Origin of the sequence: Microbulbifer donghaiensis (assembly GCF_900129095.1) — a bacterium.
GTDB classification, from domain to species: domain Bacteria; phylum Pseudomonadota; class Gammaproteobacteria; order Pseudomonadales; family Cellvibrionaceae; genus Microbulbifer; species Microbulbifer donghaiensis.
In genome coordinates this window covers 1-115,343 of sequence record NZ_FQVA01000006.1, presented here as the reverse complement: position 1 = coordinate 115,343, position 115,343 = coordinate 1, and the positions used below count along the sequence as shown (strand labels likewise).

General features: G+C 59.2%; 101 protein-coding genes and 4 tRNA genes (1 of these 105 running past the window's edge). 36 read left to right on the top strand and 69 right to left on the bottom strand.

Annotated elements, in window-relative coordinates; genetic code table 11:
- A protein-coding gene (locus tag BUC36_RS16255; RefSeq protein WP_073277130.1) for a hypothetical protein crosses the window boundary here: on the bottom strand, window positions 1–3,661 show its 5' portion. Its footprint begins 890 nt before the window's first position; only the first 3,661 of its 4,551 coding nucleotides appear in the window; its start codon is at window positions 3,659–3,661; its stop codon lies off the left edge, out of view.
- Between the two features lie 484 nt (window positions 3,662–4,145).
- Here BUC36_RS16255 and BUC36_RS16250 point away from each other — a divergent pair, with 484 nt between their 5' ends.
- The 5 genes from BUC36_RS16250 (at window position 4,146) to BUC36_RS16230 (ending at window position 11,300) form a co-directional block, all read left to right on the top strand.
- Window positions 4,146–5,186, top strand: coding sequence for a DUF2235 domain-containing protein (locus BUC36_RS16250; RefSeq protein WP_073277128.1), 1,041 nt, complete (start codon window positions 4,146–4,148; stop codon window positions 5,184–5,186).
- A 367-nt stretch (window positions 5,187–5,553) separates the two neighbouring features.
- Window positions 5,554–6,198, top strand: coding sequence for an NAD-dependent epimerase/dehydratase family protein (locus BUC36_RS16245; RefSeq protein ID WP_073277126.1), 645 nt, complete (start codon window positions 5,554–5,556; stop codon window positions 6,196–6,198).
- Between the two features lie 189 nt (window positions 6,199–6,387).
- A complete protein-coding gene (locus tag BUC36_RS16240) occupies window positions 6,388–7,503 on the top strand; it encodes an efflux RND transporter periplasmic adaptor subunit (protein WP_159436031.1) in 1,116 nt (371 codons plus the stop codon).
- Window positions 7,504–7,531: 28 nt separating this feature from the next.
- Window positions 7,532–10,693 carry an efflux RND transporter permease subunit gene (locus tag BUC36_RS16235; RefSeq protein ID WP_073277124.1) on the top strand — a complete coding sequence of 1,054 codons (3,162 nt, stop codon included), beginning with the start codon at window positions 7,532–7,534 and terminating at the stop codon, window positions 10,691–10,693.
- A 22-nt stretch (window positions 10,694–10,715) separates the two neighbouring features.
- Window positions 10,716–11,300, top strand: coding sequence for an exopolysaccharide biosynthesis protein (locus BUC36_RS16230; RefSeq protein WP_073277122.1), 585 nt, complete (start codon window positions 10,716–10,718; stop codon window positions 11,298–11,300).
- Here BUC36_RS16230 and BUC36_RS16225 read toward each other — a convergent pair.
- From BUC36_RS16225 to BUC36_RS16215, 3 genes are read right to left on the bottom strand one after another with little or no spacing between them, the layout of a single operon-like run.
- Window positions 11,293–11,904 carry a CPBP family intramembrane glutamic endopeptidase gene (locus tag BUC36_RS16225; RefSeq protein WP_073277120.1) on the bottom strand — a complete coding sequence of 204 codons (612 nt, stop codon included), beginning with the start codon at window positions 11,902–11,904 and terminating at the stop codon, window positions 11,293–11,295. The genes BUC36_RS16230 and BUC36_RS16225 overlap by 8 nt on opposite strands.
- A 39-nt stretch (window positions 11,905–11,943) precedes the next feature.
- Window positions 11,944–12,474, bottom strand: coding sequence for a GDYXXLXY domain-containing protein (locus BUC36_RS16220; RefSeq protein ID WP_234995035.1), 531 nt, complete (start codon window positions 12,472–12,474; stop codon window positions 11,944–11,946).
- Window positions 12,471–13,784 (bottom strand): DUF2157 domain-containing protein, encoded by a 1,314-nt coding sequence (locus BUC36_RS16215; protein ID WP_073277118.1) that lies wholly within the window; start codon window positions 13,782–13,784, stop codon window positions 12,471–12,473. Before BUC36_RS16215 ends, BUC36_RS16220 begins: the two co-directional genes overlap by 4 nt.
- A gap of 261 nt (window positions 13,785–14,045) precedes the next feature.
- On the opposite strand from BUC36_RS16215, the gene ahpC reads away from it, so the two are divergent.
- From ahpC to BUC36_RS16180, 7 genes are all read left to right on the top strand, one after another.
- The gene (gene ahpC / locus BUC36_RS16210; protein WP_073277116.1) at window positions 14,046–14,612 is read left to right on the top strand and encodes an alkyl hydroperoxide reductase subunit C; all 567 of its coding nucleotides are present in this window, start codon (window positions 14,046–14,048) and stop codon (window positions 14,610–14,612) included.
- 137 nt (window positions 14,613–14,749) lie between these two features.
- Window positions 14,750–16,363: an alkyl hydroperoxide reductase subunit F gene (gene ahpF, locus BUC36_RS16205; protein ID WP_073277196.1), complete on the top strand. Its 1,614-nt coding sequence runs from the start codon at window positions 14,750–14,752 to the stop codon at window positions 16,361–16,363.
- A 164-nt stretch (window positions 16,364–16,527) separates the two neighbouring features.
- Complete coding sequence (locus BUC36_RS16200) at window positions 16,528–16,962, top strand: GFA family protein (protein WP_073277113.1); 435 nt, start codon at window positions 16,528–16,530, stop codon at window positions 16,960–16,962.
- Window positions 16,963–17,046: 84 nt separating this feature from the next.
- Entirely contained in the window at window positions 17,047–17,496 is a 450-nt protein-coding gene (locus tag BUC36_RS16195) for a DUF6010 family protein (RefSeq protein ID WP_073277111.1), read from the top strand.
- 139 nt (window positions 17,497–17,635) lie between these two features.
- The gene (locus tag BUC36_RS16190; protein ID WP_143187018.1) at window positions 17,636–17,917 is read left to right on the top strand and encodes a hypothetical protein; all 282 of its coding nucleotides are present in this window, start codon (window positions 17,636–17,638) and stop codon (window positions 17,915–17,917) included.
- A gap of 107 nt (window positions 17,918–18,024) precedes the next feature.
- Window positions 18,025–18,861 carry an alpha/beta fold hydrolase gene (locus tag BUC36_RS16185; RefSeq protein ID WP_073277107.1) on the top strand — a complete coding sequence of 279 codons (837 nt, stop codon included), beginning with the start codon at window positions 18,025–18,027 and terminating at the stop codon, window positions 18,859–18,861.
- Entirely contained in the window at window positions 18,839–19,324 is a 486-nt protein-coding gene (locus BUC36_RS16180; protein ID WP_073277105.1) for an arsinothricin resistance N-acetyltransferase ArsN1 family B, read from the top strand. The genes BUC36_RS16185 and BUC36_RS16180 overlap by 23 nt, the downstream gene beginning before the upstream one ends.
- Before the next feature lie 10 nt (window positions 19,325–19,334).
- On the opposite strand, the gene BUC36_RS16175 is transcribed toward BUC36_RS16180, so the two are convergent.
- The 9 genes from BUC36_RS16175 to BUC36_RS16135 form a co-directional block, all read right to left on the bottom strand.
- Complete coding sequence (locus BUC36_RS16175; RefSeq protein ID WP_073277103.1) at window positions 19,335–21,062, bottom strand: SulP family inorganic anion transporter; 1,728 nt, start codon at window positions 21,060–21,062, stop codon at window positions 19,335–19,337.
- 45 nt (window positions 21,063–21,107) lie between these two features.
- The gene (locus BUC36_RS16170) at window positions 21,108–21,524 is read right to left on the bottom strand and encodes a protein tyrosine phosphatase family protein (RefSeq protein WP_073277101.1); all 417 of its coding nucleotides are present in this window, start codon (window positions 21,522–21,524) and stop codon (window positions 21,108–21,110) included.
- Between the two features lie 31 nt (window positions 21,525–21,555).
- Window positions 21,556–22,434, bottom strand: coding sequence for an MBL fold metallo-hydrolase (locus BUC36_RS16165; RefSeq protein WP_073277099.1), 879 nt, complete (start codon window positions 22,432–22,434; stop codon window positions 21,556–21,558).
- A 437-nt stretch (window positions 22,435–22,871) separates the two neighbouring features.
- Window positions 22,872–23,225, bottom strand: coding sequence for a rhodanese-like domain-containing protein (locus BUC36_RS16160; RefSeq protein ID WP_073277194.1), 354 nt, complete (start codon window positions 23,223–23,225; stop codon window positions 22,872–22,874).
- A gap of 54 nt (window positions 23,226–23,279) precedes the next feature.
- Entirely contained in the window at window positions 23,280–23,513 is a 234-nt protein-coding gene (locus tag BUC36_RS16155; RefSeq protein WP_073277097.1) for a YgaP family membrane protein, read from the bottom strand.
- 27 nt (window positions 23,514–23,540) lie between these two features.
- Window positions 23,541–24,800 (bottom strand): hypothetical protein, encoded by a 1,260-nt coding sequence (locus BUC36_RS16150; RefSeq protein WP_073277095.1) that lies wholly within the window; start codon window positions 24,798–24,800, stop codon window positions 23,541–23,543.
- On the bottom strand, window positions 24,797–25,576 hold the full coding sequence (locus tag BUC36_RS16145; protein ID WP_200797302.1) for an outer membrane lipoprotein-sorting protein: 780 nt from the start codon (window positions 25,574–25,576) through the stop codon (window positions 24,797–24,799). The genes BUC36_RS16150 and BUC36_RS16145 overlap by 4 nt, the downstream gene beginning before the upstream one ends.
- 36 nt (window positions 25,577–25,612) lie before the next feature.
- Window positions 25,613–28,159, bottom strand: a complete 2,547-nt coding sequence (locus tag BUC36_RS16140; RefSeq protein WP_073277091.1) for an efflux RND transporter permease subunit — start codon at window positions 28,157–28,159, stop codon at window positions 25,613–25,615.
- 153 nt (window positions 28,160–28,312) lie between these two features.
- On the bottom strand, window positions 28,313–28,612 hold the full coding sequence (locus tag BUC36_RS16135; RefSeq protein WP_073277089.1) for an ArsR/SmtB family transcription factor: 300 nt from the start codon (window positions 28,610–28,612) through the stop codon (window positions 28,313–28,315).
- A 245-nt stretch (window positions 28,613–28,857) separates the two neighbouring features.
- On the opposite strand from BUC36_RS16135, the gene BUC36_RS16130 reads away from it, so the two are divergent.
- From BUC36_RS16130 to BUC36_RS16115, 4 genes are all read left to right on the top strand, one after another.
- Complete coding sequence (locus tag BUC36_RS16130) at window positions 28,858–29,292, top strand: YeeE/YedE family protein (protein ID WP_073277087.1); 435 nt, start codon at window positions 28,858–28,860, stop codon at window positions 29,290–29,292.
- A 4-nt stretch (window positions 29,293–29,296) separates the two neighbouring features.
- Window positions 29,297–29,740, top strand: coding sequence for a YeeE/YedE family protein (locus BUC36_RS16125; RefSeq protein ID WP_073277086.1), 444 nt, complete (start codon window positions 29,297–29,299; stop codon window positions 29,738–29,740).
- A gap of 101 nt (window positions 29,741–29,841) precedes the next feature.
- Complete coding sequence (locus BUC36_RS16120) at window positions 29,842–31,587, top strand: SulP family inorganic anion transporter (RefSeq protein WP_073277084.1); 1,746 nt, start codon at window positions 29,842–29,844, stop codon at window positions 31,585–31,587.
- Window positions 31,588–31,651: 64 nt separating this feature from the next.
- Window positions 31,652–33,865 (top strand): ATP-dependent helicase, encoded by a 2,214-nt coding sequence (locus BUC36_RS16115; protein WP_073277083.1) that lies wholly within the window; start codon window positions 31,652–31,654, stop codon window positions 33,863–33,865.
- A gap of 40 nt (window positions 33,866–33,905) precedes the next feature.
- On the opposite strand, the gene BUC36_RS16110 is transcribed toward BUC36_RS16115, so the two are convergent.
- The 7 genes from BUC36_RS16110 to BUC36_RS16080 all read right to left on the bottom strand — a co-directional run bounded on the left by BUC36_RS16110 (window position 33,906) and on the right by BUC36_RS16080 (window position 41,545).
- Window positions 33,906–34,598 (bottom strand): DUF4919 domain-containing protein, encoded by a 693-nt coding sequence (locus BUC36_RS16110; protein WP_084536171.1) that lies wholly within the window; start codon window positions 34,596–34,598, stop codon window positions 33,906–33,908.
- Entirely contained in the window at window positions 34,579–35,844 is a 1,266-nt protein-coding gene (locus BUC36_RS16105; protein WP_234995034.1) for a patatin-like phospholipase family protein, read from the bottom strand. Before BUC36_RS16105 ends, BUC36_RS16110 begins: the two co-directional genes overlap by 20 nt.
- 188 nt (window positions 35,845–36,032) lie before the next feature.
- Entirely contained in the window at window positions 36,033–37,034 is a 1,002-nt protein-coding gene (locus BUC36_RS16100; protein WP_073277080.1) for a YhdH/YhfP family quinone oxidoreductase, read from the bottom strand.
- Between the two features lie 57 nt (window positions 37,035–37,091).
- Complete coding sequence (gene sohB / locus BUC36_RS16095) at window positions 37,092–38,276, bottom strand: protease SohB (protein WP_073277079.1); 1,185 nt, start codon at window positions 38,274–38,276, stop codon at window positions 37,092–37,094.
- 44 nt (window positions 38,277–38,320) lie between these two features.
- Window positions 38,321–38,971 carry a cation/multidrug efflux pump gene (locus tag BUC36_RS16090; RefSeq protein WP_073277078.1) on the bottom strand — a complete coding sequence of 217 codons (651 nt, stop codon included), beginning with the start codon at window positions 38,969–38,971 and terminating at the stop codon, window positions 38,321–38,323.
- Window positions 38,972–39,018: 47 nt separating this feature from the next.
- The gene (nudC, locus tag BUC36_RS16085) at window positions 39,019–39,834 is read right to left on the bottom strand and encodes an NAD(+) diphosphatase (protein ID WP_073277077.1); all 816 of its coding nucleotides are present in this window, start codon (window positions 39,832–39,834) and stop codon (window positions 39,019–39,021) included.
- Window positions 39,835–39,847: 13 nt separating this feature from the next.
- The gene (locus BUC36_RS16080; RefSeq protein ID WP_073277075.1) at window positions 39,848–41,545 is read right to left on the bottom strand and encodes a FimL-related protein; all 1,698 of its coding nucleotides are present in this window, start codon (window positions 41,543–41,545) and stop codon (window positions 39,848–39,850) included.
- Between the two features lie 375 nt (window positions 41,546–41,920).
- Here BUC36_RS16080 and nhaB point away from each other — a divergent pair, with 375 nt between their 5' ends.
- On the top strand, window positions 41,921–43,453 hold the full coding sequence (gene nhaB / locus BUC36_RS16075; RefSeq protein WP_073277073.1) for a sodium/proton antiporter NhaB: 1,533 nt from the start codon (window positions 41,921–41,923) through the stop codon (window positions 43,451–43,453).
- 146 nt (window positions 43,454–43,599) lie between these two features.
- Here nhaB and dnaQ read toward each other — a convergent pair whose 3' ends face one another.
- From dnaQ to BUC36_RS16060, 3 genes are read right to left on the bottom strand one after another with little or no spacing between them, the layout of a single operon-like run.
- Window positions 43,600–44,331, bottom strand: a complete 732-nt coding sequence (gene dnaQ, locus BUC36_RS16070; RefSeq protein ID WP_073277071.1) for a DNA polymerase III subunit epsilon — start codon at window positions 44,329–44,331, stop codon at window positions 43,600–43,602.
- A 14-nt stretch (window positions 44,332–44,345) separates the two neighbouring features.
- Window positions 44,346–44,783, bottom strand: coding sequence for a ribonuclease HI (rnhA, locus tag BUC36_RS16065; RefSeq protein WP_073277069.1), 438 nt, complete (start codon window positions 44,781–44,783; stop codon window positions 44,346–44,348).
- A gap of 54 nt (window positions 44,784–44,837) precedes the next feature.
- A complete protein-coding gene (locus BUC36_RS16060; protein WP_073277067.1) occupies window positions 44,838–45,626 on the bottom strand; it encodes a class I SAM-dependent methyltransferase in 789 nt (262 codons plus the stop codon).
- A 138-nt stretch (window positions 45,627–45,764) separates the two neighbouring features.
- Between BUC36_RS16060 and gloB the strand changes: the two genes are divergently transcribed.
- Entirely contained in the window at window positions 45,765–46,661 is an 897-nt protein-coding gene (gloB, locus tag BUC36_RS16055) for a hydroxyacylglutathione hydrolase (protein WP_327049695.1), read from the top strand.
- 200 nt (window positions 46,662–46,861) lie between these two features.
- Window positions 46,862–48,418 carry a LysM peptidoglycan-binding domain-containing protein gene (locus BUC36_RS16050; protein WP_073277063.1) on the top strand — a complete coding sequence of 519 codons (1,557 nt, stop codon included), beginning with the start codon at window positions 46,862–46,864 and terminating at the stop codon, window positions 48,416–48,418.
- 77 nt (window positions 48,419–48,495) lie between these two features.
- Here BUC36_RS16050 and BUC36_RS16045 read toward each other — a convergent pair whose 3' ends face one another.
- The 11 genes from BUC36_RS16045 to BUC36_RS15990 form a co-directional block, all read right to left on the bottom strand.
- On the bottom strand, window positions 48,496–50,373 hold the full coding sequence (locus BUC36_RS16045) for a SurA N-terminal domain-containing protein (RefSeq protein ID WP_073277061.1): 1,878 nt from the start codon (window positions 50,371–50,373) through the stop codon (window positions 48,496–48,498).
- 265 nt (window positions 50,374–50,638) lie between these two features.
- The gene (locus tag BUC36_RS16035; RefSeq protein WP_073277058.1) at window positions 50,639–50,911 is read right to left on the bottom strand and encodes an HU family DNA-binding protein; all 273 of its coding nucleotides are present in this window, start codon (window positions 50,909–50,911) and stop codon (window positions 50,639–50,641) included.
- A 255-nt stretch (window positions 50,912–51,166) separates the two neighbouring features.
- Entirely contained in the window at window positions 51,167–53,572 is a 2,406-nt protein-coding gene (lon, locus tag BUC36_RS16030) for an endopeptidase La (RefSeq protein WP_073277057.1), read from the bottom strand.
- Between the two features lie 279 nt (window positions 53,573–53,851).
- Window positions 53,852–55,138: an ATP-dependent Clp protease ATP-binding subunit ClpX gene (clpX, locus tag BUC36_RS16025; protein WP_073277055.1), complete on the bottom strand. Its 1,287-nt coding sequence runs from the start codon at window positions 55,136–55,138 to the stop codon at window positions 53,852–53,854.
- A 168-nt stretch (window positions 55,139–55,306) separates the two neighbouring features.
- The gene (gene clpP / locus BUC36_RS16020) at window positions 55,307–55,948 is read right to left on the bottom strand and encodes an ATP-dependent Clp endopeptidase proteolytic subunit ClpP (protein ID WP_073277053.1); all 642 of its coding nucleotides are present in this window, start codon (window positions 55,946–55,948) and stop codon (window positions 55,307–55,309) included.
- 187 nt (window positions 55,949–56,135) lie between these two features.
- Window positions 56,136–57,449, bottom strand: coding sequence for a trigger factor (tig, locus tag BUC36_RS16015; RefSeq protein ID WP_073277051.1), 1,314 nt, complete (start codon window positions 57,447–57,449; stop codon window positions 56,136–56,138).
- Between the two features lie 195 nt (window positions 57,450–57,644).
- Window positions 57,645–57,729: transfer RNA gene (locus BUC36_RS16010), tRNA-Leu, on the bottom strand.
- 187 nt (window positions 57,730–57,916) lie between these two features.
- Window positions 57,917–59,092: an acetyl-CoA C-acyltransferase FadA gene (fadA, locus tag BUC36_RS16005; RefSeq protein ID WP_073277049.1), complete on the bottom strand. Its 1,176-nt coding sequence runs from the start codon at window positions 59,090–59,092 to the stop codon at window positions 57,917–57,919.
- An 11-nt stretch (window positions 59,093–59,103) separates the two neighbouring features.
- Window positions 59,104–61,260, bottom strand: coding sequence for a fatty acid oxidation complex subunit alpha FadB (gene fadB, locus BUC36_RS16000; RefSeq protein WP_073277047.1), 2,157 nt, complete (start codon window positions 61,258–61,260; stop codon window positions 59,104–59,106).
- 322 nt (window positions 61,261–61,582) lie between these two features.
- On the bottom strand, window positions 61,583–62,173 hold the full coding sequence (locus BUC36_RS15995) for a cupin domain-containing protein (protein WP_073277045.1): 591 nt from the start codon (window positions 62,171–62,173) through the stop codon (window positions 61,583–61,585).
- Window positions 62,174–62,310: 137 nt separating this feature from the next.
- Window positions 62,311–64,167: a beta-ketoacyl synthase gene (locus tag BUC36_RS15990; protein ID WP_073277043.1), complete on the bottom strand. Its 1,857-nt coding sequence runs from the start codon at window positions 64,165–64,167 to the stop codon at window positions 62,311–62,313.
- 141 nt (window positions 64,168–64,308) lie between these two features.
- On the opposite strand from BUC36_RS15990, the gene BUC36_RS15985 reads away from it, so the two are divergent.
- Window positions 64,309–65,295, top strand: coding sequence for a GlxA family transcriptional regulator (locus tag BUC36_RS15985; protein ID WP_073277188.1), 987 nt, complete (start codon window positions 64,309–64,311; stop codon window positions 65,293–65,295).
- On the opposite strand, the gene BUC36_RS15980 is transcribed toward BUC36_RS15985, so the two are convergent.
- Window positions 65,275–65,928, bottom strand: a complete 654-nt coding sequence (locus BUC36_RS15980) for a class I SAM-dependent methyltransferase (RefSeq protein ID WP_073277041.1) — start codon at window positions 65,926–65,928, stop codon at window positions 65,275–65,277. The genes BUC36_RS15985 and BUC36_RS15980 overlap by 21 nt on opposite strands.
- Before the next feature lies 1 nt (window position 65,929).
- Complete coding sequence (locus BUC36_RS15975; RefSeq protein ID WP_073277190.1) at window positions 65,930–66,406, bottom strand: Hsp20 family protein; 477 nt, start codon at window positions 66,404–66,406, stop codon at window positions 65,930–65,932.
- A 146-nt stretch (window positions 66,407–66,552) separates the two neighbouring features.
- Between BUC36_RS15975 and thpR the strand changes: the two genes are divergently transcribed.
- Window positions 66,553–67,143 (top strand): RNA 2',3'-cyclic phosphodiesterase, encoded by a 591-nt coding sequence (gene thpR / locus BUC36_RS15970; RefSeq protein WP_084536169.1) that lies wholly within the window; start codon window positions 66,553–66,555, stop codon window positions 67,141–67,143.
- A 48-nt stretch (window positions 67,144–67,191) separates the two neighbouring features.
- Here thpR and BUC36_RS15965 read toward each other — a convergent pair whose 3' ends face one another.
- Entirely contained in the window at window positions 67,192–68,073 is an 882-nt protein-coding gene (locus BUC36_RS15965) for a hypothetical protein (RefSeq protein ID WP_073277038.1), read from the bottom strand.
- A gap of 586 nt (window positions 68,074–68,659) precedes the next feature.
- Here BUC36_RS15965 and BUC36_RS15960 point away from each other — a divergent pair.
- Entirely contained in the window at window positions 68,660–69,004 is a 345-nt protein-coding gene (locus tag BUC36_RS15960; RefSeq protein ID WP_073277037.1) for an HPF/RaiA family ribosome-associated protein, read from the top strand.
- A gap of 266 nt (window positions 69,005–69,270) precedes the next feature.
- On the opposite strand, the gene gorA is transcribed toward BUC36_RS15960, so the two are convergent.
- Complete coding sequence (gene gorA / locus BUC36_RS15955; protein ID WP_073277036.1) at window positions 69,271–70,626, bottom strand: glutathione-disulfide reductase; 1,356 nt, start codon at window positions 70,624–70,626, stop codon at window positions 69,271–69,273.
- Between the two features lie 359 nt (window positions 70,627–70,985).
- Between gorA and BUC36_RS15950 the strand changes: the two genes are divergently transcribed.
- The gene (locus BUC36_RS15950; RefSeq protein WP_234995033.1) at window positions 70,986–71,420 is read left to right on the top strand and encodes a hypothetical protein; all 435 of its coding nucleotides are present in this window, start codon (window positions 70,986–70,988) and stop codon (window positions 71,418–71,420) included.
- Between the two features lie 69 nt (window positions 71,421–71,489).
- On the opposite strand, the gene BUC36_RS15945 is transcribed toward BUC36_RS15950, so the two are convergent.
- From BUC36_RS15945 to BUC36_RS15925, 5 genes are all read right to left on the bottom strand, one after another.
- A complete protein-coding gene (locus BUC36_RS15945) occupies window positions 71,490–72,020 on the bottom strand; it encodes a hypothetical protein (protein ID WP_073277034.1) in 531 nt (176 codons plus the stop codon).
- A gap of 19 nt (window positions 72,021–72,039) precedes the next feature.
- Window positions 72,040–73,179, bottom strand: a complete 1,140-nt coding sequence (locus BUC36_RS15940; protein ID WP_084536165.1) for a TIGR01620 family protein — start codon at window positions 73,177–73,179, stop codon at window positions 72,040–72,042.
- Window positions 73,179–74,639, bottom strand: coding sequence for a YcjX family protein (locus BUC36_RS15935; protein WP_234995032.1), 1,461 nt, complete (start codon window positions 74,637–74,639; stop codon window positions 73,179–73,181). Before BUC36_RS15935 ends, BUC36_RS15940 begins: the two co-directional genes overlap by 1 nt.
- A 123-nt stretch (window positions 74,640–74,762) precedes the next feature.
- On the bottom strand, window positions 74,763–75,560 hold the full coding sequence (locus BUC36_RS15930) for a GIN domain-containing protein (protein ID WP_073277032.1): 798 nt from the start codon (window positions 75,558–75,560) through the stop codon (window positions 74,763–74,765).
- A gap of 159 nt (window positions 75,561–75,719) precedes the next feature.
- Window positions 75,720–76,142 (bottom strand): HIT family protein, encoded by a 423-nt coding sequence (locus BUC36_RS15925; protein WP_073277029.1) that lies wholly within the window; start codon window positions 76,140–76,142, stop codon window positions 75,720–75,722.
- 341 nt (window positions 76,143–76,483) lie between these two features.
- Between BUC36_RS15925 and BUC36_RS15920 the strand changes: the two genes are divergently transcribed.
- From BUC36_RS15920 to tcdA, 4 genes are all read left to right on the top strand, one after another.
- Entirely contained in the window at window positions 76,484–76,843 is a 360-nt protein-coding gene (locus BUC36_RS15920) for a hypothetical protein (protein WP_073277027.1), read from the top strand.
- Between the two features lie 145 nt (window positions 76,844–76,988).
- The gene (locus BUC36_RS15915) at window positions 76,989–77,453 is read left to right on the top strand and encodes an FKBP-type peptidyl-prolyl cis-trans isomerase (protein ID WP_073277025.1); all 465 of its coding nucleotides are present in this window, start codon (window positions 76,989–76,991) and stop codon (window positions 77,451–77,453) included.
- A gap of 101 nt (window positions 77,454–77,554) precedes the next feature.
- Complete coding sequence (locus tag BUC36_RS15910) at window positions 77,555–78,010, top strand: thiol-disulfide oxidoreductase DCC family protein (RefSeq protein ID WP_073277023.1); 456 nt, start codon at window positions 77,555–77,557, stop codon at window positions 78,008–78,010.
- Window positions 77,997–78,815 carry a tRNA cyclic N6-threonylcarbamoyladenosine(37) synthase TcdA gene (gene tcdA / locus BUC36_RS15905; protein WP_073277021.1) on the top strand — a complete coding sequence of 273 codons (819 nt, stop codon included), beginning with the start codon at window positions 77,997–77,999 and terminating at the stop codon, window positions 78,813–78,815. The genes BUC36_RS15910 and tcdA overlap by 14 nt, the downstream gene beginning before the upstream one ends.
- On the opposite strand, the gene BUC36_RS15900 is transcribed toward tcdA, so the two are convergent.
- Window positions 78,812–80,458, bottom strand: a complete 1,647-nt coding sequence (locus BUC36_RS15900) for an aminotransferase class V-fold PLP-dependent enzyme (protein WP_073277019.1) — start codon at window positions 80,456–80,458, stop codon at window positions 78,812–78,814. The two genes, tcdA and BUC36_RS15900, sit on opposite strands and share 4 nt — an antisense overlap.
- Window positions 80,455–81,225, bottom strand: a complete 771-nt coding sequence (locus tag BUC36_RS15895) for a TatD family hydrolase (protein ID WP_143187016.1) — start codon at window positions 81,223–81,225, stop codon at window positions 80,455–80,457. The genes BUC36_RS15900 and BUC36_RS15895 overlap by 4 nt, the downstream gene beginning before the upstream one ends.
- 62 nt (window positions 81,226–81,287) lie before the next feature.
- Between BUC36_RS15895 and BUC36_RS15890 the strand changes: the two genes are divergently transcribed.
- Window positions 81,288–81,881 carry a LysE family translocator gene (locus tag BUC36_RS15890; protein ID WP_073277006.1) on the top strand — a complete coding sequence of 198 codons (594 nt, stop codon included), beginning with the start codon at window positions 81,288–81,290 and terminating at the stop codon, window positions 81,879–81,881.
- A gap of 13 nt (window positions 81,882–81,894) precedes the next feature.
- Window positions 81,895–82,656 (top strand): DUF4336 domain-containing protein, encoded by a 762-nt coding sequence (locus BUC36_RS15885; protein ID WP_073277004.1) that lies wholly within the window; start codon window positions 81,895–81,897, stop codon window positions 82,654–82,656.
- A gap of 3 nt (window positions 82,657–82,659) precedes the next feature.
- On the opposite strand, the gene BUC36_RS15880 is transcribed toward BUC36_RS15885, so the two are convergent.
- Genes BUC36_RS15880 through BUC36_RS15865 form a run of 4 tightly spaced genes read right to left on the bottom strand, consistent with a single transcriptional unit; the run spans window position 82,660 to window position 86,778 of the window.
- Entirely contained in the window at window positions 82,660–83,490 is an 831-nt protein-coding gene (locus BUC36_RS15880; protein ID WP_073277002.1) for an SDR family NAD(P)-dependent oxidoreductase, read from the bottom strand.
- Complete coding sequence (locus BUC36_RS15875; protein WP_073277000.1) at window positions 83,487–84,449, bottom strand: SDR family oxidoreductase; 963 nt, start codon at window positions 84,447–84,449, stop codon at window positions 83,487–83,489. The genes BUC36_RS15880 and BUC36_RS15875 overlap by 4 nt, the downstream gene beginning before the upstream one ends.
- A gap of 17 nt (window positions 84,450–84,466) precedes the next feature.
- Entirely contained in the window at window positions 84,467–85,423 is a 957-nt protein-coding gene (locus tag BUC36_RS15870) for a bile acid:sodium symporter family protein (RefSeq protein ID WP_234995030.1), read from the bottom strand.
- Window positions 85,423–86,778 (bottom strand): flavin-containing monooxygenase, encoded by a 1,356-nt coding sequence (locus BUC36_RS15865; RefSeq protein ID WP_073276998.1) that lies wholly within the window; start codon window positions 86,776–86,778, stop codon window positions 85,423–85,425. Before BUC36_RS15865 ends, BUC36_RS15870 begins: the two co-directional genes overlap by 1 nt.
- A 117-nt stretch (window positions 86,779–86,895) precedes the next feature.
- On the opposite strand from BUC36_RS15865, the gene BUC36_RS15860 reads away from it, so the two are divergent.
- Window positions 86,896–87,888 (top strand): helix-turn-helix domain-containing protein, encoded by a 993-nt coding sequence (locus BUC36_RS15860; RefSeq protein WP_073276996.1) that lies wholly within the window; start codon window positions 86,896–86,898, stop codon window positions 87,886–87,888.
- Window positions 87,889–88,009: 121 nt separating this feature from the next.
- Here BUC36_RS15860 and BUC36_RS15855 read toward each other — a convergent pair whose 3' ends face one another.
- Entirely contained in the window at window positions 88,010–88,492 is a 483-nt protein-coding gene (locus BUC36_RS15855; protein ID WP_073276994.1) for a hypothetical protein, read from the bottom strand.
- A gap of 208 nt (window positions 88,493–88,700) precedes the next feature.
- Between BUC36_RS15855 and BUC36_RS15850 the strand changes: the two genes are divergently transcribed.
- The 3 genes from BUC36_RS15850 (at window position 88,701) to BUC36_RS15840 (ending at window position 92,743) form a co-directional block, all read left to right on the top strand.
- Window positions 88,701–89,282, top strand: a complete 582-nt coding sequence (locus BUC36_RS15850) for a lipid-binding SYLF domain-containing protein (RefSeq protein WP_073276992.1) — start codon at window positions 88,701–88,703, stop codon at window positions 89,280–89,282.
- A 387-nt stretch (window positions 89,283–89,669) separates the two neighbouring features.
- The gene (locus BUC36_RS15845) at window positions 89,670–90,791 is read left to right on the top strand and encodes a M14 family metallopeptidase (protein ID WP_073276990.1); all 1,122 of its coding nucleotides are present in this window, start codon (window positions 89,670–89,672) and stop codon (window positions 90,789–90,791) included.
- Between the two features lie 158 nt (window positions 90,792–90,949).
- A complete protein-coding gene (locus tag BUC36_RS15840) occupies window positions 90,950–92,743 on the top strand; it encodes a M28 family metallopeptidase (RefSeq protein WP_073276988.1) in 1,794 nt (597 codons plus the stop codon).
- Between the two features lie 41 nt (window positions 92,744–92,784).
- Here the strand turns inward: BUC36_RS15840 and BUC36_RS15835 are convergent, their stop codons facing one another.
- From BUC36_RS15835 to BUC36_RS15750, 18 genes are all read right to left on the bottom strand, one after another.
- The gene (locus BUC36_RS15835) at window positions 92,785–93,255 is read right to left on the bottom strand and encodes a VOC family protein (protein WP_073276986.1); all 471 of its coding nucleotides are present in this window, start codon (window positions 93,253–93,255) and stop codon (window positions 92,785–92,787) included.
- 93 nt (window positions 93,256–93,348) lie between these two features.
- Window positions 93,349–93,816, bottom strand: a complete 468-nt coding sequence (locus BUC36_RS15830) for a phosphate-starvation-inducible PsiE family protein (protein WP_200797301.1) — start codon at window positions 93,814–93,816, stop codon at window positions 93,349–93,351.
- Between the two features lie 95 nt (window positions 93,817–93,911).
- On the bottom strand, window positions 93,912–94,271 hold the full coding sequence (locus tag BUC36_RS15825; RefSeq protein ID WP_073276984.1) for a DUF1428 domain-containing protein: 360 nt from the start codon (window positions 94,269–94,271) through the stop codon (window positions 93,912–93,914).
- Window positions 94,272–94,301: 30 nt separating this feature from the next.
- On the bottom strand, window positions 94,302–94,706 hold the full coding sequence (locus BUC36_RS15820) for a YciI family protein (RefSeq protein ID WP_073276981.1): 405 nt from the start codon (window positions 94,704–94,706) through the stop codon (window positions 94,302–94,304).
- A gap of 273 nt (window positions 94,707–94,979) precedes the next feature.
- Entirely contained in the window at window positions 94,980–96,617 is a 1,638-nt protein-coding gene (locus BUC36_RS15815; protein WP_073276979.1) for an AMP-binding protein, read from the bottom strand.
- A 169-nt stretch (window positions 96,618–96,786) separates the two neighbouring features.
- Window positions 96,787–97,107 carry an SCP2 sterol-binding domain-containing protein gene (locus BUC36_RS15810; RefSeq protein WP_159436030.1) on the bottom strand — a complete coding sequence of 107 codons (321 nt, stop codon included), beginning with the start codon at window positions 97,105–97,107 and terminating at the stop codon, window positions 96,787–96,789.
- Window positions 97,108–97,215: 108 nt separating this feature from the next.
- Window positions 97,216–99,009: an acyl-CoA dehydrogenase C-terminal domain-containing protein gene (locus BUC36_RS15805; RefSeq protein WP_073276975.1), complete on the bottom strand. Its 1,794-nt coding sequence runs from the start codon at window positions 99,007–99,009 to the stop codon at window positions 97,216–97,218.
- 425 nt (window positions 99,010–99,434) lie between these two features.
- Window positions 99,435–100,505 (bottom strand): AraC family transcriptional regulator, encoded by a 1,071-nt coding sequence (locus tag BUC36_RS15800; RefSeq protein ID WP_073276973.1) that lies wholly within the window; start codon window positions 100,503–100,505, stop codon window positions 99,435–99,437.
- Complete coding sequence (locus tag BUC36_RS15795) at window positions 100,506–100,709, bottom strand: hypothetical protein (protein WP_073276970.1); 204 nt, start codon at window positions 100,707–100,709, stop codon at window positions 100,506–100,508.
- A 288-nt stretch (window positions 100,710–100,997) separates the two neighbouring features.
- Window positions 100,998–102,386, bottom strand: coding sequence for a class II fumarate hydratase (locus BUC36_RS15790; RefSeq protein ID WP_073276968.1), 1,389 nt, complete (start codon window positions 102,384–102,386; stop codon window positions 100,998–101,000).
- Between the two features lie 71 nt (window positions 102,387–102,457).
- Complete coding sequence (locus tag BUC36_RS15785) at window positions 102,458–102,901, bottom strand: DUF4399 domain-containing protein (RefSeq protein ID WP_073276966.1); 444 nt, start codon at window positions 102,899–102,901, stop codon at window positions 102,458–102,460.
- Window positions 102,902–103,015: 114 nt separating this feature from the next.
- A complete protein-coding gene (locus tag BUC36_RS15780) occupies window positions 103,016–103,612 on the bottom strand; it encodes a hypothetical protein (protein WP_084536159.1) in 597 nt (198 codons plus the stop codon).
- A gap of 81 nt (window positions 103,613–103,693) precedes the next feature.
- Window positions 103,694–104,128, bottom strand: a complete 435-nt coding sequence (locus tag BUC36_RS15775; protein WP_073276962.1) for a hypothetical protein — start codon at window positions 104,126–104,128, stop codon at window positions 103,694–103,696.
- Between the two features lie 242 nt (window positions 104,129–104,370).
- Window positions 104,371–106,410 carry an NAD-dependent DNA ligase LigA gene (gene ligA / locus BUC36_RS15770; RefSeq protein ID WP_073276959.1) on the bottom strand — a complete coding sequence of 680 codons (2,040 nt, stop codon included), beginning with the start codon at window positions 106,408–106,410 and terminating at the stop codon, window positions 104,371–104,373.
- Window positions 106,411–106,549: 139 nt separating this feature from the next.
- Window positions 106,550–107,650, bottom strand: coding sequence for a cell division protein ZipA (gene zipA, locus BUC36_RS15765; RefSeq protein WP_073276957.1), 1,101 nt, complete (start codon window positions 107,648–107,650; stop codon window positions 106,550–106,552).
- Window positions 107,651–107,674: 24 nt separating this feature from the next.
- The gene (smc, locus tag BUC36_RS15760; protein ID WP_073276955.1) at window positions 107,675–111,178 is read right to left on the bottom strand and encodes a chromosome segregation protein SMC; all 3,504 of its coding nucleotides are present in this window, start codon (window positions 111,176–111,178) and stop codon (window positions 107,675–107,677) included.
- A 266-nt stretch (window positions 111,179–111,444) separates the two neighbouring features.
- Window positions 111,445–112,671: a c-type cytochrome biogenesis protein CcmI gene (gene ccmI / locus BUC36_RS15755; RefSeq protein ID WP_234995028.1), complete on the bottom strand. Its 1,227-nt coding sequence runs from the start codon at window positions 112,669–112,671 to the stop codon at window positions 111,445–111,447.
- Window positions 112,661–113,182: a cytochrome c-type biogenesis protein gene (locus BUC36_RS15750; protein WP_084536157.1), complete on the bottom strand. Its 522-nt coding sequence runs from the start codon at window positions 113,180–113,182 to the stop codon at window positions 112,661–112,663. Before BUC36_RS15750 ends, ccmI begins: the two co-directional genes overlap by 11 nt.
- A gap of 185 nt (window positions 113,183–113,367) precedes the next feature.
- Here BUC36_RS15750 and BUC36_RS15745 point away from each other — a divergent pair.
- Both BUC36_RS15745 and BUC36_RS15740 read left to right on the top strand, forming a co-directional pair.
- A tRNA-Val gene (locus BUC36_RS15745) sits at window positions 113,368–113,443 on the top strand.
- Between the two features lie 49 nt (window positions 113,444–113,492).
- Window positions 113,493–113,569, top strand: a tRNA-Asp gene (locus tag BUC36_RS15740).
- Window positions 113,570–114,315: 746 nt separating this feature from the next.
- Here the strand turns inward: BUC36_RS15740 and BUC36_RS15735 are convergent.
- Window positions 114,316–115,026: a DUF4197 domain-containing protein gene (locus tag BUC36_RS15735; RefSeq protein WP_073276952.1), complete on the bottom strand. Its 711-nt coding sequence runs from the start codon at window positions 115,024–115,026 to the stop codon at window positions 114,316–114,318.
- A gap of 230 nt (window positions 115,027–115,256) precedes the next feature.
- On the opposite strand from BUC36_RS15735, the gene BUC36_RS15730 reads away from it, so the two are divergent.
- A tRNA-Val gene (locus tag BUC36_RS15730) sits at window positions 115,257–115,332 on the top strand.
- Window positions 115,333–115,343: the final 11 nt, after the last annotated feature.

Genomic DNA, 115,343 nt, shown 5'->3' with positions numbered 1-115,343 from the left:
TGTCACCAGCCCGCTTGCCATAGCGCTGTTCGATCTCGGTCATAGTCGCGGAAAAGCTGATATTGACACCGGGAAACAGGTCAACTTCGTCCGCCTCACGCCGGAGCCCCGGGCAATCCTCCAGTAGCATAGCGATACCGCGGCGCGCTGTTTCGTCCATACTTATTGGCGTGATTTCTTCATCTTCGCAGTCTTTTCCACCTTGCTCTTTTCCAGACCGATACAACAGTGCGGTCAGGTTGCTGCCGGCATGCGCCCTGCAATGTAGATCCAGCACCAAGCCGCGCTCGGGAGAATAGGCCCGCTCGGGTACGTTGTGGCTGATGATATGCTGCAGGTGTGCGATCAACCCAGGCGAACCGACCAGACGCGCACCAATGACCTTGCGATAAAACAGGTACCAAACGCCACAAAGCAGCAGAAAGGCAATACTCATTGCGATTAGGAAGCGAAACAGGTTCGGCAGGCTATATGAGGCATCGCGGTCGCCCCCGTTACCATCAGGGTTATCCTTCTTGCCTCCGCCCCCGACGCCAAATAAATAGCGCGTCACCCATTTTAAGGGCCCTGTGGAGGCGGTGTACTGGCTAAAGGTGCCCACATCTTCCGGCATGATATGCGGCTCACGCGGCTTTTCATTCTCGCTATTTTTACAGTCTCCCTTCCTCAAAGTTGAACGCCACTCTTCTGAAATGGGCAGCAGACTGAGAGGATCCTTTCCGTGTTGCTTGATTGAGTTCGGATAGCGCGTCAAGGCGATATTGCGAAGTTCCAATTGCTCCTTATTAAGACGTGCTTCACACAACTTCTCACTGTGCCATCGCACTGCGCCGCTGGGTTTATCTCCGACATGTTGTAGGTAGGCAGCTGCCGCGCAACCGACTGTCAGGAAAAGTGTCAGCAGCCGCACTGTGCCAGCAGCAGTATGAGTTTGCCGCTCTTCCCACGTGCTATCCCGCTCTCTCATGCTCCGTAGCACGGCATACCCCCATGCCAATACGATTGCCATTACCGCCAGGCTCAGCCCAAGGGACGTGTTCCAGCGCGCCCCCGTGTACTGATTGATCACCGCCCCCAGGCTGTAACCAAGAAAGATGCTGGTTAGCAATATCGTGCTGAACAACATCACACTGTGTCGAGTGACCGATACCGGTAAGCCCCAATAAACTTTCAACGCATCGCTATTGCAATAGCGCTCTGTGAGATAAAGCAGGCAGACCAGCAGTAGCAGGATGCCACCAATCCCGGTCGTACTCGCCAGGAAAACATTGGTCATCAGGCTATCGGTGCCGTCATCTGGTATAAAAACGACCAATGCCCACTGGCTCATATCGCCGAGTTTTCGCGCCAGAAAATCACCGGACTGGCCATGGTAATAGCCGGATACCAAGCGATCTGGTCTCGATCGCTTATTATTGCGCGTGCCCTGTATGCGGCCTGCGCGAATCAGCTGGCTGATACCAGCGGTACCGAGCCCCGCATGATACAGGTTCTCCACCATAGAACGCTTGTCGTCCATGTGATAGAGCACCTGCCCTGTCACGCGGTCAACTACCATGAAGATCAAGTCCTGCATGCGCGCACGTCCGACCTCCGATTCTGGGGAGGAAAGGAACGGCGGTTCAAGAGACAAAGCGGGAATCTCTATATCTGCGCCGAGCACGTACCCGCCCCCAGCACACTGCTTGCCCCCACCGCAACGCAGCGGCAAACCCAAAGTCGTGCCTCGAGTCCCTGTACTAATATTGAGCAACCTCTGTATGTAAAAATTTTCCCTTGTATTTGAGCAATCGACATCTCCAGCGTCCGCGCACGGAATACCGGTTCGACCCCCATCTCTATCTTTATTTGTCTGCGAGGCGCCGTTCCAGCCGGCCTTGTCCCGGACCCGGCGAAAATATTCGCGGTGTGCCAGGCTAAAACTAACGGGCGGTTTATTACTTTCTACGAAGTAGAACATTGGCAGCACTTGGCGACCGTTATTATCCATAAGGAAAACAGTCAGCAGCTTACCGCCGGCCGGAAATGAATTATTATCCTTGATATCAAACCACGACCGTACTTCCCCGCCCTGACCATCCGATTTCTTAAACTTTACATTGGTGCCAGGACCAAAGATATTCACTTTACTGAAAAACGGCAGAATTACGCCGTGCTCTTCCGGCGGATCCGCAGCTTTGATTTTGGAGCAAATATGACAATCCAAATCAGTATCTGCTTGCTCGATACAACCATCTATAGGACGCTTTCCCTGCATTCCCAGCAGAACTGTTCGATGTGGCTCTTCCCCCCTGTCAGTACATTCACTGCAGTAGGGAATTCCTGTAACACCACAATTATTCCTTATCTTGCTGGAGTCCTCTTTCTGCTCCGGATTCAACTGACTAAGCAGATCTCTATAATACTTATGGTAGCCATCCAGGGCATCGAAAATGCTTTCCAGGTCCCGCGAAACCTGCGCTTCCACTTCCGAGAATATTGACTGTGCGAGTTGCTGCTTGCCGTAGACCGCGATGCTTCGCTGCCCCCAGGCCACCAACAAAGCCACCAGCATGACGAAGGATAGATAGGACGCAGCTACCATCGTAATGTAAAAGCTGTTCCCCAGGGCCTGATGGCGGGATACCATTAGGAGCCGGGTGACTGTCCACAGGAAAACCAGCGCAACGAGCGAAAACAACAGCAGGCTCAGGTTCCACCGTTTGTTTTCATACGATTTAATGACACTGCCCGGTTGTACACCAATGAGATACAAAGGTATCCCCTCCCCCTGCTGGCCCCTTGAGGATGACCTGTCATTATTATTAACAGGGGATATACCGACGTCATGATTCAACAAGAACGGCAAGATATACAAACGCGATCTGCCGATGGTGAGCTCCAGGTCAATATGCGAGCTGAATCCTGGTAGTGCTTTCGCATCTTTCGGCTCACTGACGCCTTTATCGTTCGCCAGGTTGATTAAATTCTGCTTCTGCCTTAACTCGATCTCTCGACTGACAGCCTCAGTGTCTACTATCGACAGGCCGGAGGCCGCCCCAATACTCCCCAGAACCCGGTTATTCGCATCAGCAATTATATAAAGTGCAAAGTCTCTGCGTGGTGCGGGCATGACGTCTGAGATATCTACGTAGAATACTGAGCTGTCCTCTCTTATTATTTTTATACGATTTGCGCCCAGCACATATTCCTTTGTTTCTTCCGATTCGACATCTGAATTTTCATCACTGCCTACCCCAGAATTACCCTTTAACTTTTCATCTACAGGTTTCTTTTCTTTTTCCAGGTCCTGTAAATCATCCTCCCTTACTACACACTCGACTTTCCCTACTCTAATCTCACAAAACTCGGATCGACCTACATTCCCGCCTCCGTCGTCTCGAGTATCTGACCGATAGGAACCGAATATCGAAAGAATAGTGGAGCTTCCCACTTCAAATTTGTGCAGACTGATTAATTGGTCGAGGCCATGATTGAATTCGGCAGCAACATCCTGCAGCGTTCGAAAGTAATAGGTATTTATAAAGGCTTCCTGCCTTTTCTGGTACGAATAATAGATATAACTCGCGCCAACCGTTAATAACAGCAGGATGACAAACCAGCTTTTGATGCGCGGTTTTCTCCGGGAGCTGCCATTTTTTTCGGAGTTATCGGAAGCCATTTCCCCACTGCCTCAATGGAGCACATGCCAACGAACACCTGTCGTTCTTGCACACCTGCCATGCGAGAAAGTAATTCCACAATAGGTCACACGACTAGCACATTAGTGACAGACATCTCCGTTAGGTTAGACGAGTAATATTCAGGCGGCCAATTCAGAGAAAAATGCGCCCAAATAAACTTGCTGGATAACTGAGGCCCCGCCATGACTCTACACTCAGCGATAAGCCCTGAATCGACTCAGATTTATAGCGGGACCATATTCGGATGCACGCATTTCACTGCCCGCACCTCCACGTATGTGTTTCCCCAAAAGGCCGAATCGACGGTTTCAGCCCATGGTCGAATTTATTGGAATTATCACTATCTATTTTCGTTAATTGCACGGGAAATGAGCGTAAGCAGATAGACCATCTTCCACACCCTCCTTACAGAAGGATCTGCCAAAGCTTGCAGACATCAATGCAAAACTCGGTGCGACCCCCATGAGAAAACAGCGACTTATATTGTTATTTGACGGCACCTGGAACGACCCTGAAGACCAGACAAATGTGTATCGCCTATCGAGACGCATCCACGACTACGATGGGTCCATGAGACAACGTTTCTTCTACGATCCCGGTGTCGGCACCAGCAAGTGGTCACGCTTCCGCGGCGGCGCGTTTGGTTGGGGTCTTAGCAAAAACCTGGGCGAGGGGTACGACTGGTTAGCCAGGAACTACACCGAGAATGACGAAATATGGATTTTTGGTTTTAGCCGGGGTGCTTACACCGCACGCAGCTTAGTGGGCATGCTCCGGAAATGCGGCCTCCTACATATATCCACACCGTGGCTGATTGATCAGGCGGAGAAGCTCTACAGAACCAAGAGAATTGCTCCGGATTGCGAGGAGTGTGCAAAGTTCCGCCAACTCTACAGCCGGGAAATCAATGTGCACTTCTTGGGGGTATGGGATACCGTTGGATCACTCGGGATACCCGGTACTTTTCTGTCTGAGAATGGCAAATACGCCTGGCACGATACGAAGTTGTCAAAAATCGTGAAACACGCCTACCAGGCGGTGGCGCTCGATGAGTTCAGAGCGGCTTACAACACTTCACTTTGGACAGGAACGAAAAAGCTAGAGCAGGTAGATGTTGAGCAGCGTTGGTTTATTGGTGCTCACGCCAACGTAGGTGGAGGCTATGGCACCGACTCACTTGCCGATATATCGTTGCAATGGATGCAAAAAAAGGCATCCGATGCCGGCTTAAAGATGGACATTTACGAGCCAGCCGACGATGCCTGGCAAGCGAAGCCCAATCCGTCTTATGATGATTTCCTAGGAGGATTCTACGCCCGCCTATGTCGACTGAGGAATAAAGGTGATGGCAAATTTTACCGACAATATTCCGGGGATGATAAGCAGCATCCCGCCGTGAATGTGACCGTAGACGACTCTGTCTGGCGCCGATGGTTAGATGGGGACGACAACTACCGCCCCATGACGCTAACCAACGCAGGCCTGAAGCCTCCCGAACCGTGACTACTGTGATGAACAGTTACCGGCCCCTGTTTGGACGCTTCTAAACAATTCAGTTTGAATTGCCTGACCAAGCTTCTGAATTATTATTTTCTTTCCCTACATTTCCCGGCCTACGGAAGCAGCGTAATTTTCCAATCTAACGGGGGTGCCGAGTGGTCCCTGATTGGTACGACATGCTGCCACGCAAGACTGAGCAGCGGGCTTGAACACGTTTATACGCTCGAATCCGTGTTATGCCTAACGCTCAGCCGCGGCAAAGGAGTACACTGCATCAAGTTTAAGCCAGCGCCATAGACCAAGCCTCTGCGCCGTCGATATATACCGCCTGTGCGGAAGAATCCATCGAAGAACTGATCAAAAATAGTTAATGACAAAGAAAGCACTGATTATCGGCGCCACGGGGCTCATAGGGCGCCAGCTAACCGACCAGCTAGCCGACGCCGATCACATTGGCGAGATCGTTACCCTGACCCGACGGCCTGCGCCCCATCCCTCAGCGAGGGTGCGTAACGAAGTGGAGAATTTCGAGCGGCTGCCCGACTTTGCCCAACTGTTTCAGGCGGATCTGATGTTCTCCTGCCTCGGCACCACGCGCAGCCAGGCCGGCTCGCTGCAGGCGCAGCGCAGGGTCGATGTGGACTACCAGTTGCAGGCCGCCCAACTGGCAGCAGAGGCCGGTGTCGCCCACTATCTGCTGGTCTCGTCGAGCGGCGCCAACCCGAACAGCAGCAGTGCCTACCTGCGCATGAAAGGCGAGCTGGAACAGGCAGTGATGCGCCTGCCCTTTGCGCGCATCAGCATTTTCCGCCCGTCCTTGCTGCTGGGTGACCGTGCGGAGACCCGTCCCGCGGAAAAACTCGGCAGCTGGCTGTTGCCGCTGATCTGCACCCTGCCCGGCCTGCGCCGCTACCGGCCGATCCGCGGCGAACAGGTCGCAGCCAAGATGGTGCAGGTCAGTAATACGCCGGGGCCGGCGGTGGAGACATTTACCCTGGACGAACTGTTCGACTAAATTCTCTAGCGCCAAACCCTAAAGACGCGACGGCCCCACATTGCTCCACAGGCAGATCCATTTTGCGCCCATGCTCGTAATATCATTGCCGTAGCCTCGGCTAGCAGCCGTCCGCCTGCGGTTTCTTTGCGACAAACGGCTGTGTATGCTCAATGCTGTATTTCGCGATACATGGAAGCGCTTTACGCTATGCAGTGCACTTTTGCGAAGCTGTTCTCCCCGCTGGCCCTTGCCGCGGGCCTGTCGACACTGGCCGCCATTCCTGTTGTCTCGGCGCAGGACGACGGGAATGACGCCATTACCGTCGAGGCGGTAACCGCCAGGCAGCAGGCCATCGTCGAGCCCGTTCCGGTTACCGGCACCCTGACGCCGTCGCGACAGGCGATGCTATCGGCGGAGGTGGACGGACTCGTCAGTGATATTCATGTCGACGTCGGCAACCGCGTAAAGAAGGGGCAGCCACTACTGGAGCTGGATCCGGAATTGAACGTCATCGCCCGCGATGCCGCCCTCGCCGAAGTGGAGCGCAGCCGCGAGGCGCTGGCGGAAAGCCGGCGCCGCCTGGGCGATGCACAGCGGCTGATCGGTGACAACCATATCGCCGAGACCGAAGTAGAAGCACTGGCCTCACAGGTGCGCATCCGCAATGCCGAACTGCGCGGCGCACAGATCGAAGCCAAGCGCCAGGAAGCCCTGCTGCGGCGCCACAAAATCAGCGCGCCGTTCGATGGCGCCATCAGCCAGCGCTTTGCCGAGCTGGGCGAGTGGGTGGAGCCGGGCGTGAACCTGTTCGAGCTGGTCACCGCCGACGGACTGCGCGCGGACTTCCAGGTGCCGCAGCGACTCTACGCCCGCATCGATCCCAAAACACCGCTGGAAGTACGCTTCGATATCGACACCGAACACACCTACAAGGCCAGCGTGCAGCACAAGGTACCGCTCAGCAGCAGCGGTGCGCGTACTTTCATGCTGCGCACGGAAATAGCGACTGACAGTACACCGGAACTGATTCCCGGCATGTCGGTATCGGCCACGCTGTTGCTGGGTACCGGACGTCGCAGTCTCGCCATTCCCCGCGATGCCGTACTGCGCTACCCCGACGGGCGCATCACGGTCTGGGTTGCGGAGACATTCACCGGCTGGGGGAAAGCGGCGCGGGTGCGCGAGCAGCAGGTAAGTATCGGCCTCGGCTTTGCCGGCCTGATCGAAATCCGTTCCGGACTGAAGGAGGGCCAGGTTGTGGTCACGCGCGGCAACGAAAGCCTGCAGGAGGGCCAGACAGTGATACTGCGACAGGCGCGCTAAATGCAAGTACAGAACGGTTGCTTCCCGCATGTTTGAGCACATAGTCCGCAACGGCATTCTGGTGACGGTCAGCGTGCTGATTGTCGCCGTGCTCGGCGTGGTGGCGGCACTGCGAATTCCGGTACAGATGATTCCGGACCTGGAAGTGCGCACTATTTCAATACAGACCCGCTGGTCCGGCGCCACGCCGCAGGATATCGAGAAGGAAATCCTGATCGAGCAGGAGGAATACCTGCGCAATATCCCCTACCTGCAGGAGCTGCAGTCCTCAGCCGATCTGGGCTCGGCGGAAATTGAACTGGAGTTTCCGTTCGGCGTCGACATTACCGAGGCTCTGATCCGCGTCAACAATGCCCTGACCCAGGTGCCCTCCTACCCGGTGAATGTGGACGAGCCGCGAGTCTACGCGACTTCCTTCTCCGCCAACGCGTTTATGTATTTCCGTATCTCCCCCCTGCCCGGCAATCCGCGCAATCTGGATATGGACATGATGCGGGATTATGTCGAGGACAATGTGCGCCCGCGCATGTCCGGCGTTCCCGGTGTCGCCCAGGTCGATGTGGGCGGCGGCGCCGAGCGGCAGATTCAGATCCGCCTGATTCCCTCGCGCCTGGCCGAACGCAACCTGACCCTGGACGACGTGCGCGCGGCCATCGCACTACGCAACCGCGACATTTCCGGTGGCGAAGTGGAGAGCGGCAAGCGCCGCTACCTGTTGCGGACACTGGGCCGCTTTCGCGATCTCGACGAGCTGCGCAACCTGATTCTGCAACGCAGTGGCGACGGTATCACGCGCCTCGGCGATGTGGCCGAGGTAAAGCTTGACCACTTCAAGATTCGCAGCCACTCCTATGTCAACGGGCGGCCGGTGATCAGCTTGTCGGTCCGGCGCGAGAGCGGTTCCAATGTGATCGCGATCAAGCGGGCCATGCTGAATGCGGTGGCGCAGATCAACCGCGAGCTGCTCGAGCCCCAGGGCATGATTATGGAGTTGACTGCAGACGACGTCGGCTACGTACAGGCCTCGGTGTTCAACGTCTGGAAGAACCTGTTGCTCGGTGCGCTGCTCGCCACCGCGATCATGTACCTGTTCCTGCGCTCCGTCCGCGCGACTGCGCTCGGCGTCGCCGGCATTCCCATCTGCACCATTGCCGCGTTTATCGGCCTGCTGGTCGCCGGGCGCACGATCAATGTGATTTCCCTGGCCGGGGTGGCCTTTGCCATCGGCATGACACTGGACAACAGTATTGTGGTATTGGAGAGTATTGAGCTGGAAAGACGGCGCGGCCTGAACAAACTGCAGTCCGCCATCAGCGGCGTACAGAAAGTGTGGCCGGCCGTACTCGCCTCGACGCTGACCACGGTAATGGTGTTCCTGCCGGTGGTGTTTATCGCCGAGGAAGCCGGACAGCTCTATTCCGATATCGCCATCGCCATCTCCGCGTCGATCCTGGTGTCGATGCTGGTGGCAATTACCGTCATCCCCACCGCCAGCGCGCGGCTGGATTTCGACGGCGCGCAAACGGCAGCCATTTCCCACAGCAGACTGCGCAATGGTGTCCTGAACCGCATCGGCTGGCTGATCGCCACACCGGTACGGCGGCTCTATACCATCGGCGTCACCGTCGCGCTCAGCCTCGCCATCATCGTGTTCCTGACCCCGCCGGCGGAATACCTGCCGGAGGGCGAGGAGGCAAAGACTTTCGCCACCATGAACGCGCCGCCGGGCTACAACCTGGCGACCATGGAGGAGATTGCCAGCGAGCTGCAGGAATATTTCCTGCCGTTTGTCGACGACGAACCCGGGGCCTTTGCCCGCGGCGAGACAGAAGTGCCGGCAATGAAGTACGTCAATATGCGCGTATCGCCGCAGAGCCTGCGCATCATCGCCGAGTCCAAGAATCCCGCCCATATCGACGAGCTGATGGCAGCGATAGTGCGCAAGTACGAGAGCTACCCGGGCATGCGCGCCTTCGCCGCACGCGGCTCCATCATCAGCAGCAATGACGGCGGCACCCGCAGCGTCAACCTGGATATCTCCGGCGCAAATCTCGCCGATTTGTACCAGGTGGCCCGCGCAGCCTATACGCGCGCAGGGCAGATATTTGACGACCCCAGTATCCAGACGCGCCCGTCCAGCCTGTCGCTGGCGCAGCCGCTGCTGCAGGTGACCCCCAACTGGGACCGGGCTGCCGAAGTGGGCATGAGCGCCGAGGACATCGGCTTTACCGTGGCCGCGCTGACCGACGGTGCCTTCGTCAACGAATTCTTTCTCGACGACGACAAGATCGACATGTATCTCTACAACCGCGAGGGCCCCGCGGCGACGGTCGAGACACTGCAGAATATCTTCGTCTATACACCCGCCGGCCGGGTATTGCCCCTGTCGGAACTGGCGCAGACGGTGGAGACCGTCGACACCAGTACCGTGCGGCGCGTTGACGGCCGGCGCACGGTGACGCTGAACATCATCCCGCCGCGCTCGGTCGCACTGGAAACCGGCGTGGAGCGGGTGAAAACCGACCTGGTGCAATATCTGAAGGACCGCGGCCAGATACCCGCCGGCGTCAGCCTGAATATATCCGGCGCCGCCGACCAGCTGGACGCCACCCGCGAATCGCTGAGCGGCAACTATATCGTCGCGCTGCTGATCGTGTATCTGCTGATGGTGGCCATCTTTGCCCACTGGGGCTACCCGCTGCTGATCATGACGACCATTCCGCTGGGTATTGCCGGCGGCATCGCCGGCCTGGCGCTGCTGAACACAATCGGCGCCATACTGCGCGGCATGGGGCTGGAGGGCTTCCATCAGCCGTTCGACATGATCTCAATGCTCGGCTTCCTGATCCTGATGGGCACAGTAGTCAACAACCCGATACTGATCGTGCATCGCGCAATCAGTAACGTGAACGAGGAAGGCATGTCGTCACTGGAGGCGGTACAGGAGGCCGTCAGCTCGCGCCTGCGTCCCATCGCTATTTCGTCGATTACCACCATCTGCGGTCTGGCACCGCTGGTATTTCTGCCCGGTGCCGGCACTGAGCTCTACCGCGGTGTCGGCGTGATCGTGATGAGCGGCATTATCGGCGCGACCATAGTCACCCTGACCATGCTGCCGGCACTGACGGTGATGGTACTCAACTGGCACTTGCGACTGGCGAACCGCTCCCACCCAGCACACAATATCTAGGGAGCCTCTGAATAAGTCCGCTATGCCACACCAATTTTCCGGCCTGCACCAGCTGCTGGAACACATCGAGGAATCCGCCCGCCACAGCAAGCGCGTATCACTGGAGATGGTACTGCAAGCGGTGGGGCTGCGTTCTTTCGCCCCCCTGCTTCTCCTGGTGGGCCTTATCCTTTTCTCGCCGCTCAGTGGTATCCCCGGCGTTCCCACGGCCATGGCCCTGCTGGTACTGCTGGTGACGGTACAGCTGTTGCTGGGCCGCAAACATTTCTGGCTGCCGCAGTGGATGCTGCGGCGCTCGATTTCCAAGCAGAAGCTGCACCGGGCACTGCAGTGGCTCGACAAGCCGGCACGTTTTGTCGATCGCTGGCTGCGACCGCGGCTGGCTTTCCTGGTGCGGCGCAGCGGCACGGTTGTCATTGCCACCCTTTGCACCGTCATCGCACTGGCGCTGCCGCTGATGGAACTGGTGCCCTTCTCCGCAACCATTGCCGGTATGGCCCTGACGGCATTCGGGCTGGCACTGGTTGCCCACGACGGGCTGCTGGCGGTGATCGCCTTTGCGGTGACCGCATTCGTGTTCGGGCTTATCGCGGGGGCCTTTATTTAGCGGACTGGCGGCTAAGCGCCGTGGGCACCCCCAGCAGCCGCGGGTAGCGCGCCAGCGCCGTAATTGCCAGCAGGTCGTACAGGGCGTGCCAGGTCATTACACACAGCAGGCTCTCGGTCACCCGGTAGGTGATTCCCAGTGCCAGTCCGACCACTACCGTCGCCGCGAAATAGGTGAAGGAGGCGTAGTGTAGCAATCCAAATACCAGCGAAGCGCCGAGTAAACCCAGCAGCGGTGTACTCAGTTGCGACAGCCAGGGTTGCAGCAGCCCGCGAAACAACAGCTCTTCGCAGACCCCCGCGGCAAATGCGGCCAGCACAATTTGCGCGGTAGAAAAGCGGTTGAATAAGGGATGCAGATCGGCGCAGTGCCTGCGCAGCGTCTCCCCGACGGGCGTCGCGGAGCGGGTGAGCCCCACCGCGACGGCGTAACTGAGCAGGGCACCGAAAATGCCGATCGCAAGGGCGAGCGGCGGCGAATGGCCAAGCAGCGAGACTTCTATCCGCAGGAAATACAGCCCGGCCAGTGCCACCGCCAGACTCACCAGCTGTATCACCATCACGAGGCCGAATACATTTTGTGGCTTGACATTAGTCTGGGTCATTCAAGTTCCCGCCGACGCTTGCATGGTTTTTGATTCGAACTAGTTCGCGGAATTGGCAGTGACATCTTTCAGGCGCGCCTGACCGCCGCCCGAGACCATTACCTCGGCCACGCCGCCATTGCGCAGGTCACTCTCCAGCCCCAGCGCTTTTTCCTTCGGGGCGAAAAAGGCCTCGATGCCATATTTGATCCGGTAACTCTCACCCGAGTCGCGCCACCAGCTACCGGTAACCCGGCCGCGCAGGAAAATACCTTCCGAGGGTTTCTTCAGGCTGACACCGGACAGTTCGTACAGGCCCGACTTGTTCGGCTGCAGCGAAACGTAGACCACCTCCCCTTCGCGCAGTTTCTTGTCGCCGGCGAACAGCGAAGCATTGAGCTGGGAGAAATCGTACTCCAGCCGCGCGTAGTTGCCGCGGAACAAACTGCGCGGATCCACCGGAATGGTCTTCACGCGAACCTGCTCGCCGGTCCACAGCGGCACCTGTGCACTCACATACATTCCGATCAGGATCACGAACTGCAACGCGATGGCCCCGCACAGCCGCGCGGTAATGTTTGCCTGCATCATGCACCCTCCGTGGACTGGTGGCGTTTCCAGTAGCGCGCAGCGCCCAGCAGCAGCACAGCAAAGAGCGTAAAGATCACTGCGCCACCGACATAGTCACCGATCAGGTCGAAATAACGCAGCAGCGCAGTGACCAGTATCGAGGCCACACCGAGGAAGAAGTAGTGGGAAATACCACCCTGAATGCCCCGCACTATCAGCCACACACCGCTGCCGATCAGGGCGAAATTGGCGATCACCTGAAAATAGATCGCGTGTTCCCTGTTACCGGAGATGGTCACTGCCAGCAGTAAAATCGCGAACACCGCCAGCAGGATTGCGCAGGACAGCCGCCGCCCGGCCCGGATGGCCAGCCACATTGCTGCCGCAGATAACAGGACGACCACCAGCCACATCGACCAAAGGTGATTCCAGTCCGCCGCCAGCAGTTGCCGCCAGGGCGCGGCGAAGCTCAGCACCAGCATCAGTACCAGCGCAAAGCGCAGGCACCAGACCGAGATCACCGCCGCATAGTCTTTCGCCACCGGCGACATGCGCCCGCTCAGCCAGTGGCTGAATGCGAACAGCAGGATAAACAGCGCCGCGGCCACCGCGAGGTTTTCCGCGTGCAGATCGAACAGAAAGAACTGGTCCGCCTCGCGCCACAGTGCCGCCAGTGAATATTCGACCCAGAATCCGACACTGGCGAGCACCACCAGTAACAGGACAACACTCTGGTGCCCGCTCCAGAGCACGTAGGCCGAGGCGAGAATAAACAGCAGGAAGAGTGTCGGGTAAAAACCGTAGGAGATTTGCAGGAAGAACCAGATCGCTGCCAGGATATGCGCCTGCAGAGCCAGCCAGGGATTCCTCGTCAGCAGCGCAAACGGCAGACAGCCCAGTGCCCACCAGAAGACACCGTCCGGCATATGTTCGCCGAGGTGGTAGATCTGCGCGATCAGGATAATCGAGGCACCGAAAAAGAGGTTGCCGAGTAGAAAGAACCCGACCCCGGCACTGTGGTCGCCAGCGCTGTAGTACCGCAGGCCCAGCCCCTGGGTGGTCAGGGTGACCGCGATCAACGCCCACATGCGCAGCGCCCGCGGTATCTCTTCCCAGTTGGCGCCGATCAGGGTGATGACAGCCAGACCGATAAACAGGTAACCCAGCCCCACCAGCACGTTGTAGCCGAAGGAGCGGTTCTTCACCTGCTGGTAGTCGACCCCATAGCGGCCGCAGATCAGCTCGGCCTGGGGCTCGCTGATCAGCCCCTCCGCGACCCATTCCTCGGTCTCACGGGCCAGGTCGTTCTTCAGTAACCGAATCAATCGCATAGCGTTGTCCTGCTCAATCCCTGTCGCTACCGGTGCCGACTGACTCACGACGCACTGGTCACTGGCTCCGAGTATCCCCAATGGGGGCAGTCTCTGCAATCGCGCGCCGATAGGCAAAATAACTATGAGGGAACATCAATCAATTAACTATAGCTATCAAAACCATTTAGATAGATTATTTCTATCAATCGATATCAACCCATAGTATTGCGCCCGTTCCAGACAACTTCACAGCCAAACACACTTAACGAGGAGCTAGCTATGTCTCGCTACATCGAATCCGCACTGAAACCTTTCCAGGCCAAGGCTTACCAGGCCGGTGACTTCTTCGACATCAGCGACGCCGATATCAAAGGCAAGTGGGCGGTGTTCTTCTTCTACCCGGCGGACTTCACCTTCGTCTGCCCCACTGAACTGGGCGACCTGGCCGACAACTACGAAGAGTTCAAGAAACTGGGCGTCGAGATCTACTCGGTGTCCACCGACACCCACTTCACCCACAAGGCCTGGCACGACACTTCCGACACCATCGGCAAGATCCAGTTTCCGATGATCGGCGACCCGACCGGCACCATCACCCGCAACTTCGGCGTGATGATTGAGGAGGAAGGCATCGCCGACCGCGGCACCTTCGTCATCGACCCGGAAGGCCGCATCCAGATCGTCGAGATCACTGCCGGCGGTATCGGCCGCGACGCCCAGGAACTGCTGCGCAAGATCAAGGCCGCCCAGTATGTCGCCAGCCACCCGGGTGAAGTCTGCCCGGCCAAGTGGCAGGAAGGCGAAGAGACCCTGGCGCCGTCCCTGGACCTGGTCGGCAAGATCTAAGCCGGCAGCACCGGGCCCCGGCCCGGCTTTGGGGGGCCGCAAGGTCCCCCAAAGAATCTTTCGAAAAATCACGTCGTCATCCCGGCGCAGGCCGGAATGACGGCAGGGACATGCACCCGCACAAACAGGACACACCGATGTTGGACGCGAACCTGAAACAGCAACTGGACACCTACCTACGCAATATCATCGAGCCGATCGAGATTCGTGTGTCCGCTGCTGCTGAACAAGACCGTAACAGCCCCAAATCCGCGGAACTGGAGCAACTGGCCGATGAGATCGCCGGCCTCTCCAGCAAGATTGAAACCCACAGCGGCAACGGCAAGCGCACCCCCAGCATGGCGATCGCCCGCCAGGGGGAAGAGCCGCGCGTGAGTTTTGCCGGTATTCCGCTCGGTCACGAGTTCACCTCCCTGGTGCTCGCCCTGCTGCAGGCCGGCGGCCACCCATCCAAGGCCGATCCGGAACTGCTGGCGCAGATTCGCAATCTCGATGGCGAATACCACTTTGAAACCTATATCTCGCTGTCGTGCCAGAACTGCCCGGACGTGGTGCAGGCGCTGAACCTGATGGCGACCCTGAACCCGAACATCACCCACGAAATGATCGACGGCGCGCTGTTCCAGCGCGAGGTAGAAGAGCGCAACGTGATGGCGGTGCCCGCGGTCTACCTGAACGGTGAATACTTCGCCCAGGGCCGCATGACGCTCGAGGAGATTGTCGGCAAGCTGGATAGCGGCGCCGCCGAGCGCAAGGCCGCGGCACTGAGTGAGAGAGATCCCTACGATCTGCTGGTGGTCGGCGGTGGTCCGGCCGGTGCGGCTGCGGCCATCTACGCCGCGCGCAAGGGCATCCGCACGGGGCTCGTCGCCGAGCGCTTCGGCGGCCAGGTGATGGATACCGTGGGTATCGAGAACTTTATTTCCGTTCCCTACACCGAGGGCCCGAAGCTCGCCGCCAGCCTCGAACAGCACGTCAAGGAATACGGCGTGGACATTATCACCGACCAGCGCGTGGCCACGCTGAGCCGCGACAAGTTAGTGGAGCTGGAACTGCACAGCGGTGCCAGCCTGTCCAGCCGCTCGGTGGTACTGGCCACCGGCGCCCGCTGGCGCGAACTGGGTGTGCCCGGTGAGGCGGAATACCGCACCAGGGGTGTGGCCTACTGCCCGCACTGCGATGGCCCCTTCTTCAAGGGCAAGCACGTGGCAGTGATTGGCGGCGGCAATTCCGGCATCGAGGCGGCCATCGACCTGGCCGGTATCGTCAAGCATGTCACCGTGCTGGAATTTGCCGATACGCTGCGCGCCGACGATGTACTGGTGCGCAAGGCGCGCTCGATGGACAACATCGATATCGTCGTCAGCGCCCAGACCAGCGAGATTCTCGGCGATGGCAGCAAGGTCACCGGCCTGGCGTACACCGACCGCACCAGCGGCGCGAGCAAGCAGCTGGAACTGGCCGGCGTGTTCGTACAGATCGGCCTGGTGCCCAATACCGAGTTCCTGAAGGACAGCGGCCTGGAAATGAATCGCATGGGAGAAATCGTGATCGACGGACGCGGCGCGACCTCCATGCCCGGGGTCTACGCGGCCGGCGATGCGACTACCGTGCCCTACAAGCAGATCGTGATTTCCATGGGTGCCGGTGCCACCGCAGCCCTTGGCGCCTTCGATTACCTGATTCGCTCGTCAGTAGACGAAGAGGTCAGCAACGAGCAACCCCAGCAGGTGCTTGCCCAGAGCGCCTGACCCCTCCCCTGGCCGGATTCATTCCGGCCTTTTTTTTTGCCGCCACTAACGCCGTCGCCGCCTGCGATCCAGGCAACTGCCTGCCCCCGTTCAAAGCGACAGGATTGGACTACCCTATACATCTGCCGCCCAACCCCGGTGCGGCATGAAGAAAGGAGAGCCCCATGAGCGATACAAAAACTTATAACGGCAGTTGCTTCTGTGGCGCCGTGCAATTCACGGTGACTGGAGAACCCGCGGCAATGGGTTACTGCCACTGCGAGTCCTGCCGGCACTGGTCGGCGGGGCCGGTGAACGCCTTTTCCCTGTGGCAACCGGACGCCGTCAAGGTTACACAGGGGGAGGACAAGATCGGCACCTACCACAAGACGCCAAACAGTTATCGCAAGTGGTGCCAGAGTTGCGGCGGCCATATTTTCAGTGAACATCCCGGCATGGGGCTTACCGACGTCTATGCCGCTGTCATTCCGGACCTCCAATTCAAACCCGCTGTGCATGTCAACTATCAGGAGACGCGGCTGCGCATCAAAGACGGGCTGCCCAAACTGAAGGACTTTCCCAAGGAGATGGGTGGCTCCGGCGTCATTCTGGAAGAATAATGTGGGAGCCGATCTGGCAGCGGGAGTCTAGACACACAAAACACCACAGAAGCAGACCACGGCGCTGATGCAAGTGAGAGTGATATGGCCCTGGCGGTAATCGTTGTCCTCTACATCAGTATCGGCCTTATGGCGGCCGCGGGTACCATCGCAATCGTCAGAAAACTGTTGCCAATGCGCGCGGAACAGATTTTTTACGGTCTCTTCCTGGTGCTGATCGCGGCCTTCTACCTGGCCTTCACGGCCTATTTCGATAACCCGAGAGCCTGGCCACTGGAAGCGGTCGCTGTCGCGCTGTTTACCCTGTTCGGAGTGCTGGGCTGCCGTATTCCCGCCTGGCTGATCGCCGGGTATCTTCTTCACGGCGTTTGGGACCTGTTCCATGAACTTCCTGTTTATACGACCGTGGAGATTGGCACTGACCGGCTTACCGAGATCCCCATGGCTTACGGAGTGTTTTGCATCGCCTATGACTGGTGTATGGCCGCTTATATCTACGTCCGCCGCCGCGCCTGGCGCACCGTCGGCCTATAGTGCCCGCGCCTAGATTCCCGTCCGCGCGCACTTTACTGGGCAGGCTGCCGATGTGCGCAGCGGAGACTCTTCCGGGGCCACCGCCGAACCCTCCCATCGCGATATCGCATCCTGCAATTGCCGCTTTATCGGAGTGCACGTGAAAAAGATTGTCGTCACCATTGAGGTCGAAGACCTCCCCAAATGGGAGAAGCATTTCAAAACACATGGCGAACTGTATCGCCAGCAAACCATTCAGGGTAAATATGAGTACACGATGCTCGAGGATAACAACCGTGTAGTCCTGTGCGCGGAAGTCAGCGACATCGACGCTTTCTTTCAGGTACTTAAATCAGAAAGCGCCGGCGATGCCGTTAAATTTGACGGCGTCAAACCGGAATCGGTGCAATTTTTCGTACTGGACAAGCAGTTTGTTTTTTGAGGTCTTCTGGAGGCTTCCAGTCTCGATCGAATACATTCCGGTTGACTGCGATAAAGGCAAGGTACATCGTTACGCCACAATTCTAAGAATCGAGCCAACAGGAAACCATGTCCACAGCACTTAACGGCAGTAACGAGATCTATTACGAAATCAGTGGTTCCGGCCCAGCGCTGCTACTGCTGCACAGCTTCCTCTGCGACGGCGAGATGTGGCGCGAGCAGGTAGGGCCGCTGAGCGAACACTACCGGGTGATCAATATCGATATTCGCGGCCACGGACAGTCGAGCGCTGCAGATCGGCCGCTGGATATTTACGATCTGGTAGAGGATGTGGTCGCGGTAATGGATAACGAGGGCATAGCGAGCGCAACCTGGGCCGGCCTGTCGATCGGCGGCATGATCGCCCTGCGCGCCGCGCTGACGGTGCCAGATCGTGTCTCCGCCCTGATGCTGCTCGACAGCCACGCCGGCACCGAGACCGGCTTCAAGAAATTCAAGTACAAGGCCATGGTGGCCGCCGCCAAGCTGTTCGGCATCAAGCCGCTGCTGCCCAAGGTCTCCAAGCTGATGTTCGGGCAGCACACTCTGCAGACTCAGCCGGAGCTGGTGCGACACTGGAAGGACAAATTCGCGACCATGCCGCTGGTCTCCATCGCGAATATGGTCGACGCCCTATGCCAGCGGGACTCACTCAAGACCCGCCTCGGCGATATACCGCAAGCGGCCCTGGTGCTCGTCGGCGAGGAGGATCTTTCCCTGCCCCCACCCTGCTCGATCAGCCTGGCTGAGCGACTGCCCAACGCCTCGCTGGAGATCGTCAAGCAAGCGGGACACCTGTCCTCCCTCGAACAGCCCAAAGCGGTTACCGCGGCCATGCTCCAATTTCTGCGCGGCCGCCAGACAGCCATGACCGAGCACAGAAATGATCCGATTCGCTCGAGCTGAAGACGCCGGCCAGATTGCGGATATCTACAACCACTATATCCGCCACACCGTGATCACCTTCGAAACGGAACCGGTATCCGCCGCAGAAATGGCCGGCCGCATCGGCGATGTGGCCGGCGTCGGTCTGCCGTGGCTGGTTGCCGAGGAGGAGCAGCGGATTGCCGGTTACGCCTATGCCACCCTGTGGCGCAGCCGGGCGGCCTATCGCAACTCCGTCGAGGCGACGGTCTATTTAGACAAAGAGGCGCACGGGCGCGGCCTGGGCTCCAGCCTCTACAGGGCCCTGTTCGATCAACTGCAACAGCGGGACATCCACACGGTCATCTGCGGTATCGCCCTGCCCAACAGCGCCAGCGTCGCGCTGCATGAAAAATTCGGTATGGAGAAGGTCGCCCACTTCAAGGAAGTCGGCCACAAGTTCGACCGCTGGATCGATGTCGGCTACTGGCAGTGTCTGCTGTGACTGCCGCGGCCTAGACCGCGGCAACCACTGCCCGGCGCGCCTCGCTGAAGGCCTGGAACTGGGTCAGGTAGACATTGCCCGACAGGTGCTCCAGAAATCCACTGCGCTGCAGCGCATCCATCACCGGCCCCTTGACCTCGGACAGGTGCAGCACAATGCCCAGCTCCGCCAACTGACTGTTTAATGCCTCAATCACCTCGAGGGCACTCCAGTCGATCTCGTTGATGGCACTGCACATCAGAATCACCTGGCGCACGCGCTTGTTGTTGGCCAGATCTTCGTAAATCCGATCTTCCAGGAAGGCGGCATTGGAGAACATCAGGCTCTCGTCGACGCGAATGGTCAGGATTTCCGGCACGGTGAGCACCTTGTGCCGCTTGATATTGCGGAAATGCTCCGTCCCCTCAACCAGACCCACTTCGGCAATATGCGGCCGCGAAGTGCGGTACAGGAACAGTGCGATCGAGGCGGCCACACCGCAGGACACACCCGCCTCGACACCAAACAGCAGCGTGACCACGATTGTGATGACTACGGCGAAAAAATCGCTGCGGGAAAACTTCCAGGTCTTTTTCAAGATCGAGAAGTCCACCAGCGACAGCACCGCCACGATAATGGTGGCCGCGAGGGTGGCCTTCGGCAGGTAGTACAGGAACGGCGTCAGGAATATCGAGGCCAGCGCAATGCCGGCAGCGGTAAACACACTCGCCATCTGCGTCTCGGCACCCGCGTCGAAGTTGACCACGGAACGAGAGAAGCCGCCGGTGACCGGAAAGGCGCCAGAAAAACCCGCGCCCACGTTGGCTGCACCCAGGCCGATCAATTCCTGGTTCACGTCGATTTTCTGGCGTCGCTTGGCCGCCAGGGTCTTGCCGACGGAAACCGATTCCACGTAACCGATGATCGAAATCATGATCGCCGGCATTATCAGCGCTTCGATCAGCTCCCGGGAAATAACCGGCAACTGCAGCGTCGGCAGGCCCGAAGGTACAGTGCCGACCAGCGCCACCTGTTTGCCCTCGAAATCGAACAGCACCGCTACGACAATCGTCGCAATAACACCGACCACCGGGGCGGCCTTGACCAGGATACCGGCGGTATCCGGGTGCACGGACCAGCGCTGCAGCAGTCGTGACGCACCGGAACGCGACCAGTACAGAAACACAACCACTGCGATACCGGTGAGCAGCGCATAGGAATTGATGCTACTGATATTTTCCAGCAGGGAATTGAGCAGGTGCGGCAGGTTGTCGCCGTTGGCGCTGACACCCAGCAGGTGCTTCAACTGGCTCAGTGCAATCAGCAGGCCGGAAGCGGTAATAAATCCGGAAATCACCGGGTGCGAGAGAAAGTTGGCGAGAAAGCCGAGGCGCAACACCCCCATCAATGTCAGAAACAGCCCGGACAGCAGCGCCAGCACCGCCGCTGCCACCAGATAATCTGCGGTGCCGGCAATTGCCACCTCGCTCAGTGCCGCGGCACTCATCAAAGACGCAACCGCGACCGGCCCCACCGACAGGGCGCGGCTGGTGCCGGTCACTGCGTAGGCCAGCAGCGGCACGATACTCGCATAGAGACCCACCTGCGCCGGCAACCCGGCGAGCAAGGCATAGGCCAGCGACTGCGGTATCAGCATGATCGTAACGATCACCGCGGCCAACAGGTCGCGGCTCAGCGTCTGCCGATCATAAGACCGCAGCGACGCAAAAATAGGGAGATAGCTGGCGAGAGCGCGCATCAATGACTTCCGTTACTTCCGCAATTCGAGGGAACAGCAATCCCCCTACTCGGGATCGATTGCCACCAACACACCGCTGACATCGAAACCGGCGGCGCGAGCGCAGCCGAGCAGCGCTTTCTTGTCCGCCCCGTCCAATATGCGCGCGCCGGCCCAGAGATTGCACGAACGATTGCCGGTGCGGCAGAAGGCATGCACTTTATCGCCGCGCGCCAGCAGCTCGGCAAACTGTTGGCAGTGCGCTAGTGTCATCTGGCCACGCGCGAACGGAATAACCACATACTCCATGCCGTTTTCCTCGGCCGCCGTCTCCATCGCCGCGTGCGTCGGCTGATCTTCGCTCTCGCCTTCCGGGCGGTTACACACCACCACCTTGACGCCGGACTGGGCCAGCTGTGCCATGGCGGCACCGCTGAACTGTTCGGACACAGTGACCTGATCGTCGAGTCTCTTGATATCCATATATTTCCACCTGGTTAAATTAGGCAACACCTTACAGGGCGTTGATCGGCACCTTCAGATAAACAGTGCCGTTATCTTCTGCCGGCGGCATCTCCCCCGCGCGAATATTGACCTGGATGGACGGAATAATCAGCCGCGGCATCGCCAGGGTTGCATCGCGCTCGCTGCGCATGGCGACAAACTCTGCCTCACTGACCCCGTCGCGCAGGTGGATGTTATCGCGTTTCTGCTCCCCCACCGTGGTTTCACACTGGTGCTCGCGCGCATCAGACGGCGGATAGTCGTGACACATAAACATGCGCGTCTCTTCCGGCAACGCCAGCAGCTTCTGCACCGAGCGGTACAGGGTTGCGGCATCGCCACCGGGGAAGTCGCAACGGGCGCTGCCTACGTCCGGCATAAACAGCGTATCACCGACAAACAGCGCATCGCCAATCAGCCACGCCATGTCCGCCGGCGTGTGGCCCGGTGCATAGATCACACGGGCATCCAGGTCGCCGACATTGAAGGTCTCGCCATCGGCGAACAGGTGATCGAACTGGCTGCCGTCCACCAGGAACTCTTTTTCAAGGTTGAACACATTGCGGAAGATGTTCTGCACCTGACAAATCTGCTCGCCGATCGCGATCTTGCCGCCGAGTTGATCGCGGACAAACGGTGCCGCGGACAGGTGGTCGGCGTGGGCGTGCGTCTCGAGAATCCATTCGACGGTCAGGTTTTTCTCGCGTACGAAGGCCACTATCTCTTCGGCGCCCTCCGTACTGGTGCGCCCCGAGGCGGCGTCAAAGTTGAGGACCGTATCGACTACCGCCGCAGTGCCGCCTTCGCGGTCGTACACCACATAGCTCCAGGTTTCGGTATCCGTATCTAGGAAAGACTGTACTTGGGTACGAACGGCACTGACGGACATAGACATTCCTCTCATTTCGAGATTGCACTCAATTCACACAGACATATTAGCAAAACCTAATATTCTAAGCAATACCCCGCTGCTGCCAGAGAATCCAGCCACTCCCCCCCAGGAATAGCGGCGCTCTTCTTCAGGGGAAACCACCCTGTTACTGCGCACGCCGGGAAATCGGGACGGCCTCCCGATACTGAGCGGGCCAAGTGATCGGGAACCCTGCGGTAGCGAGCTGAGGCAAACGCTGGGCATCCACCGGTCTCTCTGTCTCAGTAATTGGGAGTACAGTGTCGGGAAGGTTTAGTCGCCGCGCGGGCAAGTATGTGCAGATCCCCGCCTGTCAGGGCTGCTGCACGGCCTGCTCCAGCGCTTTTACGCGCAGTCGATATGAAGGTATGGGAGATGCGCATTCCGCTCACCTCCCGGAAGTAAATACGCCTTGCTCAGCAGTGCAGACAGGCTGCTACCGACTCGCAGTCGGCGTCGATCACCCTGACATTGGTATAGCCCATATTGGCGAGGGCAACCGCCGACAGCGCAGCACGCCCGCCAGTGGCGCAGTGAATGAGAATCGGCTGGTCGGAGCTTGTGGCCACTTCACCAATTTTCATTTCCAAAATGCCGCGGGGAATGTTGACGCTCCCTTCCGTTTTCAGCTTCTCCGCCTCGGCTGGTTCCCGCACATCAAGTATCAATGTGTCCGGCGCCTGCGCCTTGATCGCCGCTGCCTCCTCGGCCGATACCAGATTGCACTGGGCCTTGGCCGGCCCCACTATTTCCGCAATTGTTTTAATCATGTGAGACACCTTTTCGTTCAATACCTTTTTAAATCCCTGACTGAAAACCACAATTCACCGGACCGCAGGGTTTTTCCCGGCCACACAGGCAATCTCAGCTTCACTGCGTATACCGAGCATTTTCATCACCCGGGTCGCTGGACAGAAGCCGGTGAAGGCACTCTGAATCATGTTGGCACCGATAAAAATGCTGAACCAGAACCAGTTGGGGTGCACAAGCTGGGTCAGCGCCACGGAAACCAACAGCATTACGCCGGCGAAAACAAAAGTAGCACGTTCAGTTGACATAGATTTTCTCCATTTTCCCATCGAGAGTTAAAAGCTGTACTTCAGGCGCAGGTAGACATTGTCTGCGCGATCAAACTGGCCGAAGAAGGTGTAATCTTCACGGCCATAAAAAAGGTTGCCCCCCAGGGTCCACTGCCATTTGTCACTGTATCGCCAGTCGACGCTCGGGCGCAGGTAACCGTCCCTATCGCTGGGAGAATGAAAGGCGAACAGCGACCAGATAAGCGTGCCGCGCATAGCGCTGTAAGTTAGCCGCGTGGTCACCACGCTGCGGCTGCGCGCCGGCAGGTATTCCGGCGGCGTCGCAAACTGCGAGGGTTGCGGCTCGCTGTCATAGCGCTCCAGATACAACTGTCCGCCGGCGGTAAGGTTGGTGATCAGTTCCCGCTCGTAGCCGACGAGCGCGCGCCACTGGTCGGGCGTGTACTGGTTGTCCAGATAGCCAACTTCGATATTGAACAGGCCTCCGGCCAGCGGCCGGCGCAGGCTGCCGCCCCAGACGTTTAGGCGCGGATGCACGGGCCCGGCGACCGGGTGCATATCCGGTGTGCCCTGGTACCCCTGGTATCCGTATAGCGCGAACTCACTGCTGTTCCTGCGCCAGAAAACCCGCGCCGCCACCTCGTCTGCGGAGGGTTTATCCACGGAGAAGTCCGCTGCTATCTGTTGGCCCAACTGCGGTGAAAAGAAGGAGAAGCGCTCGCCATTGATAGAGCGGTCCGGCGTAAACCTGGGCATCCACACCAGTTCGAGGTTGACGCCCGTCCCGTACCAACTTGCGCGCAGCGCATCCTGCGGCGCCTTCAGATATTCGTCGTCGCGCCCGCTGAAAAACGACTGCCAGTCCTTGGCGAACTGATCGTTGATAAACAGGTAGTCACCGGTGCCCCAGGTCAGTGGCTGGCGCCCCAGCTTCAGGTCGATATTCGCCGCCGGCGAATACAGCGCGCTGGCTTCGCGGACTTCCGCTTCCCAATCGGCGGTGACCCCGTCGTAGTACAGATCCCCATTGAGCTTGAACTGCACCCGAGCCGCGGAGGGCGTCCACTCCAGGCGCGCGCGGCTGTCGGCCAGGGTACCGTCGTCGAGCAGCGGATCGGTTTGCGTGCGCTGCCCCCAGGACTGTTCCAGGAAGCCGTGCAGCGGCAAGGATTTTTCCTCCTCCGCCGAGCCCTCCTCCCAGTTGTCCCACTCCTCCCATTCGCCGGTGGCTTCCTCCTGGGCCACAACCTGCCCCGACACCGTCAGGGCCACGGCCAGCGGATATAACGCTCTCAAGCTGTTCATCTGCCCAGCAGCTCCCGCGGCGGGTTGCGCAGGCTGCGCTCGCCGAAGAGGGACGAGTCCAGATTCAGGCCGTAACCGACGTTGCGGAATTGCAGCAGTGTATAACCGCCGTTTTTCAGGTCTTCGACCTTTGATTTGATCACCGTGGGGATGCCATCGATTTCAGCGGTTTCTACCACCGTCACGCGGCGACAGGTTTCGCCGCGAGCGTTTTTGTACTCCACGCGCTCTGGCAGGAAGGTGCCCTTGCTGATATGCGCGGTGTAGCTGGCAAATTCCACACTGTCCGGATGCCTGGGCTCACCCAGAATCAGGAAGTGCTCAGGGGTCTCTCCGGCCAGAGTGAAGATATCGTCCTTCAGGTTGCGGCCCGACACGTCCTCGTAGAAAAAGTGCGAACCGACGAAGGAAGTGCGCTTGTCGCCGGCGGCGATACGCTTTACCAGATCGAGCGCCGGCAGGTAGAGCCAGCGGTCGTCATCCCGCTCGATATGCTTTTTCACCAGGAAAACGGTGCCGCGCACATCCGCCGGCCGGGAAAAAAACACCAGATAATCCTGGTCACCACCGGTCCCGTTCTGGCGCAGCAGTGAAAACTGGCGCACTTGCTTCTGGCCGCTCGCGTCGACGATCATCATGCGGGCCTCGGCGCGGCCGCTGTCGCCCGCGTAGAGGGCGGCGCGATTCGCCTTGGTGACGATTTCATCCGCACTCATCTCGGCACCCTGCGCGAGTGCCGCAGCACTCATCAGTAGTCCCAAAAATAGTTTTTTCACGATGACACCTCTCAATTTATTTCGCTCAACCTGCAGTCAGGCATCGGCTGCCACTGGCATGGCCTTATCCGCCGGCACCAGCCATCGCTGCAGGGCCCAGATACCCGCCGGCAACAGCAACAACGTGACCAGTGCGGAGGCGGCCATGATGGTGGCCAGGAAGATGCCCACGGTGACGTAGGGCACCAGTGGTGCAAACAGCAACGGTGTGAAGCCCAGCGCAATGACCAGCGCATTGCGTGCGATCGCGCGGCCCGGTTCGTCGAACATCAGGCGCATGGTCTCGGCATAACCGCGCCCGCTGTGCAGATAGCTGCGCGTGCGCTCGATAAAGTGGATGGCAAAATCCACGCTGAGCCCCAGGGTCAGTGCGGACAGCACCGCAATTGGCATGTCGTAATCGATACCCAGCCAGCCCACCATGCCGTAGATCAGACTGATGGTGAGCGTGAGTGGCAGCATGGCCAGCAGCCCCCACAGCAGTGAGCGGAACAACAGCACCATCATGATCAACACGACGGCGAATGCGGACATCAGGCTGTCCATCATTCCGGCCACCATGGCGTCCTGCCAAACCGAATTCAGATAGGCCTTGCCAGCCCACTGCAGTTCCACCGCCAGCGGCGGCGGATTGTCGGCGACATATTGCTCCACCAACGCCACCACGGCGTTCATGTGCTGGTTGTCGCCACTGGTCAGCTGGACCCAGAGCAGAGCACTGCGGTAATCGGGCGTGACGAAATGCCACAGGTCTGCCGGACGATGCGAGGACTGGTACTGCAGTAGTGTCTGTGCCACGCCGGCGGCAGTGGCGGGGATGCGGTAGTCCTGCGGCTCGCCGGAGACCAATTCGCGATTGACGGTTTTCACCAGCTGCGGCAGGCCATTGCTCTTACCCACCAGGCCGCTGTCGGCCAGGTGCTGCTGCAGTTCCGCCATCCAGTTCAACAGTGCGGGGGAACTGAGCGTCTTGCTGGCAGTGCGCGCCTGCTCCGCGGTTGCCAGCAGTTGTTCGATAATCTCCGCATTGTCGCCTTCGACATTGAACAGGGCGTCGTCCAGCTCGGTAATGCGGCGATCCAGCGCGGCGCTGAAATCGGCCTCCGCCTGGAGCGGACGCCAGCTCACCCCATCGCTGCTGGCAGCAATTCTCGTAGCATCGCGATTCAGTTTTTCGAGCGCGCCGCCATCTTCTTTTGCCGACAGCACCAGGTAGGCGTCATAGGTGCCGGCGAAATGGCTGTTGAGCGCACGGTCCGCCACCCGCAATTCGTGCTCGCTCTTGAACCAGTTAATCGGGTTGTCATTGATGTGGATTTTGCCAATGCCAATCGCGCTGAATACCAGCGTCGCGGTGAAGGCCAGCAACAGCCCGCCCTGGCGTCTGCGCGCCAGCGCGGCGATGGGCCTGAGCAGGCTATCGATGCCGCGAGCCTTGTCGGAGCGGTGCTGGGCCGCCTGCAGTGCGCTGAGGGTTTCCGGCTTCATACGCGTGATGTAGGCCGGGATGTAGATAATCGTCAGCAGAAATGCCAGCAGGATGCCGAAGGCCACGAAGGCACCGAAGATCTGCACCGGCGGAATGGGCGTCAGCATCAGTGACAGGAAACCCACCGCGGACGTCACCGAAGTCAGCAGCATCGGCTTGAACAGGTGACGCATCACTTCACGCATGGTCTCGCGCGCGTCCCTGCCGGGCCGGTAGCGGTCGGCGAATTCACTCATGATATGCACCGAATCGACCACGGCGATGGGCATCAAAAAGATCGCGATCATCGACGACATGATGTGCACGGTGAAACCCATGCCGATCAACAGCCCCATAGTGGCGATCACGGTACTCATGGCCACGACCATGGGCGCCACCACCAACGGCAGGCTGCGGAAAAACAGCAGCATCAGCACGAAGATCATGGCGCCGGCCATCGGCGCAGAAATACCCATCTGTACAAACATCTCGAAGCCGAATTGGTCTTCGGCTACCGGCAGGCCCGTGAGGTAGTAAGTGTCGCCGGAATCCAGAGCGGCAAAAATTGCGCGAATCTCTTCGGCAATGCGGTAGCTCTCGTTTTTGTCTTCGATCGGCACGTAGATGGCCGCGGCCTTGCCATCGGCGGAGACCAGGGTGTTGCGCAGCATCGGCAGGCTGGCCACGGAGCGGGCAATATCATCCGCACCGGCCTGGGTCTGCGGCGGATTGCGCATCATCCACTCGAAGCGAATGGCCCCCTCTCCCTCCTGGCGGATGTTGTCCACCTCAGACAGGGACATCAGGTCTCGTTCGACCACACCATCGATCTGCAAAATGGATTTGCTGAGGCGGTGCAGCGCCGCCAGGGAGGCGGGGTTGTAGATACCCTCCTCGGCTACTGCGCCGACGACAATGGAGTCGTGCAGCGCGAAACGGGACTTGACCTCATTGTGAAACACCCGCGCGGGGTTGTCCGCGGGCAGCATATTCTCGGGATCGGTATCTATCTGGATATTCGGGATCAGGGCCCCCAGTGCCACTGTCAGCAGCAGCACCCCGGCATAGATGCGGCGCGGGTGATCGATCACCCACTGAAAGAATCGTTCGGTCATCGTTAGCACTTTCTAAATTAGCTTTTACTACTTTAGAAAATGCTAACACAGAAAATTAGACTTTCCTAATACTTCGGGTTGCCGCCGGCAGCACAACGTCGCGGCCGAATGCATGATCGCCGGTACGGAGTCAGAGAAAATGAGGGGGTGAGGTCAGCGCGGGCAGTACAGGTCGTGCAGCACCGAGACAATGGCGCTGGGCGCCTCGCCGTGCAGCCGATAATAGATAGTGTTTCCGTCGCGGCGCGTGGCCACCAGGTCTGCGGAGCGAAGCGCGGCCAGGTGCTGTGACAGCGCCGACTGACTGAGGGGAACGACTTCATTGAGCTCGCTCACAGACATCTCGCCTTCCTGCAGGCAGCAGAGCACCATCAGCCGGTTCTCGTTGCTCATGGCCTTCAGGAGCGCCGCCGCTTGAGAAGCGTTGGCGAGGAGATCCAGGGGAGTGCTCATCGTTTTTCCTTTCGCTCAATCATTCCTCTCGTCGGCTGGCATTATACCAAAGCCAATAGATTAGTAATATCTAATATTTCTACGGGCGTAGAAGAGCCCCATCTTTGCCCCGCGACCGACACGGCGCCATGCGGCCTGCATTATTATGTAGAAGCGGCCGCTCCTGCCGGCGCCCCTCACCCGGCCGGCACCGGTGCGACACATTGAACTTTGTTTGTCCTACGTCACGGAGTTGTTCACTGGCTATGACCATAGATTGGAACGCATTTACTCCCATTTCGGCGCTGGCTGGAGGCGTGCTTATCGGCGTCGCATCGGCCCTCCTCCTCGCTCTGAACGGCCGTATCGCCGGCATCTCGGGTATTCTCGGCGGACTGATCGACCGCACCGCCGGCGAGACCGGCTGGCGCCTGGCCTTCATCCTCGGCCTGCTGATCGGGCCGGCACTTTGGCTGCTGTTTGCCACCCTGCCCGCGATCGAAATCCGGGCCGACTATCCGGTACTGGTCGCCGCCGGCCTGTTGGTGGGTATCGGCACCCGCTACGGTTCCGGCTGTACCAGTGGCCACGGGGTCTGCGGACTGTCCCGCTTGTCCCCGCGTTCGCTGGTGGCAACCCTGATGTTTATGGGCGCCGGCTTCGCCACGGTTTTTGTTGTCCGACATCTGCTGGGAGCCTGACGGGATGAAGAAAACACTGCTAACCGCTTTCATTGCCGGGCTGGTTTTCGGCCTGGGACTGCTGGTTTCCGGCCTGGCAAATCCGGCCAAAGTCCTCGCCTTCCTGGATCTGGCCGGCGTCTGGGATCCGTCCCTGGCACTGGTGATGATAGGCGCCATCGCCGTGGGCCTGCCGGTGTTCTACCTGGCAAAGGGCCGCGACCTGTCGGTACTGGGCGAACAGATGAAGTTGCCTACAAGCACTGATATCGACCGCCCGCTGGTGATCGGCGGCCTGTTGTTCGGCATCGGCTGGGGGCTGGCCGGCTTCTGCCCGGGGCCGGCGATAGTCGCGACCGGCGCCGGCGAACTCAAGGCGATCGTGTTCACCGTGGCAATGCTGTCGGGTATGGGGATATTCCACCTGCTGAATCGCCCCAAGACCGGCGGTAGAGGGCGCCCCGCTTAATCTCCCCATCCTCTCTCCCGGCGGAGAGAGGGCATACCGAAATCCCGTCTATCTTGTCTGTTAGCATTTCGAACGCCGCTGCTATGGAATAAAAGACAGGGATGCGGGCCAGCAAACAGATTCCCAACTGGTTGAAGCACTACCGGCGCCAATGGCTGGCGGGGGATTCGATCGCGGCACTGGTGGCCACGATGATGCTGGTTCCGCAGGCGCTGGCTTACGCCGCCCTGGCCGGTCTGCCACCCCATATCGGCCTCTACGCCGCCCTGCTGCCACTGCTGGGGTATGCGCTGTTCGGCTCCAGCTCGGTGTTGTCGGTCGGGCCCGTCGCGATCCTGGCCCTGATGACCGCCTCCGCACTCTCCCCACTCGCCACACCGGGCAGCGCGGAATATATTGCCGGCGCAATTATCCTCGCCGCACTCAGCGGCGCCTTTTTATTTGCCATGGGCCTGCTCGGCCTCGGCACCCTCTCCAACCTGCTCAGCCACCCGGTAATCAACGGTTTTGTTTCCGGCGCTGCCATCCTGATTATCGTCGGCCAGATAGGCCCTTTGTTCGGCATCGAAAGTGAAGGCGACACCGCACTGCAACTGCTACTGAGCACCCTGATGGAAATCCCCAACGCCGACCCGGCCACAGCCGGATTTGGCGTGGCGGCAACGGTGGCACTGATCGGCGCGCGCCTGGGGCTGGCACCCCTGCTGCACAGGCTGGGCCTGTCTGAATCGCGGGCAAAACTGCTGTCGCGGCTGGCGCCGATGCTGGTGGTGCTGACAGCTATTGCGCTGACAACCCTGTTTCACTGGGAAAAACAGATGGCGGTCGTGGGCAGCATTCCACCGGGACTGCCGCTACTCAGGATTCCGGAGTTCGACTGGAACCTGACGTACCGGCTGCTCCTGCCCGCGCTGATCATCGCACTGCTGGGGTTTGTCGAGAGCCTGTCGATCGCACACGCCATCGCGTTGCGGCGTGGCGAGCGCCTGAATGCCGATGCCGAGCTGCGCGGACTGGGCGCCGCCAACCTGCTCAGTGCCCTGTCCGGCGGTTTTTCGGTGACCGGCAGCTTTGCCCGCACGGCCATCAACGATGAGGGTGGCGCCATGTCGCCGATGAGCGGCGTGATCGCCGCACTGCTGATGGCGCTGGTGCTGCTGTTTCTGACCGGACTGTTCACCGAATTGCCGCTGTGCGTACTGGCCGCCACCATCATCGTCGCCGCCGCCAGCCTGATCGATGTCCGCGGTTTCGTGCACAACTGGCGCTACGATCGCACTGACGGCGTCGCGATGACCGGCACCCTGCTCGGTGTATTGCTGTTTGGTGTCGAGGCGGGTATCGGTCTGGGTATCGGCCTATCCTTCGCAACCCTGATCTGGCGCACCAGTCGCCCCCATATCGCCGTGGTCGGGCGGGTGCCCGGCACCGAGCACTTCCGCAACGTACTGCGCCACACCGTTAAAACGCAGCCGGATATCCTGTTCCTGCGCATCGATGAAAGCCTGTTTTTCAGCAATATAAGCGCAGTGGAAGATCGCCTGCTGAGCGAGATAAAGCGGCACCCGAAAATACGTGAACTGGTGCTGATCCTGTCCTCGGTCAGCCGTATCGACGGCACCGCACTGGAGCGATTGCAACAGGTGAACCACGATCTGCACGAACGGGAAATACGCCTGCACCTGTCGGAAGTAAAAGGACCGGTTCTCGACCGGCTGGGGCGCTCGAAATTTCTGGAAGAACTGACCGGCCGGGTGTTTCTCTCCTCCTATATCGCCGAGCTGGCCCTGCGCCGCGACCGCCTGAGCGACGCGGGCCCCGCGGCGGGCAGCCCCCAGAACGCCTGAGCGCACGCTTGTATACGCCCGCCCTATACTGGCAAAATATCCAGTATTTGAACGGTCCCCCTGAATGCACCCGCCCGAACTCACGGAAGAACAACAGGCCATTGCCGACCACGCCGGCGGCCACGCCAAAATTATCGCCGTGGCCGGCTCCGGCAAAACCACCGCGCTGCTGCACTATGTCCGCAACCGGCTCGATGCGGGCACGGCGGCGGAGCGGATGCTGGTGCTGATGTACAACCGCAGCGCACGGGAGGATTTCGACCGCCGCCTGCGGCAACTGCTCGACGGCCCGGCTCCGGCCGTACACACCTTCCACAGCCTCGGCTACCGCCTTTACCAGCGCATGATCGCCAACCGGCATATAGCGCCGGCCAATCTGACGCCCCTGCCCCAGTCCACCGTACAGCTGCAGATCTGGAAAGCGATCGAGGAATGTGCTCCGCCCTACGAGCTCGAGGATATCCGCGCGCGCAAGCAGTCGGAAATTGAAGCCGCGGAATACTTTATCGACTACACCAAGACAATCCTGACCGGCGACCTCAGTGCCTTTCAGGAACTGAAGCTCGGTGACGAATACCTATATTTTCTGAAGGTGTTCCGCACCTTCGAAGACTGGCGTCGCAGCCAGAATGCGGTGACCTATGCCGACCTGATCTACGACCCGGCCATACTGCTCAGCCTGGAGCCCGGCATTGCCGAACAGTATGGCAGTTACTATGCCGACATCCTCGTAGACGAGTACCAGGATATCAACGAGGTACAGCATTTTTTACTGCGTGTGCTCTATGGAAAATCCGGCAACGTGATTGCCATCGGCGATCCGGATCAGACCATCTACGAGTGGCGCGGCTCCAAGCCGGATTTTCTGCTGAAATTTTTTGACGGCGATTTTCCGCCGTCCAATGTCTATCAATTGAGCCGCACCTTTCGTTATGGCCACCAGCTGTCCCTGGCCGCCAACCACTTTATCGGCAACAACCGCGAGCGCGCGGATATTTTCTGTGTGTCTGCCAACGGGGAACAGCCGACGGAGATCGAGCTGGTACACTCCGAGAAAGAGACCCGCTGGCTGGTGGATTATCTGCGCCGCTGCCAGAAGCGGGGGCGGCCGCTGGATCAGATTGCGGTACTGGTGCGCCTTTGGTCCGTGGCCGCACCGATTGAACTGGCACTGTTGGCCAGCAATATCCCCTACCGCTCTGGCAACCGCAATACGGTACTCTCGCGACGCGAACTGCGACCGCTGTTCTGGAGCCTGAACATCGCTTCCGGCCGCTTTGCCGAGCTGCCGGCGAAACGCCGCGAGCAGGGATTCTACGAATGGCTGACCGCACCCCATATCCGTATTCCGCGCAAGGTCCTGCAACCGTTGTGTGCGCAGCTGGCCGCGTACGGGGGCAACTGGGGCAAGCAACTGCTGGGGTTGATTCCGGAGTCGCTGAGCAAGGCGCAACTGAAACGGCTGAAACAGCGCGCCGAACTGCTGACAGAAATGGAGCAGTGGCGAGGTCTGGCCGGCGAGCTGTTGCGCCGCCAGCTGGGGGAACTGGACTATCTTACCGGTATCGGCGAGGACAGTTTTACCCGCCAGCAGGGCGAGGAGCGCCAGCAGACGATCCTGGCCTTCTGCCAGTATCTGGACAGCCTCAAGCAGTCGCCGGCAGCGGCGCTGGCCCACCTGCAGGAACTGCAACGCCAGCATCGTGAGGGAGAACAGACAGAGGCGGACGCGGTACAGATCACCACCATGCACCAGGCCAAGGGACTGGAATGGGACCAGGTCGTTATCCCGTCGCTGACGCAGCACAATATGCCCTACCAACCACAACGGGACTTCACCACACCCGCATCACTCGAGAGCGAACGGCGCCTGATGTATGTGGCCATGACCCGCGCCCGCCACAAGCTCTATTTACTCGCTCCACCTGCGCTCCGGGAGGCCGGCGCCGAGCAACAGCCGTCGCTATTTATCGATGAGATGCAGCTGCCGCTGTGCAAGCTGTTCGCCGACGCACTGCAACAGCGCCCGGCGAACATAAGCAGCTCCGTGCCAATTTCCCGCCAGGCACTGCGCTATCTGGAGGCCTGTGACTACAACCCGGAGATCAGCGGCCCGCGCATGCCCATGCGCAAACCGGCGCTGGGCGAAGGAATACGCCACCGCAAACTCGGTTACGGCCGCGTTATCAAGTGGGAAGACGAAAGGTTGGAAATTCTGTTCAGCGACCGCAAGACACGGCGCTTCGACTGGGAAAAGTTAGCCCAGCACCTGATGTAGTTCAGCAACACATCAGGGCCGCTTCCATCTGCCGCGGAAATTACTCCGCGGCGCCATCCATACCGTGCACGAACTGCTGGCTGACATTGAAAAACAGCGAATACTCATCGCCGGACTCCGGGTCGCGCACCTGCATCTTGTCATAGATGCCCTGTTGGTCATAAACAATGGATTGGTCCAGTACCTGCAAGCCCTTGAGGCGGACGAAGCCGCGCAATTCCGAAGTGCTTATCGTGCGGTAGGCACTGTTCTGACTCCTGCCATCGCCACTGCTTTCGATGGACTCCATCAGCCCTTCGACCATATAGCGGTGCTTGTCTTCCCGGTCCAGGTTGGCACTGCGGCCACTGCAGAGAACGCCGATCATATGGGCTTCCAAACTCATATAGTTGGAGGCCAGTACCTCGTCCACATGCTTCAGACACTCCCCGAATTGGGCGCTTTCCACCGAGCGGTAGGCTTCGGGCAATCCGGCCAGCTTAACTCCGCCGTAGGGGTTGTATTCCGACGACTCGACGTAGGCCTGCCGCAACGCATCAAAATCGAGGGTGAACGAAAGCTGCTGCGCTTCCGCCAACAGACGCCGGTACTCGCTCACTTCCGCCTGGCGCAACTGGGGGCCGGCCTGCTGTTGGTCGACCGTCCGGCTGGTGGAGGCGCTGCAGGCCGCCAGCACGGCAGACAGACCCATGATTACCGCGGTGCAAAATTTCTTATGACTGAGGGTTGCCATTCGCTGCTTCCGATACCGGTTTAACTCTGATGCCGAAAAGGCCTTTGCGCTCGGCCTCCTCGGGCACGACCTGCGGCTGTAAAAAAGCGCGCAGCTTATCTCGCTCCCACATGGCATCCTGGTAACCAAGTTCGACCAGTTCGCCGATAAAAGGTTTCTCGAACAGAAGGTAACTCGCCGCCGAGGCACCGCCACCGGATGTCGTCGCCCCGGTCGAGCGAAACAGCCAGCGCAGTGCCGGCGGCAGGTAACGCACCTTGCGCCCGGCGAGACGATCCAGGCTCTGCGACGGCTCGATCACCGCCGATTCCACCGGGCGCAGCGGCGCCAGGTCGGCCAGGTGCTTACTGTCCACCGAATCCAGCAGCAGGTTGACCCGATCCAGGTGTTCCAGGTCACCCTCGAGGCTGTCGATAAAGGCCGCGTTGAACAGCTGGCCGGCAATCTGTGCCATCGACGGTGAGTGCCGCGGCGGCTTGGTACGGGTCTTGCCCCAGTGTACCGGCGAACGGTTGTCGGACACACCGACCACGAATACCCGGTTGGCGCCCAGGTGTAGCGCCGGACTGATTGGCGCCAGCTGGCGTACTGCGCCATCTCCAAAATAGTCGTTGCCAATCTTGACGGTGGAAAACAGGGTGGGAATGGCCGCCGACGCCATCAAGTGGTCTACGGTCAGTTGAGTGCGCACACCGTAGCGACGGAAACGCCGCCACTCGTTCAGATTCTCTGCGCCCTGAAAAAAACTGACCGATTCGCCCTCGCTGTAGGACAGTGCGTTGACACAGACCGCGCGCAGATGGCCGGCGTCAATGTTCTTCTGCACATTGCCAAAATGGACAACCTCTTCCACCAGCTCCCGCAAGGGCGTGTTATCCAGCAGCGCCAGCGGCCGCTGGCGCCCCACCCCCTGATTGAACAGCGAGCGGGTGATCGAGAACATGTTGCCGAACAGGCTGCGCCAGCTGCTGCAGTAGATCTGGTCCACGGTCAGCTGCAGCCACAGTGCGCACAGTCGCTCGACCGCCTCCTTGAAAGTGCCCGGATATGAAGCGAGCAACAACGCATTGACCGCGCCGGCGGAGGTACCACAGATAATTTGAAAGGGATGCGGACTGCTCTCCGGCGTCAATTCGGCCAGGGCCTTCAACACGCCGGCCTGGTAGGCCGCGCGGGCGCCACCACCAGACAATACCAGGGCACTGGCCTGGTGAGTGAGCTTTGGAATTTCGTTATTTTCGGTCAATTTGTTCTACCAGTAGCGATAAAACGCTGACATCGATACCACCAATCAGGTCACTGTGAAACCTGAATCCGGCCGATCGCGCCGCCGGGGCTATTAGCATAGCAGCCGCACTCCCGACGAGAAGATGACCCGGCCGGGAAACCGGTCACAAATTTCGCAGAGTGCCGCTGCGCCATCGCGGTCGGCAGTCAAAGCGCCATATCCACCACGTAGCGCCCAATGCCGTGACCACGATGCAGGCGCGCCAGAAACTCCGGCGCCTGTTCCAGGGAAATATCCTCGGCGATACGGTCCAGCTGCTCACCGATGTACCATTCGCCGGCGAGCTTGTCCCACACCGCCGCCTTCTTCTCCAGCGCCAACTCGACACTGTCGACACCCAGCAAGCTGATACCACGCAGAATAAACGGAAACACATTGGCCTGGAACTGGGCGCCGGAGGCCATGCCACAGGCGGCGACACCGCCACCGTAGGACAGGGACTTGATCACATTGAACAATGTCTCCCCCCCAACCGTGTCCACCGCCCAGGCCCACAGGGGCTTGGCCATCGCCTTGCTGGCAAATGGCGCCAGGGTCTCACGGTCGATCACTTTCCAGGCCCCGAGGGCGGTCAGGAAATCCGCCGACTCCAGCTTGCCGGTCACCGCCGCCACGCGAAAGCCGAGTTTGGCCAGCAGGGCCACCGCGATGGAACCAACACCGCCGGTAGCTCCGGTTACCAACACCTCGCCGTCACCCGGTTTGGCTCCAGCCTCCAGGAGCTTCTCGACACAGAGGCCAGCAGTAAGGCCGGCGGTGCCGAGTATCATGGACTCCCGTGCGGTCAATCCCACCGGCAACGGCAGCGCCCAGCCGGCCGGAATCGCCACACGCTCGGCCAGGCCACCGGGTGTATTCATGCCGAGATCGTAACCGGTGACGAGCAACATGGTGCCGGGCGCAAAAGTGCCACTCTTGTCGCTCAGCACCTCGCCCACGGCATCGATACCGGGTGTATGGGGATACTCGCGAGTGATGGCTCGATTGCCAAACGCGGACAGCGCATCCTTGAAATTCAGGGAGGAGTGGGACACGGCAAGCAGCAGCGGGTTATCCGGCAAATCCCGCACATGGCGGCGGATCACCTGCTGGTCGTATTTGCCGGCAGCTACCTCTTCCACCCAGATAGCGCGAAAGGTTTCATCCATGCGTTACTCTCCTTGCGGGGGTAGCAGCGATACCCCGTGGGCATCGCAGTGTCTCGCTTACTGCGCCTGGTGGCGCCAGGCGGACAGCCGTGTGAACAAGCGCATCAGCGCGGATTCCACGCCCGACTGGGCGGCGAGGCCCATCTTCTTGGCAATGTTCTTTTTCTCTTTGTATTCGACCTGGTAAAGGTCCGCATTCGCCGCACAATGGGTCAGGTATTCGTCGGAGGTCTTCAGTTCGTCTACGAGACCGAGATCCAGTGCGCGCTGGCCGAACCAGACCTCGCCGGTTGCCACCTTGGCAATATCCAGCTTCGGCCGGTACTCAGCCACGAAATGCTGGAAAAGCGCGTGAATTTCATCCAGGTCACTCTGGAATTTTTCCCGCCCCTCGGCGGTATTCTCGCCGAACATGGTTACGGTGCGCTTGTACTCGCCGGCGGTGAACAGCTCGAAATCCACATCGTGACGCTTGAGCAGGCGATTGAAATTGGGCAACTGCGCCAGCACACCAATGGAGCCGAGCATGGCGAAGGGTGCGGCGAGAATACGGTCTGCAACACAGGCCATCATATAACCGCCACTGGCGGCTACCTTGTCGACGGCAATCGTCAGCTGAATACCGGCACCCCGCACCCGCGCCAGCTGGCTCGCTGCCAGGCCGTAGTTGGCCACCATGCCGCCCGGGCTCTCCAGGCACACGACCACTTCATCGCCCGGCTCGGCCACCTGCAGGACAGCGGTCACCTCTTCACGCAACTGTGACAGTGCACTGGCCTTGATATCGCCATCAAAATGCATCACGAAGATGCGTTTGCGCTCGCCTTCCGGCTTTTGCGTGATAACGGCGGGAGAGTGCTGCTCACCCGCCTCGGCGTCGGCCTCGCCCTGTTCGGGCAGCGGCGTTTCCGTGCTCTCCAGGCCGGCGTGCTGTACCTTCTCGCGCGGCTTTTTCTTCAGCTCCGACTTGTGCTTCTTGGCCAGCGCTTTTTCTTCAGCTTTCTTTTCCTTGGCGATCTGTTTCCTGCGCCGGGAAAATTCGTGCTTGTCCATGACCGCCTCGAGCAACCTCTCCTTGAACTGCTCGTAACGATCGTTGAGGCGAGTGACACTGATATGTCCCTGAACGCGTTCTTTCAGATGCTCGCGGTTGGCAACAACAAATCCGACAACGACCAGCAGGGCCACAACAATAGTCACGACTTTGGCCAGAAACAGGCCGTATTCACTGAGAAATTCCACTAATACTCCAGATTGCTACCGTGCAAAAATCGATTGTCCATTTTTTACTGCCACTCATTCAGCGCGGAAGTCGCCTGCTTGTTGAGTGGCCGCGCCAACAGGCCCGTGTGACTGATACGCACTTCGTAAACGGCACCATCCTCCATCGGCAGGAAAGTAGCACTGCCGTAAACCGCATCAACGAAGGAAAGTTTCTTATCGAATCCACGCAGTGACTGCCAGACATCCACACCGTAATTACTGCCAATCAGCTGGTGCACCGAACGCTCCTTGGAGCGCTCGTCCTGCAGGGTAAGGTAGCGGCCACTGAGACGATCCAGGCGGTAGGCCGGCTGAATTCCCCAGCGCGCCAGCGGTCCTTTCCACTTCAGCATGCGGGCGTCAAGCTGCCACTGATCCCCGTGCAATTCGAAGCTCTGCGCCAAGCCGTCCGCATCGGAAAATTTGGCCTCGAAATACTGGTCTCCGAGCCTCTTGAAAGACACGGTGCCAACGCTGTGCTCCTCGGCGAGGTTTCGATAGCTGTACACGTCCGCCGCCACCAATACGATCAACAGTGCCCCACCGAGCAAGATCAGCCCGATGGTGCCGCGGACGAAACCCAAAACCCAGCTGCCACCCAGCAGTACTCTACCGCCCCAGAAGACCAGCAGCAGGGCCAGTATTGCAATCAGGAAAGTAATGGCGATATACATTTTCTATCGAGCTCCGTATATTTACAGCGGTCGAAATCTTCAACGGCCTAGCAGCGAGCCCTGCGCGCCGCCAGTTCTGCGAATTTGCGAATCAGCTGTCCCGACAGTGTCTGCTGCGGCGGAATCTCCGGCAGGTCACTGTAGTGAAACCAGGCAGCCTCGGCGATTTCCTCGCGGTCGGGCGCCAGGTCTCCACCGGCCCACTCCGCCAGGTAACCCAGCATCAGCTGCCCCGGAAACGGCCAGGACTGGCTGCCGATATAGCGTGCCTCACCGACCTCCAGCCCCACCTCCTCGCGCACTTCGCGCGCGAGGGCCTGTTCCGCATTTTCTCCCGGCTCGATAAATCCGGCCAATGCGGTGTACATGGCATGGCGATGGTGGGTGTGCCGCGCCAGCAGGCACTCGTCGCCGCGCGTGACCAACATGATGACACAGGGGGAAATGCGTGGATATACCGTGAAGTGACAGGAGGGACAGACCCGGGCACGGTCGCTGGGGTGCTGTTCCGTGGCACAGCCGCAGCGGCCGCAGAAACGGTGCTCGCTGTCCCAGTTGACCACCTGCGTGGCGCGCCCGGCCAAAGCAAAGAGCGGCTCTTCCACGCTCACCAACAGGCTGCGCAAACTGCGCCATTCGCAACCCGGCACATCCACCGGCTGCGAGAGCTGGTGTACGCCACAAGGGCGACCGTCCAGTTCCCCCAGATAGTGACTGCTGCTGATCAGCCCGGCAATCACCACTTCTCCGCCGTGCAGAAACTGCTCGCCTCGACAGAGCAATAGTCCATCTGCGATCAGAATATGGCAGGCGAAGTCCGGCGCGGGCCGCGCGCTGGCGGCTGGTACGAAGATATGTGTCAAGGCAGCCTCCCGCTCAAGCCACCTCAACGGGGTAACCGAGGGCTTCGAGACTTTCGACGGCCAGATTCAGCGACTGTATGTCCGCCTTGCGATGCAGCTTCACCTCGCCGAGGTAATACTCGAGGCTGATGATCGCATCGGCAAAGATATCCAGGGACTGTTCGACGGCCGGGGCCGAATCGTGGTGCTCCATAACGGTCTCCACAAAATCGACCAATCGCTCCACGACCGCGGCCGCACGGCGCAGGTTGAGCACGATAAGCCCACCGCGTACAGAGTTGAGCGTAGTGGCGACATTGCGGATGTGGCCGTGATCGAATCCCGAATCGGCATAAGAAGCCAGGGCGCGCTTTATCAGCGACAGACCCGCTTCAGCTTCCTTCAGTACCGCAACCTCTGCCTCCGCGAGCTGACTGTGCTCCAGAGCGACGTCCGCGTGCCCGAATTCGTCCAGGTCGATGGACGAACTCTGGCGCAGCGCGCGAATGGTGCTGTCCACCATCAGGACCTGACCCGTCAGCTTTTGCAGCGCGGCGTCCGCCACAGAGCCACCGGCCCCGGCAGCGGTTCGATACTCCTGCACGGCGCCGCGCAGTCCCTCGCCGACCCGCTTGAAATTCAGTAACTGCAGGGTACTGGCAACCCGCTGCAGGGTTCCCAGCAGGCCATCCTCTTCATCCAGGCCGGAGGCGCCGATCAGTTCGACATCGTCCAGCATGCGGCGCACACCGGACAATTCCTCATCCAGGGCCCCCGCCACAGCGTTGATGGCGGTCGCACCCGGCCCGCCCAGGCTGGCTCGTTCACGTTCGAGCTCCGCCTCGCTGTAGCCGAGAGGACGCACGGAGAAGGCCTCCAACAGCTTGGTGCCGTGACCCGCGGGTGAAGACAGGGCGAGCCAGTAGAGGCACTCCTTCAGCAACACTGGCGGTGCCGGCTGATCCAGAGCCGCATCGCCGTCTTTCTGCAGCGCACGCAACCGCCGGTCGAACATGCTGAACACCATGACCCGCGAGCGATTGACCTGCATCTCCGCTGAGGCCATTCCGCCGAGTGCGGCACCGGCCACGGCCCACAGCCGGCCATTTGGTCGCCCGGCGGAGACACTGGCGACGCGCTGCAGTGCCCGCGCCATCATCGTGTAGGCGGGCTTGCTCGGTTTACCCTTCAACAGGGCCAACAGTCCCACCTGATACATATGACGGAAGCGGCGGACAAAATTCCGCAGATCCTCGGACATGACCGCCGCAGAAACTGCCCCGGGGACACTCGCATCGAGACGGCAGCGGAAGAAATGGCTTTCCGGCACCGGTGCCTGCGAGCGCGCCGCACGCAGGGTATTGATGTAGGGAATCAGTAATTCGGGACGGGCCGTGCCTCGGTTCTGAACGAAGTCGAGATAACGGGTCAGTACGTAGAAGCCGGACCCCAAGCCCTCCATCAGGTCAATGGTGGCTTCCTGGCGCCCCTGCTGCAGATCCGCAAGCGCGCTCAGCATCTCCTGGGCCAACAAATCCCCGGCGTGGAGCTGAACCATCTGCAGCACGCCGCTGACCTGGCGCAGCGCGGCGAGGCACTGCTCCAGGGCCTGCTGGTTGTTGTTGTCTGCTGCAAACTGGTCGAGATAGGCTGCGGCGCCGTCTATGGCGACTACCAGCTCATCCTTGACCACATTGACAGAAGTTATATTGATATCGCGCAATTCAGTCACTGACTACACCGCTGCACTCTTATATTCACTGTACAAAACTCGACCAACCGCAATGAATCGGGTTAGTAGACGGCAATTTATACCAAACCCGCCAAGAGTCCACCTTTCCACAGCCAAATTCCATCGAACAATCGACAATTCTGCCGGGAGAAGTTGAATATTGGTCAAACCACTTGAATTTTGCCGCAACGCTGAGTAGCGTTTGCTTCGGCGAAACCAGCCGTTCGAACTGATAATAAGTGTGGCAAGGCCAGCGCTGCGCCAGATTCTAAGGCTCCGCCAGCCGGCCTCCTGCAATACGGTGCCGCGGGAACCAGAGGGCCAGTCTGCGCCCCGAAACCGCTACAACCTGACGGTTAACCAAGGAAGTAATTAATGAATACTTACAATAACGCGCTCACGGCTTCCGGCAGCGGTTTTGGCCGCGCCTTTACCGACAACTTCCTGGGGGAGGCGCCGGACTGGTACAAACTGGCCATAGCTGCGTTTTTGATCATCAACCCACTGCTGCTCTACGTCAGCGGCCCCTTCATCACCGGCTGGGTATTGATCGCTGAGTTTATTTTCACCCTCGCCATGGCACTCAAGTGCTACCCGCTCCAGCCCGGCGGCCTGCTGGCCATCGAGGCGGTGCTGATGGGCATGACCAGTACAGATGCCGTCTATCACGAAGTAGTGGAAAACATCGAGGTAATCCTGCTACTGATGTTCATGGTGGCAGGCATCTACTTTATGAAAAGCCTGTTGCTTTTCGTTTTCACCAAAATTCTGATCAACGTAAATTCCAAGACGCTACTGTCGTTACTTTTCTGTGCCGTCTCGGCGGTTCTGTCGGCGTTTCTCGACGCCCTTACGGTGACCGCAGTATTGATCGCGGTTGCCGTGGGTTTCTACTCCGTCTACCACCGGGTAGCCTCCAACCAGCCGCACCACCACGACCACGACCATTCCAGCGACGAGCATGTTGTGGAGTACCACCGCGAGGACCTCGACCAGTTCCGGGCCTATTTGCGCAGCCTGATCATGCACGGCGCCGTCGGCACAGCACTGGGCGGGGTATGCACCTTGGTGGGTGAACCACAAAACCTGCTGATTGCGGAAAAAGCGGGATGGGAATTCGTACAGTTTTTCCTGAACATGGCTCCCGTGACCATACCTACACTCTTTGCCGGCCTGCTGACCTGCATGTTGCTGGAGAAAACCAGGATGTTTGGTTACGGCGCCAAGCTGCCCAGCGCCGTGCGCGAAGTACTGGTGAATTTCTCACAGGAAGAAGAGAAGAAACGCACTTCAACTGATGTGGCGGCGCTGTGGATCCAGGGAATCGTGGCCGTATTGCTGGTACTGGCGCTGGCGTTTCACGTCGCCGAGGTGGGTATTATAGGCCTGATGATTATCGTGCTGCTGACATCGTTCAACGGTGTGATTCAGGAAGCCCGTATCGGGCATGCATTTGAAGAAGCCCTACCCTTTACCGCGCTACTGGTAGTTTTCTTTGCCATTGTCGCGGTGATTCACCAGCAGCATCTGTTTGAGCCAGTCACCCGTTTCGTACTGGATCTGGAACCGGAACAGCAGCCGGGCATGCTGTTTCTCGCCAACGGCCTGCTGTCGATGATCAGCGATAATGTATTTGTCGCCACGGTGTACATCAATGAAGTGAAAGCTGCGCTTACCGCCGGCGAAATTACCCGCGAGCACTTCGACGCACTGGCGATTGCGATTAACACCGGCACCAACCTGCCGAGCGTGGCCACACCAAACGGCCAGGCGGCCTTCCTGTTCCTGCTGACTTCGGCGCTAGCACCACTGATCCGCTTGTCTTACGGTCGCATGGTACTGATGGCCCTGCCCTATACCGTGGTACTCAGCATAGTGGCACTCATCTGCGTCATTTACGCGATCTAAACTGAGCGGAGTCGATAGCGGCGGAACAGCTCCAGAGTGGGTTCCGCCTTCGTCGCCGAGCTACTCTGGTGCAGACACTGCTCTGCTGACACCTGCTTCCCGGCAATAACGGCAACTCGATAGGCCGCAGGCAAAACCGGGTAGACTCACCAGAAGTGTTTGCCGGCCGACTTTTCCAGCAATGCCAGCATCGACTGGTGTGCCTCCACCTCTTCTGCGGAAGCCTGTAATACCGTCAAGGGTGCACGATCGGAAGCCAACCTGCGGACAGCACCGGAGGCCGCATCACGCCCCTCAGCGCCACCCTCTTCTGTACCCGATTGCTGCTCACCACCCTGGGCCAGCGCCAGATCCGTCTGGCCGCCGGTCATCATCAGGTAGACATCAGCGAGGATCTCGGCATCCAGCAGTGCGCCGTGCAAATCGCGCTGGGAGTTATCGACAAAGTAGCGCTTACACAGAGCATCCAGGTTGTTCTTCTGCCCCGGATGCTTCTCCCGCGCCAGCGCCAGGGTATCCAATACACCGCAATGCGCCGCCACATTCTGCCAGCGTGGACTGCCGAGCAGTTTCAGTTCCCAATTGATAAAGCCGACATCGAAGGGAGCGTTGTGAATGACGAGCTCTGCCCCCTCACAAAATGTCATGAAATCGTCGGCAACCTGCGCAAAAACCGGCTTGTCGACCAAGAATTCGTTCGTGATGCCGTGCACCTCGATCGCGCCATCATCGACCTCCCGCTCGGGATTGATATATTGGTGGTAATGGCGTCCAGTGAGCTTGCGATTGACCAGCTCGACGCAACCGATCTCAATAATGCGGTGCCCACTTTTCGGGTCCAGGCCCGTGGTCTCGGTATCCAGTACAACCTGACGCATCTACTTCTCCCCCTTCAACCCCTATGTTCATCAATGCCGCGGTTGGCCAGCTGGTCGGCACGCTCATTGCCGGGGTGACCGGCATGACCCTTGACCCAGTGCCAGTGCACCTCGTGACCGGCGATACCGTCGTCCAGCGCGCGCCACAGATCGGCATTTTTCACCGGTTTCTTGTTGGCGGTCTTCCAACCGTTCTTCTTCCAGTTGTTGATCCAGCTGGTAATGCCCTGGCGCAGATACTGGGAATCCGTGTGCAGGTCGACCCGACACGGCTGTTTCAGGGCCTCGAGAGCCCTGATCGCGGCCAGCAGCTCCATGCGATTGTTCGTCGTATGGGTTTCACCGCCAAACAGCTCTTTCTTCACATCGCCGTAGACCAGCAATGCGCCCCAGCCCCCGGGCCCCGGATTACCGCGGCAGGCGCCATCGGTATAAATGGTCACTTGTTTCAAATTGACTACTTTTTAATCACTGCGTGCACTGTCCGCGCCAGCATCACCGGCAAGTCAGCGCTTTTGATGGCGTCCGCGCGCGGCGACGCGCGGACTCGAAGGCACCGCGGTTAGCGCCGGTTTCTGATCACCACGCCAATTGATCTTGATCGTGCGCATACGCGCCACTTCTTTGCGCGCGACTATGATGTAAAAGCCCCCCCAAGGCAACTGCCAGCGGGTGCCGAGCCGCTCCATCCACGCTGTCTTCGCCAGCAGTTCGCGCTGCTGCAAAGGCAGGCGGAAGAAGCCGCGCTCAATGGTGTTGGCCTGCAGGTCCAGCAGGTTCATCCAGTCCGCAACGCGCGCCGCACGCAATTGGTTGCCGCGCTGGTAAGCGCTGCTGGAGAACAGCAGCCGTGATAGCCCCAGCAACGAAAACGGATTGAATCCGATCAGCAACAGGTGCCCCCCGGGTATCAGCACTCGCGCGGCTTCCCGCAATACCTGGTGCGGATGAGAGGCAAAGTCCTGCAGATGGTGAAGCAGGACCACGTCAATAGATTCCGACGGCAATGGCAACTGGCCAAATTCGACCTGCGCGGCGCAGTCCTGCTCACTGCTGGCACTGAGGCGAAACCGATGGTTAATCCGGCTGCAAGCGGCGAAGTCAACGTCGCTGGTGACCCCTGCCTGCATCAAGTGGTAACCGAACATTTTTTCGACCAGCGGCTGTGTCAGCGCCAGTTGCTGGGACAGAATTTCCTGGCCCAGGCCACTGGAGAACCAGTGAGACAGTGCGGCGCAGGATTTTGCCAATGATGGCATTTCTGCGCGATTGTCCGAATTGGATTTCTTCGCCATGGTGTCTCCGACCGTTGCTGGGTCCGTCCGACCGTGTGTGGTGCCATAAACACCCGATTTTAGTGAAATATCACCCGAAGAGACCGATATTTCACCCACAACCCCACCTGAACAATAAAAAACTTAAGAGGCGCCAAATTGCGCGACTCTGTCTCGCTCGCAGCGCGCACCATCACAACGGGCCCACAGGTGATTCAGCGCAAACTACCTTACATGATATCGTTCCAACTTCCAGACCAACGGGCCACTAAAATGCTCTCAATCTCGCCGATTCCAGCCTTCAGCGACAACTATATCTGGCATCTCGAACGAGATGGCGCGCACTGGGTAGTGGACCCGGGCGACGCCAAACCGGTGTTTGAAGCCCTGGGCGACAAACCGCTCGGCGGGATCCTCATTACCCACCACCACCTGGACCACACCGGCGGGATCGCCAAGCTGCGCGAGCGCTACGCCTGTCCAGTTTACGGGCCGGGGACCATTGACGGCGTCACCAACCCGTTGGCGGCGGGTGAGAGCTACGAAATTCTCGGCCTGCCGATGCGGGTCATGGATGTTCCAGGCCATACTCTCGACCACCTGGCACTGGTACTCGAAGAAGGCACCGACAACGGCACACCACAGCTCCACCTATTTTGCGGCGACACCCTCTTCGCCGCCGGCTGCGGTCGTCTCTTTGAAGGCACGCCCGCGCAGATGCACAATTCCCTGGCCAAGCTGAGCGCGCTGCCACCGGAGACCCGCGTGTATTGCGCCCATGAATATACCCTGGCAAACCTGCGTTTTGCCGAGACCGCCGAGCCGGGCAACGCCGCCGTCAAAAGCCGCATCGCGACCAGCCAGGCCCTGCGCGCCGACAATCGCCCCACGCTGCCCTCGACAATTGGCGAAGAATTAGCCACAAATCCATTCCTGCGCTGCCACATTCCCGCGGTGGCCCGACGAGCAGCAAATCACGGCGCCAATGGCGCAAATGGGGACTCCGATGAGGTGGAGGTGTTCGCTAGACTTAGGCGCTGGAAGGACGAATTCTGAAGTACTGGCTCGACCAATAAGGCCCCAATCCGGTGATATTGCCGACAACCTGTGCAAAAACTCGCCGTTTTGATTGACCGAAACTAATTTCACTCTTTAGAATCAGACAATTACGAACGAAAGCTCAGGTGTAGTACAAGATAAACGCGACTGCGTATCCTGAGCCCGGAAACTAAAAGAACGACTCGCGGATACCAAGCATGGTTCACAAGAAATTTGCCGTAGCAGTCCTCGCTGCGGCAGTGGGGGCTTGTGCGCAGATGCCAGACAACAGCATTGCGCCCGAAAAGCACAACCTGCAGGGGGAAGACACCGTCGCGGTGTCTGGCACCAGTACTGACAGCATACAGCCGGCGGAGAAGGCACTACCTCCAGTGGATATCTGGGATCGACTGCGCCGCGGCTTCCGCCTCGACCGCAATGTCGACGCCCCCAAAGTCAAAGACTATATTGCCTATTTTTCGCGCAACGAGGGCTACATGGCCCGCGTGACCGAGCGCTCGCGCCGCTACATCTTCCACGTGGCCGAGGAACTGGAACAGGCCAACCTGCCCCTCGAGCTGGCCCTGCTGCCAATCGTAGAGAGCGCTTACGACCCCTTTGCCTACTCTCATGCCCGCGCGTCCGGAATGTGGCAGTTTATCCCTGCAACGGGACGCTCATTCGGCCTGGAGCAGAACTGGTGGTACGACGGGCGACGCGACGTCGACCAGTCAACCCGTGCGGCCGTCAAGTACTTCACCTACCTGTCGGAACGTTTCGGCGGCGACTGGGAGCTGACGCTCGCAGCCTACAACGCCGGTGAGGGTACAGTGCGCCGGGCCATCGAGCGCAACCGGCGTCGCGGTCTCGGCACCAGCTTCTGGGACCTGAAGCTGCCCCGAGAAACCCAGCGCTATGTCCCGCAACTGCTGGCACTGGCCGAAGTGATATCCCGCCCGGATTACTACCGGATTCCGTTGCACGACGTGGCTAACGAGCCCTACTACGCGTCGGTGGATGTGGGCAGTCAGATTGATTTGTCACAGGCCGCGAGTCTTGCCGATATCGAAATCGAAGAACTCTACCTGCTCAATCCAGGCTTCAATCGTTGGGCCACGGACCCCAACGGCAATCACCGTCTGCTGATTCCGGTGGACAAGCAGGAAGTCTTCGAAACGGGCCTGGCGGAGCTGCCCAAAGAGCAGCGCGTCACCTGGCAGCGCTACAAGATCGCCCGAGGTGATACCCTGTCCACCATCGCCCGTCGCTACGAGACGACCGTGGCGGCAATTCGGGAAGCCAACAAGCTGCGCGGCAACAATATCCGCGCGGGCAAAACACTGTTGATCCCGAGCGCCTCCGGACCGACCGGGCAATACGCCTATGCCGTGGATGAGCGCGTCAAGCGCCGCCAGTCTTCCGGCGATGGGCAAAAAACCAGTTACACCGTCCGCCCCGGCGATACCCTTTGGGGGATTGCACGTAACCTGAAGGTCAGCGTGCGCCAGCTGGCGAGCTGGAACAGTATGGCGGCAGGCGATACGCTGCGCCCCGGACAAACCCTGGTCGCCTACGGTGGTGACAGCGGCAGCGACAGCCGCACAACCCGCAAGGTGTCCTACCGGGTTCGCAACGGCGACTCCCTGTACCGGATCGCCAGCAAATTCAGTATTGAGATCGACGACATTCTGCGCTGGAACAAGCTCAGCAAGTCCAACTATCTGCAGCCCGGCCAACGCCTGACCCTGTTCGTCGATACCACAGCCAGCGGCTAGACAAACAGGACCAGCTTGTCAGCAAAACAAAAAACCCGGCTTATGCCGGGTTTTTTGTTAACTCAAAGAGGCGACAATTACTCTGACTTGCCCATTTTGATATCGGCTTGGCTGGCCAGGTAATTTTGCACTGCCATCAGCTCCGCATTGCCACTCGCCAAAGCCAGTTGCTGCATTACCGCTTCGCGCTGCTCCTTGCTCTGTCGCGCCAGTTGACCCGGACGGACGTCGCGCAGCTTCAATACCACCTGATCACCATCGCTGGTAGCGAAAGTGGCCACCCGATCACCGCGCTCCGGCGCTGCCAGCGCAAAGGCCTGCTCGATGATCTCACCGCGCTCACCGAAACCACCCCGGCGAGTCTTGTCACTGGTCTCCAGTGTCAGTTGCTGCTCCCCTGCCAGCTCGGCAAAGTCACCGCCAGCTTCCAGCTTTGCCTTCAACTCCTGCGCGCGGCTGGCCAACTGGGCACTGGCCTTTTCGCGCTTGATGCGCTCTACAATCTGCTGGCGAACTTCTTCAACAGGATAAGTGCCGGCCGGCTTGTGTTCGGTTACCCGCAGCACCACGGAATGCTCCTCGCTGAGGTTCAACACATCGGAAGTATTGCCGTCCTCTTTTACTTCCGGAGCAAAGGCAGCGGCCACCACTTTGTCATTAGCCGCGATGCCAGTGCCACCCTGGCGGCCGAACAAGCCCGTAGTTTGCAGCGGCACGCCCAACTCTTCGGCGGGGCCTGCGAGGTCGTCGGCGTTATAGGCGAGGTCTGCCAGACGGCCGAGCGCTCCGACAAACTCTCGCTCTGCTTCGGCGTTGCGAAGCTGTGCGGTGATTGCGGCCTTACGCTCTTCGAAAGTCGGAGCCTCGGCGTCCTCGACTTCGAGCAGCTTGATAAAGTGGGTTCCACTTTCAGTGCTTACCGGGCCGGAAACCTGGCCAACCTCGAGAGATGCCAGGGCTGCCTCGAATTCCTCCGGGAAAACATCGCCACTGGTGAAACCGAGGTCACCACCTTCATCGCGGGAACCAATGTCATCGGAGTAGGATTTGGCCAACTCGGCAAAATCCTCACCCGCGTCAAGCTTGGCCTGAACCTCTGCCAGCTTATCTTTATTAGCGTCTTCCAGCAGTATGTGGGCCGCATGGCGACGAATGTCCGCCTCAAAGCTGGCAACTTCCTGTTCGTATTGAGTACGAACGTCCTGCTCTGACACGTCGATATTTGCCGCAAACAACGCCGGCTTCAGTTCGATGTACTGAATAGCAACCTGCTCGGGGCGCTGGAACTGCCCCTGGTTATCCTGGTAGTACTGCTCAACTTCGCTGTCACTGACCGTCATCTGTTCGAGCAGCCCCTGGACCGGCAATATGGCGTAATCGAAGTCGCGTTCTTCCATGGAAACCGCCATAACCTGCTCGGCATCGGCCCGCGTGACAAAAGCGCTGTCGTTAACACTATCGGCATACTGCTGCAGAGTCAGATCCCGCTCCATGATCAGACGGAAATTGGTAGGGCTGTAACCCATCCGGCGCAGTGCATCGCGAAAAACCTGCGGATCAAACTTGCCGTTGATCTGGAAACCGGGAATTTGCACCGTTTCCCTGTCTACGGCCGCAGCGCTCATCACCATGCCGCCGTCCTGAGCCGCCTGCCGCATCACCGAGCTGGTAATCAGTTGCTGCAAAACCGGCTCGCGAAGTTGCTCGTCACTCAACAGTTCTGCGGGGACATTCTCGCCGTACTGGCTCATGATCATGTTGCGACGATTCTGAATCGCGCGCTGTAAATCCAGGTTGCTGATTTTCTCGCCGTTTATTTCGGCTACCGCATCAGCGGAACCTCCACTGGCACCGGTGAAAAAATCAATCCCGCCAATGACCATAATGAAACCGAAAAAGGCCGCAACAATAATTGCCGCAGTGCCTTTCAGGTTATCTCGCATGGACTGAAGCATGCTCAGCTCCGAAAGTTAATTCTAAAAATAATTACCAAATACACAAAATCGCCGGAGCGATTTTGATCAGCTCCAGCTGCCCCGAAGGGGTGAGGGCCACGGATGGCCCGAAACACAAAATCGCCGGGAGCGATTTTAGTCAGCTCCAGCTGCCCCGAAGGGGTGAGGGCCACGGATGGCCCGAAATAAAAAAGGCGCATCCGTAAGATACGCCTCTTCGAAGCTTCGACTTGAGAAAGCGAGGCTTCTTAACTCACCGAAAACCTTAGTTCACGGCATCCTTCAGAGCTTTACCAGCTTTGAAGTTCGGGATTTTTGCTGCGGCGATTTCAATCGGATCACCGGTACGCGGATTGCGGCCAGTGCGAGCTGCACGCTCTTTAACGGCAAAAGTACCGAAACCAACCAGAGCAACCTGATCCCCGTTTTTCAGAGCACTAGTAATGCTCTCTACCATTGCGTCCAGAGCACGGCCGGCAGCTGCTTTCGGAATGTCTGCAGATGCGGCAATTGCTTCAATCAGTTCGGACTTATTCACGCTTAATCCCTCTGTTCTTTTTTAGGTATGTTGGGGCACCCACTTCCGGGGTACCGCTGCGTTCGAGTCTTCAATCGCCGGCGAATTGTGCGCCGGGCAATAAGCCCCGATTTATACCAACTGCCCGGTAGCGGGTCAAGGAACCATGCGGGTTTCCGGCCAGTTGGACAAATATCCGACAGCTTTTCGCTGCGGAAAGATTACTTTTTAGCCGGACAGCACCGGCTGGACGCCGGTGCCACTTCGTCGATCCCCTCAGTGAGTATGCATCGAGCGCTGCGAACGCTCCTCCGCCTGCTTTTGCAACGCGGAGTATTCCTCATCGGACAAGGATTCCGGCTTTTGCTCAAGCGCGTACTCCAGCACCTGGTCAATCCATTTGACGGGTTTGATCGCTAAATCCTGAAGAATATTATCCGGAATATCTTTCAGGTCACGCTCGTTGTCCGCCGGGATCAGCACCGTTTTGATACCACCGCGGTGGGCTGCGAGCAGCTTTTCCTTTAGACCGCCAATTCGCAAAACTTCTCCGCGCAGTGTAATTTCTCCGGTCATCGCAACCTCCGAGCGCACCGGAATATTGGTGAGCACGGATGCCAGTGCCGTACACATGGCTATACCCGCAGAGGGACCGTCCTTGGGCGTAGCGCCCTCGGGCACATGAATATGAATATCGCGCGTCTCATGGAAGTCCGGCGCAATACCGAGGGACTGCGAACGTGCGCGCACGACAGTAAGCGCCGCCTGAATAGACTCCTGCATCACGTCGCCAAGTGAGCCGGTCTTGATCATGCGCCCCTTACCGGGAACCGCGGAGGCCTCGATACTGAGGAGCTCCCCTCCCACTTCGGTCCAGGCCAGGCCGGTGACGATGCCGACTTTGTTTTCCTCTTCCGCGCGACCGTAATCGAACTTACGCACACCCAGCAAATCTTCCAATTGGCCGGGCTCAACCACCGCCTTGGCACTGGTGGACTCGCGCACGTGCTCCGTGACGATCTTTCGGCAGATTTTCGCTATCTCCCGGTCGAGGCCCCGCACCCCGGCCTCGCGGGTGTAATACCGTACGATATCCCGGACTGTCTGGTCCGAAAGTACCAGCTCGTCATCCTTGAGCCCATTGGCAGCGCGCTGTTTCGGAACCAGGTAGCGCTGGGCAATATTCAGCTTTTCGTCTTCGGTGTAACCCGGTATGCGAATGACTTCCATCCGGTCCAACAGAGGTCCGGGGATATTCATCGAGTTCGACGTACAGACAAACATCACATCCGAGAGGTCGTAATCCACTTCCAGATAGTGGTCGTTGAACGACTTGTTCTGCTCTGGATCCAGCACCTCCAACAAGGCAGATGCAGGGTCGCCGCGATGATCCATCCCCATCTTGTCAACTTCGTCGAGCAGGAACAGCGGGTTCTTGACGCCGACCTTTGAAATCTTCTGGATCAGTTTGCCTGGCAGCGAACCGATATAGGTGCGGCGATGCCCGCGAATTTCCGCCTCGTCCCGCACACCACCGAGCGCCATTCGCACGTACTTTCGATTGGTCGCGCGGGCGATGGACTGCCCGAGAGAGGTCTTACCAACCCCCGGTGGCCCGACCAGGCAGAGAATAGGACCCTTGACTTTCTTGACCCGTTTCTGCACGGCCAGGTATTCGAGGATTCGCTCTTTGACCTCCTCCAGACCGTAGTGATCCTTCTCGAGAATCTCTTCGGCTTTTTTCAGGTCGTGACGTACGCGACTGGCTTTTTTCCAGGGCACGCTGAGCATCCAGTCGATATAACTGCGCAGAACTGACGCCTCTGCAGACATCGGCGACATCATTTTCAACTTGCCAAGTTCCGCGCGAGTTTTCTTTTCCGCCTCGGCACTCATACCGGATTCGGCAATTTTCTTCTCGAGCTCTTCGACCTCGTTGGGCTCTTCGGTAATTTCACCGAGTTCCTTCTGAATGGCCTTCATCTGCTCATTCAAATAGTACTCGCGCTGGCTCTTCTCCATCTGCTTCTTGACGCGGCCGCGAATACGCTTCTCGACCTGGATCAGATCGATTTCCGAGTCCATCAAGCCCAGCAGGTGCTCGAGGCGCTCCTTCACACTGGCCGTTTCCAGCAATTCCTGCTTCTGCGGCAGCTCCAGAGACATATGTGCGGCGATGGTATCCGCTAGGCGGCCCGGCTCGTCAATGCCGGACAGCGAAGTAATTACCTCGTTTGGCACCTTCTTGCTCACCGAAACATACTGTTCAAACTGGGTCATTGCCGAGCGCACCAGCGCTTCCGCCTCCGCCTCGGGCAACTCTTCGGTGGCCATCGGTTCGACGGTAGCCCGATAGTGCCCCTCCCCTTCGATAACCTCGAGGATATTGACCCGCTGGCTCCCCTCGACCAACACCTTGACGGTGCCATCGGGCAGTTTGAGCAGTTGCAATACGCTCGCTACGGTACCGATGCGATAGATGTCTTCGGCGCCAGGATCGTCCTCCGATGCCTTGCGCTGTGCTACGAGCAGCACCTGCTTGTCGCTGCGCATCGCCTCTTCCAGCGCGTCAATGGATTTCTCCCGGCCGACAAACAGCGGAATCACCATATGGGGATAAACGACGACATCGCGCAACGGCAACAGCGGGTATTCAAGTGTGGTGTCGGATGACTGGTCCATAGAACTCCTCTCGGCCCGATCACTGGGTAATTGGCGCGGCATCAATGCTGCTGTGGGAAATTTCAGCTTGCTGTGGCCGCCGCCTCTGTTGCTAGTTAATGGGGGAGCGGTGACCGGAATACAAGTCTAATCTAACGGCGAATTTGTGCCGAATTCAGTGATGAAATGCTAAAAGAGTTGTGGAGCCGTCGATGGGACTCTAAGCAACGACAAGAGAGGTCCTTACCAACCGCTATAAAAAAAGCCCCAAATTGGGGCTTTTTTGCTACTCACCGCGAGTTACTCTTCCGGCGCCGCCTTTTGCGGCTGCGATTCACTCTCGTAAACTAACAGTGGCGCAGACTCTCCCTTGATGACCGCCTCGTCAATGACGACCTTGGCGACATTATCAGTCGAGGGGATATCGTACATGGTTTCCAACAGCACGGACTCCATGATGGAACGCAACCCGCGCGCACCGGTCTTGCGCTCCATGGCTTTCGCAGCCACAGCATCCAGAGCGTCCGGGCGGAAATCGAGCTCCACATCTTCCATTTCGAACAGCTTGGCGTACTGTTTGGTCAGCGCATTGCGCGGTTCGGTCAGAATTTTAACCAGGGCGGCACGGTCGAGCTCTTCCAGAGTTGCAGTAACCGGCAGGCGGCCGACAAACTCCGGTATCAGGCCGTAACGCACCAGATCCTCCGGTTCCAGGTCGCGCAACACCTCACCAAAGTTGCTGGTGCCGTCCTTGGACTTAACCTCGGCGCTAAAGCCGATGCCACCCTTCTCGGAGCGGTCGCGAATGACTTTGTCGAGGCCGGCAAAGGCACCGCCACAAATAAACAGAATGTTCGAGGTATCTACCTGTAGAAACTCCTGCTGCGGGTGCTTACGCCCCCCCTGAGGCGGAACGGACGCCACGGTCCCTTCGATCAGCTTGAGCAGCGCCTGTTGCACGCCCTCACCGGATACATCGCGGGTGATGGACGGATTGTCGGACTTGCGCGAAATCTTGTCGATCTCGTCGATATAGACGATACCCTGCTGCGCTTTCTCGACGTCGTAGTCGCACTTCTGCAACAACTTCTGAATAATATTTTCCACATCCTCACCGACGTAACCGGCCTCGGTCAGGGTGGTCGCGTCAGCGATGGTAAAGGGCACATTGAGCAGGCGCGCCAGGGTCTCTGCCAGCAGTGTTTTACCGCTACCGGTCGGACCAACCAGCAGGATGTTGGATTTGCTCAGCTCGACATCTTCTTTGCCCTTGACGCCGGTTTTGCTGCGCAGGCGCTTGTAGTGGTTGTACACCGCTACCGCCAGTACGCGCTTGGCGCGCTCCTGACCAATCACGTACTGGTCGAGGATTTCGGTGATTTCACGGGGAGTCGGCAGCCGGCCCTCAGGACCTTCCGAAGTCTCCTGCACCTCTTCACGAATAATATCGGTGCACAGCTCGACACATTCGTCGCAGATAAAGACGGACGGCCCAGCGATCAGCTTGCGCACTTCCTGCTGGCTCTTGCCACAGAAAGAACAATACAGCAGTTTGCCGTTGTCTTCTCCGCTGCTCTGATCGGTCATCAATTTACTCCGTGGTCATGGGCCTGCCGGGCCCCTGGATATCGGCTTCTATAGCAAGATGCTGTCTTTTGGCGGGTTTTTCAAGCCCTTTGTATCCAGGCGGGCCAAAACCTGAAGACAAGCCGCCAGCGATGTCACTGGCGACCACAAAATTGGCTTATGACGGCACTATTTTCCCAATGCCAGTCGGCTCGAGAGCACATCGTCTACAAGACCGTATTCCTTGGCCTCATCGGCACTCAGAAAATGATCGCGCTCGGTATCGCGCTCGATATCGGCGACCGGGCGTCCGGCGTGGTGCGCCATCAGCTCATTCAGGCGCTGACGGATCTTGAGAATTTCCTGTGCGTGGATATGGATATCGCTCGCCTGCCCCTGCGCACCGCCGCTGGGCTGGTGAATCATCACGCGCGAATTCGGCGTCGCGAATCGCTTGCCACTGGCGCCAGCCGCCAGCAAGAAGGCCCCCATGCTACATGCCTGACCAATGCACATGGTGCTGACATCCGGCTTGATGAACTGCATGGTGTCGTAGATCGACATGCCCGCGGTCACTGAACCACCGGGTGAATTAATGTAAAGGTGGATGTCCTTGTCCGGGTTCTCCGCCTCAAGGAAAAGCAACTGCGCCACCACCAGGTTGGCCATATGGTCTTCAACCGGACCGACCAGGAAAATCACCCGCTCTTTCAAGAGGCGGGAATAAATATCGAAAGAGCGCTCTCCCCTGGCAGTCTGCTCCACCACCATAGGCACCAAGCCAGTCGCTGCAGGATCAATCGTTGAACGGGGATATTCAAAACGTGCCATAGATACCGTTGCTTCCTTTTGTGGTGTATTAGGCAGGCCAGCCTCGGAGCGCCATGCGCCCAAGCTGAAATTTCGGTCTTCCAGAGCTTAACCGGTCAAGGGCGAGAAAGCCAGCCGGCAAAATAGAGAGGAAAGGGAATGGCAGCCACTGGATCGTGGCCGCCATTCATCAGGGCTCAGAGCTTTATCAGCCCTGCTTCTGAGGCTTGATCACGTCGTCGTAGCTGCTCGCAACTTCTTCGACTTTGGCGGACTCCAGAACGAAATCTACTACCTGATCTTCCAGCACTACAGATTCAACGCCGGACAGCAGCTCGCGGTTGCTGAAGTAGTACTCGACCACCTCTTCCGGCTGCTGGTAGGTAGAAGCCAGTTCCTCGACCTTGGCTTTTACGCGATCGGCGTCAACGGACAACTTGTTCTGCTTGACGATTTCGCCCACCACCAGGCCCAGCACTACGCGACGCTTGGCCTGATCTTCAAACATGGTGTCCGGCAGCATTCTCTCGGCGTCTTCCATTTTTATCTGGCCGCCGAACTGCTGAACCATCTGGCCACGCAGGGCGCGGACTTCACCGGCCACCAGTGCGGAGGGCAGCTCGACCTGATGCTTTTCGAACAGCTGGTCCATGATCTGAGTCTTGACCTTGTTCAGCGCTGCATTTTTCAGCTCGCGCTCCATGTTGCCACGTACTTCCTCGCGGAATTTTTCTTCGCCGCCCTCTTCAACACCATAGGTCTTGAAGAACTCTTCATTCAGTTCAGGCAGCTCAGGCTTCTCGGACGCGGTCACCTTGATAGTGAAGGTCACCTCAGCACCACGCAGGTCTTCCGCCTGGTAGTCCTCGGGGAAAGTGACATTGATATCTTGCTCTTCGCCCGGCTTCATACCCAGGATGCCGTCTTCAAAGCCCGGGATCATCTGGCCAGAGCCCAGCACCAGCTGGTGACATTCAGCCTTGCCACCTTCAAATTCTTCGCCGTCTTTTCGGCCAACGAAATCGATGGTTACACGGTCGCCCTTTTGCGCCTTGCGCTTGGTTTCTTTCCAGGAGGATTGCTGCTTGCGCAGGACATCAATCATGGTGTCGACGTCTTTGTCGGTCACTTCGGCAACTGGACGCTCAACTTTGATTTCCGCCAGGTCGGTCAACTCAACTTCAGGGTAGACCTCGAAGGTAGCGACATATTCCAGGTTCTCACCGGGCGCGACCTGCTTGGCCTCAATGCTCGGCTGACCGGCAGGTTTTACCTGCTCCTTCTGCACCGCTTCGTAAAAAGAGCGGCTCATCACCTCACCCAGAACTTCCTGACGCACGCCGGCACCATAGCGCTGGCGAACTACCTTCATCGGTACCTTACCCTTACGGAAGCCGTTTACGCGGACGTTCTTGGCAGCCTGCTGGAGGCGCTTATCCACTTCCTTATCGACGATTTCCGCCGGCAAATTAACCGTTAAACGACGCTCCAGGCCGGAAGTTGTTTCGATGGAAACCTGCATGTTAATCCTCGTGAGACTATCTCTTTTATCGCGCCGCAGCGCCAACTTTTACCGGGGGCGCCGGAACTCAGCCGGCCGACCGCCTCGCATGGCTTATCCATCGGAACTGCTCAGCAATTCCCGACCGACGCCAAATACAAGCAGCCCGCACCTCCCCTGAGCGGGCAAGTAACGCGGACTGCTCAATTCATTGTTTGGTGGGGACGGGGAGACTTGAACTCCCACACCTTGCGGCACCAGAACCTAAATCTGGCGTGTCTACCAATTCCACCACGTCCCCGAAAACCACCCCGACGCTAACTCATTGATATTTCTGCAATTTACCGCACAAACATCGGGTCCCGGCGACGAGGGGAGCAGATTGTGCCACAGGCGCCAGAGGGCTTCAACAAAATGCCGACCGCGGCGCCCCACAGATGCGAAAAGGGCGCCTCGAAGGCGCCCTTTCACCGGGATCGAGGGTGGCGTTACACCCGCTCCACGATGGTAGTGATGCCCTGGCCGAGGCCGATACACATGGTGGACACGCCCAGATCACCGCCTTCGTTCTGCATCACGGACAGCAAAGTACCGGTGATACGAACGCCGGAGCAGCCAAATGGGTGGCCCAGTGCAATGGCGCCGCCATACAGGTTCACCTTCTCGTCCATCTTGTCGAGCAGTTCCAGGTCCTTCAGCACCGGCAGAGCCTGGGCAGCAAAGGCCTCGTTCAGTTCAACCTTGTCGATGTCGCCGATGGTAAGGCCGGCATTTTTCAGCGCCTTCTTGGTGGAAGGTACCGGACCGTAACCCATGATTGACGGATCCACACCGGCCAGGGCCATTTCGCGCACCTTGGCAATCGGCGTCAGACCAAGTGCCTTGGCGCGCTCGGCGGACATCACCAGCATCACGGATGCACCGTCAGTGATCTGTGAAGAGGTACCCGCCGTCACCTGGCCGTGCTTCGGATCGAAGGCCGGCTTCAGCTGCGCCAGACCTTCTACGGTGGTGTCAGGGCGAATCGTCTGGTCGGTTTCCACCAGGAATGGCACACCGTCGTCGTCGTGCCCTTCAATGGCAATAATCTCTCGATTGAACTTGCCTTCTTTAGTGGCGGCTGCCGCGCGCTGGTGGGAGCGGGCCCCGAACTCGTCCATCTGCTGGCGCTGGATACCGTGCATCATCGCCAGGTATTCCGCGGTCATACCCATTGAGCCGGCCGCTTTGGCCATGAAACGACCGAGCATCGGGTTGGGGCTCACATGCTCCATCATGTTCAGGTGACCCATGTGCTCGACGCCGCCGACCACATAGACGTCTCCCAAGCCGGCACGGATACTCGCCGCGGCGGTGTGCAGGGAGGACATCGAAGAGCCACACAGGCGGTTAACGGTCTGCGCCGGAATGGTATGGGGCAGGCCTGCGCGCAGCACAATCATGCGTGCCACATTGAAGCCCTGCTCGTCGCGCTGCATCACGCAACCCCAGATGACATCGTCAATCTCAGCCGGATCCAGCTTGTCATTGCGCTGCAGGAATTTTTTCAACAGCTCCGCAGACATATCGTCCGCACGCACATTGCGGTACACACCATTCTTGGAGCGCCCCATTGCCGTGCGCGCATAATCGACGATTACGGCATCTCTAGGATCTAAACTCATCGCAATTCTCCTCACTTATCGCCGTAGTAGGTTTCGCCACTCGCAGCCATTTCACGCATGCGCTCGGTGGGCTTGTACAACTCACCCAGATCCGCGTGCCTGTCGGCCATCTTCACGAATTCATCCAGGCCAATATTGTCCAGCCAGGCGAAAATACCGCCGCGGAAAGGCGGGAAACCGATGCCGTAAATCAGCGCCATATCGGCTTCGGCCGGAGAGTCAACGATGCCCTCCTCGAGGCAGCGAGCCAGCTCGGTGGCCATCGGCACCATCATACGCTCGATGATTTCATCTTTCTCGAAGTCGCGACGATCCGCCACGTGCGGCTTCAGCAGCTCATAGGACTCTTCGGTAGCCACTTTCTTCGGCCTGCCTTTTTTATCCTCTTCGTAGTTGTAGAAGCCTTTGCCATTTTTCTGGCCATAGCGCTTTGCTTCGTACATCACGTCGGAAGCGGCCTTGAAGGACTTACCCATACGCTCGGGGAAACCCGCAGCCATCACTTCTTCCGCGTGCACACCGGTGTCGATACCAACGACGTCCATCAGGTAAGCCGGGCCCATCGGCCAGCCCCAGCGCTCCATGACCTTGTCGATTTCCTGGAAATCGGCACCATCGCGCACCAGCATGGAGAAACCGGCGAAATACGGGAACAGCACCCGGTTTACCAGGAACCCGGGGCAGTCGCGCACAACGATAGCCTTCTTGCCCATCTTGTTCGCGTAGGCCACGACTCGGGCAATGGCGTTCTCAGATGTTTTCTCACCACGAATCACTTCCACCAGCGGCATCTTGTGTACCGGGTTGAAGAAGTGCATACCGAGGAAGTTTTCCGGGCGCGCCAACGGCTCGGCCAGGTGATCGATAGAAATGGTGGAGGTGTTGGAGGCGATCACGGTGTCGTCGCTCACCTTGCCTTCCACTTCTTTGAGGACTGCGTGCTTCACCTTCGGATTTTCGACCACCGCCTCCACGACCACATCGACATTGTCGAAACCGTCATAGCTCAGAGTCGGCTCGATGCGGTTCAGCACTTCACCCATTTTTTCCGCAGTCAGGCGGCCGCGTGCAACCAGCTTGGACAGAATCTTGTTGGCTTCTTTGAGGCCGAGATCGATGCCCTTCTGGTCGATATCCTTCATCTTGATCGGCGTACCCTTGTAGGCGGACTGGTAAGCGATACCACCGCCCATAATGCCGGCACCCAGCACCGCAGCGCGCTCGATCTTTTTGTCAGCTTTCTTTTCCCAACCCTTGGCGACTTTACTGATCGCCTGATCATTCAGGAACAACCCTACCAGCGACTTGGCGGTATCGGTCTGCGCGCAGAAGATAAATTGCTCCTGCTCGATCTTCAGAGCCGCGTCGCGGTCGAGCTTATAGCCCTGCTCGATGGAAGTGACCGCTGCCACCGGCGACGGGTAATTTTTGCCCGCCTGTGCACCGACAAATGCCTTGGTGGTAAAGAAAGCCATCAATGCTTCAGTGTCGTTCAGCGGGATCGGGGATTTCTTGATTTCGCGACGAGCCTTGTAGTCCAGCTCACCGGCGATAGCGCGCTCAAGCAGCTTCAGCGCCGCTTCTTTGAGCTTGTCTGCCGGTACCACCGCGTCAACCGCGTGAGCAGTCAGCGCAGCATCCGGGCGCTGCTCTTTGCCGGCAGCGATCCACTCGGCGGCCGCATCCACGCCCACAACGCGCGGCAAACGCACAGTGCCACCCCAGCCGGGGATCAGACCCAGCTTAACTTCCGGCAGGCCCACTTTGGCCTGATCGCCCATTACCCGATAGTCACACCCGAGACACACCTCGAATCCCCCGCCCAGCGCGTAGCCATTGATGGCAACCACAGTCGGCACCGGCAGGTCTTCCAGGCGGTTGAAGTTCTCGTTGTTTTTGTTCATCAGGTCCGCAATGCCCTCGGGACCCGCGGAGAAGGCACCACCAAACTCGGTAATGTCGGCGCCGACGATGAACACCCCTTTGCCACTGGTCAGCAGCACGCCTTTTACGCCGTCCGCCGCTTCAAGGGCGTCCAGCGCCTGCGACAATTCTGAAACCGTCAGGCGGTTAAACTTGTTGACGGACTCGCCCTGCAGGTCGAAGTTGAGCTCGGCGATGCCGTTGTCGAGCATCTGCACCGATAGCGCTTTGCCACTAAATAACATTGATTGACCTCTTTTATTCGGGGCCGGACATCCTGGCCCGGGGTCGGAATTGTTCTGGGACCGGAAGTTCGGCGGTCTGGCGCAATGCCGTGACACAAAGCCCCATTCCGGTCAGCCAGCCCTAGTATAGCCAGATTCAAACGATTGTTTGAATACTATTTTCTTACAAATGAGATGGCAGCAAAGGTGCCAGCATGGAAATTCACCAAAAACCGCTCGCCAGGAGAGACGGCCGAAAGTCTATATCCAACGACTGTGGAATATCAGCCCACTGGCACCAGTTACGTTTCATTTCGCGAAAAAGATGGGAAAACGGCGCTATTCAATTGAAAGGCGCTGAAATGGCGCTCACCAGCACGCAATCGCAGTCGCCGGGATTGCGAAAACGATGCGGACGATTATTGCTGAAATAGTAGCCGTCACCGGGACCCAGCAGCGCAACCTCGCCACCGACCATCACCTCCAACTGTCCGGCCATTATGATTCCCCCCTGCGCGCCGCCGCGGCAGTACAGCTGGGGCCCGCTATCCGTACCCGGTGGATAAACCGTATGAAGAATGGACATATCGCGCTCGTCACCGGCCGCGCCGAGCAAACGGGACCGAATCGCGCCCTCGCCGACAACAGGCATGTCATCGGCATGAAAGAAAACGGGGGATTGGTCGTCGAACCGTAAACTGAAGAATTCGGCCAGCGACAGTGGTATGCCGTCCAGCACTTTTTTGAGCGAGCCGACAGAGGGGCTGACACGCCCCTGCTCTATCAGGGAAATGGTGGCATTGGTTACGCCGGCGCGCTTGGCCAGCTCGCGCTGTGACAGGTCGTGCATTATCCGCACGGCCTTCAGGCGTGCACCGACATCATCGCCGTCACTGATATCCTGCGAGAGAACAACAGATTCCTTGTTTGCCATGGCGCTGCCTGCGTTTTGCGAGAGTCACAGTTTAGCGCCGACGGGCTCAAATCGACAAAGGTTCACGCTCGGGCGAACGCTCGCGACGCCGTCCTCCCGCGACTACCCGGCTTTCAGCCTCCGGCAAGGTGCCGCCCCTACACCATATCGTCGAATGGATTGGTGTTCGGCAACTCGACCGAAGGCAGGCCCGGCAGGGTCACCTGGTCGACCGACATCTCGATCTCGCCCTCATCCACCAGGCCTTCGCCGAAGCGGTAGATAGCTTGGAGATCACCACGACTGGCGCGTGTATCGTATGCCTGCGCCTGCTCGCTGACCGCCTCGTTGCGCTTGCGATATGCGGTCACCGCGTTTTCACCGTGGCGCTTGGCCAGCATGCGCTGCACCAGATGCGGCGCCAGCACGGTAGCGGTGGCATTGTTACCGCCGAACCCCTTGGAGTTCAGGAAGGCGACATCCAGTGAGTTCGCGTCCCGCTCGCTGTGTTGCAGGGAAATATCCAGGTTCTGGTGGTGCACATCGTCCGCCACCCGATCGATGGTGGTGATTCCCGGCAGAATGCCCCGGTCAAAAATCCCCAGGCTGGTGATCAGCTGATCGCCGCTGGCGGCCGCCACTGTGTGGCCAAGATACGCCTTGACCGCGCAAATCGGCCACTGCTCGATACCAAAGGCACCAGCCAGGCGGTCAAAAATCGCCGACTCAGTCACCCGGTTCTGGGGGGTGCTGGAACCGTGGGCCTGCACAAAGCTGCGCCGGCGCAGACTCTCTTCACCAACGATCGCGCGCGCTTCGGCCATTGCCCTGGCAACCGTCAGGTAATTGCCCGGTCCCGGTGCAGAAATGGACTTCTTGGTGCCATCCGCATTGACGAATACATTGGCGACGGCCCCGTGAATACTCGCACCCAACTCCAGCGCCAGCGCGTCGTCCATCAGGATGGCCCACTGGGTACCCTCGCCCAGGGTAAAGCCACAGTTTTCACCAAATGGACGACTGGCACGACGATAGTCAATCTCACCGGGGAAGATTTTGCGCAAATTGTCGATATTGGCCAGCGCTCCCATGGTCGTATAGCCGTCGACCACTTCCGGCACCAGCGGCGCCTCTGCCGCGCCGACAACAGCCACTCGCGCGCGTCCGGCGCGGATATCCTCGACCGCCGCGCGCAGGTTATACAGGTAGGTTGCGCAGGCCCCGGCAACCGCTCCGGTAGTGCCGACACTGCCCAGCACATAAGCGTTGACGAAATCCGCGGGCATACTGGTCAAGCCCAGGGCCAACTGCTTGGAACTAACCCGATTGCCGCGCAGGCGAGACTGCAGCAGACCACCATTACCGTAGGGATCCAGCTGACTCATGGCGGAGCTGGCATAAACAGAGATCTTATCCGGGCCGGCTGCCGCCACCACGGCTTCCCAATCGATACCCAGCGCCTGCACCGCGTCTGATGCCCCCAGGATCGCCAGTTGCAGCCCGCGGGGATGAAAGCGGGAGTTGTACAAGTCACCGGGCTCAAAACCGGTCGGCAACTGACCGGCAGATGCGACGGGAATCTCGCGATAGCTGTCCAGCATCACCGAAAGACCACCGGTGCGCACACGGACACGCCCTTCGCCGAGGGACTCCACCTGCCAGTCAGCAGGCAGAGGTTCCGGCAACTGCCGCGCCGACATTTCGAAAGTGAACCCGTCGGAACTACTCAGCTCGGCGGGCTGGTGAAAATGGCATTTGCGGTAGTCGTAAAAACGCTGCTCCAGTTCCCGCACCAGCGTACCGTCCAACACCTGCTGTTCCAGCGCCGCATCCAGGGCGCCGCCTGCCTCCGCCCCGCGGCGGAGCCCCATCAGGGCCGCGAGATCGGAGAGCGTATCGACGCGCTCGGCTTCGCCGAGCTTGTCCAGTACCAGCCGACGATAGCCGCGATGGAAAGAACTGCGACCGGCGGGATTAAATCCGCCGAAAGCGGTGATTACGGGAAGGCGCTGCATCCTGACCTCCAGCAAAACGCTGAGAAATTACCAATTTCGAGTGACGGTCAGTTTAGGGGGTGGCGATTCGGCCGGGTTATGGGCATACTGGCCAGCAAAATTGAGTTTTTGGCCAATGGCGCCAATGCGCGTCGAGATGTAATGCGAACAGTCACTTTTCTATTGATAGACCAGATGCTCGCGACTGGCACTGTCCTGCCTCTGGAGATGTTGCGCGGCGCCGAGAGCCGCGCCCGCGTCGAGGGGGATTCCACGCCCCTGCGCCTGATCACCGCCAGTTTGGACGGACGCCCCGTCAGCACTCGTTCCGGGTTTTCATTCACACCCGATAGGGCACTCGCGGACGTACCGGACAGCGATCTCGTTTACATTCCCGCCATGTGGCGCAACCCGCGCCCCGCGTTAAAACGCAGTGGCCAGCTGTTGCAATGGTTGCGCCGCCAGGCAGAGGCCGGCGCGGCGATAAGTGCCGTCGGCACTGGTGTCTGCTTCCTCGCCGAAGCCGGACTGCTCGACGGCAAGCCCGCCACCACACACTGGCACTATTTCGAGCGCTTTGCCGCCGACTATCCCGAAGTCAAACTCAAGCGCCAATACTTTATCACCCAGGCCGACAAACTGTTTTGCGCCGCCAGCGTCAATGCACTGGCAGACGTCACCGTATACCTGATACGCCAGCTATACGGCCCCGCGGTAGCCAGTCATGTGGAGCGCAACTTCTCCCACGAAATCCGTCGTCCATTCGAGGAAATCGCTTACTCGGAGGGAGCGGTACATCTGCACCCGGACGAAGAAATCGTTCAGGCGCAGACCTGGCTGAAGGAGCACTGCAGTGAGGAAGTCCGCTTGAGTGAAGTGGCCAGCCACTTTGACATGAGCGTCCGCTCCTTCAATCGCCGCTTCAAGCTGGCAACGGGACAAACACCACTGCAGTACCTACAAAATGTTCGCGTAGACATGGCGCGAGAGCTGCTCCAGTCGAGCAACCTCTCCGTCAACGAAATTGCGGAAAAAGTAGGCTACCAGGACATGGGCCACTTCACTGCGCTATTCAAGAAATTCCTGTCGACCACACCGAGCGAATATCGCACTACAGTGCGGGCAAAATTATTCCGGGTGAACACCTGACCTGTGCAGAAAGATCACATCGCTATCGGCGAATTCCAGCTCCGCCTGTAGCGTTTCAGCCAGCCAGCGGAAGGTTGGCACACTGAAGAAACTGATATGGGTCGGATCGCGGATATAGTGCCAGTTCGCAAAGCGCTCCGGCGAAATCACAAGCTTTGTCATCAGTGCCAGCACCCCACCCGGGCGCAGCCTCTGCCACAGGCGCTGCAGTTCTTCGCCGGGAGCAGAGAGGTGCTCAACCACCTCCGTCGCCACGATAAAATCGTAGTCCCGCTTCATGGCTCCTGTGTTTGGAACATAGTAGGAATCGTATAGCTCAACCCTGTGGCCCGCCTCGGCCAGCATCCTGGCCAAAAGCGGCGCCGGGCCACAACCAAAATCCAAGCCCTCACTGTGCGGCCGCAGTTCATTGAGAAGCGGAGTTGCACAGCGACTCAGGAAACGCTGGTAACCCTCGTCCTGCAGCGAATTTTCGTGCAGATCGTAATAGGCGCGCTCCTCTTCCAGAGGCAAATGATATTCAGGCGGCACGAATACCAGCGCACAATTGCTGCACTGGTAATAGGTGCGAAAATTATCGCGGTGATATGGCTGTGCCGCCGAATGGCGGCACAGCGGGCACTGGCGGGACAACTCAGGCAGCTACTGAATCAGCTTTTTCTTCCCGACTCGCGTGCTGCAGCAGGTTACCCTGTGAAATTTCTATTTTGCGCGGCTTCATCGCTTCCGGAATCTCGCGCACCAGTTCGATGTGCAGCAGCCCGTTCTCAAGCTTCGCGTCTGTCACCTTGACGTGGTCTGCCAGCTGGAAACGTCGCTCAAAGTTTCGCGCCGCAATACCCCGGTGCAAGAAGTTGCGCTGCTCACTGTCTTCCGGCTTCTTACCGCTAACGCTCAGGCGATTCTGCTCTACCTGAATATCCAGTTCGGACTGCTCAAAACCCGCTACCGCCATGGTGATGCGATAGCTGTCATCGCCGGTCAACTCAATGTCGTAAGGTGGATAAGCGGGTTGCTTATGCTCAGTGGCAGTCATGGCGTCCAACAGGTTGGCCATGCGATCAAAGCCGATTGCAGAGCGGTACAGGGGGGAAAAATCAAAATTACGCATTGTCATATCCTCAATTCAGAGCAATATTTAACTTCGCTCGTCCGAAGCCCGAGCACTGGTTTACGGGGGCACTCCCATCGGGACCTGCCACCCGTACTTCATAGGTATGGGCTGACAATGGGCTTTCAAGGGCAGAAAAAAATTTTATGCAGAGCAGAATGCGGGAAATGCCGGAAGAAGTGTCGCGACTGTTTATCGGTATCCGACCAGATGCGCGCACGCAACAGTTTCTCGATGGACTGACCAGTCAGGCCAAGCGGGAGCTGGGCCCAGATAAGCGAGACCGAATTCGCTGGACAAGCCACGCCAACCGGCACCTGACCCTGGCTTTTCTGGGCGAGACGCCTGACGCGCTGATCCCGCGGATCGAGGCGAAACTGGCGCAAATCGCCGACAAGTTGCCGCCTTTCTGTGCGCGCGTCGTCTCGCTCAACCCATTTCCACAGCGTCGCTCTTCCCTGCTGGCAGCGGAGCTCCTCACCAACCCGGACCTGGACAAACTGCACCAGCAGTGCCGGGAACTAATGATGGAGCTGAGCATGAAACCTGAGGGGGCAAGCTACCGACCCCATATCACCCTGGCGCGCAACAGGCGCGGCTTTGCCAGACTCGAGCCGGTGATGCTCGACTACACCATGCCGCTGAATAACCTTGTGCTGTACCAGAGCCACATGGCCCCAGGCGGCAGCCAGTACCTGCCACTGTTCGAAGCCCTGCTGGAAGATGCGCAACCTTAGGGCGCACACACAAAAAGGCCCGCTGGGAGCGGGCCTTTGACGCTGTTGTCAGTCGAGCTTTGACAACACGTACTCGGGATACATAACGAGACGCGGCCTGGAGAGACGTCGCGCATCGAAGATAAACACGTAGCGAGCACCATCATCATCCGCAGGGATAGTGCGGCGGAATTTCCAGGTGTTGATCTTGTACGTCTGGCGCCCCGCTTCGACGGTGGCTACCAGTCGGTACTGATTCTGCCCCAGAAACTCGAAGGGTAAGGCTTCACCGCGCGACGGCCTCAACTCCAGGTTGCGGAATGTGTGCTTACCTTCATCGCTCTGCTCGGCCAGCAGCTTGTCGAGACGCGCGCGCTCGCGCTTAACATAGTCCAGCAGCTCCGGATCCACTTCCTGCGCTGGGGCGGCGGGCTCCGCCACAACTTCCTTCGGTGCTGGTGCTGCTTCTATGGCCGCCACTGTCGGCTCCGGCAGCTCGGGCTTACTCACCGGCGCCGCCCTTTTCACGGCAGCAGCGCGCTGCGCAGCTTCCGCCTTGGCAAGCATGGTATTCACCATCTGCTCAACCTTGGCCTCCTGCGCCGATATACGGCTCTTGGTTTGGCTGATAGCCTTTTGCTCGGCGTCCAGCTGGGCCTTCAGCTCATCGTAATTGGTCTGGATGAATTCGACGCGCCGATTGCGACTATCGACGCCACGTTCGGCCATGGCGAAACCGTGCTTGGCTTTGTTCAACTGCCGTTCGGTATCGGAATCGCTCTTCAGCTGGTGGTCGCGCTCCGCCTTCTGCAGCTCGACGCGGCTCTCGTCATAGTGCTTGCGGGCCTTGTCGAGGGACTCCTGGGCCCGCTCCAGCTTGTATTCATAGGACAGCAGCTCGTTCTCGATATCCTCGACTTCCACCATTCTGTTTTCGAGGGACTGCTCCATTCGCGCCAGTCGGTTTTTTTCCGCTGTCAGGGACGCCTGCGTCTGCGCAATAGCCCCGCTTCCCCCAAACATTACAAGACCCGCCATCAGGAGCGAGCAGTACCGCGTTACCGCCATAGTAAAGAACCCATTACTCGGTTTTTTTAAATCCATAGAACAATCGCGCAGAGATCATTTTTTATACAAACAGCAACAAAACCAATGCGCCAAGCGACAATTCTACGCACCCCCCCGCCTGCGAGCAATGACCTCAGGGCGAGCGGCCGTTCACAATCGACAGACGGCTGCGCCTGATTTCACTGCCATAACGGTTGCGCTAATTTTTTGTGACATTTTTACGGTCAGAGCGCTTGATTTTTTTTTGCACGCACGCATTATGGGTAACAGGGAGAAGATCGCTGGACTCAGCGGAGATCCGACCCGGACGTAAAACACCCGAAGCTGTTCAGTCAGCAAACTTTTAGTTGCGTTCCCGGCGTTTCGGTTATCCACATGCAGCCCCGATGCTCCCCCAAGGGCGCCCTACCTTTCTCAGCAAACCGCAAATGCGGCCTGCATGGTTTCTATTAACCGGAGGTATTTGCCCATGAAATCTGCGCCTAACGATAACATTGTGTTCCGCGATATCGATAAATCCGCCGCCCTGGCCAACACGGTATCGAAGAAGTTACATAAACTGGAACGTTATTGTGGCGACATCATACGGAGTCGCGTAGTTCTCGAAGCCCCCCACCAGCACAAAACCAAAGGCAAACACTTCAAAGCCTCACTGGAACTCGCGATCAGCGGTAGTCCCTTAAGCATTAGCTGTGAACATGAATCTATCCACCGAGCCGTCAACGACGCCTTCGCGTCCGCCGAACGCAGCCTGAAAGAGCGCGGCGAGCGCCGCAAGGCTCAGCGCCATCAGGCACTTTGTACAACTGAATAGATGGGATCAACCGGACAAGGCGGTGCAACTGCACCGCCCAGGTTGCTGACGAAGTAATGCAGTCAAAATTTAAGGCAAAGTGCTAGGACGAGTATTTCGAACCGTCGGCGACAGGACGTCGCCGACGGAGCTTACAGGGATGTATTCACAGCGTTTCGAAATGCTCGTCCTAGTACTCGGCCGCCACCGCACCGGCTCAGAACGAAATGCGGGGCTTATCAATAGTCTGGGCGGTGCAACTGCACCGCCTTTTTTATGCGACCTTGTCACGCAACCGGCGTGCGCATGGTCACAAATTCTTCTGCCGCAGTCGGGTGTATACCAATGGTCTGGTCAAAAACCTTCTTGGTCGCGCCTGCCTTGAGGGCAACCGCCATGCCCTGAATGATCTCGCCGGCATCAGCCCCGACCATATGCACGCCGATTACCTTGTCGCTGCTGGCGTCCACCACCAGCTTCATCAGGGTGCGTTCATCCCGACCACTGACCGTGTGCCGCATCGGGCGAAACTCGGACTTGTAAATCTCTACCGGTATTCCGGAGTCCCGCGCCTCCTCTTCAGACAGACCAACGGTGCCGATATTCGGCTGGCAGAAGACTGCGGTGGGAATATTGTTGTAATCAATTTCGGTCAGCTGTCCAGTCTGCAGATGCTTCACCAGCGCCATGGCTTCTGCAAGCGCCACGGGGGTCAACTGCGGCTCGCCGGTAACATCCCCGAGAGCATAGATTGAGTGCACATTGGTGCGGAAATTGTCATCCACGGAAATGGTACCGTCTCTATGCAGTACAACTCCCAGCTTGTCCAGCCCAAGACCCCGGGTATTGGGCACTCGGCCGGTCGCATAGAGGACGGTATCCACTGCTAGTGTGGAGCCATCCTCGGCACGCACCAGCAAGCTGCCATCCCCCTGCTTCTCGATTGCCTCAATTCGGTGATTGAAGTGCAGCTGCGCCCCTTTCTTGCCCATTTCGTCACGTACAAAAGTGCGAATGTCCCGATCAAAGCCCCGCAGGAAAAGATCCCGGCGATATGAGAGATGGGTCTCCGCCCCCAGTCCGGCAAAAATCCCCGCGAACTCCACGGCAATGTAACCACCACCGACTACCAGTACCCGCCGCGGAAATTGATCCATGCCAAATACCTCGTTTGAAGTAATGACCAGTTCGCGACCTGGAATATCCGGCACATTGGGCCAACCGCCGGTCGCCACCAGTATCCGTTCACAAGTGTGACTTTGGCCGTTGACACTGACACGGTGCGGATCCTCAATGCTCGCCCGCCCGTCGATTACTGTCACGCCTGAATTGGCGAGCAGGTTACGGTAAATGCCATTCAGCCGGGCTATTTCACTGGCATTATTTTCGCGCAAGGTTTGCCATTGGAATTCGCCCCCCCGGTTTTGCCAACCGTAGGCGACCGCATCTTCAAAGGTTTCACTGTAACTGCTCGCATAGACAAACAGTTTTTTGGGCACGCAACCGACATTGACGCAAGTGCCTCCCATATAGCGATCTTCCGCCACCGCTACGCGCATTCCCGCGGCTGCCGCCATGCGCGCAGCGCGAACGCCACCGGATCCGGCACCAATGACAAACAAATCAAAATCGTATTCCGCCAAAACAGACTCCTGCTGATTACTTACCACGGTCGCCCAGGCTTATCGGCGACTATCAAAATTCCAACAAACTGCCGACCTTTCGATCAATTTCCGCTGGTCGGCCATTTTCAAAATTACAATTGGTACAAAGCTGACAATTTTCCCTCAATACCCGTTGACATAGACTTGTGCTTTCGATATTCATGTGACGGTTGTCACAAATAACAGCGTATTATCGCAAATAACGAAACAACACTAAGCCTGTGGCGAATAAAATAGCCTCGTGCAAAAACAAAAATATATAGGCAAGAAAAATGGACTCCCTTTCCTCAACTATCCAGCGAGCTTTCTGGCTTCTCTGCCTGCTGCTTGCCAGTAGCGTGAGCAATGCCAAAACCCACCCTTCGTACTTGACCGAGAAATACTGTGACAGTGTCGTGGAGCAGTTTGTCGACTCCGGCATGCGCAGCCTGGGCAAGTATGTCAACGAACACTTCAACCCGGAATATAAAGGCGGTATTCGCAATACCATCCACTTTCTCGAGCAACGATCAGCCTGGCTGAAGGAGTGCAACGATTATCTCCTGGACACCGGTCAAACCTATGTCTTTTACAGTGACGGCAACACCAGGAAAATCTTCGCCGCCATAGATGCCCTGGCCAAGGAGCTCCAACTGGTACGCCAGGGTGTTGAGTATCCGGACGACGCCGGCAACAACAACCCCGCGCCCTTCATCAAGGAGCACTACGAAACGCTGGCCAATCTGGTGGACCAGCACCACACACGCATGTTGATGAAAAAGCAGTTTCAGTAACAGCGTTAGCTATCCAGCGGCAGTGGAGACCCACTCCACTGCCGGTTCTCCCTTCCGCGAGTCTCGACGTCATCCCTCCAGGTAATTCCGCAAAGCGTCGAACTGCTCTTTCAGCACAGAGTTAACCGGTTCTGCAATCATATCCAGGTTGTTTGCGCTGGAACCCCAAACCCGGTACTCCCAGGTCAGCAATGACTTATCGCCAACCGGTACAATTCGCCACTGCATCAACCCACTCACGGGCATGCTCTGCAGAGGCCCGAGGCCACCGGAGAGGCGCACCTCACGATCCGGCATTGCATAGATTACCCGCAAATGCTCCACAGAAGCCCGCTCCCAGCGCTCGCAAAAACATCCTCCGGCACGCAGTTCCATCGAAAGGTTGTCCGACGACCCGGAATAACTATGCGCCGGGTTCCACCAGGCCGGCAGGCTCGCCAGTCCGCGATAAATGGTTGCGCTGTCCGTGTCGAGCTCTTGCTCCAGCTTGATGGAAAATTCACTGGCAGACTTGCTTACTACCTCTGCAGCCGTCATGCCTGAGCCGGCTGTGCCGAACAGCAAAACTGCAAGCGCGGCATTAAGTTTTCTGAATATCATATCGATTCTGTCGCCATCACTATTTTTTGCGTGAGCGGGAAGTTACCTTGTCAGCGTCACTCACGCCGAGCGGAGCACCGCTATCAACGCCCGCCGCCATATTATTACCCAACACACGCTCTTTAAGACTCCGGGCAATTCGTCGTGTCAGAGCGCTCAGGCGCGGGCGCCGTTTCTCGGCGAAGGGGATGGGCCTGCTGCTCTGCATTGAAGCGAGCCCGATACGCGCCATAAAGAGACTCGCCCCCATCCCCTGCCCCAGGCGTGCTGACAAAGTGCTGAGCATACTGTCGCCCACCAGTTCCGGCCACAACTCGCTCACCGCATATTCGCTGGCGCCGCTGTAAGCGACCAGCGCCAGAACCTTCTTGAATAGCCGCCAACGCACCACCACCGAGGGACGTACACCATAGATCTGTGCCACATCGTCAATCATGCGCAGCGACTGACGCAGAGCCACCAGCACATCAATGGTAGCGAAAGGGCTAATGCCGACCAGCGCTCCAGTCGTCGTAGCGTGGCGCACTATGCGCCGCATAGCCTCCTGGTCGAGCGCTTCGAGAAAGGAGACTTCCAAGTGCTGCAGCAATTCGCTGCTGTCGTAGTAATCCGGGGCCTCATCGAGTACCCGCTCGAGCAGTACCCCCTGGGGTTTGCCGGAAAAGTGCTCCTGTAACTGCCTGCGAAAGGGCTGTGCCTCCTCATGACTACGGCAATCGCGCAGGTCCCGGGCCATGTCCTGAGTCTTCTGCAGCCGCCGCAACGGGCGGCCGGCGCGGAAGTATTCCCACACCGCGCTGACTATGGTCGCGCAAAAGGCGGCGATAATTACACCGGCCAGCACCCCCAGGCTCCAGTGCTTGTCCGCAGCCCAGCTGTACAACTGGCGCAACTCCCAGGCCACGGCGGCGCCTGCCAGGCCCAGCGCCGCCAGCAGTGCCGGCTTCCACAGGCGCAGCCGAAACAGCGGCAGCCGCAGCTCCGAGAAGGAAACCTTATCGGGCAGGGATTCCCCGGTAGTGATAGAACGCGGCAACTCACCCGACTCCTCGCCCAGTGTCTCGATACGGGTGGAGTCCCGATGCGAGGGTATCGCTTCCGGCTCGTCGAGCGGCTCTATGCGGGTCTGTCGCCTGCTTGATTGATTATCGCCATTCATCAGACCTTGTCTCCCAGCAACAGGTTGAGCAGCGCATCGACACGGATATGGGGAATGCATTGACCGGCGCTCATACCTGCCGGCGGACGCAGTTGCGGCGGCGCGGCACCGGCATAGTGCCTCCATCCCGCGCCCTCCTGCGGTAACTGCGCGAAGATCTCGGCATTCTCAAAGCCCAGATAACGACCTTCCAGATCGTGTCCCATCAACATACGCCGGCCATCGCGCAGACTTTCGTTAGAACAGCGCACCGCCGCTATGGCCTCGCAGAACAATGGCAAACCTCGGTGGCGAGCGCCAGCAAACGCTTGCTGCAATTGCTGGCCCAGCAGCTGGCGCAACGCATCGTGATCTGCGGCCAGCACCTGATCCACTTTGGTAGCGGCAAACAACAGGCGGTCGACGCGCGGACGCCACAGCTTGCGCAGCAGTCCCGACGGGCCGTAGCGGAAGGTGTCGGCGACATGTCCGAACGCCAGACGCATATCGTCCAGAGCCTGCTCACCGGCGAACAGGGTACCAATCATATCGACCAGTACCAGCTGCCGGTCCAGATGGCGAAAATGGCTCTCGACGAATGGAGCCACCTGCTCGCGAACATACGCCCGATAGCGTCGCGACAGATACTGATAATTACTGTGTTCGGGCATGGACGCCAATTGCTCGTCCGAATATCCACGCAGGTCCAGCATCGGCAGCAGACCGTAGTTGGTATCGTCGAGCAACGCGCGCCCCGGCTGCAGATAGCTCAGTTTGCGCTGTTCGCGGCAATCGAGCAGGAACTGGCGATAATCCCGCCAAAGATGATCGAGTTGTGCGGATTCTGCACTGGCCTGGGGCTCCAGTGCGGCGAGTTGTGAAATCAGCTGCGGCGCCAGGCCTGCGCGCGCATCGGCGCCGATAATATGCGCCTGATGGCGGCACCAGTCGCGATAGTCCATCTGCAGCAGCGGCAAATCCATTAGCCATTCACCGGGGTAGTCGCGCAGCTCCAGGATCAGGGTCCTGGTGTCCGGCCCGGCCAGGCGCCGGCGCCGGCGCAGATGGATATGCAACTCCATCGCCGATACTTCACGGGTGCTCACCGGCCACCGCGGAGGCTGAGACATCAGCGCGTCGAGACATTGCTCGTAGTCGAAAGGCGGCAATCCTGAATCCAGCGCCGGCTTCAGCTCGGCGCCGAGCAGATCGCCGTTTAGGGCAGGAGCGAAGCCCGGCAACTGCGCCTTGTGGGGATGGCTGAGTTGGTAAATCAGACTGGTAAGCAGGGTCGACTTGCCGGCACTGCTCAGGCCGGTAATACCGACACAGACGCGCCGGTCGAGCAGTCGTTCCGCCGCCCAGTGAGACTTGTCGCGTGCGTCGCGGCGCCACTGCCGCAGTTTTTCCCTGACGCGATGGCTGCGCTTTGCGCGATCAGTGCCTGACTGACCGTTTGTACCCTGCCCGCTGTCACTCATCGGCAATTCCATGTGAGGGGTGGTTTCGGAAGGAAGAATAACAGCTCACCCGCCGCGCGCCGAATACAAAAAAGCGCGCCGCCCTCTCGGTTGGCGCGCTTTCCAGGCTAGCCTTCAGCGGTCTCAGTCCACCAGGGCTATGTCCCCCGATCCCATCACCGAGAAGGAATCTCGCTCGGGGCGCCGGATGACTATGTCACCGGATCCCATCACTGAACCACTGGCGCTGTCCGCCTTGAGATTGCGTCCGACAAAGTCGCCGGATCCCATTACATGGATATTGAGTTCCGCGACGCGCCCGCCGATCGCCATGTCCCCGGAACCCTTGATTTCGGCGCCAAGGCTTTCGCCGGCAAAATTGTCGAGGCGCAGGTCGCCCGAACCGGTAATTGACGCCTGTCCTTTGACTGCCAGAGCCGTACCGACCAACAGATCGCCAGATCCGGTCACCGTGGTCACCAGCGACTCCGCCGCCACCTTGTCGACTCGGATGGTGCCGGAACCGGTCACTCGCAGTTCCAGGCTCTCACTCTCCAGGGTGTCGGCCGTGGCCTCACCGGAGCCGGTGACCTTGATCGCCGCCACTTTCGGCAGGGTGACCCGGTATTCGATTTCCGGGTCTGAACTCACGGTGATCACGCCAAACCAGCTCTTCTTGTCGTCCTCCACGGACAGCTCCAGGGTGTCGCCGTGCAACTCGGCCTTGGCATAGGGCATGGCTTCCACCGGGCCGCTCGCCAGCACTTCAAAGCGCTCGCCCTGGATCACCTGCACGTGGGAGCTGCCCTTGAGGGCGATGCGGCTGAATCCGGACACGTCGAACTGCTTACTGGTGATTTCCTTCGCCTGGCTCGCTGCGCTGAAGGGGGCGATCAGCAGCAGTAGTGCCAGAGGGGCGAACACAATCTTTTTCACGGCCATGGGTATCCTCTCACTTGAATTACCGTTCTGTCCTGATAGACCGCCCGAGACGCACATTTGGATGCACCCCGGGGAGAAATAAATGCAGATACCGCAATCCCGTGACCAGAGGACCGATGGACGTCCTCGCTGCCCCCGGATCGCGACACCCATTGGGTGTCAGCCGCACTCGGCCGCCGGGTACCCCATTTCCACCAGCGCGGCGCGGATTTTCTGCGCTTCCGCCGCCAGCTCCTCTCCCCCGGCCGGCTTTTGCAGGGAAAAATCGAAATCGGTCAGGGCGTCCACCGGAACCAGGTGGATGTGCGTATGCGGAACCTCCAGCCCTGCGATCATCACCCCCACTCGCTTGGGCGAGTAAACCGCCTTGAGGCCCTTGGCCACTTTCTGTGCCACCTGCATCAGGTGCGCGGCCAGTTCCGCGGGCACATCGTCCCAGTGGTTCACCTCCGCAACGGGGATGACCAGACAGTGCCCCGGCTTGATCGGGGCAATGGTCATAATCGCGACGACCTGGTCATCGCGCCAGATAAAGTGTCCGGGCAAATCTCCGTTGATAATCTGGGTAAAAATACTCGCCATAACTCGCCTCGATAGTATCGAAAAAGGTGAAAACTCACTTGACCGTGGAGTCTAACAGGTTCGCGAAAAAGCGCAGCAATGGCGCTGTCGGCGTTATCGTCCCCGCCGGTATCCGGAGCACCGGGCGAGCGGATATGGCACCTAAAGACAACCCGTCGAACAAGATGACAATTTTCTTAATCCTCGTTGGCAGCGGAAACCATATGCCTTAGGCTCGACCCCCAATAAAGAGGTACCGCCAGCGAGCCAGGGCAAGCTGTATCCTTTTTGCTCAATAAAACTTCTTTCGGCTCCGCGGGAAAATTATTTTCAGCGTTAACTTCTCGTCGGGGGGAAGAGTTATGAACAGCCTGCTAGATCAGGTCGGTGGCACTCAGATTGTCAACCGTACCGTCAGTGAGTTCTACCAGACCATCGGTCGCCACCTTTCCGCAACTGACACCTGTGATCATCGAAAACAGGAAAGCCGCCAGGCCCAGTTTCTCAATCACGCGCTCTCGACACAGGCCGAACCGGTTCGCAGCAGGCGCGCCAGCTTTCTCGCTCAGGGGCTCAATCCAGCCCTCTTTGAAGCCCTGCTGGAGTACTTCGAGGCTCGCCTGGTGGAGCTGGGCTTCTCCTGGCAGCTGAGCAGCCAAATGGCGGAAACCGCCGGCGAACTCTACGGCAGCTGTGAGCAGGATCTCTCCATCGCCTGCTAATCCACGCCTGACCGCCGCGTCCGCCCGGTTGCGACGGGGCGGGCCGGCCAATACAATGGGCCCCTCACAGCCTTTACCTCCTGTTTGCTACCGCATCCGGTAAGCGCTACTTCACTCACCTCCTTTTGTTTTCCAGAGAGTATTCATGAAGATTGCCAACCACTCTGTAGTGGAAATTCACTACACCCTGAAAGACGCTGACGGCACGGTCATCGACTCTTCCGCCGGCGGCGAGCCGCTCAAATATCTGCAGGGAGTGGGCAATATCATCCCCGGTCTCGAGAAAGAGATGCTCGAGAAGGCTGTCGGCGACAAATTCACTGCGGTCATTCAGCCGGAAGAGGCCTACGGCCCGCAGAATCCGGAGCTGATCCAGACCTTGCCGCGCGACGCATTCGGCGGTGTGGAAAAACTGGAAGTCGGCATGGCCTTCCGCGCGCAGAGCACCGAAGGTCACCCGATTGAGGTGGAAATCATCGATATCGACGGCGACAACGTCACTATCAATGGCAACCACCCGCTGGCGGGCGTGGAACTGCACTTCGACGTCGAAGTGGTATCCGTGCGCGAAGCCACTCCGGAAGAGATTGATCACGGCCACGTGCACTGATCCTCCCATCGGCGGCAGCCCAACCGGCTGCCGTTCCCTTTTGCCGATATCCCCGCCCACGACTACCATTTCCGGGCCCGCAACCGCCGATTTTGGCCCCGATGTCACTGCCGCCTCCGGACAACATCGTTCTCTTCGACAGCCTGTGCAACCTGTGCAACGGCTGGAGCCGCTATGTGCTCAGGCGCGATAGCGCGAGCCGCTTCACTCTCTGCCGTGTACAATCTCCCGCCGGCCAGCAACTGCTGGGTAAGCTGGGGCTGCCCCTGGACACCTTCGAAACGGTTGTCCTGCTGGAACGCAGCGGCGGCAGCTATCGCGATTACCACAAGAGCGACGCGGTTTTACGTATTCTCGCGCAGCTGTCCGGCCCCTGGCGCCACCTGGCAGTGCTGCGGCACCTGCCCCGCCCAGTGCGCGACCTGGTCTACGACGCAGTAGCGCGCAACCGCTACCGGCTATTCGGGCGGCGCGATCAGTGCCTAGTCCCGAGCGCCCTGGAGAGACACCGTTTTTTGGAAGAAGTACCGGAAGAAGATACCGATGAGCCTGTCTGAACAATACCTGCAACGCTTTGGCGGCATAGCCCGCCTGTACGGCGAAGAGGCCCTGAAAACCCTGCAGGCCGCCCACTTCGTAGTAATCGGTATCGGCGGCGTGGGCAGCTGGACGGCGGAGGCATTGGCGCGAAGCGGCGTCGGCGCCATTACCCTGATCGACCTGGACGATGTCTGCATTACCAACACCAACCGCCAGAGCCACGCCCTGGCCGACACCATCGGGCAGATCAAAGTCGATGTGATGGCGGATCGCCTGCGCCAGATCAATCCGGAGATAGCCGTACACACCGAAGAAGATTTTATCGCTACGGACAATCTCGGCGAATTGCTCAATCCGGATCATCGACCAATCGACATTGTTATCGACGCCATAGACGCGGCGCGGGTCAAGGCGGCACTGATCGCCTACTGCAAGGCCCGCAAAATACGCCTCATCACCGTTGGTTCCGCCGGCGGCAAGCGCGACCCGCGACTGATCGACAGCGTCGACCTCGGCCGCACCATTAACGACCCGATGCTCGCCAAGGTGCGCAGCCATCTGTACCGGTTCCACAATTTCCAGAAGTCGCGCAAACGCCAGTTCGGCGTGGATGCAATTTTCTCTTCTGAGCCGATGGTCTATCCACAACCGAACGGAGAGGTGTGTCAGCAGAAAAGCGCCATGCAGGACGGGGTAAAACTCGATTGCAGCGGTGGCTTTGGCGCGGCGACGATGATTACCGGGGCTTTCGGCTTCGTTGCCGCGTCCCGCGGTATCGAGCGATTACTGCAACACCAAAGCGGCAGTGCGGGCAAACGCTAACCGACAAAATCGAGGGTTTGTCGCAGCAATGCATAAAAACCATTGCTGCGCGACTGGCTGAGATGCTTTTCCAGGCCCAGCTCGCTAAATAACCGGGGCAGGTCCTGCGCGCGGATCTGGCCTGCCGTGCGACCGTCCACCTGCGACAGCAACAGTGCGCCCAGCCCCTTGACTACGCGGCTGTCGCTGTCGAGGGCGAAATAGTGGCGCCCGCCCCGCTCGGCATGGACCAGCCAGGCATCCGACGCGCAGCCACGCACCAGGTTTTCCGGCCGGCGGATAGCCGGCTTTGCGCTGATCGCTTTACTCCAGCGCATTAACTCGCGGTAGCGATCCTGCCAGTTGCGCTGGGAGGCGAGCTGCTCCAACTGCAGAGTCGACAGATCGTCGGCGACCCAATCGCTACCCTGCTGGCACAATTCCATTGCCGGCGTTCCCACAACTTCCGCATAGTCGCGCAGCGCCTGCACCAGTGTTTCCACATCGCCGCGGGTGTTATAGGCGGCGAAGGATGCACGCACGGTTGCGGTTTCACCCGCAGCGCGAATCAACGGCTGCGCACAGTGATGGCCGGCGCGCACCGCGATATCGCGCCCGTCCAGCCAGTGCATCAGGTCCGCAGCACTGCCCGAGATAGGTGCGAACGCAGCGATACCCAAATTGTGCTGTGGCTGGCTGATCACCCTTACCGTCGGCAGGGCCGCCAGTTCCCTGTGCAGCAACGTCATCAACGCCTGTTCGTGGGCTGCCATGGCGGCGCGGTCCTGGGCCGCGATAAATTCCAGTGCCGCCCCCAGTCCCGCAATCGCCGCCAGTGACGAGGTACCCGCTTCAAATTTGTGGGGCAGGCCCGCGTAGTGACAGCCGTATAGATCCACCTCGGCAATCATCTCCCCGCCTCCCTGCCAGGGCGGCATCGCCTCCAGCAGCGACTCGCGCCCGTAGAGGAGACCGATACCACTCGGGCCGTAAAATTTGTGTGCCGAGCAGACGAAGAAATCGCAACCGATTTTCTGCACGTCGACCGGCTCGTGCGCGGCGAGCTGGGCACCGTCGACAATCCAGTACAGGTCCCGCTCGCGCAACTGCCGCGCAATGTCTTCCAGGTCCGGGCGCAGGCCGAGCGCATTCGATCCAGCGGTCAGCGATACTATGCGCGTGCGCGGATTCAACACTTCTTCGAGGCGATCAAATTCCGGGATGCCCGCCACTTCCGGTACATAGCGCAGCGTCAGCTGAAAGCGCTGGGCCATCATCTGCCAGGGCACGATATTGGCGTGGTGCTCCGCCGTGGAAATCACAATTTCATCGCCGGCCTGCAAACCACTGCACAGACTGTTCGCCAGCAGATTGAGCGCCTCGGTGGCGCCGCGACAGAACACAATCTCCCGGGTACTTACTGCATTTAGAAAAGCGGCGGCCTGCCCGCGTACACGCTCGAGCATTTCTGTTGCACGGCGCGCGAGGCGGTGGCTGGATCTGTGTGTATTGGCATTGCTGTGCAAGTAAAAATCACAGATCGCATCGATCACCGCCTGGGGTTTCTGGCTCGTAGCCGCGTTGTCGAGATAGGTCAGCTGTAGGTTTTCGGGCTGGGCAAACAGCGGGAATTGCCGCTTGAATTCTTCTGCGGAGAAATTCATAGGGAAAACAAATTCTCGGTATTATGGCTGGTCTGTGCGGCAATTATATCGACGGACACACCGCGCAATTTTGCCAGCTCTGCGGCGATCAGCGGCAGATTGGCGGGGCTGTTGCGCTGTCCCTGACGTCCGGCCAGCGGCATGTCCGGCGCATCCGACTCCAGCACCAGCGACTCCAACGGCAGCGCCGCCACCGTCCGTCGCGTCTTGGCCGCGCGCTCGTAGGTGATGGTGCCACCGATGCCGAGATAAAAGCCCAACGACCAGTAATCCAGCGCCGCCTGCTCGCTACCGCTGAACGCGTGTATGACACCACCGCGCGGTGGACGAAACTCTTTCAGCAGTCGCAGCATTTCGTTGTGGGTTTTGTGCACGTGGAGAATCAGCGGAAGCTCCAGTTCGCACGCCGCTTCCAGTTGAGGACGCAGCGCCGCCATCTGCTGCTCCAGCGGCGTGGCCACGCCCGCATCGAGTCCGCACTCACCGACCGCCACGCAGGGGTTCTGCGCAACATGGTCACCAATTGCCCGGCGCAGTTGCCCGGCGGGCATATCCTGCTCTCCGACCCACCAGGGGTGCACCCCCACTGCCGCATGCCAGCGCGGTTCCGTTGCCACCAGTTCCGCCAGGGACGTCCACTGGGTGACACTCACGCCGGGTATGATCATTCGCACCACACCGGCATCGCGACACGCTTGCCAGACCTGCAGACGGTCCGCGGCGAAAGCGTCGAAATCGAAATGGCAGTGACTGTCGATCAATTGCACTTGTGCTTCCCCAATTTTGCCCGCATCTTAGCACGGGCGCGTTACCCGACTTCGAGGCAGCTGTGTTAGAGACCCTACTTCCGATAGTGTTATTCACCTTCTCCACCAGTATTACCCCTGGCCCTAACAATCTGATGATAATGTCATCCGGATTGAATTACGGCGTGAACCGCTCGATACCCCACCTGCTGGGAATCTGCCTGGGCTTTCCGGCGATGATCGTCGCCATCGGCGTGGGGCTGGGAACACTCTTCAGCCAGTTTCCCCTGCTGCACGAAATTATTCGCTGGGTCGGTATCGCCTACCTGCTCTATCTCGCCTGGGTGATCGCGAGCACCCGCGAGGTCGGCAATTCCAGCCACAGCAGGCCCTTTACCTTCCTGCAGGCCGTGGCTTTTCAGTGGGTGAACCCCAAAGGCTGGATCATGGCCGTCGGCGCCCTGGCCGCGTTCACCAGCCCCAGTGGCGAAATGTGGGCCGAAATTGCCCGCATCGCCCTGACCTTTATCGCCATCGGCGGTCCCTGCATCATCGTCTGGCTGCTCTTTGGTGTCGGCCTGAAACGGATACTGACGGAGCCCAGGCATCTGCGCCGCTTCAACATCACCATGGGGATACTATTGGCCGCCAGTGTGGTCCCAATGATTGTTGATTAAATGGGATAACCACATGTCCACACACACCGATGCGACCTACCCGCCTCTCAATCAATTGAAGCCAGTCGCAGAAAACGTGTGGATTGTGGATGGTCCACTGATCCAGTTTCCGATGCCATGGCTGCGCTGGGTCAGGGTCGAATTCCCGACCCGCATGACCATATTCCGCCTGGCCGGAGGGGACCTGCTGCTGCATTCACCCACGCTACTGACCGGGGAACTCCGCAACCAGATCGAGCAAATTGGCCGCCCCCGCTGGATCATCGGTCCCAATCGCATTCACTACTGGTGGATACCCGACTGGCACAAGGCCTTCCCCGACAGCCGGGTCTACCTGGCACCGCGTGTGCGCGAACAGGCGGGCAAACATCTCGACTTCGACACCCGCGAATTGGTCGCAGAAACCGGCTACCCCTGGGACAGCGAAGTGGATACGCTGCCGGTGCGCGGCAGCTATATGACGGAAGTAGAGTTTTTCCACCGAGCCAGCCGGACGCTGGTATTGACCGACCTGATAGAGAATTTCGAGTCGAGCAAGCTCAACTCGTGGATCATGCGCTGGTTCACCAAATTCGGTGGCGTGCGCGATCCGGACGGCCAGATGCCGAAGGACATGCGCGCGACCTTCAGAAAGCCCAAGGGCGAGCTGAGGCGCGCGGTCAACAAGATGATTGGCTGGAATCCTGAGCGGATCATCGTCGCCCACGGGCGCTGGTACCGGAGCGACGGGGCGCGGGAACTGCGGCGGGCTTTTCGCTGGCTGCTGGAACAGTAGCCGCTAGCCCTGTCCCCGCGCCACTTCAAGCTCCACACGGAAGTTATTGACCATCTGCTTCATAAACAGGCGCGGAGCCAGTTTGTACAGATAGGCGCCCAACAGGGTCTTGTCGCGCGGGAACAGGCGCTCCCTGCCCTGCTCCAGCGCAGTCACGATTTTGTTTGCCATCCAGTCCGCGCTGCGTACCTGGCCAATAGTGCTCTGCTTGTGCTTGGCGCGGCCACCATCGCCAGACAGCGCGTTCTGCTCAATATTGGTGGCGACAAAACTCGGATAGACCATCAGCACGCGCACGCCGTCCTCGCGCACTTCCTCCCGGAACGTCTCGAAATACTGGTGCAGCGCGCTCTTCGCCGCGCAGTAACCGGCACGCCCCAGTACCGGCATCCAGCCCGCCATGGAACTGATATTGATGACATTGCCGAAGGCGGCGCGCAGTTCCGCCATCAGTCCCTGGGCCAACTCCACCGGTGCGTGATAATCCACCGCCATCACCCGCCGGATCACCGCGTTGCTGGTCTGGGTGGAGAGACTGCGGTGCGTAATGCCCGCATTGTTGACCAGCAGATCGACGCGCGGATAGCGCACGCGCAGCGCCGCTACCAGCTCGGCAACGGCCTGTTCGCTCGACAGATCGGCGACAAAGCTTTCTGCATCAATACCGCGCTCGCGCAACTGCCCCACGCGACCCGCCAATGCCTGCTCACTGATATCCACCAGTGCAAAGCGAGCCTCGAAACGGCTCGCCAGTGCCTCGACAATGGCCCAACCCAAGCCGCCAGCCGCACCGGTAACGACAAAGACTTTCTTACCACTTCCCTGCAGACTCATGCCAGCCCCTCCACAGCTTCCGCAACCGGCTCTATGCCCAGAGCCTCGCGGGCAAAGTAGGCAAAGGCCTCTGCCGAGGTTTTCTCCGGAACAAATCCCAGTTCCTCTTTCAGGCGACGGTTCAGCAGCACCGGCCGGTACTGCAGGAACATCACCTGTCCCGGCTGCTTGTCCGTCAGATGCAGGAAGTAACCGATACCCAGCAACAGCTTGATCAGCCACACCGGTGGCTTACGCAAGGGCTTGCCCAGCAGCTGCGCGATTTCTGCCGGTGTCAGTGCGCCGTCGCCAGCGAGATTGTAGATACCGCTGGCACTGCGCTGCACGCCAAACTGGATTGCGCGGATGACATCCTGGTCCCAGATAAACACGAAAGGCGAGTTGTGGCCGCCGGGATCGAGTATCGCCCGGCCGGAAAAGAGTTCACCGATTTTGTTGTTGGTGGTGGCCCCGACAATCGAACAGGGCCGGAAAACCAGCTGCTGCAGGCGCGGATACTGCTCGCGATAGGCGGCCAGCATCTCCTCCACCAGGCGCTTGTTATCCGAATAGCCGAATTCCGGGTTACCCCGCAGCCGGTGGTGCTCCTCGAGCCATTCCGGATTGTCCGGGTAATAGCCGTAAGCGGCGCCGCTGCTGGTAATGGTGATATGTTTGACGCCGGCGTAAATACACGCCTTCAGTACGTTCTCGGTACCCTCGACGTCGATGCGGTATTCCATCTCTCGATCACGACCGGCGGCCATCACCGATGCCAGGTGAACTACATGGGTAATGGACTCTGCGCGCAGCAACTCGCCCAGCGCGGGATCGCAAATATTCAGGGCAAACATCGGAAAGGTCGCGCGGCGCGTGCGGATATCCACCCCCACTACCGGCATTTCTTTCGCCAGCAGCTCACCCAGCTGGTGCCCAACGTAACCGGCAGCGCCGGTAATCAAAACCCGTTTTTCAGTCATAGTTGTTATCTTGTTATTCAGGTTTGCGGGCTCTGCTGCAGTTCACCCTGCAGCCGCCATTTTCGATTGTGGTAATTCCAGAAACCCGCCAGGCTCAGGCCGGACACCAGGTGCCAGACACCCCAGAAGCCTGCAACGACCAGCATTTCGCCGGCCGACGGGTAAAAAGTGAAAAGTATCGCCAGTGCCAGTCCGGAATTTTGAATGCCGACTTCCATGGTCACCGCGCGGCGATCGACAAGTGGCAGGCGCATCAGTCGGCCGGAAAGATTGCCGATGAAGAACGCCAGGGCATTGTGCGCAACGACCAACAGCAACACCGAGCCGGCAATCTGCACCGCCGTCTGCCAGTGCTTGCTGAATGAGACGGCGACGAAGAGCAGGAATACCAGCAGCGAAGCGCTGCGAAAAAAGCGCTCGCTGCGCTGCACAAACTGCGGGAAGCGCGCGCCTATCACCATGCCCGCCAGCATCGGCAATGCCAGCACCAGTACCACCAGCAGGATCATATTGTCCGCAGGCAGCGCAATCTCCTGCAACATTTCCCGCGTATAGGGGTTCAAGCCGCCGTACAGGGCAAAGTTGAGCGGCGTCATCACCACGGCGGCAAGGCTGGATACCGCGGTCATACTGACCGAAGTGGCCACATTGCCGCGACCTATCCAGGTCATCACATTGGAGAAGGTACCGCCGGGACAGCAGGACACCAGGATCATGCCCAGTGCCAGCCCTGGATCAATAGCGAGCCACCAGGTCACCAGGCAGGTGATCGCGGGCAGCAGCAGAAACTGGGCCACCAGACCGGTGACCGGCGCCAGCGGCCGGCGCAGCACGGCGGCGAAATCCGCCGGGCGCAACCCCAGCGAGACGCCGAACATCATGAATGCCAGCACCGCGTTCAGGACCAGCAGCGCGGCCGGCGACATCTGGAAGTTGTTCGCCACCGCCTCTGACACTGACAGGGTGTTATCCACTAGGCCGCTCCCGCGCTGCTGATTAATTGAGCAGTATCCCGCGTCGCCAGATCCTTCCGCAAGTCCGCGCTGTGACTGCGCAGTGCCTTCAGGTAGGTGTCCTTGTGCACGTAATAGGCCATCCGCTCCAGCTCCAGGTATTTCATGCCGCCATCGGCACGCTGGGAGGCGCGCTCATGCTTGGTGGCCTGGAAACGCCGCGCGGAATCGGCGCCGGACGCCAGCTGACTGATATAGAGTGCCACCAGCTCAGCCTGCTCGTTGCGCCCTTCCCAGCCGAGGCCGGCGGCTTCCACCATGCCCATCAGGAACAGGTTGTCTGTCTCCGGGTGGAAAACATTCAGGTACAGTCGCGGCGCATAGCCGGTCCAGTTCAATTCCGCGGAACCGATAAATGGGTAGTTCAGCTTGTAGCCGGTCGCCAGCAGGATCATGTCGTATTCCCCGCTGCGGCCATCCTTAAACGTCACCTCGTTGCCGTCGATGGAGACAACATCTCCCTGCGGGCGGATATCGCCGTGGCCGATATGGTGCAGGATCAGCGAGTTGATGACCGGGTGGGACTCGAACATCTTGTAGTCCGGTTCCGGCAAACCGTACTGGCTGGGGCGGCCGAGCATGAAGCGGCTCAGGGCGGCGCTGATACGCTGCTGGATAAACCGCGGCAGTTTGACTTTGCCGCCCACCGCGTCGGTAGGCTTGCCACCAATAAACTTGGGCAGGAAGTAGTAGCCGCGACGCAGGCTGATATCCACACTCCTGGCCCGGTGCACCGCATCCACGGCGATATCCGCACCGCTGTTGCCGCAGCCCACCAGCAGTACCCGCTTGCCTTCGAAGATGGCCGGGTCGCGGTAGTCACAGGAGTGCAGTAGCTCGCCGGCAAACTCGCCCGGCAGTTCCGCCATATTCGGGTGGTGCAGCGTGCCGTTGGCGATCAGCAGCCCGCCGAAGGTGCGGGTCTGCTCTTCGCCGGCCCTGCTCCCGCTGACAACACGGGTGGTGATACGCCAGTCGTCGCCGTCGCGCTCGCAGTGCACGACCTCGGTATTGAACTCGTAACGCTCGTAGAGGCCAAACTCCCGTGCGTAGGCGCGGAAGTAATCGCGCAGCTCACTGTGGTGCGGGAACTGCGCCACTTCTTCACCCATCGGGAACTCGGCGAATTCGGTCATCTTCTTTGACGAAATCAGGTGGGCTGATTCGTACATGGTGCTGGTGGGACTGTCGATATCCCAGAGACCTCCCACATCGCTGTGGATTTCGAAGCCGACACAGGGGATGCCGTACTTGACCAGGTTGCGCACTGAGCAGAGGCCCATGGGACCGGCGCCGATCACCGCATAGGGTTTCATTCTTATTCTCCCGCTGGCTAACCGCCAAAAATCATTGTGTTAGCGGCAATATACCGTGACAAGGCCGGGACAGATCGTCATAATCGGGCAATCAGTGGTTAATTTCGGACAGCAGTAGTGAAACCCGCAGATTGTAGAAGCGTCACCCTCAGCTACACACGAGCAATTACAGCCGCTCTCAATAGCCTTGAACTCCCCATCCCAGAAGATGCCGAGAACATCCTGTCCGGGATAGACGAAAATCAGCGAGTCCCCATGGGTGTGCAGGAACTGCTCTGGCTGGCGCTGTCCGAGGCCTACCCGGACCCGCTTCTGGGCGTGAAGCTCGGCCGCGCCATGCACAGCAGCCAGATGGGACTGGTCGGCTACCTGCTGATGACCCAAAAGACCCTCGGCGCAGCCATTGAACAACTGCTGATTTATCACCCGCTCGTCGGCGAAGGTGGCCAGTTTGAACTGCGTCGCGGCGCGCACCATGCCGATCTCTGCTATCAACCCAACTATCTGCGCTGCGCCCAGCTGCGTGTCGAGACGGTCCTCTCCGCCTGCCTGGCACAGACGCGCAGCATGACGGGACACCCATTCCGCGCCCAGAGCGTCCTGCTGGCCTACCCGGCACCGTCACTGGCCCTGCAGCAACAGTATCAGCAACTGCTACAGACCCCGATCCAGTTCAACGCCCCGGTATCTGCGATCCGGCTGCGCCCCCAGGACCTGGACATCCCCCTGGTAGCGGCGGACCAGCAGGTAATGGCGCGACTGAAGCCGGAGGCCGACGCCCTGCTGCGCGCGCTGACCAACAAGAGCCTGCAACTGCAGGTGAGCCATCTGTTGCAACAGGAACCGCAACTGACCCGCGAACAGGTGGCCAGCCAGCTGTGTATCAGCCCGCGGCATCTGGGGCGCAAATTACAAGAGGAAAACGCCAGCTTTCGGACGATTCAGGACGAGGTACGCAGCCATTATGCGCGCCAGTGGTTGCGTCAGGATGACAGGAATAACGCGGAGATTGCAGCCGCACTCGGCTACTGTGACGAAAGCGCCTTCGGCAAGGCGTTCAGACGCTGGACCGGGGTTTCCCCCAAGGCCTTTCGCAAGCAACCGGCCTAACCACTCTGCGCGGAAAACCCAATCGCTTTGCACAGATAAGCGCCGCAAACCGTGCAATTGGAGAGATTGCACTCTCGAGCCCGGAAGCCGTACCGGCGGCTTCCGGGTCGATCAAAAACCCTTAGCGAGCAGCCGTGTGCTCGGCTGTCGCTGCGCGCAGCGCGGCGAGATCTTCCAGCCAGACAATGTCCTGCACGGCTACCTGGCGATCGGTAACGTTGGACAGAGCTGTGCTCAGTTGCTGCAGATCATCGCCCTCGCCCCCCAGGCTGTCGATCGGCACCTCGAGCCACTCCTGGCCCTGCTGGTCGACCACCTTCTTCGCTTCGTCGCCACCTACGCTGGTAACGTGACGATCGATCGCGGAAGAGCCACCCGCCGGCAGGTAGATAGTGCCGTTGGTGAAATCCACTGCAAAGGCCACGACACCGGGCAGAATGCCGAACAGCAATGCCGCGCCATCGAGAATCACAACCACCGGGTCAATCCGGCCACCGGCCTGCCCCTTGCGCTCCGGATAGAGGAAGTAGCCGCAAGCGGTCAGATTCATCATCATTACCAGCAGGCAGCTGGCGGCGACGCCACGTTTAACACTTCTTTTCATGACTTGTCTCTTCATAAGGCTTGGATCTGCGGGGCCATACCCGCCACAAGGCCGGCTAGCTTACCCAATCCGCGCCCGCACTGAAAGTGGCGCCCCATAACACGACTGTGGCAGAAGTCGCAAAGCCGGCATCTGGCACTCGAGCCCCCGGCGGCGCTCTGATTTAATGAATGCCTGTTCTACGGCCACCAATTACCGGGGAATCACCATGTCGAACACCAACCTGCGTCTGCCCATCATCAGTGCCCTGCTTCTCGCTGTTGTCGTCGCCACTGGCTGCGCCGCACCCGGCCAGACCCGCCACGACCAGCGCCAGCACATCGACCAGACCGAGAGCCGGGTCCTCAACCAGCTGTACCAGCTGCAACCGGACCTGCGCAAGGACCTGGCCAGGGCGCCGGGTTACGCGGTGTTCAGCAACGTCAACGTCAATTTGCTGCTCGCCAGCGCCTCGACGGGCTATGGCGTTGCAGTCAACAACCGCTCCCGCGAACGCACCTACATGAAAATGGGCGAGCTGGGCGTCGGCCTGGGACTCGGCGTCAAGGACTTCCGCGCCCTCTTTTTGTTTGATTCGCCGGAAGTAATGCAACGCTTCGTTGAGCACGGCTGGTCCTTCGGTGGCCACGCAGATGCCGCCGCCAAGGCCCAGGACAAGGGCGCGGCGATCGGCGCCGAAGTTGTCGCCGATGGCATGCGGGTCTATCAGCTAACCGAAAGCGGTATTGCACTCCAGGCCACCCTCAAGGGGACCAAGTTCTGGAAAGATCCGGACCTGAATATGGACTGACCGAACCGATCAAAACTTAACCAAAAGGACGCCAAACTGGGCGCTTTGCCAACATAGCTGCCACAACGGCGCCTAAACTTTGATCAGCACCGGTTGCGGGTCGTAAGGGAGATGTACGCAATTTCTGACAGTGTGGAATGACGCACTTGTGATCAGACCGGGCAGTGAGCAGTCGCCAGAGGTCCGACACCGGAAATTCCAGGGAGCAGTAGTCGCAACGGGTGCCGCCAGGGAACGGCAAAGGCACGGTATCGGAAACGGTACCGTGCTTTTTTATTGCCCCCATTCGTATCCAGCCGAAAAAATCGCGCCAGCCATCTCCGGCTAGACTGAAAAATCCTCCCTTCCCCTGTATCCTGCGCGCAACAAACTGACTGGAGCCCTTTCATGTATATCACCAGCGCTTTTGACAGCGGCAACATCGAAGTCATCAACGCCGACAGCAGCCCGGTGGAGCTGGCGATCCGCCAGGACAACAACTCCGACTTTTACCAGTGGTTCCATTTCCGCCTCGAGGGTGAAGTGGGCGAAAGCTACCCGTTGCGAATCGTCAATGCCGGCAAGGCCGCCTACCCGGAAGGCTGGGAAAACTACCGCGTATGCGCCTCGTACGATCGCCAGAACTGGTTCCGCATCGGCGCCAATTATGACGGCCAGACACTCGACTTCACCGTGGAGCTGGACCAACCGAGCGTTTACCTGGCGTATTTCGCGCCGTTTTCCTGGGACCGCCACCTGGACATGCTCGCCTGGGCCCAGAGCAACGACCGCGTGCACTTGGAATCGCTCGGCAAAACACTCGACGGCCGCGACATGACCCTGCTGACGGTGGGCGATGCAGAGGCGGCAAAACACCGCGCGTGGATGATTGCTCGCCAGCACCCGGGGGAGACCATGGCGGAGTGGTTCGTAGAGGGCTTCCTGGAGACACTGCTGGACGACGCCAACCCCGCGGCGCAGAGCCTGCTCGCCGATACCGTCTTCTACATAGTGCCGAACATGAACCCCGATGGCGGCGTGCGCGGCCACCTGCGCACCAACGCGGCCGGCGCCAACCTCAACCGCGAGTGGCTGAATCCGAGCATGGAACGAAGCCCCGAGGTCTACCTGGTGCGGGAGAAAATGCTGGAGGTGGGCGGGGACATCTTCCTGGACATCCACGGTGACGAGGCCCTGCCCTACAACTTTGTCGCCGCCTGTGAGGGGGTTCCCGGTTACGACGAGCGCCACGCCAGGCTGGAAGAGACTTTCAAGCGCGCCTTCGAGGCCGTCAGCCCCGACTTCCAGACCGAGCGCGGCTACGACCTGGACAAGCCCGGTGAGGCCAATATGACAGTCGGCACCAACTGGTGCGGCCACCAGTTCCGCACCCTGGCGCTGACGCTGGAAATGCCATTCAAGGACAACGACAACCTGCCGGATCCGATCGAGGGCTGGTCCCCGGCGCGCTGCCAGCAGCTGGCACGGGATATCCTCTTCCCGATTCGCGAGACGCTGAAAACCCTGTAAGCCTGACTGCCGCAGGAGTCACCCGAGGGAGGCTCCTGCGCGCCCCGCCAAAAATTAATTTCCTGCGCAAGGGCGGATATTCAGCACAGAATATCTCGGTTCCCGGCGCGCTTTTTGTTACCTTACTTCGCTCAGAATAAGACTCACAGGAAAAATCTATGCGAATTCCTACCCTCTGGCGCCGCCTGGGTCTGGCCGTCGCTATAGGCGGTGCCCTGACCGCCTGCGGCAAAGACACTTCCGCGCCCGCGCAACAAGCTTCCGAAACCGCCACTGCGCAGAGCGAACAGCAGACGCAGAGCCAAGAGACGGCCGCTGCCGCAAAGCCGCAGCTCAGTGAAGCGGAGCAGGCGCAGGTCGAAGCCATGGCGGCAGACCTGCACAAGCACATCGAAGTACTGGCTTCCGACAAGTTCGAAGGCCGCGCGCCCGCCAGCAAAGGTGAAGAGCTGACCGTCAACTACCTGGCCGACCAGTTCAAGGCCCTGGGCCTGGAACCGGGTACCGTCGATGCCGACGGCAATCCCAGCTGGTTCCAGCAGGTACCGGTCGTGGAAATGCAGATCGAATCCATCCCGCTGGAAATCAAGGGTGCCGACAATGGAAGCGGTTTCGACAAGAAGCTGCAGCCGCTCACCGATATGGTGGCATTTACCCAGCGCCAGACCGATTCCTCCGCACTGAAAGATAGCGAGCTGGTGTTCGTTGGCTACGGTATCGTCGCGCCGGAAAACGACTGGAACGATTACGCCGGCCTGGATATGAGCGGTAAAACCGCCGTGATCCTGGTCAACGACCCCGGTTACGCCACCCAGGACAAGGCGCTGTTCAATGGCAACGCCATGACCTACTACGGCCGCTGGAGCTACAAGTTTGAAGAAGCCGCCCGCCAGGGTGCCGCCGGCGCAATCATCATTCACGAGACCGGTGCCGCCGGCTATCCGTGGGAAGTGGTTAGCGGCAGCTGGTCCGGCGCCCAGATCAGCCTGGCCGCGGACAACAAAAACGCCGACCGCGTCGCCGTTGAGGCCTGGATGACCGGCGATGCCGCCGCAGAGGTCTTCAAAGCTGCCGGCCTGGATCTGAGCGAGGAAATGGAAGCGGCCAAGACCCGCGGCTTCAAACCGAAAGCCCTGGGACTGAATGCCAGCGTGGAGCTGAAAAACGAAGTGCGCACTTCCAACTCCCGCAACGTGGTCGCCAAGCTGCCCGGCAAGACCCATCCCGATGAGGCGATTATCTACACCGCCCACTGGGACCACCTCGGCATCAACGAAAATGCCGAAGGCGAAGACCATATCTTCAACGGTGCCGTCGATAATGCCACCGGTACAGCCGGCCTGCTGGCGATGGCCAAGCAAGTCGCCGAAATGCCGGAGCGCCCGGACCGTTCACTGGTGTTTGTTGCCGTTACGGCAGAGGAATCCGGCCTGCTCGGCTCCAAGTACTACGCCGAGAATCCGGTAGTACCGCTGGAGAAGACCGTGGCCGGCATCAACTTCGACGCCATGGGCGTGCTGGGCCCGATGCGCGATGTCATCGTCGTCGGCTACGGTAACAGTGAACTGGAAAAAATGCTGGAAAAGGCCGCCGAGCAACAGGGCCGCTACCTGGCACCTGAAGATCACCCGGAGCGCGGCTACTTCTACCGCTCGGATCACTTCAGCCTGGCCAAGAAAGGCGTACCGATGCTCTACTTCGATTCCGGCACCGACAGTTTCGAACACGGCCGAGAGTGGGCGCAGCAGAAAAGCGAGGAGTACACCGCACACGCCTACCACAAGCCGGACGACGAATACGATCCGGAGTGGAACCTGGAGGGTGCGGCCATGGATCTGCAGCTGGGCATCGAACTGGGTCTGCAGCTCGCCAACAGCCGCGACTGGCCCAACTGGTATGAAGGCAACGAGTTCCGCGCAATTCGCGACGCCAGCGCCGAGACCAGAAAATAACTTCATCGCAATAACAGGAGCGGCCAGCGGCCGCTCCTGTATCAGGAAGCGTAAGCCTCTTCGATTGCCGCGATATCGATTTTTTTCATCTTCAGCATCGCCTGCATCACATTGCCGGCCTTGACCGTATCCGCGTCGAACAGCCTTTCTCCCAGCGCTTGCGGAATTATCTGCCAGGACACCCCGAACCTGTCCGTCAGCCAGCCACAGGGTAACTCCTCGCCCTCCTCGGTAAGCTTGCCCCACAGCCGATCTACTTCCCGCTGATCCTCACAACTGACAAACAGCGAAATCGCCGGCGTAAATTGAAACTGCGGCCCGCCATTGATCGCAACAAAATTCTGTCCTTCCAGTTGGAAGTCCACCGCCATTACCGCCCCCTCGGGCGCGGGGCCACCCTTGGGCGCACGGCGAACGCCAAGCACTTTGGAGTCCGGGAATACACCGGTATAGAACTCCACCGCCGCTTCGGCACAACCATCGAACCACAGAAACGGAGTAATCTTTTGCATGAGCAACGCTTTTCCTCCTGAACTGAGCCGCGAAGCCAACTGTAAGCACCTGCTCCTACGTCCTAGCGTCCTAGCGTCCTAGCGGTAAGGTGATCACTTTTCTCTCTTGGCGACTAACCAGTAAGTCACACCGAGTGCCAATACCACGGTGCCGATGGAAAAAATGTATTTCGGACCGATGTCATCCAGATCCATAACGATCACTTTCCGGGCAATCGCCATCAGTGCCGTAGCCACCACCAACTGGATCGGGATAACGTTGGAACCCAGATACAAGCGAACGTTAATAAAAATCTCGATCGCGATCAGTACCAACATAAAGGCGCCAAACACATCGAACAGGTCGTTGGCGTCGAGCAGCAATACCGGTGCTGCACTGAGGCGCTGGTACAACACCAGTATGACATCCAGCACACCCCAGACGATGACCAGCGCCATCAGCACCGCCAACACGCGCACCGAGTTGCGAATAATCTGGTGCAAAACCCGAATCAGTGGATCTTCGTGCTCCTTCGGCAACTCATTGTGAATCAGTCCGTGTCGCTCTTCACCGTCCGCCATCGATGCCAGTTTCCCTGTGCAATATTCAGCTTATATAGCGCAAAGTCGGCGTTACTTCTTGCGCGCGAAACCAGCAGCTGTATTCACTGTACGATTTAGAACCGCACTATTTCACTAAAGCCCCCCCAGAACAGGCGCTTGGCATCGAATGGCAAATCCTCCGGTTTCAGGTTGGCCATGCGCGGATCCTTCATCGCCTTCTCATTTACGCTGTCACGGTGTTCGCGCGATTCGTAAACAATCCACGAAAAAATCACCGTTTCGCCTTCCTGTAACTTAACGGCCTGGGGAAAGGACGTGACTTCTCCGGCTTTCACGTCCTCGGCAACACACTCAACGTATTCAAGCGCACCGTGCTCTTTCCACACGGCGCCGGCGGCTTGGGCCAGCTGCAGGTAAGCATCGAGATTGGCTTTCGGCACCGGAAGTACAAACCCATCTACATAGCGCGTCATATGGCGCCTCCTTTGGTCGGGTTGACGGGATCAGGACTGCATGGCCTTGAATTCGGCGGCGGCTTCCTGCACATCTTCGGGGAAATCTTCGAATTCCTGCACCTGGCGCAGCTCGATGATTTCATTTTCGGAGGCGGGGCAGCGCTTGGCCCACTCGATCGCCTCCTCCTTGGAGCCCACCTGAATCATCCAGAAACCGCCCAGGACTTCGTTGGTTTCCACAAAGGGTCCGTCGGTAACCGTCGCCTGCCCACCCTCGAACGATACCCGCGCTCCCATGGCAAGAGGGTGTAACCCCTCCAGGCTCACCAGCACCCCGGCTTCCTGCAGTTCGGCGTTATAGCGCATCATCGCCTCAACCGCGGCGGCCTCCGGCATAGTACCCGGCTCTGCCTTTTCGTAACCCCTGGGAATCATCAACATCATAAAACGCATATTCGCTCTCCTTTGGCCATCGCCAACCATTATTGAATGCCTACCGAAGGTACTCGGTTGTGTTTCACAGTAGTCGAGCGGAGCGCAGCGGTTTCGACAACGACAAAAGTTTTTTCAGAGTTTTTTTGGCGCACGTTTCATCGTCCAGCGAAACCCTGGCCTGAAAGCGAAGGGGAAAAAACAAGCATTGGAACCGATCCTGGGGACGACTAACGGGCAAAAAAAAGCCCCACTGGAGACAGCAGGGCTCTTCTTGCCGGGGGCGATTGCGTATCAGGCGCTGACAGCCGCCTCGATTTTCTTCAGCTCCTCGTCGCGCAGCTCGCGACGCAGAATCTTGCCCACGTTTGTCTTCGGCAGATCTTCGCGGAATTCCACCTGCTTCGGCACCTTGTACGCCGTCATGTTTTCGCGGCAGTAGGCCACCACTTCCTCGACAGTCAACGACGGATCGGCCTTCACGACAAACAGTTTCACCTGCTCGCCGCTCTTCTCATCCGGAATACCAATGGCCGCCGCTTCGGCAACCTTGTCGTGGGCGCTGATCACGTCTTCGATTTCATTGGGGTAAACATTGAAACCGGACACGATAATCATGTCTTTCTTGCGATCCACGATCTTGATATAGCCGTCATCCTGGATCACTGCCATATCACCGGTGCGCAGCCAGCCCTCACTATCCAGGGTTTCGGCGGTGGCTTCCGGACGCTGCCAGTAGCCCTTCATCACCTGCGGACCGCGCACGCACAGTTCGCCCGGAGAGTTGTTAGGCAGATCGTTGCCGTTCTCATCGATTACCTTCACTTCGGTATTCGGCACCGGCACGCCGACGGTACCCAGCTGCACGGCATCCGCCGGGTTGAAAGAGACGACCGGAGAAGTCTCCGTCATCCCGTAACCCTCGGTGACCACACAGCCGGTCACTTCCTCCCAGCGCTTGGCGGTGTCGCGCGTCAGCGCCATACCGCCGGAGGCCGTGGTATGCAGCTTGCTGAAGTCCAGCTCGGCAAATTCAGGATTGCGCATCAGGCCGTTGAACAGGGTATTCAGGCCGGCGAAGCCCGTGAAGCGCACACCCTTCAGGGTTTTCACGAAGGCCGGGATATCGCGCGGGTTCGGAATCAGCAGCGAATGGCTGCCGATGGCGAAAAGGCACATACAGTGAATGGTAAAGGCGTAGATGTGGTAAAGCGGCAGCGGCGCCACATAGAGCTCCTCACCTTCCTTCATCGAGTCGCCCAAGGCCTCGCGCACTTGCTCCATGTTGGCAACCAGGTTGCGGTTGGTGAGCATCGCGCCCTTGGCCACACCGGTGGTACCGCCGGTGTACTGCAGCACGGCGACATCTTCCGGTGCCCGCTGTACGTCGGTATGCGGCTGCCTGGCGCCCAGGGACATGGCGTCGCGGAAATTGACCTGATTGGCAAAGGCGAATTCCGGCACCATCTTCTTGATGTATTTGGCGACACTGTTGATCAGCACGCGCTTGAGGGGGCTGTGCAGGTCGGCGATCTCGCTGACGATCACTTTCTCCACGCCGGTCTCGGCCACAACCGCAGAGGCGGTATCGGCGATGTTGGCCAGTACCACCAGCGCCTTGGCACCGGAATCGTTCAGTTGGTGCTTGAGCTCACGGCGTGTGTACAGCGGATTGGTGTTGACGACCACCAGGCCGGCACGCAGAGCGCCAAATACGACCACCGGGTATTGCAGCACGTTGGGCAGCTGGACAGCGATGCGATCTCCCGGCTCCAGGTCGGTGTGATTCTGTAGATAGGACGCAAAGCGGGCACTGAGCCTGTCGATGTCTGCGATGGAAAGCGTCTGCCCCAAGCAGGTAAAGGCCGGCCTGTCACCGAACTTGGCGCAGGCGTTTGTGAATACGTCGAGTATGCTGCGGTCGATGTCCAACTGTCTTCTCCCAATCCTAATTGTTGTTGTCTTTTGCCCACATCTTCCGTTCTTATAGACGAAATCTCCCAACGGGTGGAGACAGCGGACATATATTTATTGTTTGTAGTGTTTTCGCGGGGACGGAAGGGATGGAATTCCGCGGCCATCCTCTATCGTTACCGCCCCGTCAGCATTCTGCGGGAAAAAGGTCTGCCAACGCGGCAGCCAGATCCCTATCTCCGGAATAAAGGATATCCCCCAGTAGAAAGGCGTGGCGTGCACTTAAACGGCCGTCCAATATAGCACTCAATGTGCTGTTTGCCATTTCCAATATCAGCGCCGGGTTTTCCGCATGCCCGAACTGTGACACGACTTCGCCGCCATCGGCCTGTTGCGTCAAATATACGTAAAAATCACTGGCGTCCGGCAGCCGGAACTGTACCCGAGCGAGTGGGTGCAAACAAGCCAAGCGCTGCAGGCGAGCGAGTATCTGATCCGGCAACTGCATGGGGAAACTCTCCTCAAAAAACCTCAGGCGATGCCGCCGAGATGACTCAAAAGGCACCGCCATAAAAAAACCGCCGGTGTGGCCGGCGGTTTTTCATTGGCTCTGAAATCAGAATGCGAAGTGCTCCGCATCCAGTTCCATGAGGTTGGCCGCACCGCTCAGCATCGCCGCAGCGTGGCTGGCAGTGCGCGGCAGGATACGGTCGAAGTAGAAGCGCGCGGTAGCCAGTTTCGCACGGTAGAAGTCCGCCTCGCCGGTGCCCGCTGCCAATTTGTCGTTGGCAATCTTGGCCGCGCGGGCCCAGAGGTAGCCCTGTACGGCGTAACCGGAGAACATCAGGTAATCAACGGAGGCCGCACCGACTTCTTCCGGGTTCTCCATCGCCTTACCGCCAACATGCAGCGTCAGGTCACCCCACTGCTTGTTCAGCTCCTGCAGTTTGGTGACAAACGGGGCCAGCGCTTCGTTGTCGATTTCCGCCTGGCAGAACTTGTGCATTACCTTGGTGAACTTGCGCAGCAGCTCGCCCTGGCTCATCAGCACCTTGCGGCCCAGCAGGTCCAGCGCCTGGACGCCGGTGGTGCCTTCGTAGATGGTGGAGATACGCGCGTCGCGCACGTTCTGCTCCATGCCCCACTCGGCGATATAACCGTGGCCGCCGAAACACTGCATGCCCAGGTTGGCAGACTCCAAACCGGTCTCGGTCAGGAACGCCTTGGCGATCGGCGTCAGGAATGCCAGCAGGTCGTCGGCATCCTTCTTGTCTTCTTCGCTGCCCTTTTGCAGGCGATCTACCTGTTGCGCACACAGCAGGATCAGCATGCGGCCGCCCTCGGCAAAGGCCTTCTGGGTCAACAGCATGCGGCGCACGTCCGGATGCACGATGATCGGGTCAGCGGGACCTTCCGGATTTTTCGGGCCGGACAGGGAGCGCATCTGCAGGCGGTCCTTGGCGTAGGCCAGGGACTTCTGGAAGCCCGCTTCCGCGTGCGCCAGGCCCTGCAGCGCCGTACCCAGGCGCGCGGTGTTCATAAAGGTGAACATGCAGTTCAGGCCCTTATTCGGCGGACCGATCAGGAAGCCCTTGGCGCCGTCAAAGTTCAGCACCGCAGTGGCGTTGCCGTGGATACCCATCTTGTGCTCGAGGGAGCCACAGACGACACCGTTGCGCTCACCGGCGGAGCCGTCCGCGTTCGGCAGGAATTTGGGCACGATAAACAGGGAGATGCCCTTGGTGCCGGCCGGGGCATCCGGCAGGCGCGCGAGAACGATATGGACGATATTCTCGGCCATGTCGTGCTCACCGGCGGAGATAAAGATCTTGGTACCGGTAATGGCGTAGGAACCGTCGGCATTCGGCTCGGCCTTGGTGCGCAGTATGCCCAGGTCGGTGCCGCAGTGCGGCTCGGTCAGGCACATGGTGCCGGTCCAGCTACCTTCCACCAGCTTGGTCAGATAGGTCTCTTTCTGCTCGTCGGTACCGTGCGCTTCCAGCGTATTCATTGCACCGTGGGACAGACCCGGGTACATTCCCCAGGACCAGTTGGCGGTACCCACCATTTCACTCATCACGGTACCCAGCGACGGCGGCAGACCCTGGCCACCGTGGGCGGGATCGTGGGCCAGTGACGGCCAGCCGGCTTCGACAAACTGCTGGTAAGCTTCCTTGAAGCCTTCCGGCGTGGTGACTTCGCCGTCATTCCAGGTGCAGCCCTGCTGGTCACCGACCGCATTCAGCGGCGCGAGCACATTTTCACAGAACTTGGCGCCCTCTTCGAGGATGGCGTCTACCAGATCCGGAGTGGCGTCTTCGTAGCCCAGGGACTCGTAGTGCTTGTCCCAGTCCAGCAATTCGCGCATGGCGAAACGCATGTCACGCAATGGAATCTTGATATCGGTCATCCTGCTACCCTCAACTCGCTGTTGTTTGCCGATTGGCCGAAAAATACCGGCCAGTCAGATTTATGACTAGTTTCTACGATTGGTTCATCATAGTAGCAACTCTGCGCCACCCACTATGGCGAAACCCGTCCAAAGCGGTGACAAATAGGGGCAGCGAGAAGGGAAAAGTGACTACCTAGCCCGGATATTGCACCAGGGGCCGCGATGATCGCGCCGAGATCTGTGCGTTCAGTGCATTTTTGCGGCGCACATGCATGCTTATCGCACGTATTAGCCGCAAAAATGTGCTGTACGCACAAAGATCAAGCGAGGGCGCGGCCAGCGGTGCCTGGTAACATTTTGTACCCGAGTGAAACTCCAAAAAAATTTTACAAACAAAGACTTAAGTGGAATCTCAAGCGGCCTGGTGCAATATCCGGGCTAGGTCAGCCGGCCAGGCCCGTCGCCGGCCTGCCGCTCTTGCGATATTCGCCGGGAGTGATTCCGGTCCATTTCTTGAAGGCGCGGAAAAAGGCACTGGACTCGTCAAAACCGAGCATTTCGGCAATCTGCCCATTGGAGAGATCCGGACAGCTGAGGTAGTGAAAGGCGGCCTCCATGCGGCACTCGTCTTTCAGCTTCTGATAAGAGGTCCCCTCCTGTTGCAGCCGCCGGCGCAGGGTGGTCACCGACATATTCAGACGCTCAGCCACCACCTCTGCCGCAGGCATGGACTCGCTGACGTCGCGGTTCAGAATTGTCTTGACCTTGGTCTTGATGCTGTTGGCACTGCCATCGCTGATGACCAGGTGATATGGCGCGGTGCGGATAAAGTCTTCCACCGTTTGCGGATTCTGCACCACCGGATAATCCAGGTAGCGGCTGTCGTATTCGAGCGCATTGACCGGCTGTTCGAATAGCAGCTCGCCGGCCTCGCTCTGAGCGAGAGTGCGGAACTCTTCCGGACACGGAAAGGAAAAATGCAATCGCGCCAGCGGGATCTCGCGCCCCACCAGCCAGCAGTAAAAGCGGTGCCAGACTGCGAGCGTAGTGCGAATCACGCCGGGACTGGTCTCGGCGATCAACTGGTCGAACTCACCCGCGGCCAGCGAGCTGATTCCACGTATGGCCACCCGCTCGCGGCCTTCAGGCGCCGGTTCGAACACCGGCTTCACTTTGAAACCGCGGCAGATCTCCATGAATTCGGCACTGAGGGTAATCGCCTGCCGCACTGTCTCACAATTGATTACCGTCAGGCACAGCAGGCGGAATGATCCCGAGCGCACACGCCCGCCGCTCAACATTCCGAACCACTCGTCCTGAACCTGCCACATGACCCGCTGGTACAGGCGGCCGTACTTGAGCGCCGAAAATGCTGCGGCCCCCTCCAGTTCCCGTTCGTCGATCCCTACCGACGCGAGCAATTCGCTGCGATCACAGCCATGGCGCGTCGCTTCGTCCAGTAATCGCTCGAGATAGGCGATGGGGATGCGGATATCCTGTTCCGGCGCAGACATCTATTTTTTTCGCCTGCGCAACCAGCTCAGCAGTGCTCCAAAACCCAGCGCCGCAGCAATGATAACGACGAGAAAAATCAGCAGTAATACCAGGTAGGACGCCACATTCTCAATGGGCAGGTCCCAGCTCCATATCGCTGCGGCGATAAAGGCGAGACAGGCGAGCACACTGGTTATAAATGAACGGCGACTCTTTTTGGCCATGGGAATCTAACAGCGTCGATTGAAAAAACAGGCAATTGGTTGCCGCCACACAGCGGCATTACCATTGTAGTGTCGGTGTCGTGCACCGACGCGGCGTGGAATCGTGAGGGATACGCGAAGTCCTGTCAACGCCGCGGGAGGTTCAGATGGGCAAAAGAATGCTGCGACGTGAGGATCGCGTTACCATCAGGCACTTGTTCACATGGATCGAGTGCCTGGCCACGCTCATGGTCGCCATATGGGTGGCGCTGGCGCTGTTTGCCTGACGGTGCGGGCAAAGGTTAGGAACTACTCGCCGATCAGCCCGCCCTTTGCGAGCCGCGCCGGATCCAGCAACACTTTCAGCTCTTCCTCGCTGAGATCCGTCATTTCGACCGCCACGTCCATCACCGGCCGCCCCTCTCTATAGGCCGCTTTGGCGATTTCTGCCGCTTTCGCATAGCCGATAACCGGATTCAGCGCCGTCACCAGAATCGGGTTGCGCGCAAGTGCCTGCTCCATGCGTTCGCGGTTGACCGCAAAGGTGGCAATGGCCTTGTCCGCCAGCAGCCGCGCCGCACTGCCCAGCAACTGGATGCTGTCCAGCAGCGCATGAGCCACCAGCGGCAACATGACATTCAGCTGGAAGTTACCGCTCTGCCCGGCCAGCGCGATGGTTGTATCGTTGCCGATCACGCGCGTGGCCACCATCGCCACGGATTCGCCGATTACCGGGTTGACCTTGCCCGGCATGATACTACTGCCCGGCTGCAGCGCCTGTAGCTCAATCTCCGCAAAGCCCGCCAGCGGGCCGCTGTTCATCCAGCGCAGGTCATTGGCAATTTTCATCAGCGCCACCGCCAGCACTTTGAGCTGGCCGGACAGCTCAACCGCGGTATCCTGACTGGCAATCGCCGCAAACAAATTGTCGGCCGGGCGGAATTGCTGTGTGCTATTGGCACTCAGTTTCTGCGCAAACAGTTCGGCGAAATCCGGATGCGCATTCAGCCCGGTTCCTATCGCCGTACCACCCTGAGCCAGTTGCGCCAGCCGCGGCAGCGTGCCTCGGATACGCTCGCGGCAGGACTCCATCTGAGCCGCCCAGGCACCGATCTCTTGCGCCAGGGTCATCGGCACCGCGTCCATCAGATGGGTACGGCCGGTCTTGACCACATCCTCAGCCGCCGCAGCCTTGTCACACAGCTGTCCGCGCAGGTGCCGCACGGCCGGCAGCAGGTGATCCCGCACACCGAGCAGTGCCGATACGTGAATCGCGCTGGGGATCACGTCGTTGCTGCTCTGGCTCATATTCACGTGATCGTTGGGACTTACCTGCAGGCCACTGTCGCGTGTGGCAATGTGGGCCAGCACCTCGTTCACATTCATATTGGTACTGGTGCCCGAGCCAGTCTGGTAGATATCCAGCGGGAACTGCGTCGCGAATTCGCTTTCACCCAGGGAGTCGCAGGCCTTGATAATAGCCGCCGCCCGCTCATCATCCAGCAACTCCAATTCGCAATTTGCCTGAGCCGCGGACCGCTTGATCAACACGATCGCGCGAATAAATTCCGTCGGCAGTCGGCTGCCACTGATCGGGAAATTCTCCAGCGCTCGCTGGGTCTGGGCGCCGTACAGGGCATCTGCGGGCACCTGCACTTCGCCCAGACTATCTTTTTCCCTGCGGAATTTTCCGGCCATACCTACCTCACTGGGCGCGCCCTACACACCGCGTGGCACTATTACGACAGCTATTCGCTCATTGTGGAAAACTATTGCACCTCTACGGTAATTTTTTCCGACATTACCGATTTCTTGAACGGTATATGCAGGTAATTACCCAGCACCAGCTGCAGCGTGTGCTTGCCCGGCGGCAGAGTGATTTCGGTTTCGGTCTGTCCACCGCCAAAGTGGATGATATTTTCCGTGGCCGGCAGCGGCTTGGTCATATCCGGCATCTCTTTCACGTCGATCAGCAGGTGGTGGTGACCAGTCTTGTCACGTTCAACGCCGGCCGGTGCCACCCCCATGCCGGACAGACCAAACTTCACGGTAAAGGTCTGCGGTACCGTCTCGCCATTTTTCGGTGAGATGAAGTAAACCTTGGCATCCGCCGGCGCTTCCGAAATCAAGTTTGCCTGAGTGTCTTCGCCCGCGTGCAGCAGCGGCGACAACATCAGGGCGCTGGCGAAAATTATGGATCGGTAACCAGTCATGGGAACTCCTTTCAGGTAGTGGCGCCTGCCGGCACCTGTGCTCGAGGATTGCGATTCACAGCTTATCGCCGCCACTGGGCAACGCCAAGTTAAAAATTGCAAATATTTGGAACGCTATTCGCCAAACAGCCAGTAAATTTGAAACAGAATACCGGATACCGCGAAGGTGGCGTGGTAGCGGGGGCTCCTGGTCGCAATCGCCACCAGGCAGGCCACGAAAAACAGCAGATTTCGGTACAAATAGATGTGGCCCAGTCCCAGCAAGTAGCCCATACCCTTGAGCAGGCTGTCACCGATATCGATCAGAAATACCAAGGCCAACACGGCAAAAAACCATTTGCGCCGCTCATAGAACAACACGCGATAGTCCTTCGGGTCGGAATTCTTTTCCGGGAATAAGAGTGCACAAAGGAAATACAGCGTCAGTGTGTAACTGATCAGATAGAGAAACAGGAAGAAGCTGATCCGCGAGGTGTGCGAAATGCGGAATTCCCACCACCAGAAGTGCAGCAGGTACAGCATCGCAAAAAGGACCCATGTCAGATGGATCCAGTACAGCCGGTCCTCGCGCGGTTCATCAACAACGCGCGCAAGATTGCGCAGCAAATGCGTCAGTCCCAACCCGACGACAATACCCAGAATAACCCTGATGTGCGCGTAGAGAGTCGCGAAACCGGGGATTCCGGCCTCTGCCACCGAGCTTGCTTCCACGCCGTGCATCTCCCACAGGCGAAGGCCGGCCGCAGCGCGCGGTCGACAACTGCGAACAGTTAAAGCATAGCTAAAAACGGATCAGACGCTGACTCGCCCCTCCTGGGTCCACTCGCAGCGCACCTGCATGTCGCCACTGCCCGGCTCGTGATAAAGGCCCGCAGCCTCCCAGGTAAAAGAATGGATTCCGGAAAGTTCTGTCTCCAGGTGTACGGTAGCCGAGACCCAGTACATGCTCCGCAGCAGTTCCTCGAATTTCTGTATCCAGTGATTCCACTCGTACTCCACCGCGCAATAGGATGCGCCGAAATGGATGACGTCAGTCTGGTACTGGGACTGTTTCACCTTGATGGTGGGAATGGAAAACATATCACGGCACAGGAAGGGCCACTCATCGGCACTCGGAAGTGCGAGAATCGCCGCGCGGTTGACGCGTCTGCGATCAGCGCCGCCGGCAAGACTGTTACTGTCTTTGATACAACCGTAGACAATGGATTCCTGGTCGCCCTGAAGCACTCGCTCTCTTCCTTACCACAGCGCCGCTGCATAAAAAATGCGCGGAGCATAAAACCTGGGAGCTTCACTTTAACGGTGAAGAGAGGAGAAAGCTATAACCCAGATCGCAAATGAAAGCGCGGCCATTTTTTGATCAAACTCTGTATGCGCAGCCGCGGCGCACGCGCGTCAAACCGTGCAGTCGAAGACAGGGCGAACCCGTGGCTCACCCCGCCGGGAAACTGACGCAATTGCAACGCGGCTCAGATCTCAAAACCGCGCTCGCGCAACATGGCCAGCAGCTCTTCTTCGTCCATTACCGAAATTCCGAGCTCCCGCGCCTTGTTCAGCTTGGAACCCGCGCCGGGCCCGGCGACGACGGTACCGGTATTGGCAGAGACGCTGCCCGCAACCTTGGCGCCGAGGCGCTGCAGGTAATCCTTGGCCTCGCTGCGCGAGAGAGTTTCCAGTTTGCCAGTCAGGACCCAGGTCTGTCCGGACAGCGGCTGCTCGGCACCGCCCTGCTCTTCCGGCGCCCAGTGCACGCCAGCCTGTCGCAACGCCTCGATCTCCTCCTGCGCGTGCGACTGCTGGAAAAATTCGGCGACGAAATGGGCCACGACCGGCCCCACATCTTCGACTTCCTGCAGGGATTCCTCATCTGCCTGCATCAGCGGTTCCAGTTCACCGTAGTGCCGCGCCAGGTTACGTGCGGTGGCTTCGCCCACCTCGCGAATACCGAGTGCGTAGAGGAACTTCGGCAACGTGGTGTCCTTGCTGTGTTCCAGTGCATCGAGCAGATTCTGCGCGGATTTCTGTCCCATGCGCTCCAGCTCGACCAGCTCAGCGAGACTCAGGTGATAGAGGCCAGACACAGAGTGCAACAGCCCCTCGTCCACCAGCTGCTCCACCAGCTTGTCACCCAGACCATCGATATCCATGGCCTTGCGCGAGGCGAAATGCTTGATCGCCTGCTTGCGCTGGGCGCTGCATATCAGGCCACCGCTGCAGCGGGCCACCGCTTCGCCGGGTGTCGACTCCACCGGCGAATCGCACACCGGACAGTGCGTCGGGAATTCGATGGTGCGCGCATTGTGCGGACGCTTGCTCTCGACGACGGATACCACTTGCGGAATCACATCACCGGCGCGGCGGATCACCACCGTATCGCCGATTTTTACGCCCAGCCGCTCAATTTCATCGCGGTTGTGCAGGGTCGCATTGGAGACCGTTACGCCGCCGACAAATACCGGCTTCAAGCGCGCCACCGGCGTCACGGCACCGGTGCGACCCACCTGGAACTCCACGTCCAGCAGTTCGGTCATCTCTTCCTGTGCTGGGAACTTATAGGCCATTGCCCAGCGCGGCGCGCGCGCGACAAACCCCAGTCGTCGCTGCAGTCCTATCTCGTTGACCTTAAACACGATGCCATCGATATCGTACGGAAGCTGCTCGCGCTTCTCTCCGAGCTTCTTGTGATATTCGATACAGGCCTGGATATCTCTTGCCTCGGCCATTTCGCTGTTGATGCGAAAGCCCCACCGATTCAGTTGTTTCAGGATTTCCGTGTGCCTGTCGGGCAGTGTGGCGCCCTCTACCAGACCGACGCCGTAGGCACACAGCTGTAGCGGCCGCTTGGCGGTAATGCGGGAATCCAGCTGGCGCAGGCTGCCGGCAGCGGCATTGCGCGGATTGACAAAGGTCTTCTCGCCCGCCTCCGCCGCTTTCTTGTTCAGCTCGGCGAATCCCGCTTTGGGCATATAGATCTCACCGCGCACTTCCAGCACTTTCGGTACGCCGTTATGCAGCAAGCGCAGCGGCACCGAGCCGATGGTGCGCACATTCTGGGTAATGTCCTCACCGGTGGTGCCATCACCGCGAGTGGCGGCTCGCTCCAGCATACCGTCGCGATACAGCAAACTGATGGCGATACCGTCGAGCTTCGGCTCACAGGCGTATTCCACCGGATCCTTACTGTTCAAACGATCGCGCACGCGGCGATCAAACTCGAGCAATTCGTCATCATCGAAGGCATTGTCCAGCGACAGCATTGGTACTTCGTGGCGCACCTCCGCAAAGGACGACAAGGGCTCGGCGCCTACCCGCTGGGTGGGCGAATCTTGGGTAACCAGTTCCGGGTATTCCCGCTCCAGCTCCTGCAGTTCACGCAGGCGGCGATCGTATTCCGAATCGGGCAGCTCCGGATTATCGAGTACGTAATATTGGTAGTTGGCACGTTGCAGGATTTCATGCAGTTCCTGCGCTCGCTCACGCTTTTCGGCGGGAATTTTTTTATTGGTCATCGATTGTTCGCAAACAACACGGATTGAGAATGGATAGCGGGGATTCTACACGTAAGAGCGGCCGCTGGCCGCGATGGGTTCACCTAACGGTAATTACCATCGCAGCCAACGGCCGCCCCTTCGCTCTAAATGCTGGTTGTCAGGCCTGCGCCCGGGCCAGAGCCTTGCGACGCTGGTACTCCATCACGCGCTGGCGGTAATGTTCGGCCGTCTGAGCGGTGAAAACGCTGCGGTTTTCATCTTTCAATTCACCACCCAGCAGTTCAGCAATCTGGCGTGACGTAGCGAGCAGCTGCTCGAATGCTTTGATCGCCTCACCTTCGATGGGCAGCGCCAGGAACAGGCTCACACCCGGAGTGGCAAATTCTTCCATCTGCGCCAGATCGAATACGCCGGGTACCACCATGTTGGCGAGACTGAATACCACCGGGCCGTCAGCGGCGCCGCCCTGGTGATAGTGAAAAATATTCATCTCCCCAAAACGCATGCCAGAGGCAACCATTACCCGTAACAGATCGTTGCCCTCGAAGTGATCGCCCTCCCGAGCCATCACATTGATAATCAGCACTTCCTCTACCGGAGACTTCTCACGCGGCTCGCTTTGCACCTGCTTGCTCTGTTTGTTCACCGGGGTTTTCTTCTCCTTGCGCAAAGGCTCTGCTCTCGGCGCTCGGGTGGATTCCTGAGCCGGTGCGGTCGTTTCCGCCACCGATTCATCGCTGTGCGCTACCTCAGCACTGAGGGCTTCGAGGCTTTCCGACTCATTTAGTTCCGGCTCGCGGCGCTGCTCTTCAACCGGAACCGAGTCCATCAGCGTTGGGACCTGCTCCTCCAGGTTAAGCGAAACCTGTTCCGGCTCTGCGCGCTGTGGATTGCTACCGGCCAGCGGTTTGCGCGAAGACATAAAACTCTCCTGCACCTGCCGATTTACCTGCAATGCATCTTCCAATGCGCGCCGCTGCACAACGCGAACCTGCCCCGGCAGCTCCCGCGCTATCTGACGTCGCTTTGCCTCTTCTTCCGGGTCGAGGTAGTGGTCATCCTCAACTTTTTCATTTGGTGTCACCCGGCGCGGCGTAGAAAGGATATCCATATCGTCATCGCGATCCCGCTGCATCGCGCGGGACAGATTACGCGAGACTTTCATCGCCGCGCGCTGCTTCACAATCGCGCGGCGCACGCCGTCCAGAATTGCCAGCAGCAACACCACAGCGAGAATTGTTATCAGCCAGTTTCCCATTGAAGCGCCTCTCCCTTACGCCTTTTACGCGGATGCCAGCTCGGCCGCCTCTTCCACGTCCACGGATACCAGACGCGATACGCCCGGCTCGTGCATGGTCACACCCAGCAGCTGATTCGCCATCTCCATCGCGATCTTGTTATGGGTAATATAGATGAACTGCACGTGCTCGGACATTTCCTTCACCATGCGTGCATAGCGGCCAACGTTGGCATCGTCCAGCGGTGCGTCCACCTCGTCCAGCATACAGAACGGCGCCGGGTTCAGGCGGAAGATCGAGAATACGAGTGCGATCGCGGTGAGCGCCTTTTCACCACCGGACAGGAGGTGAATGGTGCTGTTTCGTTTGCCCGGCGGGCGCGCCATGATGGCGATACCGGTATCCAGCAGGTCCTCGCCGGTCAGCTCCAGATAGGCGTGACCGCCACCGAATACTTTCGGGAACAGCTCCTGCAGGCCGGCATTGACCTGATCGAAAGTCTCCTTGAAGCGTGTACGGGTCTCGCGATCGATTTTCTTGATGGCATTTTCCAGGGTCTCCAGCGCTTCCATCAGATCTTCATACTGACGGTCCAGGTAGTGCTTGCGCTCGGATTCCTGCTTGTATTCGTCGATGGCCGCCAGATTGATCGGGCCCAGGCGTGAAATACGCGCGGCGACCAGTTCCAGCTCCTCCTGAACCTGGGCAATGGTCAGATCGCCCGGCAGCTCTTCAAGTAGCTGATCGACGTCGTGATCGGTTTCGCGCAGCTGTTCCACCAGGCCGTTGCGCTGCACTTCCAGCGTCTGGGCGGACAGGCGCTCCTGTTCCAGCTGGGCGCGCACGCCCTGCAGGGCGGACTCTACCTTGTGGCGCTCCTGTTCCTGCTCACGCAGGCCGCTCTCCACCTCTTCCAGTTTTTTGCGCGCTTCGGTCAATTCGGTCTCGACTTCGATGCGCTCGCCCAGCTTCTCCTCCAGCTCTGCCTGGAAATCCTGCGACGGATCCTGGGTCTCAGCCATCTGCTCCTGCAGCAGCTCGCGGCGGCTGCGCAGACGCTCCAGCTGCTCGCGCATGACCTGCAGGGTACGCTCCAGGGAGATCATCTGCGTGCGCACCGACTGCTCGCGCATGGCCAGTTCGTGGGCGCGGTCCTTGTCCTCGCGGGCGCGCTGGCGCGCCGCATCCAGGGCCTCGCGCAGCTCATCGCGGCGGGCCAGCAGGGTTTCGCGGCGGTCGGTGTCGTCGCTCATGGCCTCGACCGCTTCCTGCAGCATCAGGCGCGCCTCGGACAGCGACTCACCTTCGAGTTCCAGCTGCTCGCGCACCTCGGCAATTTCCTGCTCCACGCGGGTGCGGCGTTCGTTCATCTGCTCGGCGCGGGCGCGGCGGGCCGACAACTGACTGCGCAGCTCCGCCTCGCGGCGACTCAGCTGCTCCGCTTCATTGCGGAACTGCTCGATGCCACTCTCCAGGTCGGAGGCCTGGCGGCGCAGCTCTTCGCGCTGCGCACTGAGGGACTCGATCTGCTCTTCGCATCTGGCAATGGTTTGCTCGAGCTCTTCCAGCTCCTGCTTGCGCGCCAGCACGCCGGACTCGGCGTCGGAGGCGCGGCTGACCCGCAGCCAGTTGGGGCCGAGCCACAGGCCGTCGCGAGTGACGATGGATTCGTGGGCCTGCAGCTGGGCGCGCTGTGCCAGTGCCCCATTCAGGTCTTCGGCGGTATAGATACCGGCGAGGATGCCGGCCAGGGACTGGGGCCCCTCCACGACATCGGCCAGTTTAGGCAGGCTGCCGGCAGACGGCGCGGTAACGCTGGCACCGTCGATAAAGATTGCCTGGCCGCTTTCCAGACTGGCCAGGCTCTCGCCCAGGCTTTCCAGCTGATCGACGCAGACGGCCTGCAGCTGGGTGCCGAGCACGGTCTCCACCGCCTTTTCCCAGCCGGAACGGGCGGAAACCTGGTCGGCCAGGCGCGGTTTGTCGGCCAGAGCCTGTTGCTGTAGCCAGTTCTCTACCGCCTTGCCCTGCCCCAGCGCGGCCTGTTGCAGCGCCTCCAGCGAGGCCTGGCGGCCGCGGCTGGTCTGCAGCTGCAGGCGCAGTTGATCCAGTTCGGTGGCGATATCGCTCTCGCGGCTGCGCAACTCGGCCAGGGATTCGTTTTTCTCCGCGACGGCTTCACGGCGCTCACCGGCCTGCAATTCCAGTTCCGCCAGCTGCTCATTCAGCTGTTCGGTCTCACCGTCGTCACCGCCGTCACTGAGGCCGGCCTGTTCCGCCTGCAGTTTGTTGATACGCTCCTGCAGGCGCTGGCGGGAGGTCTCCAGGTGCTGGATGCGGGACTGCTGGACTTCCGCCTTCTGGCGCGAGCCGGAGGCGCCCTGGTTGAACTGGTCCCACTCGTTCTGCCAGTCGCGCATCTGATCTTCGGCGGCGAGCAGGGTCTGCGCGGACTCTTCTTCCGCGGCCTGCACCATCTCCAGGTCCGGCATGATCACTTCCAGCTCGGCTTCGAACTGGGCGGCCTTCTCCTGGTCCACCTCGAGATTGGTCTCCGCCTCGCGGAATTCCTGTTCGGTCTGCGCCAGGTCTGACTGCAGGCGGGTATTGCGCTCACGGGCGTGGGCGATGCTCTGCTCCAGGCGCGCGATATCCGCACCGACGGCGTAGAAGCGGCCCTGCACCTCGTTGAAACTGTCAGACAGCTCGTGATAGCCCACGCGCTTCTGTTCGATATCGGTGTCGCAGCTGACCTGGCGGGTCACCAGCTCCTCGACGGTGAGCTCCAGCTCGCCTATCTGGCGCTGTTTGCCCTGGGCCTGGTCATTCAGTTCGCGGTACTTGAGCGCCTGCAAGTGCGCCTTGTGGCTGCGCTCTTCCTCTTTGAACCGGCTGTACTTTTCCGCTGCCGCCGACTGGCGCTCCAAACGCGACAGCTGGCGGTCCAGTTCGTCGCGGATATCGGTCAGGCGCTCCAGGTTCTCCTTGGTGCGGCGCATGCGGTTTTCGGTATCGCGGCGACGCTCCTTGTACTTGGAGATACCGGCCGCCTCTTCGATGTATACGCGCAGATCTTCCGGCTTGGCCTCGATCAGCTTGGAGATCATGCCTTGCTCGATAATGGCGTAGCTGCGCGGGCCCAGACCGGTTCCCAGGAACAGGTCGGTCACGTCGCGGCGACGACACTTGTCGCCGTTCAGGTAGTAGTTGTTCTGGCCATCGCGGGTCACCTTGCGCTTTACCGAGATCTCGGCGAAGGCGGCATAGGCACCTTGCAGCTTGCCTTCCGAGTTGTCGAACACCAGCTCGATGGAGGCCTGCCCCACCGGCTTGCGGCCACTGGAACCGTTGAAGATGACATCGGTCATGGAGTCGCCGCGCAGGTTCTTGGCGGACGACTCACCCATCACCCAGCGCACCGCATCGATGGTGTTGGACTTGCCACAGCCGTTCGGGCCCACCACGGCACTGAGATTGGAGGGAAAGTAAACGGTGGTCGGGTCAACGAAGGACTTGAAACCCGCAAGCTTGATGCACTTCAGACGCATGTATTTTGTAACTCGGTATTTGTTCTATGCCGGCCAGGGCCTGCTCGCGCTAAGTTCGATGGCCCCAAGGCTCACCAAACCGCCAATTGTACATGGCAGCGGCGGGCGTTTCAGCGCTAATTTTCACCGTTAGTCAGCACGACTCGGCCCGGTTGAGCCCGGTGTAGGGGATGTAGGATCGGCGCCCGGCGAGAATGGCGATTCCGGACCGGCGAGGCCGGTCCCGGACAGTGCCAGGCGTGATGCCTGGCCACATCGACCCAGCGCTACAGCTCGCTATCGATGGTGATGGACTGGGGTTCACTCCAATCGGCCTTCGGCAGTGATTCGATCAGGCCCTGCCAGTCACCTGGTGCGGGACGGGCATCGCCGCGCACTGCGAGGCGCGCGACCAGCTGAACCGAATCAGTATTGGCGATCGAACGCCCCGGCATCATCGCGCGGGACTCGTCCAGCACTACCTCGGCGGGCAACTGCTCCGCGGTGAGCCGCACAATTGCCAGCGGCATCGGGCTGTCGCTGCCGCGAGCGTAGATGAATACGGGCGTGGCGGGATTGGCCTCGACGCCGTCGGCGAGAGCGACACGCACCCGAATCGCCGGACCCTCTGCCACCGCTTCAGTCTTGGCCTCTACTGGCGATTCGCCGTTGTCCGCCAGCGCCTTCTCCGCCCGCGCGACACCGGCGGCCAGCGCCTGCGCTGCAGCAGAGTTCGGCGGCAACTGACTCAGCGCGTGCCGCCAGTAATCCCGCGCCGCGCCGTATTCCTCGTTTTCGAAGGCGCCGATACCGGCCAGGCCGAGGGCGGTGCCGTTGTCCGGCTGAACTGCCAGAACTTCGCCCGCCAGCTTGCGCACCTCGTCGTTCACTTTCGAGCCATTGGCAAAGAACAGCGCCTGCGCCAGCTGTGCCTTCACATCGGCGGCCTGGGGTTCACGCTGAACCACATAGCGATAGGCCTCCACCGCCCCCTGCAAATCACCACTGACCAGCAGGCGCTGGGCCAGCACATAGCGGCTGGTCAAATCCTCCGGATGGGACTCGGCGCGAGCCCGCAGCTCGCTGGTAATGCGTGCCTCATCGGCAGCACTGGTCTCGCCCTGTTGGCTGGCGGCTATCTCCTGGTACAGCGCCAACTCGGCGGAGTTGCCGGACCAGACATAAATTCCGACCGCGAGGACAGGAAGCAACACGGCCAAGCCGATCAGCAGTCCGCGACCGCCGCCAGCGGAAGGCGCGGATTCACTCCCCCCTTCCGCAGCCAACAGGTTGCGCGCCATCTCGGCCTCCAGCTGCGCAAACTGTTTCTCGTCAAGCGAGCCGCTTTCACGGGCAGCCTGCAATTCCGCCTGCCGCTCCCGGTACAGCGCGGCCAGAGCGGCGCGCCTATCCGTCGCGCGCCGTACGCCGGCACCGCGCAGTGCGGGCCACAGGATTACGAATATGAGCGGCAGTACCAGCAGTGCCAGGCCGAGCCAGATTTCAGTCATCATTTTTCTTCCCGCTGCCGGTCAGCCCATCCACTTCGTCGCCGAGCAGCTGTTGCAGCCGGCGGCGCTCTTCCTCAGTCAATTCCCCGCTGGCGTCGTCCTGGCGCGCGCCGGTCGCACTGCGCGAACGCACCACTATCAAGATCAGCGCAAACAGGCCGATGGCCGCAAATAGCCCAGGCGCCAACCACAATGCCATGGTGTTGCGCTGCAGCGGCGGCCGGTAGAGCACAAAATCACCGTAACGGGCCACCATGTAGTCCGTAATTTCCTGGTCGGTGAATCCCTCCTCCAGCAATCGGCGGACCTCCCGGCGCAGATCGCCCGCCACCGGCGAGTCGGAACCGGCCAAGTTCTGGTTCTGGCACTTGGGACAGCGCATCTCTTCGATCAGCACGTGATAGCGCGCCTCCAGTTCCGGTGACGACAACTGCTCCACCTCTACCGCCGCACGCACGGCAACAGACAGGCACAGGGCACAAAGCGCCGCAGCAACCGGGGCCAGCCAGCTCATCCGTCTCACAGTCTCTCTCACGATCTATATCCGCCGGAAATTTGCGCGATTATAGCAGCGACATGGGTATCGAACACGCCCGCATTCCGCGCCTCAGGCCGCTTAACCCATTGAAAGACAAAAAATTTTTCGGGAAAGCGTTGACGGGGCAAATTTTTTCATTAAGATACGCAGCTCCTGACGCGGGGTGGTTAGCTCAGTTGGTAGAGCGGCGCCCTTACAAGGCGTAGGTCACAGGTTCGACCCCTGTACCACCCACCACTTCCCTTTCATCTGCCTGGCAGATTATTCAAAGGGAAATCAGGAATGCGGACCGGTAGTTCAGTTGGTTAGAATGCCGGCCTGTCACGCCGGAGGTCGCGGGTTCGAGTCCCGTCCGGTCCGCCATATACAAAAAAGGCCCACACGAAAGTGTGGGCCTTTTTTGTATATGTTGGATCGGCGTGCAAGAACCCCCGTTCGACAAAATTGCCGGGAGCAATTTTGGACGCCGCAGCAAAGCGAAGGCGCCCGCAGGGTGAGCGCCATGGATGGCGCTCATCATTCCCGTCCGGTCCAGATAAAAAGCAAAAGCCCGCACTACGCGGGCTTTTTCGTATATGGCGGACCGCGGGTGAGATCCCCTGTTCGACAAAATTGCCGGGAGCAATTTTGGACGCCGCAGCGAAGCGGAGGCGCCCGCAGGGTGAGCGCCAGGGATGGCGCTCATCATTCCCATCCGGTCCACATAAAAAGCAAAAGCCCGCACTACGCGGGCTTTTTCGTATATGGCGGACCGCGGGTGAGATCCCTCGTTCGACAAAATTGCCGGGAGCAATTTTGGACGCCGCAGCGAAGCGGAGGCGCCCGCAGGGTGAGCGCCATGGATGGCGCTCATCATTCCCGTCCGGTCCAGATAAAAAGCAAAAGCCCGCACTAAGCGGGCTTTTTCGTATATGGCGGATCGGCGTGCAAGAACCCCCGTTCGACAAAATTGCCTGGAGCAATTTTGGACGCCGCAGCAAAGCGAAGGCGCCCGCAGGGTGAGCGCCAGGGATGGCGCTCATCATTCCCGTCCGGTCCAGGTAAAAAGCAAAAGCCCGCAAATGCGGGCTTATTCGTATAGAAAAACTCTCGGTAAACGGAGAATAGAACTACTCCCCCTCCCCCGCAGCAAACACCTGCCCAATCAGCACACTACCCCGAGCAACAGGATCCCGTCTGATCAACGTCTCTTCCTCACCGATACGGCTAAACAGCGTGGCCATACTAGTGTCGATCACATAGCGCTCCATATCCATGTCGGGCTTGTTGGCGATCGGCAACTTGTCGTAGACCGCAAGCATGCTCTTGTACTGGTCATAGAAACCGGTCTTGCGCAGGTTCGCCTCCACAATCGGCTGATAGCGCAGACGCAGAGCGCTTTCAGTTTGACCACGGAAATAATCGGTCGCGGCGGTATCACTACCACGGATAATGCCCAGGGCATCATTGACGGTCATGCCGGTAATCGCCTGCTTGAACACCGGCGCCGCCTCGACAACCGCCTGCTCCGCACCACGATTCATCGCGATTTCCAATCGATCCACATAACTGCCGAAGCCGAACTGGCGCAGGCTGTCGGCGACGGGCCGCGCAGCCGCAGGGAGCCCCAAATTGAATGCACCCGACTGCGATAGCCGGTTACTGGCGCGATCGGTACTGGTATACAGGGTTTCTTTGATGCCCCTGGCGAGCTTGGAATCGGTGTCATAGCCCGCGTTCTTCGCGATCTGGTTACCCACATCGACCCAAGGGGAGACTGCTTCCATATTTTGGCAGCCGGACAGCGCCAACAACCCTGCAAGTAACCAGCAACGCTTCATCGAAAATCTCCTCGGTTTTAGATAGCTCAATAGTACCGCAGCCAAATCAGCAATGAAGTAACAAATTCCCTGATATCAAACTGCGAAAGAGTTACCGAAGCAAATTTGAACAAAGTTTGACCACAAATTTTGCAACGAAAGCTCGGGCGGGATTCGCACTGGAAGACATTTATTTTTTACAAGCGTTGACTGAACCAAGAATTCCATTAAGATACGCAGCCCCTGACATCGGGTGGTTAGCTCAGTTGGTAGAGCGGCGCCCTTACAAGGCGTAGGTCACAGGTTCGACCCCTGTACCACCCACCACTTCCCTTTCA

Excerpts from the sequence above, each read along its gene's own strand:
- BUC36_RS15825 (WP_073276984.1), bottom strand. The coding sequence starts at position 94,271 with ATGACGCGCTATGTAGATGGGTTTGTACTTCCGGTGCCGAAAGCCAAT.
- BUC36_RS15835 (WP_073276986.1), bottom strand. The coding sequence starts at position 93,255 with ATGCAAAAGATTACTCCGTTTCTGTGGTTCGATGGTTGTGCCGAAGCG.
- BUC36_RS15805 (WP_073276975.1), bottom strand. The coding sequence starts at position 99,009 with ATGACCGATATCAAGATTCCATTGCGTGACATGCGTTTCGCCATGCGC.
- BUC36_RS15850 (WP_073276992.1), top strand. The coding sequence starts at position 88,701 with ATGTCGAACACCAACCTGCGTCTGCCCATCATCAGTGCCCTGCTTCTC.
- BUC36_RS15735 (WP_073276952.1), bottom strand. The coding sequence starts at position 115,026 with ATGAAGCGTTGCTGGTTACTTGCAGGGTTGTTGGCGCTGTCCGGCTGC.
- ahpF (WP_073277196.1), top strand. The coding sequence starts at position 14,750 with ATGTTGGACGCGAACCTGAAACAGCAACTGGACACCTACCTACGCAAT.
- BUC36_RS16150 (WP_073277095.1), bottom strand. The coding sequence starts at position 24,800 with ATGAACAGCTTGAGAGCGTTATATCCGCTGGCCGTGGCCCTGACGGTG.
- BUC36_RS16185 (WP_073277107.1), top strand. The coding sequence starts at position 18,025 with ATGTCCACAGCACTTAACGGCAGTAACGAGATCTATTACGAAATCAGT.
- smc (WP_073276955.1), bottom strand. The coding sequence starts at position 111,178 with ATGCGTCTGAAGTGCATCAAGCTTGCGGGTTTCAAGTCCTTCGTTGAC.
- BUC36_RS15875 (WP_073277000.1), bottom strand. The coding sequence starts at position 84,449 with ATGACTGAAAAACGGGTTTTGATTACCGGCGCTGCCGGTTACGTTGGG.
- BUC36_RS16090 (WP_073277078.1), bottom strand. The coding sequence starts at position 38,971 with ATGTATATCGCCATTACTTTCCTGATTGCAATACTGGCCCTGCTGCTG.
- BUC36_RS16115 (WP_073277083.1), top strand. The coding sequence starts at position 31,652 with ATGCACCCGCCCGAACTCACGGAAGAACAACAGGCCATTGCCGACCAC.
- BUC36_RS15845 (WP_073276990.1), top strand. The coding sequence starts at position 89,670 with ATGTATATCACCAGCGCTTTTGACAGCGGCAACATCGAAGTCATCAAC.
- BUC36_RS15790 (WP_073276968.1), bottom strand. The coding sequence starts at position 102,386 with ATGGCCGGAAAATTCCGCAGGGAAAAAGATAGTCTGGGCGAAGTGCAG.
- BUC36_RS15940 (WP_084536165.1), bottom strand. The coding sequence starts at position 73,179 with ATGAATGGCGATAATCAATCAAGCAGGCGACAGACCCGCATAGAGCCG.
- BUC36_RS16160 (WP_073277194.1), bottom strand. The coding sequence starts at position 23,225 with ATGATTAAAACAATTGCGGAAATAGTGGGGCCGGCCAAGGCCCAGTGC.
- BUC36_RS15935 (WP_234995032.1), bottom strand. The coding sequence starts at position 74,639 with ATGAGTGACAGCGGGCAGGGTACAAACGGTCAGTCAGGCACTGATCGC.
- BUC36_RS16225 (WP_073277120.1), bottom strand. The coding sequence starts at position 11,904 with ATGACCCAGACTAATGTCAAGCCACAAAATGTATTCGGCCTCGTGATG.
- BUC36_RS16120 (WP_073277084.1), top strand. The coding sequence starts at position 29,842 with ATGCGGGCCAGCAAACAGATTCCCAACTGGTTGAAGCACTACCGGCGC.
- clpP (WP_073277053.1), bottom strand. The coding sequence starts at position 55,948 with ATGGCACGTTTTGAATATCCCCGTTCAACGATTGATCCTGCAGCGACT.
- BUC36_RS15880 (WP_073277002.1), bottom strand. The coding sequence starts at position 83,490 with ATGAGTCTGCAGGGAAGTGGTAAGAAAGTCTTTGTCGTTACCGGTGCG.
- BUC36_RS15975 (WP_073277190.1), bottom strand. The coding sequence starts at position 66,406 with ATGCGTAATTTTGATTTTTCCCCCCTGTACCGCTCTGCAATCGGCTTT.
- BUC36_RS16180 (WP_073277105.1), top strand. The coding sequence starts at position 18,839 with ATGATCCGATTCGCTCGAGCTGAAGACGCCGGCCAGATTGCGGATATC.
- tig (WP_073277051.1), bottom strand. The coding sequence starts at position 57,449 with ATGCAGGTTTCCATCGAAACAACTTCCGGCCTGGAGCGTCGTTTAACG.
- BUC36_RS15865 (WP_073276998.1), bottom strand. The coding sequence starts at position 86,778 with ATGAAACCCTATGCGGTGATCGGCGCCGGTCCCATGGGCCTCTGCTCA.
- BUC36_RS15920 (WP_073277027.1), top strand. The coding sequence starts at position 76,484 with ATGAACAGCCTGCTAGATCAGGTCGGTGGCACTCAGATTGTCAACCGT.
- BUC36_RS16195 (WP_073277111.1), top strand. The coding sequence starts at position 17,047 with ATGGCCCTGGCGGTAATCGTTGTCCTCTACATCAGTATCGGCCTTATG.
- BUC36_RS16170 (WP_073277101.1), bottom strand. The coding sequence starts at position 21,524 with ATGGATATCAAGAGACTCGACGATCAGGTCACTGTGTCCGAACAGTTC.
- BUC36_RS16220 (WP_234995035.1), bottom strand. The coding sequence starts at position 12,474 with ATGATGCAGGCAAACATTACCGCGCGGCTGTGCGGGGCCATCGCGTTG.
- BUC36_RS16060 (WP_073277067.1), bottom strand. The coding sequence starts at position 45,626 with ATGGCGAAGAAATCCAATTCGGACAATCGCGCAGAAATGCCATCATTG.
- dnaQ (WP_073277071.1), bottom strand. The coding sequence starts at position 44,331 with ATGCGTCAGGTTGTACTGGATACCGAGACCACGGGCCTGGACCCGAAA.
- BUC36_RS15930 (WP_073277032.1), bottom strand. The coding sequence starts at position 75,560 with ATGGCCGTGAAAAAGATTGTGTTCGCCCCTCTGGCACTACTGCTGCTG.
- lon (WP_073277057.1), bottom strand. The coding sequence starts at position 53,572 with ATGGACCAGTCATCCGACACCACACTTGAATACCCGCTGTTGCCGTTG.
- BUC36_RS15910 (WP_073277023.1), top strand. The coding sequence starts at position 77,555 with ATGTCACTGCCGCCTCCGGACAACATCGTTCTCTTCGACAGCCTGTGC.
- BUC36_RS16200 (WP_073277113.1), top strand. The coding sequence starts at position 16,528 with ATGAGCGATACAAAAACTTATAACGGCAGTTGCTTCTGTGGCGCCGTG.
- BUC36_RS15915 (WP_073277025.1), top strand. The coding sequence starts at position 76,989 with ATGAAGATTGCCAACCACTCTGTAGTGGAAATTCACTACACCCTGAAA.
- BUC36_RS15795 (WP_073276970.1), bottom strand. The coding sequence starts at position 100,709 with ATGGCCAAAAAGAGTCGCCGTTCATTTATAACCAGTGTGCTCGCCTGT.
- BUC36_RS16125 (WP_073277086.1), top strand. The coding sequence starts at position 29,297 with ATGAAGAAAACACTGCTAACCGCTTTCATTGCCGGGCTGGTTTTCGGC.
- BUC36_RS15750 (WP_084536157.1), bottom strand. The coding sequence starts at position 113,182 with ATGAGCTGGCTGGCCCCGGTTGCTGCGGCGCTTTGTGCCCTGTGCCTG.
- BUC36_RS15885 (WP_073277004.1), top strand. The coding sequence starts at position 81,895 with ATGTCCACACACACCGATGCGACCTACCCGCCTCTCAATCAATTGAAG.
- BUC36_RS15785 (WP_073276966.1), bottom strand. The coding sequence starts at position 102,901 with ATGACTGGTTACCGATCCATAATTTTCGCCAGCGCCCTGATGTTGTCG.
- ccmI (WP_234995028.1), bottom strand. The coding sequence starts at position 112,671 with ATGATGACTGAAATCTGGCTCGGCCTGGCACTGCTGGTACTGCCGCTC.
- BUC36_RS15810 (WP_159436030.1), bottom strand. The coding sequence starts at position 97,107 with ATGCAGTTGCCGGATCAGATACTCGCTCGCCTGCAGCGCTTGGCTTGT.
- BUC36_RS16230 (WP_073277122.1), top strand. The coding sequence starts at position 10,716 with ATGCCACACCAATTTTCCGGCCTGCACCAGCTGCTGGAACACATCGAG.
- BUC36_RS15995 (WP_073277045.1), bottom strand. The coding sequence starts at position 62,173 with ATGGCAAACAAGGAATCTGTTGTTCTCTCGCAGGATATCAGTGACGGC.
- BUC36_RS15990 (WP_073277043.1), bottom strand. The coding sequence starts at position 64,167 with ATGCAGCGCCTTCCCGTAATCACCGCTTTCGGCGGATTTAATCCCGCC.
- BUC36_RS16240 (WP_159436031.1), top strand. The coding sequence starts at position 6,388 with ATGCAGTGCACTTTTGCGAAGCTGTTCTCCCCGCTGGCCCTTGCCGCG.
- BUC36_RS16175 (WP_073277103.1), bottom strand. The coding sequence starts at position 21,062 with ATGCGCGCTCTCGCCAGCTATCTCCCTATTTTTGCGTCGCTGCGGTCT.
- BUC36_RS16250 (WP_073277128.1), top strand. The coding sequence starts at position 4,146 with ATGAGAAAACAGCGACTTATATTGTTATTTGACGGCACCTGGAACGAC.
- ahpC (WP_073277116.1), top strand. The coding sequence starts at position 14,046 with ATGTCTCGCTACATCGAATCCGCACTGAAACCTTTCCAGGCCAAGGCT.
- thpR (WP_084536169.1), top strand. The coding sequence starts at position 66,553 with ATGCAGAGCAGAATGCGGGAAATGCCGGAAGAAGTGTCGCGACTGTTT.
- zipA (WP_073276957.1), bottom strand. The coding sequence starts at position 107,650 with ATGGGAAACTGGCTGATAACAATTCTCGCTGTGGTGTTGCTGCTGGCA.
- ligA (WP_073276959.1), bottom strand. The coding sequence starts at position 106,410 with ATGACCAATAAAAAAATTCCCGCCGAAAAGCGTGAGCGAGCGCAGGAA.
- BUC36_RS16155 (WP_073277097.1), bottom strand. The coding sequence starts at position 23,513 with ATGTCAACTGAACGTGCTACTTTTGTTTTCGCCGGCGTAATGCTGTTG.
- BUC36_RS15840 (WP_073276988.1), top strand. The coding sequence starts at position 90,950 with ATGCGAATTCCTACCCTCTGGCGCCGCCTGGGTCTGGCCGTCGCTATA.
- BUC36_RS15800 (WP_073276973.1), bottom strand. The coding sequence starts at position 100,505 with ATGTCTGCGCCGGAACAGGATATCCGCATCCCCATCGCCTATCTCGAG.
- BUC36_RS15900 (WP_073277019.1), bottom strand. The coding sequence starts at position 80,458 with ATGAATTTCTCCGCAGAAGAATTCAAGCGGCAATTCCCGCTGTTTGCC.
- clpX (WP_073277055.1), bottom strand. The coding sequence starts at position 55,138 with ATGACCGATCAGAGCAGCGGAGAAGACAACGGCAAACTGCTGTATTGT.
- fadB (WP_073277047.1), bottom strand. The coding sequence starts at position 61,260 with ATGTTATTTAGTGGCAAAGCGCTATCGGTGCAGATGCTCGACAACGGC.
- BUC36_RS16110 (WP_084536171.1), bottom strand. The coding sequence starts at position 34,598 with ATGGCAACCCTCAGTCATAAGAAATTTTGCACCGCGGTAATCATGGGT.
- BUC36_RS15960 (WP_073277037.1), top strand. The coding sequence starts at position 68,660 with ATGAAATCTGCGCCTAACGATAACATTGTGTTCCGCGATATCGATAAA.
- BUC36_RS15925 (WP_073277029.1), bottom strand. The coding sequence starts at position 76,142 with ATGGCGAGTATTTTTACCCAGATTATCAACGGAGATTTGCCCGGACAC.
- BUC36_RS15945 (WP_073277034.1), bottom strand. The coding sequence starts at position 72,020 with ATGATATTCAGAAAACTTAATGCCGCGCTTGCAGTTTTGCTGTTCGGC.
- BUC36_RS15985 (WP_073277188.1), top strand. The coding sequence starts at position 64,309 with ATGCGAACAGTCACTTTTCTATTGATAGACCAGATGCTCGCGACTGGC.
- nhaB (WP_073277073.1), top strand. The coding sequence starts at position 41,921 with ATGAATACTTACAATAACGCGCTCACGGCTTCCGGCAGCGGTTTTGGC.
- BUC36_RS16235 (WP_073277124.1), top strand. The coding sequence starts at position 7,532 with ATGTTTGAGCACATAGTCCGCAACGGCATTCTGGTGACGGTCAGCGTG.
- fadA (WP_073277049.1), bottom strand. The coding sequence starts at position 59,092 with ATGAGTTTAGATCCTAGAGATGCCGTAATCGTCGATTATGCGCGCACG.
- BUC36_RS16050 (WP_073277063.1), top strand. The coding sequence starts at position 46,862 with ATGGTTCACAAGAAATTTGCCGTAGCAGTCCTCGCTGCGGCAGTGGGG.
- BUC36_RS16045 (WP_073277061.1), bottom strand. The coding sequence starts at position 50,373 with ATGCTTCAGTCCATGCGAGATAACCTGAAAGGCACTGCGGCAATTATT.
- BUC36_RS16165 (WP_073277099.1), bottom strand. The coding sequence starts at position 22,434 with ATGTCCGTCAGTGCCGTTCGTACCCAAGTACAGTCTTTCCTAGATACG.
- BUC36_RS16135 (WP_073277089.1), bottom strand. The coding sequence starts at position 28,612 with ATGAGCACTCCCCTGGATCTCCTCGCCAACGCTTCTCAAGCGGCGGCG.
- BUC36_RS15855 (WP_073276994.1), bottom strand. The coding sequence starts at position 88,492 with ATGAAAAGAAGTGTTAAACGTGGCGTCGCCGCCAGCTGCCTGCTGGTA.
- BUC36_RS16215 (WP_073277118.1), bottom strand. The coding sequence starts at position 13,784 with ATGCGATTGATTCGGTTACTGAAGAACGACCTGGCCCGTGAGACCGAG.
- BUC36_RS16130 (WP_073277087.1), top strand. The coding sequence starts at position 28,858 with ATGACCATAGATTGGAACGCATTTACTCCCATTTCGGCGCTGGCTGGA.
- BUC36_RS16140 (WP_073277091.1), bottom strand. The coding sequence starts at position 28,159 with ATGACCGAACGATTCTTTCAGTGGGTGATCGATCACCCGCGCCGCATC.
- BUC36_RS15965 (WP_073277038.1), bottom strand. The coding sequence starts at position 68,073 with ATGGAGCAGTCCCTCGAAAACAGAATGGTGGAAGTCGAGGATATCGAG.
- BUC36_RS15830 (WP_200797301.1), bottom strand. The coding sequence starts at position 93,816 with ATGGCGGACGGTGAAGAGCGACACGGACTGATTCACAATGAGTTGCCG.
- BUC36_RS16100 (WP_073277080.1), bottom strand. The coding sequence starts at position 37,034 with ATGGATGAAACCTTTCGCGCTATCTGGGTGGAAGAGGTAGCTGCCGGC.
- BUC36_RS15820 (WP_073276981.1), bottom strand. The coding sequence starts at position 94,706 with ATGCGTTTTATGATGTTGATGATTCCCAGGGGTTACGAAAAGGCAGAG.
- BUC36_RS16245 (WP_073277126.1), top strand. The coding sequence starts at position 5,554 with ATGACAAAGAAAGCACTGATTATCGGCGCCACGGGGCTCATAGGGCGC.
- tcdA (WP_073277021.1), top strand. The coding sequence starts at position 77,997 with ATGAGCCTGTCTGAACAATACCTGCAACGCTTTGGCGGCATAGCCCGC.